This window comes from Sorangium sp. So ce362, assembly GCF_051519845.1.
Taxonomy (GTDB): domain Bacteria; phylum Myxococcota_A; class Polyangia; order Polyangiales; family Polyangiaceae; genus Sorangium.
In genome coordinates, this window is sequence record NZ_CP150332.1 from 8,524,839 (window position 1) to 8,640,181 (window position 115,343).

Sequence of the window (115,343 nt, forward strand, 5' to 3'; positions counted from 1 at the left end):
AGGTGCTCTCGCCCGAGCGCCTCGTGATCGAACCGGTCTGGTTCAAGGCCAAGTCGGTGTACCTGGACGCCCCGCTCTCCTCGGAAGGGGTCGACATGATCGTCGAGTCGCTGGCCGGGACGGGGCTCGGCCCCGACCTCATCGTCAACACCTACGGCGGCGCGATCGGCGCCGTGGCCCCGGACGCGACGGCGTTCGTCCACAGGAAGACGATGTTCAGCATGCAAATCTACCTCGAGGGTGACGCGAGCACGAATCATGACGACGCCATGGCCTGGATGACGGCGTTCGGTGACAAGCTGCGGCCGTACGCGTCCAGGTTCGCCGTGCCGAACTACATCGACGCCGACCAGAAGGATTGGCCGACCGCCTACTACGGGAGCAACTTGGCGCGGCTCGTCGCCGTGAAGCGGAAATACGACCCGCAGAACGTCTTCCGTTTCGCCCAGAGCATCCCGACTCACTCTCCCTGAGGACTCGTACGAGGAGGTGCACGGCTATCACTGGGAGAGCTGGGTCGTGCCGTTCCGGGGGGACGCCGGCGAGATCGAGGGGGTACTCGGGAGATGGTCGCGCTGGGGCTCGACCTCTCGCAGATCACCACCCAGCAGAACCTTCGGGCTGCCCTCGGCCATTGCATCCGCAAGATGAGCGCAGAGAAGCAGGTCTCGCCGGTGCGTGGCGATGCGGCCGCCGGGGGAGCGCCCTCCCGCTGGCCGAGGAGCGCTTCGCTGACCGCTGCGCGACGGGCAGGACCGGCGCGATTGGAGCGGTCAAATCATCGACACGTGCAGTCGACCGAGATGGTGTAGCTGCCTTCGGCCCCGGCGTAGCCGTCCACCACCAGGTAGGATGTCTGGCCTGGCGCGCTCGTCCAGCTCACGGTCTCGACGGTCTGTAGATCCAGCGGGGTCGAGGAAGCCATCTCGTTCGACCGGATGGGGTCGCAGGCGGACAGCAGCAGCAGGTCCAGGTCCGTCGCGAGGTTCTCGAGCTTTGCGACCACCATGCACTCGGTCGTCGAGGAGACGGTATAGACCGTCTCACGCCCCGACTCGGCACGAGCGGTCCGGTCATAGCAAACGCCTGGAGCGCGAGCTCGAGCGCTTCGACCGCGCGTATCCAGGGCGCTTCCTGACCTATGCCAACCTCGACCTCACGCTCGTGGGCGCTCCGGGCTGGGGCGAGCGCGTGGCCGCGCAGCTCGCAGCCGACTTCGAGGCCGGGGCCAAGGGGCTCAAGATCTTCAAGGAGCTCGGGCTCACGGTGCGCACGCCCGAGGGCCGGCGCGTCGCGCTCGACAGCCCGGAGCTCCAGCCAGTCTGGCGCGCGTGCGCGCGCTACCGCCGGCCCGTGCTCTGGCACGTGGCCGACCCGGCGGCGTTCTTCGTCCCGCTGGGCGCGAAGAACGAGCGCTGGCACGAGCTGCACGAGTACCCGAGCTGGTCGTTCGCAGACCGGACGCGCTTTCCCACGCGCGCGCAGCTCTTCGAGGAGCGCAACCGCGTGCTCGAGCGCCACCCCGACGTCACCTTCGTGGGCGCGCACATGGGCAGTTCGTCCGAAGACCTGAAGCAGCTCGCGGGCTGGCTCGAGCGCTTCCCCAATCTCCACGTCGACATGTCGGCCAGCGCCAGCGAGCTGGGCCGGCAGCCGCGCGCGGCGCGCCGCTTCTTCGTGCGCTACCAGGACCGCGTGCTCTTCGGCACCGACCTCAAGAGCGCCAACACCGCAGGCTACGAGGTCTACGCGCGCTTCCTCGAGACCGAGGACGACTACTTCAGCACCGAGGCCGCGAACGGCCGCCAGGGGTTCTGGAGGATCTACGGCATCCACCTGCCCGCGCCCGTGCTGCAGAAGATCTACCGCGACAACGCCCGCCGCCTGCTCTGGCCTGCAGATCCCGCTCGGCCCGCGGCACACCCGTGACGCTCGGCGCCAACGAGTCGAGCGAGCAGTTCACCGAGAAGCGGCTGCGCTGTGTGCAGCGCCCCGCGAGGGCGACCCGGGCGCCGTTGCTTTGCCGCTACATGATGAACTCATAAGCGCCGATGTCCCAGCGGGGCCCCTGGGGCCGAGCGACCCAGTCCAGATCGATGAACACAGGGACCGCCGTTCCCCTGTCGATGGCCAAGGAGCCTGGCCTCAGGCGGAAATCGGGGTCGAACGGCGCGTTCGGGTCGACGAAGAGGTTCGTCGGAGAGGCGACCAGCGAGTTCCTGTCGTGGCCGCGGTTCCGCCACGTGCTCAGGTTGACTATCGAGCTGCCGCCGTCCGTGCTGAAGCGGTTCACGACGACGTTGTAGTCGCTCTCGAAGCCGGCGATGGTGGGCTGGTAGATCAGGATGGATCCCCTGTCGATCCGCGGTGTATAGAGGATGTTGTTCTTGATCTTGTTGCCGACCGGATTGGAGATGCCGCCCTCCGAGCTCGGGATGTTGATCACCCAGCGGCTGTCTGCCGCCATCACGATCGTGTTGTTGTAAACCTGGTTGCGGCTCGATCCCTCCGCCCCGTCTATCGCGTAAAGCGAGATGCCGCTCGCGTGGTTCCCGTAGAGGAGATTGTTCCTGAACATGCTGTCGCTGACCCCATCGCAATTGATCGCGGAGGCCCCGCTCGTGCCGTTCTCCCAGATCTCATTCTGCTCGACGGTAGCGCCGGTGATGATCCCGTCGCCCGGCGTGAAATTTCTGTCGCCGTTCATGTGAACGCCGGCGGACGCGTTGTGATGGAGCAGGTTGCCGCGGACCTGGGGGCGATCCCCGCTGTTGCTGGTGTACACCCCATGCTCGCCGTTGAAAGCGGATTCGTTGTACTCGATCACCGCATCGTCGCTGAACGCGGTGAATATGCCCGTCCGAACGCTGTCGTGGACATCGCAGAGCCTGACGGTGATGTCGCTCGTACCGCGTAGATCGACGCCAGCTCTAGGCGCGTTCGCCACCTCGAAGCCCTCGATGATCCAATGGCTCACCGTGGCGTCAACGAGCTCGACTTCGATGTTGCTGCCGTGTGCGTTCTCGGTCCCAGGCATATCGATCGTGACGCCGGGCTCGCCCCTCAGGGTCTTTCTCCCTGCGCCTGGCGCCCCCGACTCGCTGATGCGACAACCCTCACAGAACCCCGGGCGCACGATGATCGTATCGCCGTTGTTGATGTTGTCGACGGCGAATTGAAGGGTCTGCCATGGGTCGTCCGAGTTGCCCTCTCCACCGTCGTCGCCAATGTCGCAGTCGACATAGTAATTTGCTGCCAGGGCGCCCCGATGAATCAGGAGCGCCGCGGTCAATGTCAGCAAGAGGATCGTAGACTTCATCCTGGTGCTCCTCTCTGTGCTGGAAGTCGAAGCCGCCGGTCGAGGCGTGAGCTGGTGTCTTCCCGCGTGGGTCGGTGTTCGCCTTCGGCGCTGTCCAGCGTCGAGGGGTACAGCGAGTCGGGCCGCAATGATGGAATCCGAAAAAGGTATCGGCAATCCAAAATCGCGAGTTTTCATCGCGTGGATGATCGTCGATGACAGAGCGGCTTCGACGCTCAGCTCATGATCTGCGTCGGCGCACGTCCCAGACCGACGATCGGCGCCACGTGGTGGACGGTGCTCCCAGGCGCCAGCATGGGTGTATGGGATGTTCCAAAAACGAGTGAAGCCGTTGGGGTTGCTGGCTTTTGTCGGCGGATCAGCGGACCCCGCTTTGGGTGTCATGACGACCGCCGGCCGTCGGTCGAAGATTATATTGACCGAGCGGAAACGCTCTGCGCCGCCCTGGCCCGGCGTACCCCCGGCCGCCGTCGCCGGCCCAGTCCGCTTCCCAGCCGGCGTCCATGGCCGCCTGCGTCCGCCATGGCGCCGCCACCCCTGAGCTGGAACTTTGCTCGCATTTTCCCGGCGTTTCGTGTCGGCATGGGGGGTGCTGAAGGCCGAGCGTCATGCCGACGCTCGAGCACAACGCCCTCGTCGAGATGTTCCGCGAGGACATCTCCGGCGCCGGGGCGTCGGCGGCAGAAATATCTATTATTTCAATTGGTTCCGACTGCCGCGTGGCCGAGTCCTCTTCCGGCGTGGCCCAACGCGGGCCCAACGAACCGCCTGTGAAGGCGCCAGCGTCCGCCGTGGCGGGGGCGGGGACGTCGTCCGGGGGCGCCGTCTGACCGGGCGGCGCGCCGGAGGCGGAAGCTTCGGCGCTCGCCGAGCCCATGCCTGCTCCAGCGGACGCGGGTTGGCCTCCTCCTACCGAGCCGCCCTTTCCTCTCAGCTCGGGGATCGCCTCGTCCAGGGGGGCAAAGTCGCCCAGCCCAAGCTCGGCGATCTTGCGCGCGGCGCGCTTGTAGTGGTGGATCTGGCCGCTCGACTTGTGTCCGGTTCGGTCGGAGATCCACGTCTCCGTGCGACCATTCGCGAGCTTGATGGTAATGAAGGTCGCTCGAGTGTCGTGCAATCGGATGTTCAGCCTCGACTCCGTGGTCTCGAACAGCTCGGGTCGATCGACTCCCGCGCGTTGGAGGTGTTCTCTGAAGCGTTCCGCCCCGTGACAACCCGGCAAGGGGTCACACTTTGGCCCGACGAAGACACGCCGATTGTCCGGCCAGAGCTCGCGATAAGCACGAAGCGCGCGCACCACATCCGGCGATAGTGCCCAGGCACGGGGGTCATCGGTCTTGTTCTCATCGAGAACAACGGCTCCCCGGTCAAGGTCGACATCCGACCATTCGAGAGTTCCGGCCTCGTCGGCTCGCATTCCCTCGCGCGTGAGGAAGCCGTAGTAGATCCGGAAGCACAGCGGGACCAACTGACTCCTCATGAGGCGTTGATCCTCGTCGGGGTACAAGTAACCCTTTGCCTTGTTATTCTCTATCTTCGGAATCCACCCGCGTGGCAGCGGGTTGTGCGCGATGATGCGCGCGGGGTAGGCAGCCAGTGCCAGTAGCCGATGGATGACAATCGCAATATTTCGGCGCGATCCGGGCTCCAGGTGCACCGGCAGCCGTGACATCGCGTGGTCAGCATGGTCGAGTGTGAAGCGCACGAGGGGAACAGGGCCTAGCACGTCGAGCACGTGGCCCAGCCTCTGCTCATATTTATCGGCTGTCCGAATCGCCTTCACATGATCCGGATACTGCTCGGCAAGCTTTCCAGAAAGAACCCGCTCAGCGAACTCGGCGAACGTGGTTTCCCCGGAGGCACGGGCGCGCGCTTCGCCCCTGCACAGGTGGTTGATCGCGATCTGGACGTCACGGAGCGCGCTGCCCTCGCGCGCGGCAGCCTGCTCCAGCAGCGGCAGGCCGAGCACGATCTGCCCGGCAGCGAGCAGGTGCCTGCTGAGATCGGCCAACACTTCCAGCCGCGCGTTGGCGTCGTGCTCGGTCCGACACGTCGGCAGGCTGAACGTGCGTCGCCCCGCCTCGCCGAGGCTCAGACGCGCGGTCCACGTGCTCCTGCGCAACCGGACTGACCCGGAGCCGTTGGCGCGCTTGTCGCCTGCCGCTGATGGCGCGGTGCCCTGCGGGCGCTCTGCAGAGCTCGACGCTCCCGGTAAGCTCGCACCGGGCGCGGCTCCCGCCTCCGGCGGCGAGGCGCGCCCACCAGGGCGGCTCGCACGTGCGCGGCGCTCGGTTGATCCGGCTGAAGGAACGGACGAGGTAGCGACTGCCGGCGAGCGCTTGGCGCGCGCCCGCAGCTGCGGTACGTCGGTCATGGGTCGGTCTCCGGGAACGCGGGGGTCGATCAAGGGCCCGTCCGGCGTTGGTAGCGCCGAGCGGGCCCGCTCTACTTCAGCGCCAGCCTAGCACGCCTCGCATCGGCGTGACGGGCGCTCGCTCGGCCGGTGGGCGGCTGCGGAACAGGTTCGAGCCCGGCAGAGGCAAGCACGGCGGCAACCCGAGTGTTCTCATCCGCCTCGGCGGTGCGACGCGACGCCGGCTCACTGGCCAGCGCCCGCAGGTACGCAACGAACGACTCGCGCTGGACCACGCGCAACTTGCCGAGTTTGGTGATCAGCAGGGGAAAGCCCGGCGCGCGGATCGTGTCGAGGAAGACGCGCGCCGGGATACCGGTGACCGACTCGACGTTCTTCTGCGAGAGCATCTCCGGCTGCGGCGCCGTGATCGTCAGCCCATCCAGCGGGATCGCGAGCGTTGCGGTTGCCGTCGCCGTCGCTGGCTGGCCGATCACCTTCGGGCTGGACCATCCGCCGGCGGGCGTCTCCAGGCTCTCTCTGTCGATGGCGAGCGTGCCGTTACCAGCCTGACGAAGAGCAAGCGGTGCCGATACACGCGCGAGAGCCGCTCGTGTCATACTATACCTCCATTCGTGTTGGGTTCGTGCGCGACCGTGACCGCCGCTTCTGAAAGGAGCACGAAACGGTAATTCCGTGTCGCCGGTGATTCGACATGAATTGCCCGGAGACCTGCCTGGGGAAAACACCCTGTTGCATCGCGGGGTTGGGTGTTCTGGAAAGCCCTGCCGAGGGGCAGAAAATGGGGGCTTGCGAAGGACTCGATTTGGTAATTCGCGCGCTCCGGCGACGCCGCGCGTGGAGGCGACGTAGAGCCACCCATCGGGCCTTGTCCACCCCGGGCGGGCGCGACGCCGTCGCAGAGATCGAGGCGGACGTCGGCGAACGTTGCGCCGTCGGCCTCGTCCATCGGGCCGAGCGCGGCGCCGTACCGGCGCCGTGGCAGCACTCCTTGACGCACCTGGAGCTGCACGACGTCGCGCGTGCGCCAGCGTCGCCTGCTCCCTGAATTAGGATCGGCGAGCGGGCGCGATCGGCACGCACGGGAGAGGTACGCGGCGAAAGTCCAACGCGACGCCGCTTCATGTGCTCGACTGGCGCGCTTCCCGGCGGGTAGCTCTGCACCGCAGACTAGCATGCCGATCGCTCGGACGTGGGCTTGAGACCGCGGGCGTCCCGCGCTCTGCCGCCTCCCACGCTGCTCGCAGGCTGCTTGCAAGTCTTCCTCCCCCCTCCATCGGCGGTCCCATTCGCTTCAGCGCCTCCAGGCGCGCAGCCTCCAGCCTCGACCGGCGTGGCGCCGTCGCCCGGCGCTTCTCCACGAGCTCACCGAGCACCTGCGCCGCGCGCTCCCACTGCTCCGCCGCCCCCGGCGCGTGCGCGATCCTTCGCACGGCGTTCCAGGGCGCTTCAAGCTGATCACACAGGTTGCCGATCTCGGGGTGCAGCCGTGCGATCGCGCGCAGATGGCACCGGGTCTGCTTGTTCATCTGGAAACACTCTTCCAGGACGTGGCTCGGCGCGCGGACAACTCCGCACGCGAGCTCGTACCAGCGCCGCGAGCTCATGCGTCTACAAAAGCACCGAACCACAAACCTGCCAGGGCGAAGCCTTCATTTTTCCGTTCAACTTTAAAGAGCGTTAAAGCACAGTACAAGAGTCGGCGCCTGGCGAGGGTGACGGCATTAAAGTCTGATGTAACGTGCGACCAAGAGGACGCCGGTTCTCACGTGGCACCGTGACCTGACTGGCATTCGCTGGGGCCCGATCAGGTGACCTCGGTGTGCGGGGTGACCCCTCCGGCGATCCCACCGCCCGGCCGTCGAGCGGGGCCAGCCCTCCCGGCGCCGCGTCCGCCGGCCGCGCGTACGTCCACCTGGACGAGCTCCGCCTGCCGTCAGCCTCCCGTGTGGACGAGCTCCGCGGCCCCGTGCGCCGAGTTCGCGCCCCGCCGCGTGCTCGCGTCCAGGCGCCAGCCCCAGGCCGCCCCGGCGTCCGCCAGGACGAGCTCGCGCAGCGCCGCTCGGGCCGGCCCGCGGTTGTGCCCGGCGCGCGCCGCCCTGTCGCATGCGACAAAACGGAGGTCGGCGGCTCGCCGGAGACGCGCAGCCGACCCCGCGCGAAATTACCAAATCGACCCCTTCGCGCCCCTCCAAAATCGGCCCCTCGGGCGCTCTCTCGAAACGGCCTAACTGCGCGTCATCAGAGCGGGTTCCCCGCCTGACTAGATCCCGGTAACTCGCGACGAGTTACCGGATCGTCAGAATTACCATTTCGGGCCGCCTCACGCGCGCTCGTTCAGGCTCTGTCCCGAACCCGAAACGCCACAACAACGGAGGTTCGGATGTGGCAGGAGTAGCTACCCTCGCGCGGTCGGCGGCTCCAGGCGCGCGGTCGGCGGGCCGCGCTGGCGGGCGACGCTGCTGCACGGGCGGCATCGTGTGCAGCCCCAAGCGTTCGGCAGTCAGCGCGCCGTGACCGCGACCTTCCCGACGGCGCGCTCCGACGAGCCGCCCGCGCGCGAATGAGAACCGTCAGGGAGATGGAGGGGGCTGGGGCCCATCCTGATCAACTTGTTTGAGGGGCGCACAAGGAAGCCCCCTCACTGAACTTGGTGAAGTTCGTCCGAGGGGGCTCCCCTCCGGGTTTCAGGACCGGAGGTAGACCATGCTGGACGACCCCCATCTTGGGCGCGGGTTCTTCAGGGTGCTGGTGGAGGTGGACGAGGCGGTGACGCGCCGGGTCGCGGCCGAGGGCTGCCCCGTGTGCGACGGGCCGCTGCACCGGTGCGACTGCGACCGCAAGCCGCGTGGGGCCCTCGTCGCGCCAGCGGGCGAGGCGTTCGCCCGTCGGTTCAGCTTGTGCTGCGGGCGCGAGGGCTGTCGGAAGCGCGCGATGCCGCCGTCGGTGCGCTTCCTCGGGCCGCGGGTCTATTGGGGGGCCGGTGGTGATCCTGGCGACCATCGTCGCGCTCGCCCTCCGCGCGGCTGCGAAGATCCGGCGGCGGACTGGGGTGCCGGCGCGCACGACGCGCCGATGGCTCGGCTGGTGGCAGGGCCCCTTCCTGCGCACGGGGGTGTTCGTCTCGATCTGCGCGCGACTCATCGGCGCCGACGTCGGGCGCGTGCCGGCTTCGATCGTCGATCGGCTCGAGGGTACGCAGACGCAGCAGGTGAGGACGATGCTCGAGCTGCTGGCGCCGCTCACGACGATCTCGGTGCCCTACGGATCACGTTTCTTGAGGGGGAGCGCCTGAGCCTCGCGCCCCGCAGAGGAGGTGATCTCCGCGGGGATTCCGCGGCAATGTAGGGTCGAACACTCGAGCGACGACGAGACGTCGCTCGTGAAGGAGGCCCTCATGAGCCAAGACCCGCGGGCGGCGGCGCGCCCGCCACGGGCCGGTCCGTGTCCGTCGAGGAGCTGCGCCGTCCCCATGTCCGCGTTGGCGCCGCCGCGAAGGAGGCGCCGATGAGCCACCCGATGAAGCCCGACGACGGGGCACCGGCGCGCGTGCGCTGGGCACGTCTGCGTTTCTCGATCACTCGAGGCTGCCGGCAACCCGAGCCTCATGACCACCGAGCTCAAGGCCACGCTCGCCGATTACGCCGCCGGCAACTACCGTGGAGGAGCCGTCGGCGATCGTCGCTATCCTGCGGCATCTGGGTCTGCCGACGGAGGCTCCTCCGCTCGCGCGGGCGCGGCGGATAGGCATGTTGGGAACGTGGCGTCCGCAGCCCCGTGCCCGCAGATCCCCGCATGCGCCTGTTGCTGGACCGTTCAAACCGCGGAAATCTGAACAGCCCGGCCGACCCCTGAGCGGGTGGCCGGGCTGCCGGGCAACGCCTACTTCTTCTTGTTCTTCGGCACCCCGTCGTCTCGCGGAGACGGTGCTCGCCGGCCGGCGTGCTCCTTGGCTTCGCGCAACCGGTAGCTCTCCCCCTCGATCGCGATCACGTCGGCATGATGGATCACCCGGTCGATGAGCGCGGTGGCGCACGTCGCGTTCGGGAAGACCGTCGGCCAGTCGCTAAACGCGAGATTGGTGGTGAGCACAAGGCTCTTCTTCTCGTACCGCCGGCTCACCACCTGAAAGAGCAGGTCGGCGTTGCGGTTGTCGAAGGCGAGGTAGCCGACCTCGTCGAGCACGAGCAGGCTGATCTTCGCGTAGTGCTTCAAGCGACGGTCGAGGGCACGTGAGGACTCCTGTGAGCCCAGATCGAGCAGGAGCTGCGCGGCGGTGACGAAGAGGACCGAGTGGCCCATCAGGACGGCCTGGTGCGCGAGATTCTGGGCGATCATCGTCTTTCCCAGGCCTTGCGGGGCGGCGAGCACGATGTTGCGCGCGGCGGCGAGATAGCCCCCGCCGAGCGAGTGCTCGACGAGCTCGCGGTCGATCTTCGTCGGCCAGGCCCAGTCGTAGTCGATCATCGGCTTGAAGCGGCCGAGATGGCTGTCCGAGAAGCGCCGCTCCAGGCTGCGCCTCACGCGGTCCTTCTCGTCGAGATCGACGACCCGTTCGAGCAGCTGCACCGGGCTCCAGCGCTCTTTCGTTGCCAGGGCGATGAGATCGTCGAGCCCCGCGCCGGTGGCGCGGAGCCCGAGGTCGTCAAGACGTTCTGCGAGATCACTCATGACGCTCCTCCGGGTCGCTGGCGCCGAGCGCGTCGTAGCGGCCGAGCGCGTGCGGCGTGATCCGCAGTCCGTGGATTCGCGGATCGTCGGACATGACGTGTTCGAGCGGCGGCGGGGCCCCGGCGGCGCGCGTCGCCTGATCGAGCACGTGCGCGACCGACTGGGCCGAGAGCGCGCCGCGCCCGAACGCATCGGCGATCGCCCCATCGAGGGGCGCCGCGCCGAATCGATCGAGCAGCCGCAGCAGCCGAGACGTGGTGCCACCGAGGTGCCCGCCCCGCAGCGCAATGGCGTCGAGAAACGCCTCGGCATGGGCGCAGGCGGTGCGCAGACGGTCGCGCCCGCGCAGCTCGTGCGCGTGGCGCTTGTGGTCGGCGAGCGTCTGGAGGTGCGTCGGGTCCTCCACGGTTTGAAGCCGATCGTAGGAGCGGCGGTGATGGGCGACGACGGTCTTGCCGTCGACAATCCGGACACTCTCCTCCGAGGCGATCAGCGTGAGCGGCTTGCGCACGAGAGCGTGCGGGATCGAGTAGTCGTTGAGGTCGAAGCGGAGGTACGGCGTCTTGCCCGAAGCCGCCGGTCGCACCAGATCGCTCTCGAAGGCATGTTGCGGCAGCGGCAGCAGGCGCGGCCGCTCCTCGGTGAGCGCCTCGGCGACCAGGCGTCCGTCGGGATCGCCGGGGACGCGGCGTGTGTGGGCGACGGCCGCGATCCAGGCGGCAAGCTGCGTGTTGAGGTCGGCCACCGAGGAGAACGAGCGAGCGTCGAAGAAAGAGTAGCGCAGGTAGCGAATGGCCCTCTCGACCTTGCCCTTCTCGTTTCCCCGGTACGGCGCGCAGGGCTTGGTGGCAAAGTGGTAGTGGCCCGCGAGCTCGAGCAGACGAGGATGAAAGCGAATGATGTCTCCCTGCCGCTCGAGCACGGCCGTCTTGAGGTTGTCGTAGAGCAGCGCCCGTGGCACGCCGCCGAGCGCCTCGAAGGCGCGCATGTGGCAGCGGACGAAGCTCTCCAGCGTCTGGTCGAGGGTGAAGTAGGCGTAGACGGCGCGCGACCACCCGAGTACCATCACGAAGCACGACAGCGCTCGCTTGGCCCTGCCAACGAGGAGGGTCCCAAAGCATCCCCAGTCCACCTGGGCCTGCTCCCCCGGCAGGGTGCGCAGGCGAAAGAACGCCTCGTGGTGCGAAGAGGGTCGGATGGCGCGCACGTACCGGCGCAGCTGCACCACCGAGCCTGCGTAGCCACGGGACGTGATCATGTCGTAGAGCCGGGTGGAGAGCAGCTTCGGGTGGTCCTTGAGCGTGAGCTGGATAAAGCTCTTGTAGGGATCGAGGACCGAAACGTGCGCTCGGTACTGGGTGTTGACGAAGCGCGTCGCATCGATGGCGAGGCGCACGGTGTCGTGGTGGACGCCCAGCTCGGCGGCGATCGTCCCCACCTTCCAGTGCTCGGCGAAGTAGAGCCTTCGCATGCGGGAGCGCAGCTCTTCCGAGATCATCGCGACACCTCTCCGATCAGCAGTCGCTCGAGATCATGAAAGCGGCCCATCCCCGCGATCCCCGGCCGTCTTCGCCTTCGCCCGGCGACGGGGACCCAGGCGACGGTGAACAGCGGATCGATTCCGTGGTCGGTCAACCGATCTCGACAGAGACTCGAGTCGCACGAAGTCCGCTCGTCGTCCGCAGCGAGCGCAGCGTGGACGTGCATCCCCTGCCAGAGCGCGATCGCCTCCAGGAGCGTCGCGAGCGCGCGCGGGTGCGAGGGGTCGCGGCGCAGCCTCGCCTTCAGGAGCGTCTCGCCCGCGCCGTGCATCGCCAGCACCCGCGTCGCGGTCGGGCCCGGGGCGATTCCCATCCAGATCGAACTCATGGCTCTTCTCCTCGCCGGCGCTCGCGCCCCTCGACACGAGGAGCGAATCGGCCGGCGAGGGGAGAGTCGCGGGTGGGGCAACTTCTCGGGTAGCAGCGTCCGTTACAATCGTCGCGCGCTCCTTCCGGAGCTGTCGGACCCGGAGCAACGTCATGTGCTTGCCCTCCGGACTCCTCCAGTAGCGCTGCGCGCTCTCATGCCGCGCCAGCCGACGCCGGAGGTCCTTGCACACGGCCCCGCAGTACCAGTCGCCGCGGTCGCACCGCGGACAGAGGTAAAAGAGCCGAGCGCAGGCCGGATTTGCGCACTGAACCTGGCGAACGGAGTCCATCCCGCACCGAGCGGAAAGTTGGCCGAGCCGGGTGGACCGTGCGACACCACAAGGCGTCGACCGCGTCCATCCGCGAACGACCGAGGGCTCGGAGCGGCGAACTCCGGGCCCTCATTCTTTCTGCGGGCCCGAGCATGCGCCTCCTCCGCGACCTGGGCCAAGCCGGCGGTTGCGCCTGCCCTGGGCGCCGCGAGCGCCCGGAGGCGGTGACCTTCCCGCTTCCTCCGCCGATCAGCTCGTCGCCACCACCACGCCCGAAACGATCGCGGTGACCCTGGGGGGTGACGAACGACTCACCCAGCGCTCGGGCTGTCCGGAATTCCGCGGTTTGCAGCGAGCGCCAACACATGCGCCGACGGCGCCGGTCCGACCGGCGACGTGGGCGCATCTTCGCCGTCGCCTGGGGACGGTGGCACCGTGCTCGCTCGTGTCCAGGCGCATCGCCCCGCTGCGCGGGCGCCTGCGGCGGCCCGGACACGAGCTGCGCGCGGTGCCTCACGCGAACCGTGGGCGACGGCGGAGGGGCGCTCCGCTGGGGGCTCGAGCTCGGGGCAGGTGGGGCTGACTGGCCGCGAGGGTGGCGTCGAGGCGAGCGAGCCCATGACAGCGAGCCTGCGGAAGGGCTGGCGCCCTCCGTTCGTCGAGGCCAGCGCTGGTTTGCAGGTCCACGCAGCTGCGAAAGGGGGCGCCAGTGCAGAAGTATATCGGTCTGGATGTTCACGCCGCAAGCAGGACGTTTGCGGTGATTGGGGAGAGCGGCAAGCGGCAGGGGTCGCACGTGGTCGAGACGAACGGCCAAGCGCTCGTGGAGCAACTCAAGACGATCACCGGCAAGAGGCACGTGGTGTTCGAGGAAGGGACGCAAAGCAGGTGGCTCTACGAGATCCTCTCGCCGCACGCGGAGGAGATCGTGGTGGCGATGGTCTCGGAGAGCCGAGGCCAGAAGAGCGACGAGCGCGACGCGTTCCGGCTGGCCGAGCAACTGCGCACGGGAGCGATCAAGACGCGCGTGTTCAAGGAGGTGGGCGAGTACAAGACGCTGGGCGAACTGGGCCGCACCCACGCGATGATCGTGCAGGACGTGGTGCGGGTGCAGAACCGGATCAAAGCGTTGCTTCGGTCGCGCGGCGTGGCCGTGGCGGGCAAGAGCGTGTACTCGGAGCAGGGCCGCGGGGAGTTTTTGGAGAAGCTGCCCAACGCGAGCCGTGCGGCGGCGACGATGCTCTACGCGCAGTACGATGCGGTGGAAGCGGTGCGGCGGCGAGCGGAGAAGGGCCTCGTCGCCGAAGCGCACCGACACCCGATGAGCCGGGTGCTCGAGTCGTGCCCTGGGCTGGGGCCGATCCGGGTGGCGCAGATGATGCCCATCGTCGTGTCGCCGGCGCGGTTCCGGACCAAGCGGCAGTTCTGGTCGTATTGCGGCCTCGGGATCGTGATGCGCTCGACGTCGGTGCGTGCGCCGCGGCATCGTGAACGCCGAAATCGCGGCATCGTGAACACCCAGATCGCGGCATCGTGAACGCTCGTTTCGCGATGGTGAGCGCCCGTCTCGCCGCCGCGTGAACGTAGCATCACCTGACCGTCTGTTCCGGTACGACCGTCGTGCCGGGACGACGGCGAGCGACGTCTGCTGGTTCCCCGAACGCCGTCGGCCCCGCGAGGAGGTGCGATGGCGACGGAGAGGCTGGCGATGCATCAAGCACGAGAGATCCTGCGGCAGAAGTTGACGCTGAAGCGAAGCCACCGCGAGGTGGTGGCCGCGCTTGGCGTGAGCATAGGGACGGTCAGCAAGGTCGCGGGCCGGGCGATGGCGCTCGGGCTGGACTGGACGGCGATAGAGGCGCTCGACGACGAGGCGCTCGACGAGCGGCTCTTCGGGCCGCGGATCACGTCGCATGACCCGCGACCGCTGCCAGATCCGGCGTCGTTGCACGTGGAGCTGCGACGGCCAGGCGTGACGTTGCAGCTGCTTCATCTCGAGTACCTGGAGCATCATCCAGACGGCTACCGCTACACGAAGTTCTGTGACGTGTACCGCGCATGGCTCGACCAGCGTGCGCCGACGATGCGCCAGGTGCATGCCGCCGGCGACAAGATGTTCGTCGATTACGCGGGCAAGAAGCCGCACTACGTGGAGCGGGCGACCGGCGAGGTCGTCGAGGTCGAGCTGTTCGTCGCGGTCCTCGGGGCCTCGAGCTACACGTACGCAGAGGCGACGCGCACGCAAAGACTCGCCGACTTCACGGCGAGCAACGCGCGGGCGTTCACGTTCTTCGGCGGCGTGACGAACGCGGTCGTGCCCGACCAGCTCAAGAGCGCCGTCACGGTGTCGAGCCGCTACGAGCCCGGCGTACAGCGGACGTTCGCCGAGCTCGGGCGTCACTACGGCACGACGATCCTGCCGGCCCGCCCGCGATCGCCGCGCGACAAGGCAAAGGTCGAGGTCGCCGTATTGGTCGCGGAGCGATGGATCCTCGCGCGCATGCGCAACGAGCAGTTCGACTCCCTCGGCGCGCTCAACGCGCGGATCGCCGAGCTTTGCGCCGAGCTCAATCGCCGTGTGATGAGGCACTACAAGGCGAGCCGGCTCGAGCTGTTCGAGCGGCTCGACAAGCCCGCGCTCCGCCCGTTGCCGGAGGAGCCGTTCGTGCACGCCGAGTGGACGAAGACGCGGCTGAACATCGACTATCACGCGAAGGTCCGCGACCACTTCTACTCGGCGCCGTTCACGCTGGTGCACGAGGAACTCTGGGCGCGCTCGACGGCGACGACGGTGGAGCTGTTCCACAGCCGTGGGCGCGTCGCGTCGCACCTGCGCAGCGATGTTCCCGGGCGACACACGACCGATCCGCAGCACATGCCGGCATCGCACCAGAAGCACGCGGAGTGGACACCGACACGCATCCTCGGCTGGGCGAGCACCGTGGGGCCGATGACGGCCATGCTGTCGGAGGCGATCCTCGCCGAGCGCCGCCATCCCGAGCACGGCTACCGCTCGTGCCTCGGCCTGTTCCGCCTCGCGAAGCGCTTCGGCAACGAGCGCGTCGAGGCGGCGTGCGGGCGAGCGCTCGCCGTGGGGGCGCGCTCGTACAGGCACGTCGAGTCGATCCTGAAGCATGGGCTGGATCGCGCGCCCATGCTCGACAACGCGCCACGCGAAGCGCCGAGCGTCGCCCACGAGAACGTGCGCGGCAGCGACTACTACCACTGACCGGAGTGACGACATGCCGACAGGTCTCATGATCGCTTGGCTGACGACGATGCTGCTCGCCGTCACGACGTTGCCAGCAGAGGCGCATCGAGCGCAGTGGCTCGCCGCCGTGTTCGGTGGACGGTTCGACGAGCAACGGGCGATAGCTCTCTTCGAGACACTGGACGAGGACGCTGGAGCCTCGCAGCGCGGCGCGCTCGCCGACGCGGTCTCGTGCCCACGCACGTTGCCTCCGATGTCGCGCCCCCGGGAGGCACGGCGACGCGCGCGTGGGCCCCCGATCGTGGTCGGCAACGAGCGCGTGGACGTCAGACAATCCTGTTGCATATAGAGAGAATAGATGTTGAAAGAACCAACGATGGAGAAGCTCTACGCGATGCGGCTCGGCACGATGGCCGCCGCATGGTTGGAGCAGCAACAGAGTGCAGACACCGTGGCACTGTCCTTCGACGAGCGCTTCGCGATGCTCGTCGACGCTGAGTGGATGGCGCGCGAGAACAAGCGCCTGAAGCGAGCGCTCACGGAGGCGAAGCTGCGCATCGCAGAGGCTACGGTCGAGGGCATCGACTATCCACCGCGTCGAGAACTCGACAAATCCTTCATCCGGCAACTCGGGACCGGTAAATGGATCGAGGAGCACCAGGTCGTGCTCATCAGCGGCGCGACCGGAACGGGCAAGACGTACGTGTCCTGCGCGCTCGCCCAGCAAGCGTGTCGCAAGGGCTACCGCGCGGTGTACCGGCGCGCGTCCCGCCTCTTCGACGAGCTCCGCCTCGCCCGCGCCGACGGCAGCTACCCGCGCCAGCTCGCGCGTCTCGCGCGCGTCGACGTGCTCGTGATCGACGACTTCGCGATCGCGCCCGTGTCGGAGACCGAGCGGCGCGATCTGCTCGAGGTGCTCGAGGACCGGTACGCGATGCGCGCCACCGTGATCGCGAGCCAGCTCCCTCCCGAGCGCTGGCACGACTACCTCGCCGATCCGACCGTCGCCGACGCGATCTGCGACCGCGTCCTGCACGGCGCCCATCGCATCGCGCTGAACGGGCCTTCGAGGCGAAAGGAGGGCAAGCGCGGATAAGAGCGCGCGACGGACGTGAGCGCGCAACGGGGAGCGCCTCACCCACAATGGAGATGAGACACGCCGCGACGGCCGGGCGGTTGATTGTCAAGTGGAACGTGGGGTACCCTCGGACCCGTCCGGCAAGACGGGAAGGAGACACCAAGAGGGAACCAGAGGGACGTCGCTTCGCTCCGATCACGATGCCGCGTGACGGGCGTTCACGATGGCGCGGGACGAGTGTTCACGATGCGCGAAACACGCAACGTCGGACTGGATCCAGAACAAAGAAGGCGGCTGGAGGCGGGCCGAGGTACAGAAGACGCGCGGCTTGAACCTGAATCACAACCGCACGCTGAAGAACGTCTTCAAGGGCGCGGCGACGACGGTGATCACGCAGCTACCGAACGAGCCGTTGCAACAGGACTACCAGCGGCTGATCGATGCGGGCACGAAGCCGAACCTGGCGAAGCTGACGATCGCCCGCAAGATCGCCGCGATCGCTCTTTCGATGTGGAAGAGCAAGGAGAAGTACGACCTGACGAAGCATCGCAAGCAAGGCTAAAGACTCGTCTCACGTGTGGATTTATCAATCCCCAGCAGCGGTGTAATCGCCGGCGCAGCAGCTGGAGACGAGCAAGGTTCGAGGGTGAGTATCCATGCTTGTCCTGGCCCAGGCGCAGTCGACCTGAGGTCCCTCGGATAGGCTATGCCCCCTCGGAGTACCGAAAGAAGCCATGGTCAGAAGAGGCCCAGATAGAAGGATGGTTCCCGCTCCGTGCGCGAGAACAACAGGGCTTCGATCTCGTCGAGGATGCCAGCGAAAACACCCCAGAAAGGGAGCTACCGTCATCCTCCGTATTGGCCAGCGGTTCCAACGCCAATCGCGGACGCGTGACCGACCGGGAAGCGCTCAAGGCTCGCCGCGCTTGCCAGCTGAACGCGGGCAAGCCCCGTCGCAAAAGCCAGCCGAACCCGGACAAGCCACGCCGCACGTGCCGACTGGGAGCGGACGCCTCCGTTGAAGAGGACGGTCGGCGATCGGGAGGGATCTGGCTTGACACTACGTTCCATAGAAGGACAAGCAAACGCGTTCCGCAAAGCAAGATTCTCGGAGCCGTTGCTGGCTCGTGCAGTCCGACTGTACGAGTCTGTCGACAGAACGGGCCTTATGCGATCAGACAGGCCTTCCACTCGTGAACCGCCTGCGATTACCGCGACGTCGCACCAAGCGGAAGGCATCCTACCGTATAGCTGTACACTACTGGCACCAAGCGGAAGGCATCCTACCGTATAGCTGTACACTACTGGTCGACCCCATTGGCGTCAACCTCCGGCATGGGAAAGTCGGTTGGCTCGGTCAGGCTCACGAGGTGACGATACTCCCGCCGTCGGGCGCTAGAGCCGTCCGGCCGAAGTCCTCGAGTTTAGCGCGGTTTGAACAATCGCGCGGCAGCGGAACAGGTGGACTTCGTAGCGGAATCGGGTCATGTGTGCGCTCACATCGCAGCCTCCGCACAGCAGCGAGTCGTTCGGATTTTTCCGCTCCGGTAGCAGGTTGGCCTGAGGGCCGTCGTCAAGAAAGCGCGCTCGGAGCTCCGAGGTATCCCATGAGGCAACTAGCTCCTTCTGTTCTCATTCTAGTTCTTGCTTGCTCGAGCGAGTCCGCTCCCGGCGACGGCTACAGCCCAGGGGCGAGCGGTTCGAGCTCGGGTGCCGCGGGCTTGGGCGGAACCGATACCAGCTCTGGCGGCGGCGCTGACCCCGCCGGAGCGGGCGGCACGGGCGAGGCCGCTGGCAACAGCTCGGGTGGTACCACTGCGGGGTCCGCAGGCACCGGCACGAGCTCCGGAGGCAGCGACTCGGGCGCGGGCGGTAGCGGCGGCCAGGTCAATCGGCCCGAAGTGGTGCTGGCGGGTGACAATGTGAACGCTAACGGACCGCTCGAGACGACGGTTCAGGACCTCTCGTTCAGCGGCGGTGGCCACATTCTCGTCAGGCCGACGACGCTCACCACCGAGCCCAACAAGAAGCACCCGGTGGCCATTTGGGGTCCGGGCGGAGGTACCCCTCCTCGCGACTACCTACAGCTGCTGACGCGCATGGCCTCGCACGGCTTCGTCCTCGTCGGTATTCGAGAGTCGACGGGCGACGCCGTGCTCATGTCGGCGGCGATCGATTGGCTGGAGGCTCAGGACGCCGATCAGAACAGCCCCATGTACGGCCGCTTGATCCTCGACCGCGTTGGTGTGTTCGGGCACTCGATGGGCGGGCTGTCGTCGGAAGCGGCTGCTCAAACCGATAAGCGCGTCTCCACCGCGTTGCTCAACAACAGCGGCTCCTTCGAGCACAACGCCCTCGTCAATCTCAAGATCCCTGTCGGCATCATCTACGGTGAAACGGGTCAAGAGGCGCCCAACGCCGAGGGTGACTTCAACAACGCCGGCAACAAGGGGCCAGTCTGGCTCGGCAAGATGAAGGGCGGTGGTCACGGCTCGGGGCCTTGGGACGGCGCCGGAGCGAACGTTGCTTGGATGCGTTGGCACCTCGGCGGGGAGAACTCCCGCAAGGACGCGTTCCTCAAAGACGGTGGCGACTACAACAACAAGGGCGTGTGGCAGACTCAGTCCAAGAATTGGGACGAGTGGAAGAACTGGAACGAGTGACAGGCGGTACACCGAGCAGACGTTCGTGCTCGGCAGCATCACGTTTCAGGACGGGCTCGTGACATGAGCCCGGCTGGCTGCGTCTGGCGCGCCCTGTTCTTCGAGGATGTCGCAACCTAGTGTTCTGACACGATTCTGTTGAACCAGTCGGATCCGAAAATCCGCTCGGCGTCGTGGACGGTGAAGGTCCAGTTGATCTTGCGACGAGCCCGGTCCGCGGCTGCATTCCACTGCCGGACGCGTCGGCGTAGCTCGGCGAGGGTTGGGATGCGGTTGCGGCCGAGGCACTCCCTGGACACGAGGCTGGCTTCGATCTCCGCGGCGTTGAGCCAGCTCGCGTGCTTGGGCGTGTGGTGAAACGCGAAGCGCGAGGCGAGCGCACCGCCTCGCTCGGTCCCGAAGGCCTTGATGAGCGAGGCCGGGGTGTGAGTATTCAGGTTGTCGAGGATGAGGTGAATGCGGTGCGCCTGCGGGTAGGCACGGGCGATGCGTTCGGCTGCGAGGGCGAACGACGGACGCGTTCGGTCCTCGGTAGCGTGGGTGAGGTGGCGTCCGGTCTTCGGCTCCACGATGCAGAAGATGTTGGCCGTTCCCCGACGCACATACTCGTAGTCGATGCGCCTCGGCTTTCCTCGGCGCATCGGCCTGTCTGGCCTCGCGTTGTCGTGCAGGACGACGGGGCGCTCATCGAACGCCACGACCGGTTCGCTCGGGTCGTGGGGCCGAGCGTACAGCTCCAGCACGTCCTTCATCCGCTCGACGAACGGCTCGTCGATCTTCGGAACGCACCACATTTTTTTCCCGCCAGGGCTTGATGTCCTGGTCGGCGAGGGTCCTTCGTACGGTCTCTCGGCTGACCGAGCGGACGATCCTTCGCCGCTCGGCTTCGTCGGCGATCAGGGCGATGGTCCATCGCGCCCGTCCCTCGGGCGGCGGACCGCACACCATCGCGATGAGCGCAGCGGTTTGCGCACTGTCGAGGAGCTTGGAGCGGCGCCGCCGGGGCTCCTCGCTCAGGGCGTGCTCGATACCGCCCTCGAGGAAGCGGTTGGCGACGCGACGCACTTCGCGGCGGTACGTTCCTGTCGCCTCCGCCGCTTGCGTGATCGTCCAGCCCTTGTCGAGCAGACGGAGGGCCTGGATCCGCCGTGCGACCAGCATGCCGAGCGGGCCCTCCCTCTCGCGTCGGCGCAGTGCCTGCTGGTCATCCTGGCTGAGCTGGAGCCCCGTGAACCTGGCCTTCGGCTGCTTTCGTTCGTCGCCCACGCCTGCCCAGACGCACGAGCCGGGCGAAACGGATCGTCAAAACCGAGGCGCGGCACTAGCGTGGGCTCGGCGCCGCGGCCTGGCGTGAGATTCCTGGAGCTCGGCGCGACCGTCCACCTTGCTGACATCAGGCTCACGTGCGCTGTCGCGTGGGCCCGGGCGCGTCGCCGCTAACGCGCTATCGGTACCGGTTCACAGAGCCTCCCCGTCGACCCTACTCAGGAAACCGGAGCGTTTCCACGGCGATGCCGTCCTCGCCCGAGATCCTCTTGCCCTGTTCGTCCCGGCGGATGCCGCCTTTGCCCGGCGGCCCGAGCGTGCAGGTGACGCCCTCGAACGTGAGCCGGTCCTCGTCGAGGGTTGCGATGCCGATCGAGTCGCCGCCGCGCCCTGATTTTCCCCCCGCGCCCCCCTTGGACGCCGCGCCGCACGCGCCGAGCCCGCCCCTGCGGCCGCCGCCGCCGCCGCCCTGGCCCGGGATGCCCCAGCCGCCGTCGCCGGCCCAGTTCGCCTCCCAGCCGGCCTCGCTGATGCGCCCGATGCCCTGGCCGAGGGCGCCGACGGTGCCTCGCGCGTCGTAGCTCCCGTAGTCACCGTCCGTGCAGCCCACGTCGGCCCCGTCCCCGCGTCCTCGCCGTCCGTAGTTGCTGGGGTTCGGCGTCGGCGTCGTCTCGCCGTCGCGACAGTCCTCCGCGCCGTCGGGCAATTCGTCATCGCCCTTGCCGCCGACGCTCGGGAGCCCGCCCTCGCGCGGGTTCGCCACGGCAGGCCCGCCGGCCACGGTCTCCGCCGAGCACGCGTTCCCGCCAACCATCCCATCGGCGCCGTCGGGTGCACGGCTCGGCCCGGCCAAGTCCCCGCCGCCATCCCCTCCAGCCGTAGGAGGGGTGAATCCAGCTTCGGAGGATCTCGACCTCCGTGTTTGCGCGGCTCGGAGAAGCATCGGCATGCCGGTGCCATCGCCTGTTCTGGCTGCGAGCAGACCAGCCTGGCGCGGGTGCGGCGGGCCATCGAGCTGGAGGCGGCATCGCCGTGCGTGGCGGACCCGAGCCATGCTATAGTTTCCCTATGTCCACCGAGGAACTTCTCGCGCAGGTGCTGCTGTTGCCCCGCCACGAGCGGGCCCGGCTGGCAGAAGAAGTGCTCTCCAGCCTTGAGGAGCCCGACGCCGAGGAGGTCGCAGCAGCGTGGGCGGGTGAGCTGACGCGCCGAGCGCGCGAGGTCGCGGAGGGTAAGGTCCAGACGGTCGACTGGGGCACGGCGCGGGCGGAGCTCCTGAAGGAGCTCGAGGACCGGCGTGCGGGTCGAGCTTCATCCTGAGGCGCGCGCCGAGCTTCGCGCGGCGGCGATCTGATACGACGAGACGCGCCCCGGGCTGGGCGACGAGTTCATCGCCGAGGTCTCGTCGATGCTCGATCGGATCGGAGAGGCCCCGACATCTTTTCAGATCTGGCCAGGGACTTCTCCTGCACCACAGAGCATTCGCAGAGCGATCGTCGATTGTTTTCCGTACGTCATTGCGTTCGAGGTGCACCCCGAGCACACGCTCGTGCTCGCCATCGCGCATGCAAAGCGGCGTCCGCTGTACTGGCTCACTCGTGCCTTGTGAATGGCCCGCCCAATACGGCAATGCACCCGACGTCGCTTCTCGCTGCACGTGACTCTCAAGGCGTTGCGCGGACGCGGGCGAGCTCCACGCCAGCGAGGCGGGCGCAGTGTCAACGTGGGCCAGGTGGGAGACCCCACCTCGGTCGTCCTGAAGGGGCCCTCGCCGCTCAGCCCGAGCTGGGCCTCCCCCGCGTGCCCGGCGGCCGGGCCTTCGCCGCCACGGGCCGTGTTTCGCGTGCCTGGGTCGCGTAGGCACCCAGCTGCGCGACGAGGTGCTCGAAGACGAGGCGGACGCGGCGCACGGCGCGCAGATCCTCGTGCATGACGACCCACGCGTCCAGGTGGAAGGCGAGCGCGGGCAGCACGCGCACGAGCGGCACCGGCCGCCGGCTGAGCGGGAGCTGGCACACCCCGATGCCGAGGCCGGCGCGCACCGCGGCGAGCTTCGCGATGTCGCTGTCGCTGCGGAACGCATAATCGCGCGGCGTGGTGGCGAGCCCGGCGGCGGCCATCGCGTCGATCATGGCGCGGGAGCCGTCGGCGCCGATGAGGGCGTGGTCCGGCACGAGCCCCGCGAGCGACGTCGGGGCACCGCGCGTGGCGAGGTACGCCTTGGTGGCGAAGAGGCCGAGCTCGACGCGCCCGGCGCAGCGCCTCACCAGGCCGGCCTGCGTCGGCTCCGCCATGCGCACGGCGACATCGGCGTCGCGGCGCAGGAGATCCTCGGTGCGATTCGTGGCGACGAGCTCGATCTGAAGGCGCGGATGAGCAACGAGGAGCGCGGCGAGCATCGGGGGAAGCACCTCGGCGCCGACGACCTCGCTGCACGTGACGCGCACGGTGCCGCGGTCGGCACCGGTGGGGCTCGACACGGCGCGCACGAGGGCGCGCGCGCTCGCGGCGATGGACTCGGCGTAGGGCAGCGTGGCAAGCGCGAGCTCGGTCGGCACCAGGCCGTTCGGCGCGCGGGTGAAAAGCACGACGCCGAGCTGCGACTCGAGCTGCTCGATCTGACGGCGCACGGTGGGCTGCGCGACGTCGAGGGCACGCGCGGCGGCGGAGAGGCTGCCGGTGCGCATGACGGCAAGGAAGGCACCGTAGAGGTCCCACGAGGGCTCGGCTGGGCTCATCAAAAGATGATGAGCGGATGGACGCATTTGTACAATGTTCATGAGCACCCGCAGCGACCATGCTCTCCACGTCGCCGGCACCCGCGCCGGTACGCACGACGAGGAGAACGACCATGACCACCGCCGCGACGCTCCCTGCGCTCGACCTTGCTCCCTCTACCCGCCGCCCCGCGCCGCAGCCCACCTGCGAGGTCTCGGCGGGCGGGGCCAAGGGCATGCCGCGCGCGCTCCTGCGCCTCGAGGGCGCGCTCGTGCTCGGAGCAGCGCTGTTCGCCTACGGGCACCTGGGCGGGAGCTGGGGATGGTTCGCGGCGCTGTTCCTCCTGCCCGACCTGTCGCTGCTCGGCTACCTTGCGGGCCCGCGGGTGGGCGCGGTGGCCTACAACGCGGGGCACAGCCATCTGGCTCCGGCGCTGCTCGCGGTCGCGTCGGTCGCGCTTGGCTCGCCGGCGCTGCTGCTCGGCGCGGCGATCTGGGTCGGGCACATCGGCTTCGACCGGATGCTGGGCTATGGGCTCAAGTACGGGACGGCGTTCGGCGACACGCACCTCGGCCGCGTGGGCTCGAAGCGCTCTGTCAAGCAACGATGATGACAACGGTCGCGACCTGAAGACGGCTGCTGAAGTAACAGAGTGGACGGCAGCCCGGCTCGACAACTTCACCGAGGACCTCGAAATTCTGCGAGAGCTTCGGATCGAGCCGCATCACCTGATCGAGATGGTCCGCGCCGCAGACGGCGCTGGTGTCTATCTCTTGCACCCTCTTGCACCCGCAGTGCCCGGTGGGTGAGTTCGAACAGTGGATCAGAAATCTGTGAGAGCACTCGGACAGTGAAGAATGGCCGCGCGCTCGTCGCGCAACCCAACGCCATCGTGACGGTCCGTGCGGCGCCGGTTACCAGTTCCCATCGCGACGAAGGAGCGAGCGATGGCGACGAGAGTGGCGTGGGGCGAGCGGGGGACCGATGGGAGCGGAGCTGGCTGAGTGCCGAGCAGTTCGCGCGGCGCGCACGGGCGTCTGATGGCTGACCCCGCCCTGCCGCGCCAGGGTGGCGTGCTGCCCGGGTCGAGCCGGAGGGCGAAAGTGTGAGGCTGCGCATCGTCACGATCGCCGCATGGGGCTTTGGCGGTCCGGCGAACGATGCCGTGCCGATCGCCGCCGACGGTACCCGCCTCGGGGCGACGCGCTCGCCGGCGTCAAGGTGCGCGGCGCGCGGCACGGGTTCGAGGGCGGCACGAGCGCGCCGCGCTGGATGCGCCCCGAACGCCGCCCGCCGCCCGGACCCCACGCCCCTTCGCGCCTCGCTGCCGGAACCGTGCTGGACCCCCCGCGGCGCCCGGCGGGCGAGCATATAACTTGCTCGCCCCGTGCGTGGATGGGATCCTCGACACCTGCTTATCGCCAGCCCGGCTAGCCTGATCCCGCATCGGAGGTCCGGCCCGCCCACGGCGCGTTAGCCAGCATCAATGATGGTATCATGAAGGGAACCGGCACCTCGGCCACAGCGATCCTGAATATCGATCCGTCCTCCTCGAGGCGTGGGGACACCCGAGCGGGAGGCGGCTGGCGCGGCCGGGCGGTGCTGCGCGCGGCCGCCGCCGGGACGGCCCTCCTCGCGCTCGCGGCGCTCATCGCCGGATGTCCGTTGTGCAACGGCACGGACGTCGGTTGCGAGGAGGGCGTCCAGATCTCGGGGCCTATCGGGCTCGCCGCGAATGCGTCGGCGCACATCGAGGTCCGGGCGTGCTGGAACGGGCGCTGCGGAGAAGCGACGCTCAGCTCGGATCCGGGTGATTTGCCGAGCTCGCCGAGCCCTATACCCTCTTCCGCCTCCGCGCGTCGTGCACCCCTGGCCCGATCGAAGATTCGCTGGCCCGTAGACCGGCGGTGGGAGCCCGGTGCGGGAAATCTGCACGCCGGGCTCTGTCCGGGGGGCGACCCGAAAGGGTCGTCCCTACCGGGACTGAGGGCCCCGGGCGGGTAACCGCCCGGGGCTACCCGACCGATTAGGGCGTCTCGTTCCAAACGCGACCAGCTGCAGTTCCATTGCTGCCGGGGTTGAACACCTCGACGGCCATGACCTGATAGGTGGGATCGTCGCTCGCGTCCAGATTGTTCATGTTCGGAATGATCCAGCCGGTGTCGGCCCATGCCTTCACGTGATCGGCGAATATGATTTTGTGGTCCTGTCCGAGGGCCTGCTGCCGAGCAGGCTTGCTCCAGTACTGGTAGAAAGTGGAGCGACCATTGATAGAGGGCTGCTGCTGCCGCGTTGAGCGGTAAGTGGAATACTCAACACCATTGCTCACGAAGCTCTTGCCAGCGGTGGCACCCTGGCTGGGATCATAACTCCATCGTTGCAGGATGTAATACTCCACCAGGTGTGCCGCGTTTGAAGTGGGCATACTCTTGTCGTACCCCCAGCCGTACAACGTGATATAGCTCGCGCCGCTGTCGCTGTTGAAGCGGTAGCCGATCACCCGGTTCTCATCTCCGTAATGCCATCCTGGACCACCGACATAGTTGTAGCCACCGCCCTGCCAGGTCACGCTGAATTCGCCATTCGGGTCCACGGTCAAAGATGTCGAACCGCCATCTTTCCAGTGGGTGAAGAAGAAATCACCAACGTGGCCCGTTGCGTGATTTGAAGTAATCACTGTTTTGTCAGTGTATCTCTGAGTGTAGGCTGAGAACTTGGACAGGTCGGGGACGGGTGTGACCGTTGTGTCCAATTCTCCATCGTTGGAAAAAATAGCGAATCCTGCGATGGTGGGGTTCTCTACGCCCTTAATCAGCTCAATAGTGACGCTGCCGTCATTCACCGCAATATCCGCGAAGGTCTCCGTGTAGCCCACGTCATGACCAACTTCGGCATAAAGATCCAAATTGCTAATGACGGTCTTGCCTTCGATTGCAACGCTAAAGCTGCGTGAGCCAGCGCTGTTTTGAGCAATTTCCGCAAAGTGCAATTTTACGGTGAAGTTGCCGTTGGCGGTAACCGGGACTTCATAACTGAATGAGCCATGCCGCTCTGTTTGATAGAGCGGCCCACCAACGACAGCGTCTTGCGTGCTATTGGTCGAGCCGCCGCGAGCGTATTTGTCCGCCTGGTACTCTACGCCATCAATCGTTGCGCTCGAATTGCTACCGGAGTTGATGGCGACCACCAATGCGAGATCGCCACTAGAAGAACCGGTGCTGCTCGAAGACGAGCTGGAGCTGCTCGAAGATGAGCTGGCGCTGCTCGAAGATGAGCTGGCGCTGGAGCTGGAGCTGGAGCTGGAGCTGGAGGATGAAGAGCTGCTAGAAGACGATGAGCTGCTCGAGGTGTCTGCGGTATTGTTGTCACCGCCACAGCCTGCTAGCGCGACTGACGCGAACGCCAGTGCGAACCAACGATATAATTGATTCTGCTTCAAATTTTTCATAGATGTTTTCCAGATTGCTTGCTGACGATATGTGGTCATATGATGCTTCACGGCTTATGCCTTGACCCATTCTCTGGCAAAAATTGTGTCCTGGGCCATGCTCTCTCTGGAAGATTATGCGGTCCTTCGACTGAATCTATGCGCCATGGAGCGTCCGCGGAAGTTGCCAACAGGTTTGAGGCAGGCCGGACGAGAATCCTATGCGTGGATCGCGTTGAGAGGCGCGCTCCGGCTCTGGGATGTGAGCGGTTGAGGTCGCGCCGCTGCGGAGGGCGTGGCGCCAGGCTCGGGCGCGTCGCTGGTCGTACCCGTGTGCGTCGACGCCGCGGCCTCTCCGGCGTCGTCTACGGACAGCGGGTTGATGGCTGCCGCGGCAGGCGGCCTGCGTACGACGGGCGGACCGTTCGGGAAGCGCTCAGGATGCGCGGCGTAGGCCGCATCGAGGGCGACCTGCCGACGGGCCGCGATACCTTCGACGCGGCCGTAGAATACATCAGCAGGTGTGAAGAGCGCAAGGCCAGCATGCTGATGAAGGTCGTTGTACCAGCCGAAGAACTCCTGGCACCACGCTCGTGCATGAGTCAGCGATGCAAAGCGCTCCGGATGGTCGGGCTGGTACTTGAGCGTCTTGAGCTGCGCCTCGGAGAACGCGTTGTCATCGCTGACGTGAGGCCGGCTGAAGGTACGACCGACGCCGATGGAGCCGAGGAGCTGGGCGAGCCCCTCCGACCTCATCGCGGAGCCGCGGTCGGCGTGCACCGTGAGCGAGCCGGGCTCGACGCCGTGGCGGGCGACGGTCTCCGCGAAGAGCTGCTCGGCGAGCTGCGCGCTCTCGCCGGACACCGCGAGCAACCGGTACATCGTGCGGGTGGAGGCGAGGCGCTTCTCGAGCTCGGCGATGCGCCGGTCCTTCGCGTCCTGCTTCGGCTTGCGGCCGGGCTTGCGCCCCGCGAGAGCCTCGCTGCCGTGGAGGGCGGGCTGCTTGCGCCAGGCCGTCAGGAGGGAGCCGTAGATGCCCTCGCGGGGCAGCAGCGGCTCGATGTCCCCGCGCTGGGGGCACGCGGCCGCCTCGCGAACGATGCGCAGCTCCTCCGCCGCCGAGAACTTCCGCCGCTTGCCCGGCGTCGGCACGGTCTCGACGGCAACGCCACTCGGGCGGGAAGCCGTGCCCTGCGCCGCTGGGGCTGGGGTAGGGTCGACGGATCGGAGGTGGGAAGGCTTCAGCACGGGTCAGGTCCATTCTCCGCCGTCTCACCACAGATTTCCAGGGGCAGCTTGTCTCACCCGACCTTGGCACAGAGAGAGCGGAAAATGCCACCAGGCTTGAGACAGGCCGGACGAGAATCCTATGCGTGGATCGCGCGGAGAGGCGCGTTCCGGCTCTGGGACGTGAGCGGCAGAGGTCGCGCCGCGGCGGGCGTGGCGCCGGGCTCGGGCGCGTCGCTGGTCGTACCCGTGTGCGTCGACGCCGGATAGTCGGGCTGGCACTTGAGCGTCTTGAGCTGCGCCTCGGAGAACGCGTTGTCGTCGCTGAGGACTTGTGGTGCGACCCCGCCCGCGGCCTCGACAAGAGCGTCGTGCGTGGGCTCGGCGCCTGCGGCTGGGGGGCGCGCCAAGCAGAACGTGATCGCCATCGGCATGACCGGCACGGGCAAGAGCTACGTCGGCGCCGCGCTCGCCGAGGCCGCTTGCCGCCACGCCGGAGCACCGGGCCGCCGCGGCGCGTTCATGACCCGGGCGCGACAGGCTCGGGAACGAGACCGCTCAGGAGCTCGCCCTGAGCGCGGCGAACTCGCCTGGATCGTGGATGGTGGGGGGATTGATCCCGCCACCGATGAAGTCTTCCGTCCGGTCGTACATGCCGAAGTGGGTCACCGGCTCCGAACCGCCCCGTGCCGGGAAACCATCCGCGCCTGCCTTGACCCCGAGGGCGTTCATCAAGCTGCAGAAGTACTTGTTGATCGGCGCGTTGGCGAGCGACGGATCGGTCCCCGTTTCTTGGGACATCCCGTCGACCTCGTTCGGAGTGCCGTCGGCACACGTGATCTCGCTAGCCTGTCGTCGACGCTCGGGACCGTGCTCGCCAGGTCGATGTTTTCCGGCGTCACACCGAGCGCCGTGGCGAGGGACGTGTCGCACTGCGCAGAAGCCACAACGTTTCCTGTCGAGTGGAGGAGCTCCTTCCAGGCTGCGAGCTTCTGCTTGTCGGCTCGGCTCATGTCGAACCGCTCGAGCGTCTGAAGATCATCCTTCACGAGGTCGAGGATGCTCTTGCCGCGCATCGCCGCGTAGGTGTCCGGAGACGGCGGCTCCCCCGCCTCGAAGATGCCCGTGAGGCTGCTGAAGGCCTGCGACGCGTTCAGGCCCTTGAAGAGGGTCACGGCGGCGGAGTAGGAGAACGCTGACTGGGCGTTATCCGTCTGACCCGTCGTGTTCAAGAGCAACGGAGTGCCTTGCGGGCTGAGCTGTCGTGCGATGACGTGGTCCAGCGAGGGACCGGTCGGCATGGCCTTGAACTTCGTCTCCTCGACGAAGCTGAACGGGTCGTCGCTGTTGGGAGTGACCGGGTGGCAAGTGAAGTACGACCCGTTCACCTGCGTGTGGCGATCGTTCCCTTGCCCCCGCGCCAGCGTCGCCGTCCACTCGTTCATCGCGCGGATGCCTCGGGGCATGAGGAGCTTGTCGACGTACGGCGCCAGGTGCTTGAGCGTCGTCGACTCGAGGTCCGCGGCGGTGAGCGGTCCGTGCGACTTCTTCGGGAACCACCGCGTCGTGATGCAGCCATAGTGCGTGTACATCACGATCAGCCGCTTCGGTGGCGTGGCCGGCTGAGCCATCACGGTGCGGTCGGAGATCGAGCCGAGGAACGGCGCCGCGACACAAGCTCCGCCCAGCCCCCGGAGGAAAATTCTTCGGTTCATGCGCTTCAACATGGTCGCAATTCTCCTGCCTCAATGGAGGTAAACGCCCAGCTGCCACTCGGAACGCCCTCGGATGCCCGGGGTTGCCACCGCTCCATCATCCATAGAATGCCCACGGGCCCGTGAACGTATTTGTATTTCGTTCGGCCGGGCGTCCGTCGAGCGGAAAGGTGCCCCGCCGAGCACGGCTCGACGCGGCAACTCGGCACGTCGCGGCAGTCCTCGAGAGCGATCGAGGCGGTGGCGCTGACGCTCCGAAGCGACCGATGAACGACCGCGAGACGCGCCCGCAGCCGCCGGCCCCGCCCGAGCCTCCCCCGACGCCTCTCCTGCTCGCCGCGCCGCACGCGCCGTGCCCTCCCCTGCGGCCGCCGCCTCCGCCGCCGCCCTGGCCCGGCGTGCCCCAGCCGCCGTCGCCGGCCCGGTCCGCTTCCCAGCCGGCGTCGCTGGCCGCCTGCGTCCGCCATGGCGCCGCCACCCCCTGAGCTGGAGATCTGCTCGCATTTTCCCGGCGTTTCGTGCCGGCATGGGGGGTGCTGAAGGCCGAGCGTCATGCCGACGCTCGAGCACAACGCCCTCGTCGAGATGTTCCGCGAGCACCCGGAGCTCGCGCCCCGCTGGCTCGCGACGCTCCTCCACGTCGAGGTGCCGCCGCACGCCGCGGTCGCGGTTGTCGAGTCGTCGCTCGACCAGCTCCTCCCGGTGGAGTTCCGCGCCGATCTGGTGCTCGAGCTTCGAGACGAGAACGACGCGCTGGTGCTGGCGATCGTCATCGAGGTGCAGCGCGACGTGGACCCGGACAAGAAGTTCTCGTGGCCGTCGTACGTCGCGGTCGTGCGCGCCAGGAAGCGCTGCGGCACGATCGTCCTGGTGGTCGCGCCGGACGCCGGCGTGGCTGCCTGGGCCGCGGAGAACATCGATCTCGGCCTGGGTCGCGGCAACGTCGAGCCGCTGGTGCTCGGTCCGTCGGTGGTCCCCGAGATCATCGACCCGGCCGACGCGGAGAAGGAGACGGAGCTCGCCGTGCTGTCGGCGGTGGCGCACGGCAACGGGCCGAGCGGGCTCACCGTGGTCCAGGCGGCGCTCGCCGGCCTCGGCCGGCTCGACCAGGCGCACGCGATGGTCTATTTTCAGCTCATCTGGAACGGGTTGCGTGAGCCCATGAGGCAGGCTCTGGAGGCATTGGTCATGGAACGGCAGATCGAGGGCGAGGCGACGTTTCCTCCGTTCGTGCAGAAGCTCGTCGATCGCGGCAAGCTCGAGGGCATCCGTGAGGGCAAGAGGGACACGCTGCTGCGGCTGCTTGCGCGTGCAGGGATCGTGCTCACCGAGGACGAGAGCGCGCGCATCCAGGCATGCACGGACGTCGCGACCCTCGACCGCTGGATCGAGAACGTCCTCGGGGCGAAGACGGCCACCGAAGTGCTCTCCTGACGGGATACGCCCTGTCAACCGGAACGCCCCACGTCATCGAGTCAACGAACGCCAGGCCGCTGCACGGATCCCCGCTCGTGGGACAGGGCTGAAACCCGGGGCCGCCGCCGCTGCTGCTCGCGCGGAAGGTGCTGCCCGAGCTACCCTGACCGCCGTTGATTGTGATCGTTCACATGGCGGCATTAATCGAACAATGATCGGCGCGCGGCTCTCCTCGATCCCGCCGGGGGCGCAGCGGCGGCCGGCCGCGGCATCCGTGTGGGCTGCAATTACGACCTCGGCTCGTGCGCGCTCGAGCAAGGTCGACCTGGATGGGATCGTCAAGGCCCGCGATCTGGATGTCCGGGTCGACCAGGGGGAGAAGGAAGCGCGCCGGGATGCCCGCGCCGCCGAGCGGCCCGGATCTCAGTACGCCATGCGCACCAGAAAGTAGCTCGTCCCGTCGATCGACTCGATCACGCCGTCGAGGTCGAGCTGGTTGGTCGCGGTGAGCGTCGCATAGACGAACCCTCCGGCGCGGGCCCCGACGCGCGAGAGGCTGAACGCCGGCCCGGGCGACCTCGCCCAGCGCGTCGCGCCGACCTCGCGCATCACGTAGAAATTACCCGTGGCGCTTCCCCCGTAGGGAGGCTGCGGCCCGAGGCCGAAATCAGTGGTCCCCGCGCGCGCGAACATGGCGAAGATCGCGTCTCCGCCGATGGGCGCGGACGTCCGGTCCGTATAGGTGAGCCCCGTGGGCGCCGCGTCCTCGACGAGGGTCGAGCCGTCGGCGAGGGACACCCGAAGAAAGCCGTCGATCGTCACGACCCCGATGAAGCCTCCCCCGACCGACAGGGCGTAGGCTTCGTACTCGGGGCCCGGCCGCGTCGACCACTGGCAATTCCCCGCGGCGTCGTAGCGGGCCAGCACGAGATCCCGGTTGCCGGCCGACAGGGGAGGCACCGGACCGCACCCTAGATCAACCTCCCATGCCTCGGTGATCGCGAGCACGACGCCGCCGTCGGGCACGGCCGCGAGGGCGACCGATGACGGGGTCCCGGTGTTCGCTCTATCCCAGGCGACGGCCCCGGAAGGGTCGTACTTGATGACGTGCGCGTTCGAATAGAAACCGTTCGCGTAGAAGACGCTCCCGTCGACGCCGGCGGCGATCGCGTGCGGAGCGTTCTTGTCCTCGAAGGCGTGGAGCCTGGGCGCGTCCACCGCGTAGAGCAGCGCGCCGCTCGGATCGACCGAATAGATGACGCGGAACGTCTCCCTCCCCGCGGTGTGGATCGGGCTCTGGCCGAACGCGGCGGCTGACATCTCGAAGACGGGGACCGTGAGGGCGATGTGCCCGTTCGCGCCCGCGACGAGCTGATACGAGAACGACGTGGTGAAGGGGATCTCGTTGCCGTAGGCCTCTTTCCCCCACAGAAAGGAGCCGTCCGGCCCGAAGCGCGCCACGAGGATCTGCGGGTACGACGCGGGATTGACCGGTTCGTAGCCGGCGACGGCGGCCTGCTGGCGGTTCATGAGGACCACGGCGCTGCCGCCCCCGTCGACCGCGAGCTTCAGCCCGCTCCGCGGGAGAGACAGCTTCCAGAGCGTCTCGCCGGCATCGGAGGAGCAGCTCTCGTCGGGGAGCGACGCGGCATTCTCGGGCATCGGTGGCTGCTCGCCGGCGCAGGGCCCCCAGCCGTCGCCCGCCGGAAGGCAGGTCCGGACGCCCTCTTTGCAGATGCCGACGCCCGCGGTGCCCGGCGGGCCGCCGTAGCAGGCCTCGGTCGCGCCCGGCACGCACGAGCACGCCGACGACGCCTCGTTGACCTGGCCGTTGCAGTTCTCGTCCTCGGGCGTGGTGCAATCCTCGGCCGCGGGCACGACCTCGCCCGCACAAGGGCCGAAGCCGGTCCCCGAGGGGAGGCACGCGCGCTCGCCAGCTTTGCACGCGCCGACGCCCTGGGTGCCGGTCGGGCCGCTGTAGCAGGCCTCCTTGGTGGACGGCGCGCAGACACACCCCGAGGCGGGCTCATTGACCTCGCCGTCACAATTCTCGTCCTCGACCGTTGCGCAATCGTCCTGGGGCGCCGGGGTGACTTCGCCCACGCAATCGCCGAAGGATTGGCCCGAGGGCAAGCACGCCGCGCTGCCCGCCTTGCAGACGCCAACGCCCTGCGTGCCCGCCGGCCCGGTATAACACGCCGTCACCTGGCCCGGCTCGCAGGCGCACCCGTCGTTGGCCAGGCCGTTGCAATCGTCGTCCTCGGGCGTGCTGCAGCTTTCGAGCTCGGGCTTGATCTCGCCCGCGCAGGTCTCTTCAAAGCCCGACCCGTCGGCAAGGCACGCCCTGGTCCCGGCGCGGCAGATCCCGACCCCCGCGGTCCCGGCCGGGCCCCCGTAGCACGGCAGCGTCTCGCCGGCGGTGCAGACGGGCTCGGGCGGCGGGGGCTCGGAGCAGCTGCAACCCTCCGCCAAGGAGGCCAGCAGAACGAAGACGAGAAGAGGACCATAAGGGCGCCGCATCGCCCCATCGTAAACGAAGAATCCGACCGAGATGGTCCGAAATCGTCGGGCCGGCGCGGCCGCGGCCTCCTGCGCGATCGCCGGATGTCGCGCTGGCCAGGCTGGTTGCACGATCCGGCCGCACTGTCGACGTTCGTCCGCCGAGCAGAAACAACTTCCGCGAGCAGCGTTCCAGACCAAGCCGCAGCTGGCGATGCCGTCTACGAGCGCCGTCGCCCCGAGAGGACGACGCTACGACTGGCCGGCGACGAGCGGCACCTCTCCGCTGGGGATCAGGGGCATCGCCTTTGATCCATCCGGCAACCTCGGCATGACAGGGTACACGGCGTCGGACGTCGACATGGGCGGCGGCGTGCTCCGGTCCGGGGGAACGGACGACGCCCTCTTGGCAAAGTACGATGCCGCCGGCAACCACACCATCAGCAAGCTCTTCGGCGATGATTCGATCCCGCAGGCCGGCAATCACATCGCCTTCGACGCGGACTGCAACATGTTCCTCGTACGCAGGCACGTGACCTCGTCCTGGTTCGACATGTTCCTGGACAAAGTCGACAGCGCCGGCAACCCCCTCTGGAGCGAGCGCCTCAACGCCGGGCATGAAGCAGATTGGCACATCAGTTCCATCGCGGTGGATCCGACGACGGGCAGCGTGGTGTTCACGGGAAGATACTACGGGGACTTCGATCTCGGGGGAGGTCTGCTACCGCGGAGTGAGAGTGACTACGACCCGACGAGCGGCTACGTGGCGAAGTTCGATGCGATGGGACATTTCGTCTGGAGCAAGTTCTCCCCCCGCCGCAGCGGCAGGTACATGCCAGGCGCCATCATGGCCGTCGACCCTTCAGGGCAAATTGTGATCGCGGCCGACGACTCGGACATCGTCGATGACGGGTCAGGCAAATTCGCGCGGTTCCTCCTCGCGCGGTTGGACGCCTCGGGAAACCCTCTCTGGAATCAGGAATGGACCGCTCCTGTCCATGATAGATCGGCCTCGAGCTTCAATGAGTGCCTTGCTGGCATCGCGGTAGACGGAGACGGAAGCGTGATTCTCGCCGGGAACGCGCCGGGCCTGCGCACACGTCGTTGCGCTCCGCCCACGTGAGCCCGGCGATCTGGATGTTGTTCGGGTCCGAGTCGTCGATGGCCGACGCGGGGACGAGCGCCACGGCGAAGTCGAGCGCCCGCGGGGGCGTACCCCTGACGACGGATTGACCATTGTCCAATAGATTGGCGCCGCCTCCAGCAGACGGACATCCCGGGTTTACCCTCGTCGCATCGGGAGATCGTCCTCCCAGGGAGCACGACCATGAAGGTAGCCATCTTGACCGGCAGCGTGAGGAGCGGGAGACAGTCGCACAAGATCGCCCATCACCTGGAGCGGAAGCTCCGGGAGCGGGGCGCCGAGGCCGACCTGATCGATCTGGCGGAGACGCCGTTGCCCATCCTGGAGGACCGGTCGGGTCGCTCCCCGCAGCTCCAGGCGACGGTTCAGGCGCTGAGCGCGCAATTCCGCAGGGCGGACGCGCTCGTGTTCGTGACGCCGGAGTACCACGGGAGCTTCTCGGGCGTGTTGAAGAACGCCCTCGACTATTTCTGGGAGGAGTTCAACAAGAAGCCGATCGGCGTGGTCGCGGTCTCCGCGGGGAAGCTCGGGGGCATCAACGCCTCGACGCAGCTCCAGCACGTGATCCTGAGCCTGGGAGCATTCCCGCTGCCGCTGAAGCTGCTCGTCCCGGAGGTCCAGAACGTCTTCGACGAGTCGCTCCAGCTCAGGAGCGAGCAGGTCGGGAAGGCGGCGGACAGATTCCTCGACGAGTACCTGTGGTTCGCTCAGGCGATCGTCCAGGCGAAGCAGGCCGGCGAGAGGATCCGTGTTCCGGTGCCGCCCTTTGCTCTGCGGGGTCCCTTGGGTCGGTTCCCCCACTTCTTCGCTCATACTGCGGCACTCCGACTGCCCGACGCCCCCGCTCCGCTCTGCTCCAGGCTTCGCCAGGCGCACCGAAGTCTACGTTTAGGGCAAGGGTGGCGAAAAACGGACAGACATTAAGAGCGCCGAACAAAACCGGACCGAGCCAGGCAGCCGAGGGTGGGTGCAGCGCTAGGCGCGACGAGGAGCCCTACTGAAGTAGGGCGACGAGGAGCAACGACGCGATGCGCCCGCTCTCGGCTGCCTGGCGACGGGAGGTTTTGAGAGGCGCTCTAATCTCACGAAGCAGGCCCTCGTCGCCTGGGAGGGCACGAAGCCTGTCCTCTCCGAAACGTTTCGAGCTCCTCGTCCCTTGACCGCTTTCCCAGAGGGAGGCAACGCGGCGTATGGGGCGCGAGCCGCCCCTGGCACGCGTGCCCGCACGGATAAGTTGTTGGTACAGCGTCACTTTTCCAGGAGGGAAGCGAATCGCGAAGGTTTCCTATATCAACCGGCACGTGCGGCGTGGCTGTACGATGAGAACGTTCACAAAGAGGAGCTTGACATTCGGATCGCGTTTGGATTCTCTAGCTCCTCGGATCGCGTTTGGATTTCCTCGCCCTGTTGGTCCTCGGAACGCCTGAGGCGTAGTTTTGCATGCCAGCTGCAGCGCGGCGCGCGACCCGTGCGTCGGCACGTGCCGCTTGCTTGGGACACCACGGTGACAATGCAAAATGCGCCAACGCACTTGTAGCGCGGGCCATGGAACTAGCGCGGGCCATGGAACTCGAGTTTGACTTTTACGCACGTTGGAGGGCCTCATGCTCTTAAAGAACTGGCCTGCTGTCCTTTCGTTCTCGGTCATCTCTGTCCTCCCCGCCGCGGTGTATGCCAGCGACCCCGCTGGTCTTCCCCTTCCGCCCAGGGGTTTCGATGCCAGGGACGCCAGCATTCCCCATGGGAAGGTGGACGTCTCCGTCAGCTATCCGACCCGAAACTACGGAATGCGGAAGGTGACGGTTTATACGCCGCCAGGGTACTCGACGAGCCAGAAATATCCTGTCGTTTACCTGCATCATGGAATCGGCGGCAATGAGGTCTCCTGGATCGGCCAGGGGAGCAACGAAGGCAATGCCGACAATATCATGGACTATCTGTACTCGAAGCAGATGGCCAAACCCATGATCGTTGTGATGCCCAGCGGCAAGATGGACGGAGCGGACGATTTCGCGCGCTTCGCAAACTTCGGGGACGTCCTGCTCCACGACCTGATCCCCTGGGTCGAGGAGACTTATTCCGCCGCCACCGACGCCGATTCGCGGGCCATCTCCGGCCTGTCAATGGGCGGGGGGCAGACCTTCAACTTCGGGTTCCCCAATACCGATGTCTTCCATTACATCGGACCGTATTCGGCTGCGCCCAATACCCAGCAGCCAAGTCAGACCATCAAGAATGTGGCTGCGGTCAAGGACAACGTGAAGCTCATCTTCATCTCTTGCGGCAGTACAGACGGCCTGATCGGCAATAGCGAAAATTATCACAACTTCCTGGATCAGAACAACATCGACCATATTTACCAGATCGAGCCGAACGAAGGCCATACCAAGACCGTCTGGAACCGCAGCTTTTACAACTTCGCCCAACGCATTTTCCTCGACGGGGGTGCGACGGGCGCCGGTGGGGCCGATGGGGCCGGTGGGGCCGGTGGAGCCGGTGGGGCCGGTGGAGCCGGTGGGGCCGGTGAGGCCACGGGCAACGGCGGGAGTGCAGGGGACGGAAGCGGAGACGGCGGGGGCGTGACCGGAGGTGGTGCCGTCACGACAGGCGGTTCTGCAGCGACTGGCGGGCAGGTTTCGAGCAGTGCGAGCGGCGGCACCGACCAAGATACGCCCCCGACGGAAGACTCTGGCTGCAGCTGCTCGGTCCCCGGGTCCGAACCCGGAACGCCGCCTTGGCGCTTCGGGATCCTCCTTGCGGCAATCGGAGCCGTCCTCTTCAGAGCGCGAGCAAGACGGAATCGAGGCTGAGCGGCCGAGCGTCGCTCGAGCTCGCACAGCGTAGAAGACGGCGGATGCGCCATGGAGGGCCCGTGGAGGGCACAGCGTGCGAAGGCGGCGCCTTGGATGCCTGGATAAATTGGTTGAAATGGGCGAGAGGCTCGGCTGCGGAAGCGGATAACGCTTCAACAGGTCGTTCATTCGCGCCCAATCTACCCGTGCGCGTTGCGAGCGGCGGTCAAGCCATCTCCGCCACGCGCAGGTGACCTCGTAGCGGAAGCGTTCGAGGGCATCAGAGTTTCCGGTGATCCCGAAGTACCCATAGTGCCCTGAGGGGTTCGCCGAAGCGGTTGCCCTCGGTGCGGGTGAGCGGCACGGCGCGGCGCCTCGGAGCGGGGCACCGCGCCGTGCCGCTCCCCCAACCGAGGGCCGCCCTACTGGGGGTTCGGGGCGCAGGGCGCCGCAGGCGACCCGGAGCCCCGAGCGTTGAAGAGCACCGTCCTGCGCCGCAAGGCGCTCGGAGACGCCGCGTAGCCGCAAGAACATCCCGGGCCAGACCAACGCCCGGAGGGCGATGTGTGCCCGCGGCACGCCGATGCGCCCCTTTGTCGTCCGCAGGGGTCCCTCGACAGGGCGTGCGGTGCGGCGGGCGCACGCCTTCGAACGGCGCGCCGCGGCGGGAGGTGCTACCCCCTCGCGCACCGTGAGCACCCGCGTTCCGCAAGAGCCCTCCCCCACGCCGGCCGCCCCCGGCGGCCGGACCTCTCCCCCGCCCCCGACCGCGAGCCCGGTGCGGTTTCCCGAGGAGCTGCCCATCTCGGCGCGGGTGCGCGACATCGCCCGGGCCATCGAGGCGCACCAGGTGGTGATCGTCGCGGGCGAGACAGGCTCGGGCAAGACCACGCAGCTCCCGAAGATCTGCCTGGCCATGGGCCGCGGGCTCACCGCCCGGATCGGCGTCACGCAGCCGCGCCGCATCGCCGCCACGAGCGTCGCCACCCGGGTCGCCAAGGAGCTCGGCGTCGAGCTGGGCAAGGAGGTCGGCTACAAGATCCGCTTCTCGGACAGGACGAGCCCGACCACCTACGTCAAGTACATGACCGACGGCATCGTCCTCGCCGAGATGCAGGGCGACGCGCGGCTCTCGGACTACGACACGCTCATCATCGACGAGGCCCACGAGCGCAGCCTCAACATCGACTTCCTGCTCGGGTACCTCAAACGCCTCTTGCCGAGGCGGCCGGATCTCCGCGTCATCATCAGCTCCGCGACGCTCGAGACCGACCGGTTCGCGGCCTTCTTCGACGGCGCGCCCGTCATCGAGGTCTCCGGCCGCACGTACCCCGTGGAGGTCATCCACCGTCCCCCCGAGAGCGGCGAGGCGGAGATCGCCGATGCGGTCGCCAACACCGTCGAGGAGATCACCGCGATCGATCCGCGCGGGGATATCCTCGTCTTCCTCCCCGGCGAGCGGGAGATCAACGACACGATGGCCGAGCTGGAGCGCCACGGCCTGCCGCACACGACCCTCTTGCCGCTCTACGGGCGGCTCCCTCAGGGCGACCAGCAGCGCGTGTTCCAGTCGCTGCCGGGGCGGCGGATCGTGCTCGCGACCAACGTGGCGGAGACCTCGCTGACCATCCCAGGCATCGTGTATGTCGTCGACTCGGGGCTCGCCCGCGTGAACCGGTACAGTCCCCGCACGGGCGTCACCCAGCTCCAGATCGAGCCCATCTCGCGCGCGAGCGCCGATCAGCGCAAGGGGCGCGCGGGCCGCGTGCAGAGCGGCGTGTGCTTCCGGCTCTACGCCGAGCAGGACTATCAGGCGAGGCCTTCTTACACCGATCCGGAGGTCCTGCGCGTCGGCCTCTCGGGCGTCATCCTCACGATGAAGTCGCTCGGGCTCGGCGCCATCGAGGATTTCCCGTTCCTCGACGCGCCGTCGAAGCGGGCGGTGGACGAGGGCTACCGGGTCCTCGAGGAGCTCGGCGCGCTCGACGACGCGGGCGCGCTCACCGACATCGGCCGGAAGCTCGCGCGGCTGCCGCTCGACCCGCGGCTCGGCCGGATGGTCCTCGGCGGCGAGGGCGAGGGGGCGCTCGCCGAGGTGCTGATCATCGCCGCCGCGCTCGGGGTGCAGGATCCGCGGGAGCGGCCGCTCTCCGCGCAGAGGCAGGCCGACGACGCGCACCGGAAGTTCAAGGACGAGACATCGGACTTCGTGGGGCTCCTGAAGCTGTGGAGCTTCTATCAGGACGCGCAGGGCCGGTTGACCCAGAACCAGCTGAGGAAGGCGTGCCGCGATCAATTCGTGTCGTACCTCCGCATGCGCGAGTGGGTCGACGTGCACCGGCAGCTCAGCCGCATCACGCGGGAGATGGGCTTCTCGCCGAACGGCACGCCCGCGAAGGGCGACGCCATCCACCGCGCGCTCCTGCCCGGCCTGCTCAGCCGGATCGGCATGTGGAACCAGGAGAACAGGGTGTATCTCGGCGCCCGACAGACCCGCTTCCAGCTGCACCCCTCGTCGGGCCTCGCCAGGAAGCCGCCCGCGTGGATCATGGCCGCCGAGCTGGTCGAGACATCGCAGCTCTTCGCCCGGATGGCGGCGGGCCTCGATCCCGCGTGGATCGAGGCCGCGGCCGGGGCGCTCTGCAAGCGCAGCTACGGCGATCCTCACTGGGCCGCGAAGCCGGCGGCCGTGATGGCCAAGGAGCAGGTGACGCTGTACGGCCTGCCGATCGCGCGCGACCGCAGGGTCGATTACGGGCCGATCGATCCGAGGTCGGCGCGCCAGATCTTCCTGCTCCACGCGCTGGTCCGGCAGGAATACACGACGCGCGGGGCGTTCATGGAGGCGAACCGCCGGCTCTTCGAGGAGGTCAGTCGGCTGCGCGACAAGGCGAGGCGGAGCGAGATGCTGGCCGACGAGCACGCGCTCGAGCTCTTCTTCGACCGGCGCGTGCCCGAGGGGGTCTACAGCGGCAAGACGTTCGAGGCGTGGCGGAAGGAGGCCGAGGAGAAGGACCCGCGGGTGCTGCACCTGTCGCTCGCCGACGTCCTGCTCGACGACGCCGCCGAGCTCTCGCCCGAGCGCTTCCCTGACGCGCTCGACCTCCATGGCGCGGCCGTGCCGCTCTCCTACCGCTTCGATCCCGGCGAGGACGACGACGGCGTCTCGCTGTCTCTGCCGCTCGTGCTCCTGCCGCAGGCGGATCCGGACGAGCTCGAGTGGACGATCCCCGGGTGGCACGTCGAGAAGATCACCCTGCTGCTCGAGTCGCTGCCGAAGTCGCTCCGCAAGGCGCTGGTCCCTCTCCGGGAGACCGCCCGGGAGATCGCGGCGGATCTGCGGCCGTTCCAGGGCCCGATGCGGCCCGCGCTCGCGCGCGCCGTCGAGGACCGCACCGGCGAGCGCGTGCCGGCGGACGCGTTCCGGCCCGAGGATCTCCCGCCCTACCTGCGCTTCTACTTCCGCGTGCTCGGCGAGGACGGCCGGGTGATCGGGGAGGGGCGCGGCCTGCGGGAGCTCAAGGAGCGCCTGTCCGGCCGGGCGCGCGAGGCCTGGGCGAAGGTCGGCAAGGCGGGTCTGGAGCGGGACGGGCTGACATCGTTCGCGATCGACGCGCTGCCCGAGGGCGTGCAGGTCGACGCCGGGGGACAGCGGGTGCTCGGCTATCCGGCGCTCGTCGACAACGAGACCTCCGTCTCGGTGCGCGTGCTCGCCTCGAGGGCGGCGGCGGCCGAGGCCACGCGCGCCGGGCTGCGGCGGCTCATCTTGCTGCAGCTCGGGAGCAAGATGAGCCAGCTCGAGCAGCCGCTGCGCAGCGCCGTGGCCGTGAGCGGGCTCGGCGCCAGGGTGGCTCCAGGCGAGCCGGGTCTCGCCCGGCAGATCGCGCTGCGCGCGCTCGACGAGGCGTTCCAGCTCGGCGATCCCGCGTCGTTCCCGAGGACCCGGGCCGCGTTCCAGGCGCGCCTCGACGAGGGCCGGCGGTCGCTGCAAGGCGTGCTGGGGAGGCTCTCGGGGCTGGCGCGCGACATCGGCGTCGAGCTCGATCGCGTGCAGTCGATGCTCCGGTCGATGACGGGGAAGCCGGGCTCGCCGAGGCCGTCGCTCGACGACGCGCGCACGCAGGTCGACTTCCTGCTGCCGGTCGGGCTCTTCTCGCGCGCCCCGCTCGACCGGCTCGCGCACCTGCCGCGCTACCTGCGCGCCATCCAGATCCGGCTGGAGCGGCTGCCCAACGGACCGCAGAAGGACCAGGCCAAGGCCGCGCAGGTGCTGCCGTTCTGGCAGGACTACCTCAAGCACCAGCAGGCGCTCCGCGAGAAGGGGGTGCCCGCGGAAGAGCTGGAGTCGTTCCGCTGGTTGATAGAGGAGCTCCGGGTGTCGCTCTTCGCGCCCGAGCTGAAGGCGGCAGTCCCGGTCTCGACGCAGCGGCTCTCGGAGCAATGGAAGCGACTGCTGGGGTAGCGGGGGCGGAGCCAGAGAGACTTGGGGAGCATTACGTTGAGATGGCTCGATTTTCCACTCACCTGATGTTTTCGATGATTCCCAGCGAGCTCCCCTCCGCGTGATCTGTTTTTGGTATGTAGCTCCTGGTGAACATCACGGTCCTGCGAGCGCTCGTCCGGTCGTTGCTCCTGCTGGCGCTGGTCCTCGTGCCTTCCGTCGGTCGCGCGGACAGCCCCTCGAGCGGGCCCCAGGGTCGACTCCAGCGCTCGGCGGACCGGGCGGTCGCGGAGGGTCGCCTGGCGGAGGCGCGGGACATGTGGTTGCAGATCTGGCAGCTCGATCCCTCGGAGATGGCGGCGTGCAACGTCGGGCAGCTCTCGTTCCGCGTCGGGGACATGCCAAGAGCGGCCGAGTTCCTCACGGCGTGTCTGGAGAGGGCGCCGGCGCCGGCGCCGGCGGACGCCGGCGCGCGTGAGCGTTACCAGAGCCGGGCGCTGGACCTCGCGCGGGCGACGCAGGCGGTCGGCGCGCTGACCTTCGCCGTGCCCCTGGGCGCGGAGCTGTCGGTCGACGACCGGCCTGTGGGGCGGGCGCCGCTCGGGCGCGCGGTGTTCGTCGCGCCGGGCTCGCACCGCGTTCGAGCGGCGCTCGGCGAGGCGGCGAAGGAGACCTCCGTGGAGGTGCGCGCGGGGGAAGTGCGCGAGGTCGTCCTCGATCTCGCTGTGGCGACGGACACCGGACAGGCGGAGGCGCGCCCGCCGGCGCGGGCCGAGCCGGGCGCGCCGGTCGCGCCGCGCGCGCCGGCGCCGCGCCCACCGGCGCCGGTCGGGCTGGGTGCGGGGCCTTCGCCGGGGCTCATCGTGCTGGGCGCCGTCGCGTCCGCCGGGTGCGTCACGCTCGGCGCGGTGCAGCTCGCGAGGTCGGGCGAGCACGAGCGCAGGTTCAACGACCTGCTCGAGCGCAACCACGGAGGCTACCGGATCGCCGGCCTGGAGCTCCAGCGCGCGCAGCGCGCCTACAGCGCGATGGAGCTCGCCGAGGAGCGCGCCGCGGTCGCGCTGACGGCCGGCGCGCTCCTGGCCGCAGGGACGCTGATCTACGCCTTCTACCCGAGGGGCCGCGGCCCCAGGCTGACCGCGGTGGGGACGCGGCTCCACCTGGAGGCGACGTGGTAGACGGGTCTGGCCTGGGGTACCGGATCGTCGAGCGGCTGCAGGGTCGCGGCCCTGTGGACGCCTATGCCGCCGTCGATCGCGACGGCAGGGACGCGCTGCTCCACGTGAGCGAGGCGGTTCCCGGCGGGTTCCGCGACGACCTCGCTCGGCTGCGCGCCGTGAGCCAGCGCATCGAGGAGCTCCCGCGGGTCCTCGACGGCGGCCTCCGGGACTCGTTCTGCTGGGTGGCGGTCGAGCGGTGCGACGGCCGGTCGCTGCGCGCCGTCCTCGAGGAGCGCCCCAGGGACATCACGCCGCCGTGGGCGCTCTCGCAGGTCGCCGAGTTCGCCGAGGTCCTGAAAGCCGCGCACGCGGCGGGGATCTTCCACGGGGACCTCTGCCCGGAGACCTTGATCCTGCTCGACGACGGCTCGTTCAAGCTCGCCGGCCTGGGCCTCGCGCAGCTCTTCGGCCTGAGCGCGGCGGACGCGGCGAGCGCCGCGATGTACCGCGCGCCCGAGCAGCTCGCGGAGCCCGCGGTCCTGGACGAGCGGACCGACGTGCACGCGCTGGGCCTCGTGCTCTACGAGCTCATCGGGCTGCGCCGGCCGTTCGCGGAGCGCGCGCCCGAGGAGCTCGTCCGCTGCGTCCTCAACACCACGCCGCTGCCGCTCGAGACCTTCGTCCCCTTGCCGCCGGTGGTCGCGGGCGTCGTGAGGCGCGCGACCGAGAGGCACCCGGACGCCCGGTACCGCGACATGGCGGAGCTCATCGCGGCGCTGCACGGCGCGCTCGAGGGCTGGTGTCGCTGGCAAGGCGAGGTGAAGCAGGACGTCGGCTCCGGGGTGCGCGGCGCGACCCCGGCGTCGCGCGGCCTGGGGTCGGCGCGGCCAGCGCGGCCGGCCGAGCGGCCGGCGCGGCCCTCGGGCGCGGCGAGCCCGCCGGCCGCGGACGAGACGCCGCGCGTGCCGCCGACCGCGCCGACGCCGGGGACCGCGACCGCGCCGACGCCCGGGCTCGCGACCGAGCTGCCGCGCGAGGCCCCCTCCCCGGCCTCGCCGGAGCCTGCGTCGGCGCCCCCGGTGCAAGCTCCGCCGGCCCGTTCACCGCGCGAGGGGCGGATTCGCGTCGCGCTCGCCCTGGGAGCAGGCGGGCTGGTCCTCGCGGCGGCGCTCCTCGGCGGGATCCATGCCGGCGCGCTGTCGGCAGCCCGTACCCCGGCCGTCGCGCGGCTCCCGCGCGTCATCGTGGTGAGCCCGAAGGCTGCGCCGGCTCCGCCCGATCCCCACGCGGTGGCCGCCGTCACGCGGGAGCGCCCCCTCCGCTCGAAGTCGGCACCTCCTCCCCGCCCGCGCGGCGAGGGGATAGTCCCCTCGCCTCCTCCGGTGCCGGATTCGCCGCCCCCCGGAGAGCCGCTGCCGCCGTGCGACGCGGACTGGTACACGTGCGGGGCCACCTGGCCCGACGCGCGTTCCAACACGTTCCGTTGACGCCCGCGAAGTTTCCACCTTTTAGCAGCGACTTCTGTCGATTTCTTACGCGCTTCTGCGACTGCGGTGCTGTATAGGAGGAGTCGTGTAGAGGGCAGTCCGCGACCCTCGCTGGTCTTTTTGCCGGCGAGCGAAGGCGGGCGCCCGGAGGCTCTGTTCGCATGCACACTCTATTTCGCCGCGTGGTGCTCGCCGGCGCCGCGTGGCTCGTGGGCTCTTGTTCCGGAGATTCTCCCTCTCTGGGAGGCTACTGCGAGGACAAGGCCGATTGCCACACGAAGTACCAGGACATCCCCGGAGCCACGTGTCTCAGCGATCGTTGCCAGTGTATCGATCCGGGCCAAGGGATCTGTTGCTCTCCCGACGCCGCGAAGGATCCGGACTGCGCCCTCTCGTGCAGGCCGTGCGCCGAGTGCGCGCCGGGCACGGCGGGGTGCGCTCCTGACGTGGGGCCCGACGGGGGTGTCGACGCTGGCTGCAAGAGCGACGCGGCGTGCCCGGGGCCGCCGAGCCGCGAGTGCGGCGCCGGGCGGTGCGTCGAGGGCGCGTGCACCGTGGAGATCAACCCGGGGCCGATCGCCTCTCAGCGGAGGGGCGACTGCCAGCGGATGGAGTGCACGGTCACGGGCGAGATCATCGCGCTCGAGGACCCGTCCGACGTCTACGACGACGGTGAGCAGTGTACGTATGATAGCTGCGGTGCCGGCGGGCCGGTCAACATGCCCCTGACCGAAGGCGTGGTGTGTCCTGGCGAGCAACAGAGGATGTGCCATGCGGGCACGTGCGTCGCTTGCTACAGCGGCGACGTGACCATGAACGACTGCCCCAACAACCTGGCCTGCGACGGCGTGCTGTGCGTGCCGTCCCATTGCGTGAACGATGCTGTCGATCCCGCGCTCGGGGAGACCGCGAGGGACTGCGGCGGTCCGTGCCGCCCCTGCACCGCCGGCGAGGCCTGCGGAACGGGTGCCGACTGCAAGAGCAAGGTCTGCCGCGCAGGTCGCTGCGCGGCGCCGACGTGCGATGACGGCGCGCAGAACGGGGATGAGACGGGGGTCGACTGTGGCGCGCTGCCCTGCCCGCTGTGCCCGGCGGCTCAAGGATGCAGGGCGGGCACGCAGTGCGAGAGCGGCGCCTGCTGGGCGGGCATGTGCCGGGAGCCGTCGTGCACCGACGGCGTGATGAACGCCGGCGAGGCCGGTGTGGATTGCGGCGGCGCCTGCGCGCCGTGCCGGTGAGCCGGCGGCCTGGCGAACCCCGAGTGATGGGAGCGGAGCGGGCTGAGCGCCGCGAGAGCGGCGGCATCCAGCAAGCAGCGGGCACAGCGGCTTCAGCTCGTCCAAGCTCGGCTGGCTCGCTCGGCGCCCACGCCTCGCGACGGGCGGCTCACGCCGTCGTTGCTTCGAGCCTCTGGGAGGAGGAGCTGCGTCGCCGCGGCTGGACGCCGGGCGGCTGATCTGACACGCCGCGGCCTTGCGGTGGCCCCCCCGCGGGGAGGACAATCGGGGGCGATGGTGACCGGTCGGTGAAGGTCGCGCTGCTGGAGCAGACGGATGTATACGTGGTGGCGACCTGGCGGCGGATCATGCTGCTGGTCTGGCACGGGCAGGCCAGCGTCGCCGGCATCGAGCGTTCCCGGGCGCTCTTCCAGCCCTGGGCGGAGCGCCTGCCGGGAGGGGCAGCATTCCTGATCGTGCTCCCCCCCCAGCACACCGGGCCGCCCGACGAGGAGAGCCGGGCGGCGATGCAGCGGGCGGCGAGCGCTCCCGGGAGCTCCTTGAAGGGCATGGCCACGCTCATCGAGGCCGAGGGGTTCATCGCCGCCTCGGTCCGCGCCATCATGATGCGGCTGCAGGCCCGCGGGACGCAGGGGCCCGTGCCGAACATCTTTCGGACGCCGGCCGAGGCCGCGGCCTGGGCGGCGGCGGTGCTGCAGGACCCGGAGGTCACGCCCGAGGAGCTGGCGGAGGCGATCCGCGTGGCGCGCGAGGGCTGAGCACGCACTGCCTGCATGGACCGGCATGGAGCTCTAGCGTGCTCGCTGCGCACCAGCCCTCCCACACTTCCATGACCAAGACGAGAAACGACACCTCGCTGCCGTGACCGCTCTCAGCGACGACGGAGTACTTGAAACCAGGGTGTTTCTTCAGGTGCCCGCGGAGGAGGCCGAGGAAGAACGGCTCCTGCGCAGCCTGGGCCGCCGCCATCGCGCCCATCAGCTCGGTGAGAGAAGGGGTGGGGTTCTGGGGCTTGTCGTTGTCCATGGTCCTGTCGCCAGCGTGGGATGGACAAGTCAACACGAACGGGTGAAGACGACTGTCGGTCGTTGCGGAAAACTCTTATCGAATTGGCGGAGAAAGCCCGGCAGACTGTAGCGTGAAGGCGGCCCCTTCGAGGCATGAATAAGCTGTTGAAGATGCGCTTCACTGCAGGCGCAGGCTCGATCGGCGCGCACGCGCCTCGAGGCGCTCAGCCGCCGGCGCGCCGCACGGCGACGCCGACGCCGGCGGTGCTCCAGCAGCCGCTCACCGCCCAGGAGATCGTCGTGTTCAAGTTGGCCACGAGGTAGCCGGCCAGCGCGACCATGGTCGTCGGATCGGTCAGGCGCCGGTTCATGGTGGAGGTCGCCGCGGTGGGGCTGATCGTGGCGCCGGTATTGGCGTTGCGCGCCGCCATCACCGTGTACACGAACGAGCCGCTCGCGCTGAAGTTGGTGCTGACCCCTCGGGGCACCGTGCCGCCGCAGTCCGTCGCGCTGGCGTGGATGCCGGTCGAGGTGGCGCTCGCGAACGGGTTCGACTGGTGCACGCCCTTCAACTCCACCACGTTGGCGAAGTACACGCCCCAGGTGTTCGAGTTCGCCATCTGCACCACCACGGGCTTGTTGCCGGTGGCGGCCGGAAGCTGGCTGTCCAGGAGGTAGTAGATGCGCGCCGCGGCGTTGTTCTCGCCCGACACCTGCTGCCCATTGAAGAGCGTCATCGGCGTGCCGTCGTACGTGACGCTCACCGGCACGAGCGAGTTCTCGGAGGCGACGACCCCGACAAGGATCATGCGATCGTGATCCCGCGGCGTCTGCAGGGCGTGGTTCACGTTGATGATGGGCGCCGACATCCCGATGGTGCCCAAGGTGCCGATCGCGCCCGAGTTGACGACGACGATGTCCGGCGTGACGACGCAGTTGCCGTTCGAGCAGATGGTCCTCGTCCCCGAGCACACGTGGCCGCAGTCGCCGCAGTTGCTGGCGGTGCCGAGCTGGGTCGTGCAGCCCTCGTGGGGGTTGCCGCAAGCCTTCCAGCCCGGGTCGCAGGTGGGCACGCAGGTGCCGGCCGTGCAGGCGGTGGCGCTCGCGTTCGCCTGGAGGCACCGGGTGTTGCAAGCGCCGCAGGCGTTGATGTCGCCGGAGGTGTCCTTCTCGCAGCCGTTCATTCCGTTGCCGTCGCAGTTGCGCCACAGGCCGCTGCACACCGGGCTGCAGCCCGACGAGCCGCATTGATTGCTGGCGACGTGGGCGCTGGCCCCGCTCTCGCACACGAGGTTGCAGCCGAGGCAGTTGCTCTCGTCGCTCCAGAGGTCGATGTTGCAGCCGTTCCTCGGTACCCCGCAGTCGTCGTACTGCGCGCTCGTGCACACCGGGTTGCAGGTGCCGTCGAGGCACTGATTGCTGGTGGTGTGGATTGTGTTGCACTGGGTGCCGCAGGCGCCGCAGTGCCCCTCGTCGGTACTGACGTTGACCTCGCAGCCGTCGGTCAGCGAGCTGTTGCAGTTGCCGTAGTCCGCCCTGCAGCCGACGAAGGTGCAGCTGCTGTTCTGGCAGGTCGCGGTGGCGTTCGCGTAGATCGTGTTGCAGTTGACGCCGCCGGCGGCCGCGCAGGCGCCGCAGTGGGTCTGGTTCGAATTGACGTTCGTCTCGCAGCCGTTGTCCGGATTGCCGTCGCAGTCGCCCCTGCCGCTGTTGCACGTCCGCACCTTGCAGGCGCCGCCCTCGCACTTGGGGGCGCCGTCGGCGATTGTGCACGTCTCGCCGCAGCCGCCGCAGTGGCTGAGGCTCGTGTCCGTGCTCGTCTCGCAGCCGTTGTCGTAGCTGGCGTCGCAGTCGGCGAAGCCCGGCGCGCAGCGGTCGATGGCGCAGCCGGTGGCCGTGCACTTGCCGGTGCCATTGGCGACCGTGCACAGGCCGCCGCACGTGATGCAGTTCTCCGGATCGGCGGCCAGATCCACCTCGCAGCTGTCCTCGGGGTCGCCGTTGCAGTCGCCCCTGCCGGCCGGGCAAATCGTCTCACCGCAAACGCCGTCGCGGCACCAGGGCCTGCCGCCCGCCTCGGGCACGCACTCGATGCCGCACCCGCCGCAGTGCAACACGTCACGGGTTGTCGCCCTCTCACAACCGTCGACGACCTGACCGTTGCAGTCGGTGAAGCCCTCGTCGCACTCGATCTTGCACTCCGACGCCTCGCAATACGCGTCGCCGTTCGCTGCCGGGCACAGCTCGTCGCACCCGCCGCAGTGGCTCGCGTTGGTCGACGTGTTCACCTCGCAGCCGTTCTCGGGGTCGCCGTCGCAGTCGGCGTAAGGCGCTTCGCACTCCTTGACCTTGCAGGAGCCGCCCTGGCACTCGGCGGTCGCGTGCGGCAGCGCGCACTTCAGGCCGCAGCCGCCGCAGTTGTCCGCGTCGGTGCGCACGTTCACCTCGCACTTCCCCTCGGCCTGGCGATCGCAGTTGGCGTAGCCGTCCGAGCAGGTGGGGCCGCACACCTCGCCGATGCAATCGCTGCTCAGGCAGTCCCTGCTCGAGCGGCAGATCTTGCCGTCCTCGCAGCCCTCGCAGTCGGCGCCGCAGTCCACGTCGCTCTCGGTGCCGTTGAGCACGCCGTCGGTGCAGGTCGCCCCGACGCACGCGCCGTCCTGGCACACGCCGCTCTCGCAGTCGCTGGCCTGGTTGCAGTCCTGGCCGGTCACGCACTTCTTGTCGCAGCTGCCGCCGCAATCGACGTCCGACTCCGAGCCGTCGCGGACGTCGTCGGTACAGTGCGCCGGCAAGTCGGGGTTGGGCCCCGGCGCGAACTCGAAGTCCGGCACGCTGCACGAAGCGGCGGAGATCCCCGCCGTCAGCGCGGCGGCCGAGAACGCGCGGAGCAGCGCGAAGCAACGCAGAAAGCTCGGGGTCGACATGCAACGACAAAAGTATCATTCGCTGGCGGATTTCGCGGCCACAAATCGAGCCAGCGTCAGCATCCGCGCGCGGAGCTCCGCCGGCACGTCGCACCTCCGACCACGACGCGGCGCGGCGAAGTCCACGCCGCCACGTTGACGCGCGCGGCGTGGCCTTCGCCGCCACGTTGACAGGAGCGGAGGCGGCAAGTCACTATGGCAAGCTCACTATGGCAAGCGTCGCATGAGGAATTTTCCACGAATGTTCCGCGTCGCAGCGGTGAGGAATTTTCCACGAATGTTCCGCGTCGCAGCGGTGCTGCTGCTGCTCGAGGCGCCCGCGCTCGCCCAGGACACCGACGAGCTCAAGCAAGCTCGCGCGCAGTTCCAGCAGGCGACCGAGCTCGAGCAAGCGGGTAACTGGGCCGCGGCCCTGCAGCAGTTCCGCGAAGTCGGGCAGGTGCGGATGACGCCGCAGGTTCGCTTCCACATCGCCGTGTGCGAGGAGAAGCTGGGGCGGCTCGTGGCCGCGCTCGGTGGCTACGAGCTGGCGCTCGCGGAGGCCGACGCCGTCGGGCCCGATTTTCGGGCCGAGGTCGAGCAGTCGATCGGCCGGCTGCGTGCCCGGATCCCGAGGCTCGTCATCGTACGCGGCAAAGGGGCGGCCTCGGCGGCCATGGAGCTCGACGGCATCGCCCTCGGCGGTGCGTCCATCGGCGTCGAGGTGCCGCTCGATCCCGGGCCTCACGCGCTCACCGCCAAGGCTCCCAATCACAAGCCGTTTCAAGAGACGGTGGAGCTGAAGGAGGAGGGGGTGACGCGCGTCGAGGTGACGCTCGAGGCGTTGCCGCAAGAGCTGCTGATCCAGGCGGGCGCCTTGCCGGAGAGGCCGCCGTCCAAGGTGGTGCCGTACGTCGTCGGGGGCGTCGGCGCCGCGAGCCTGATCGGCTCCGGGGTGCTGTTCGTGCTCCGCCAGGGAGCGCTCCAGGATCTGGAAGACGCCTGCGGCCCGCGCGGCAAGTCGTGCCCGCCCTCCATGGAGTCGCGCTACGACGACCTCAGGCTCTATCACTACGGCGCGCAGGTGGCGCTCGGCGTCGGCGTCGCCGCGGTCGGCACGGCGACCGCGATCTTGCTCCTTCAGAAGAAGAAGCCAAAAGAGCCCGAGAAGACCTCGCTCGAGCTCGTGCCCATCGCGGGCGGCTCCGAGATAGGTGCGAGTCTCTCAGGAACATTCTGAGGGAGTCGAGCTAGAACCCCGGATCGTGCTTCCACGACTTGGGCGGCGCGGGCGCTGGGGCCGGGCTCGGCGGCTGGATCGGCTCGGCGGGCTTGTTCTGACGGCGGGGCGCCGCGCTCGCGGGTGACGCGGGGAGCGGAGCCGGCGCTGCGCTGGCCGAGACGGAGGCAGAGGGCTCACCCGGGGGCGCGCCGAGCTCGGCCGCAGGGGGCGCCTCCGCCTTGGGGGGCGCGGGCGCTGGGGCGGCGGGCGCGGCGACGGAAGGAAGCGGGGCTGGCGCGTCGGCGCCCCGGAGCAGCAGTACGGCGAGCACGCCGGCGGCGCAGAGAACGAGGATCACGACGGCGAGCAGCGCGCGGCGCTTGGGGCGCGCGAACGGCGGGATCTCGCTGTCGGGCGCGCTCTCTCCGGCCTCGCCCTGGGTCGCGCCGCGGAGGTTGACGGTCCTGAAGGCGCTCACCGCCGAGTGGCTCGTGCCGGTCACGTCGGAGATGCCGAGGTTGTTGCTCAGCTGATTGCGGTCGGCGCGCTCCAGCGCTTCGGTGAGGGCCGCGCGCGTTTGCTGTTGCTGCTCCTCGAACAGGTCGCGGATGAAATCGGCGACGTCCGCGTCGGCGGCTCGCTGGCTGGGCGGCAGCGCCTTGTCGAGCGCTCGCAGCAGCTCGTTGGCCGTGGCGTAGCGCTGGTCGCGGTCCTTTTCGAGCGCGCGCAGCAGCACCGCCTCGAGCGACGCCGGGTAGTCGGCGTCGAACTCGTGCGGCGCCAGCACCGGGTCCGGCGACGAGATGGCGAACAGCGTCGCGCCCTCGGATTCCCTGCGGAACGGGTGCTTGCCGGTGGTGAGCGCGTAGAGCACGATGCCCATCGCGAACACGTCGACGCGCCGGTCGATCGCGTCGCCGCGCACCTGCTCCGGCGCCATGTAGCTCACCTTGCCCTTGAGCTGGCCGGCCTGCGTCGTGCTGTCGTTGAGCGCGGTGGCCTTGGCCACGCCGAAGTCCACCACCTTGGCCACGCCGTCGTACGTGACCAGGATGTTCTGCGGGGAGATGTCGCGGTGCACCAGGCCGACGAGCGTGCCGTTCTTGTCCTTGAGCTCGTGCGCGGCGTGCAGGCCGGCGCAGGCCTGCGCCACGATGCGCACGGCGATGGGGATCGGCATGCCGTTCCGCCTCTTCGCGGTCTTCATCACCTGGTTGAGCGGGACACCGTCGAGCCACTCCATCGCCAGGAACAGCACGCCGTCCTGCTCGCCGAGATCGAGGATCTCGACGGCGTGCGGGTGGCGGATCTGTGACGCGAGCGACGCCTCCGCGAGGAACATGCGCTCGAACTGGTCGTCCTCGGTCAGCGTCGGCAGCATCGTCTTGACGGCGACGATCTTCTGGAAGCCGCGCGTCCCCTTCAGCCGCGCCGCCCACACCATGGCCATGCCGCCTGCCGCGATCGGCAGCAGCAGCTCGTAACGACCCAACACGGACCCGGGCCCGAGCTCGGGCGGGGAGTTGGGGAGGAGGTTTGGCGCAGGATTCACGCTACTCGGAATGCTTGCTACGTTCCCTGACTGTACGAGTGTGCGGCGACACCAAGCGAGTGCCTAGCGATAAGAAACACGGCGGAGACAAATTGCGTCCATCGCACCAGTAGCCCCACTTCCTTACATTCACCGACAGCCGGCGGCGGCGCTTCGCGGGTGGGCAGCTGCCGCAAAAACTTCGCTAAGAAGTCCAAACGCTGTCCGAAAGTCAAGCCTCTCTGATCCGCCTACCATCGTACAGCCTCGTTGTACGCACGGGTTGAGGTAACGCGCATTCTGAGCTCCACCTGGTTCCACGAGAGGTGGAACGTCGATGAGCCGCGGCCTTCAGCCTCCGGCACCGGCGCCTCGCACCGCGGACTGTACCTGGCCGAGCTCCTGGATCGCGCGAGCGTGGGCAGGGCGTCGAGGAGATGGGCGTGGACCGTGTTGTTGTTATGAGACAGGTGCGCCTCGGTCACGGCACCAGCTCTCCGTGCTCACCGCACCTACCTTCCGCCCTCTCCTGACGTTGCCGAGCTCGACGCCGCCGCGCCGGAGGCTCCGTGTCCACAATGCGGTCTTGCCTTCCTTCATTGCAGCGATCCGTGTTGCGAGGCGTTCGTGCAAGACGAACCGGTATTGGCGCAGCGGTTACGGGCGAGGTCACGCGCGACGCCGCCGATGACGACCGCCTGCTCGTCCCTGCAACGACGGCTCTCGCCTCGACAGGCGCGATCACGGCGCGGCGTCGTCCAGCCACGCGCGGGAGAGGGCGAGTGTGCGGGCGTTGGCGGAGACGTTCTCGAGAAAGCTCTTCCTGATCACGGGGTCGCCGATCCTGGCCGAGCGGGCGAGCAGGTGGGCGCGCGCCTCGCGGAGGACGGCGCGGGCCGCCTCGACGTCGCCGCTCGCGTGGAGCGCCTCGGCGTGGAGCGCGGGGAGCAGCTCCTGGCGAGGCGCGAAGCCCGCGCAGGCGCGCCGGTTCCACGCGAGCGCCTCGCGGGCGAGCGCGACGGCCTCCGCCGCCCGCCCCTGCCTGAGCCGGAGCTCGGAGAGCAACGAGAGGTGCATGGCGTGCACGCTGGGCACCAGCCGGCTCGTGTCCCCGGCCGCGCGGTGCGCCGCCTCCGCCGCCGCGAGGTCGCCCCGGAGGAGATGGCACTCGACGAGGAGATGGCGCGCCATCGCGGCCAGCCTGGGATCGTCGCGCGTCGACGCATACTGGAGCAGCGCGCCGGCCCGCTCGATCGCCTCTGCTGGCCGCCGCCGCTCCAGGAGCGAGAGGACCCGGAACGTCATCGAGCTCGAGAAGGCGAAGATGGCCGCGCCCTCCGACGCGAGCACGCGCTCGTTGAGCTCGTCGGCAGCGTCGAGCGCGCCGAGCGCCATGTGGACGAAGGGGAGGAACGACGACACCGTCAGGGCGAAGAGGTGATCGCCGACCTCCTCGATGCGGCGCACCGCGGCCAGGTACGCGACGAGCGCGCCCCACGGGTCTTGCGCCGCGTGGCGGAGCCACAGGCCCTGGCACACGTGGATGCGGATCGCGAGATACGGGTCGCCCTCGCTGGCGCCGGCGACGTCCTCGTACAGCCGCCGAAGGTAGGGCTCCGCCAGCTCCGGCAGCCCCTCCCAGAGCAGGGCGGCGAGGATCCGGGAGATGACCGCTGCCCCGTGGACGTCGGCGGGGAGCTCCTCGGGCGGAAGGCGCTGGAGCAGCGCCTTGACGACCTGCCGGTCCTCGAAATGCACGACGCAGCTCAGCGCGCCGGCCACGGCATGCCGGTCGTGCTGGCTGCCGGGCGCGGCGATCTCGAGCGCCCGGAGCGCGGCCGCGCGGCCCTCGGCGTAGGCGCTGCTCCAGATGAGCGCATCCATCCAGACGAGGTGGAGCGCGGCGAGGCTCTCCCCCGCGGCCCCGCAGGCGAACCCCGCCTGCACCCGCGCGAGCACCGCCGGCAGATCGGCGCCGCGCAGCGCCAGCTCGGCCGCGCGCAGGTAGAGCTCGGCCGCGCGCGACCTGTCGTCGCTCCGCACGAAGTGCTCGGCCAGCACCATCGCATCCTGCTCGCCGGCCTCGAGCAGCCACTCGCCGGCGATCCGATGGCCGAGCGCCCGGTCGCGCTCGGTGAGCATCGCGTAGGCCGCCTCCCGCAGGAGCGCATGGCGGAAGGCGATCTCCTCCTCGCCGGCGAAGTGCGCACCCGACCGGCGCTCCAGGATCTCGCGCTCGAAGAGCTCGGCCCAGGCTTCCGCCTGGCTCGCCCCCGGCGGCGCCGCGCCGAGCAGCGCGCGCACGCCCCGCATCCAGGAAACCTCCCCGAAGAGGCTCGCCGCGCGCAGGATCCGCCGCGCCTCGGTCCCGAGCGCCGCGAAGCGCGCCTCCACCATGCCGAGCACCGTCTCCGGCAGCGCGCCGCCGCGTCCCTCGACAACGGCCCGGATGAGCTCTTCCAGGTAGAAGGCGTTGCCCTCGGCCCGCCGGACGAGCGCGGAGACCTCCTCGGGCGCGATCGACGCGCCGACCGCGCTCCGCACGAGCTGCTCGGCGGCCCGGGCGGGCAGCACGCGCAGCCGGAGCTCCGAGAGCCCGCGCTCGGCCCAGAGACGGGGGAAGAGCTCGTGGACCTCGGGCCGGGCAAAGGCGAGCACCGTGTAGGGCCGGTCGCCGAGCTCGCGCAGCGCCCGGTCGAAGATCCTTGCCGAGGGCGCGTCGCCCCAGTGGAGATCCTCGAGCACCACGAGCATGGGGCGCGCGCCGGTCACGGCCCGCGCATAGTCGACGTACGCGCGCTGGATCCCCTCGGCCAGGAGCGCCGGGCTCTGCCGCGCGGCCCGCAGCACCGGCCGGTCCTCGTCCGGGACGGAGACGCCGAGCAGCTCGCCCAGGAACCCGGCCACGCGCAGCCGCTCCTCGCCCGCGAGCAGCGGATCGAGCGCCCTCGCGAGCTTCCCCCGCCGCGCCTCCAGCGGCTCGCCCGCCGCGATCCCGAGCGCGCTCCGCACCGAACCGGCGAGCAGCGCGAAGGCCGAGCCCGCGCCCATGGAGTCCCCGCGGCCGACGCCGAGATCCAGGTCGGCGTGGCGCCGGCGCAGCGCCTGGACGACCTCGTGACGCAGGCGGGATTTGCCCATGCCGGCCGCCGCGGTCACCAGCGCCGCCGCGGCGCGGCGCTCGGCGAAGCTCTCCTCGGCGAGCTCGACCAGGCCGCGCAGCTCCCAGTCGCGCCCGACGTAGGGGCTCGGCTTGCCGAGCAGCTGGCGCGCCCCCTCGCCGACGTCCCGCTCCGCCTCCACCCAGAAGAGCCCGTCCTGCTCCGCGAGATCGAACCGCCCCTGGAGCAGGGCCTCGGTCACCGCGTCGACGCCGACGCACTCGCGCGGGCCGGCGGCGCGGGCGCGCGCGTCGACCACCTCCAGCAGCGCGGCGGCCCGCTCCAGCACCTCGCCGAGCGGCGACCTCCCTGTGTCCTCGCTGCGCCCCGTGACAAGCACGACGCTCGCGCCGGGCAGCGACGCCCGGATCCGCAGCGCGCAGCGCGCCACCAGCGCCGCCTGATCGATCGCGTTGCCCGCGCCCGCCACCATGGCCACCACCACGCCGCTCGCCAGCACCTCGACCTGGGCGCCGAGCGGCAGGGCTGCGAGGCGGACCGCGCCGAGCGCGCTCGGCGACGGCGCGTCGAGCGACAGGGTCTCGGTCGTATCGAGCAAACAGGCCTGCGCCGGCCGGACCGCCACGACCGAGGTCAGCCGCTTCTCCCCGGTGGTGATGACCTCGACGGCCGCGAGGCCCCGCGAGGCGCCGCTCCGCTCCAGGGCGCCGAGCGCGTCCAGGCAGCGCGCGACCGCCGCGCCGTCGGCGAGGCGCGCCGCGGGATCCTTGGCCAGCATCCGCGCGACGAACTCGTCGAGCGCCGGCGGCACCCCGGGCCGCAGCTCCGCCGCCCGCGGCGGGTCCACGAAGAGCAGCTTCGACAGGAGCGCGATCGGGTGCTGCGCCCGGAACGCCCGCTGCCCGGTCAGGCACTCGAAGAGCACGCAGCCGAGCGAGAAGACATCGGCGCGCGCGTCGATCGTCTCCCGCTCTGCCCTCGCCTGCTCCGGCGCCATGTAGCCCAGCGTGCCCACCACCGCGGCCGTCTGCGTCAACCGCGACGTGGCGTCCGGCAGCTGCGCGATGCCGAAGTCGAGCACCTTGACCTGGTCGAGCGCCCCGTCCACCAGGAAGAGGTTGCTGGGCTTGACGTCGCGGTGCACGATCCCGCGCGCGTGCGCCGCGCCGAGCGCGCCGGCCACGGCGCGCGCGAGGGCGACGCTGTCCTCGACGCGCAGCCCCTGCCTCGACAGGCGGGCCGCGAGGCTCTCGCCGGAGAGCCACTCCATGGCGAGGAACGGCTCGCCCGTGGGCGCCACCCCGTGCGCCACGTACCGTACGATGTGGGGGTGCTCGAGCCCGGCGAGCGCGCGGGCCTCCCGGGCGAAGCGCGCGGCCGCGCGCTCGTTCACCTCGCGCATCAGCTTGACCGCGACGACCGCGCCGGTCGCGCGATCCACGGCGCGGTGGACCACGCCCATCCCGCCCGAGCCGGCGAGCTCGCAGATCTCGAAGCGGCCGTCGAGCAGCCTGCCAGGAAGCATGCGCGCCAAGGATCACCCACGCCCGATCGCCGGGCAAGGAGCGGCGCAATCTGTCACCGCGCAGGCGCGAGCGGCGCGACCTCCCCGGGCAGGGCAAGGGCCATGTCAGCGGAAGCAGCGGCGGCCCAGGCACGCTGGACGCGACAGGTCGGCCGTGGGCGGCACCAGGCTGTTCCATCATGGGGCCTTCACAGGATTCGATGGCTCAGAACGGGGATGGTGACGCTGCCGCTTGCCTCACCCGCAGCGACGGCTGCGCAGGCGGCGGGCGTGGGTGACAATGCGCCTCTGCGCAGTCCGGATCGGTCAGGGTCGGGCCGACATCGCACGACCCGTCGCAGATCCCGTCGCCGCGGCACGGATCGCCCGCCTCGATGCGGTCGATCTCGGGCTGGATGAACGCCTCGATCGCCGGGGCGTCCGCGCGGGCGCTCACGCCGTCGATCTCGCAGTGGGCGTCGCCGTAGGAGATCACGCCGGCGACGCGCTCGACGCCCCCCCGCACGAGGAGCGCGGGGCCGCCGGAGTCGCCGAAGCAGGTGTTGGCGCCGGGGCTCCGCGCGTAGAGCTGGGTGGCGTCGATGGGGCCGCTGTCCGTGTCCAGGCCGACGTCGTCCGCGGGCCCCACGGCGGCGATCGGGAACGCGGCGACGCGGCGCGCGAGCGAGGTGCCCGCCTCGTCGATGCCGTGCCCCACGAAGGCGAGGCGCGGGCCCACGTACCGCGGGCCGCCGTCCAGGGTCTCGCGCAGGAGCGGCGCCGGGGCGACCGGCGCCGCGGCGGCGAGCTCGACGATCGCGAGGTCGCTGGAGAAGGTCGCCTCGTCGAAACCCGGGTGCCGCACCGCCGCGACCGCGCGGACGACCGCCGGCGGCCGCGCCGCGCCCGGACGGAGATCCTCGCCGAAGTAGATCCGGGTGATCCCTCCGCCGGGCTCGAGGCAATGCGCGGCGGTGAGCACCACGCGGCGCGCGACGAGGACGCCGGAGCAGAAGGCGCCGCCCTCGTCCCCGACGCCGACCGCATAGTCGCGCGCCGCATCGAGCGCGCCGCCGAGGATCGCGGCCCGATGCTCGCCGACGCGCTCCGCCGCACCCTCGAGCGCGTCCCGGGGAGCGCAGCCGGAGAGGGCGGCGAGGGCGAGAAGCGACAGGGGCCGAAGGCGCCTTCCAGACATCGTGAACCTCACCGCCTCTCGCTGCCTCAGCACCTCACCGCCTCTCGCCGTCTCGGCACCTCACCGCCTCTCGCCGCCTCAGAAAGTGATGCCGGGCTTCATCCAGCGCTGCGCGCGCGTGCCGTTGCATTCCTCGATCTGGACGTTCGTCCCGCAATCGATCGCGCCGCCGCTCACGTCGAGGCAGCGCTCGTTGTTGACGAAGCTCCGCAGCGCGCCCTCCGGCGTCCAGAGCCACCGCTGGGCGTTGCTGCCGTTGCACACGCCGATCTGGACGTTGGTGCCGGGCTGGACGTCGTTGCCCGTGGTGGCGGCGACCTCGAGGCAGCGGTCGTCGGCGACGGCGCTCCGCAGCTCGCTGCTCGGCGAGATGAACCACTGCTGCCCGTTGCCCCTGTCGCAATACACGATGGCCACGTTGGTCCCCGGGGTCGAGCTGGCGCCGACGACGTCGAGGCAGCGGTCCGGGGCCACGCTGCTCCGCAGCTCGCCGCTCGGCGTGAGCAGCCACTCCTGGGCGCTCGTGCGGAGGCAGCCCTGGGTCTGCACCGTCGCCCCCTCCTCCGTACTGCCGTTCGACACGCCGAGGCAGCGGTCCGCGGCGACCCCGGTCCGGAGCCGCACGCGGCGGCCGTACATCGCCTCCAGCGCCCTGATGTCGCCGATCGACAGCCCCGCGCGCTGCGACGTGAAGGTCGACCCGTCCTTCTTCGTGATCGTGGGCTGGCCGTTGGCGGAGAACGCGAAGGAGTTGTAGTGCATGATCGAGCCGAGGTCGTACGGCCCGAGATCCACGCCGTCGCTGCGACCGAGGTGCGTGAGGAAGTTGTGTTCGTGGCCTGGCTCGATGTTCTCGAAGTGCACCGTGACCTTCTCGTCGCGATCGCCCCTCGACTGCTCGTGGTACAGGCCGACGGCGTGCCCGATCTCGTGGATGGTTTCGCCGGTCAAGCAGCCGGGGGCCAGGAGGATGAACTGCTGGCCGCCGCTCCGCCCAATGGCGGACGAGCACCCGGTGCTCGGCCGGAACGTCACGTAAGCGACCTCGGTCGTGCGGGGCGTGAACCGGAGCGGCGTCACGGACTGCACGTGAGCGATGGCGTCGTTCACCCGGACCTGGTAGGGCAGGCTCGCGTCGATCGTGTACGGGACGACCCCGCCCGGCCACCGGGAGGCGCCGTCGAGCCGCGCCGCGGAGCGCTCCTGCCGGTCTCGCTCGTCGAGGAGGATATCGCCCTCGAACACCGCCACGCCGCCGATCCGCTCGTAAACCACCCTCTGCGGCCCCAGGCCGGGGAGATCGACGATGCGCTCCTCGACGCGGCCGCGCACGCCGGGAAACGCGAGCTCCGTGCGCGCGTCGAAGGAGCTCTCGGCGTCCTCCCCGTCCGCGCCGGGCTCTCCGACGCACCCCGGGAGGAGCGCGAGCCCGAGACCCAATATCGCCTGAACACCGAACCTGTTTCGCATGATCATGAGTTCTCCTCGACGGGCAAGCGGTGCGCCGAGATCGAGAGATCTCCGCCCTCCGCGCAGCCACGTCGTCCCGGCCCTCGGATCCGAGCGGCGCTCCCGCGAGCCCGGAGGCGCCCACGGAGGCCTGTGGCGCTGGCCGCGGATCATCGGCTGTCGCTCTCGTCGCGACCGCGGAGGTCATCCGGGCTGCAGCGCTGGGCCAGCCGCGGTCCTCGGTCGGACGCGGAGGTCTCCCTGCGGGAGGACCTCGAGAGACACGTCGATGCCCCGCTCGGGCGCGAGCCCGTCCCGGGACCCTCCTCTGCGCGATCGTTCACCTGTGCCCTTTGAATGCCGCCGGGCCCGGCCGGCCTTCATGGTGTCGAACACGGCACATCGTTTTTTTCTGGAGCGCGTTCCGGGGAGATTTCGGGGCAAGCCGGCCAGGCCCCCGCCTCGTGGGTCATCCCCTTCGCGCAGGTACGGGCGCGCGACCTTCCGCGCGTCGGCGGCAAGGGGGCCAACCTCGGCGAGCTGGCGGCCGCCGGCTTCCCCGTGCCGCCCGGCTTCTGCGTCACGACCGCTCGCCAGCGCTCGGCCTCGGCGCGGTGGAGCGGCTGCCGCGGGCCGTGGATCGCGGCGTGGCCTTCGTGCCCGGCGCCGCCTTGAACAGGGTCTCCTCGGGGGTCGTGAGCTCGGCGCCCAGTTCCGCGCGCCAGGGGTCCGGGAGAGATTTCAACGTAAAAGTGTAATAGAGTAGAGACGATGACAATGGGTCTGATCGGCAACAGGACCAAACTAGCTGTTGACATTGGCGATTACTGGGAGGGGTCGAAGCAGAACCAGCACATAAAGGTCTGGTTAGGCGGGAAAGACATAACCAGCGTTGACGATGTGGTGTACTTGCCGACTTTTTACCATAATCTAAAAAATGACATCGAGAAACTGAAGAGCCATACGCATGTAAGAATTGACAATAATTCAAGCGACGAAGCGCTGTTTATCCAATTTGAAATGACTGACGCAGCTCAGCACAGGATTCTATCGTTGGACTTGACCACCATGTCTGCGCGCTGTTACTACGTCCACTCTCAAAATAGCAGCTACATTATCTTTTCCTACTGGGACGAAAGACATGAACCCAGGAGCGAGGTGGGCAAAGTATTTCACGTCGACATTGAAAAAGAAGAGATTGTTAATACTCTTCAAGAAACATTACATAATATTTCGACAAAATGGTATTAACGTCAACCTTGCCCCGGCTTCCTAGCCCCCGACCCGGGCCCCTTCGAGCGGGCGGCGACCGAACGAGCCGCTGCTATCCGAGGGCCGCGCAGCCTCGCTCCCCTCGGCAGCGCGGCCACTCGTTAGCCGAAGGGCGAGCGCCGCGACGGGATCGGGCGTATCATCTCCACCGATGACGAGCGTCGGATTACGGGCACGCGCACGGAGCTGCCTCCTCGCAGGCGCCCTCGGCGATGCATGGGGCGGCCCGTACGAAGGTCTCACCGGGCCCGTTCGGCCTTCGTTCCCTGACGCTCCGCGGCTCTCGGACGATACTTGGCTGACCCTGGCCACGTGCGAGGCGATCGTGCTGAACCGAGGGCGTGTGCAGCCGGAGCGAATCGCGGAGCGCTTCCGCCGCTGGTTCGAGGAGGGCCGCATCACCGGGGCGGGCTCCGCAACCCTCAAGGCGCTTCGTGACCTTGCCGCCGGCGCCCACTGGGCTCTGGCTGGAGCTCGCGGCGAGTTCGCCGCCGGGGCGGGCGCCGCCATGCGGGCCGCTCCGCTGTCGTTCTTCCTGGACCCGAATATCGAGGCCGATCGTCGGACGATCCGTGACATCTCACGGATCACCCACCACAGCGACGAGGCCTACTCCGGTGCGCTCGCGGTGATCGTCGCGCTGCGGCTCTGTGCGACGGCCTCGGTGGTTCCGCAGGATCTCCTCTCCGCGGTCGCCAACGCCTTGCCCGACACGGCGGTCCGCGACCGGCTCCTCGACCTTTCTGCCTTTCGAGAGTCTCCCGGCGACGCCGCCCTTCGCTTCGGGTGCTCCGGCCATGGAGTCGAGGCCGTGCCGATCGCCTTGTTCGTCGCGGCAACGACCGCGAGGGAGCCCCTCGAGTCGGTGATCGCGACGGCGGTCTCTCTGGGCGGTGACACCGACACGATCGCCGCCATCGCCGCCCAGGTCGCCGCCATCTCGGGACGGCCAGTCCCGGAGGGCCTCATCGCGAGGCTTCCGGAGGCTCCGCAGCTCGCTCCGGTGCTCGACCCCTTCATCTCTCTTCTGCAATGACGAGCGGGGCCGGTCTCTGCTAACATGCCGGTGCTGCCGGCGGGCGCTACGCGCCCGCGGCAGACCGGTAACGCGTCAGGTGCCCGAGGGGAGTTCACATGCCCGACCGTGTCGCCTCCTGCAGTTGTGGTCAGCTCAAGGCTCGAGTTACCGGCGAGCCTGTGCGTGTCTCCATTTGCCACTGCTTGGCCTGTCAGCGCCGAACTGGCAGCGTCTTCGGGCAGCAAGCCAGGTTTCGGCGCGAGGACGTCTCGCTCTCTGGCGCCTCGTCTGAGTACGTCCGCGTGGGCGACGAAGGCTCTCATAGCAAATTCCACTTCTGTCCAGGCTGCGGATCGACCGTCTACTACGAGTCGGAGGGAATGGAAGAATACTTGGCAATCCCTGTTGGGGCGTTTGCTGACCCAAGCTTTCCAGCGCCGCTCGTCTCTGTTTACGAGGCTCGAATGCACAGCTGGGTCATTCCCCCTCCCGACGCCGAGCACATCCCATGAGCAATCAGGCACCTGACCCCTCCATCGAGCGGACCAGGCCGATGGAGCTCCACGGCTGCTGAACCGCCGCGATCGGCTCGCCGGTCTCGTCCTCGCGCCGCGCTGGCTCGACGAAGACCGGGCACGCGAGCGCGCTGCGCGGCGGGGTGCGGGAGGAAGAGCAGCCGTGCGGGAGTCAGGAGGGACTGTCGCTGATCACCCCGCGCGGCGTGGTGATCTCCAGCTAGCTCACCCGAAGAGCGGCGCGGTCAACGCCTGCTTGGCGGAGACGAGCGCGTCGATCAGGGCCTCTCGCTCGGCGACCGGCGTCGCGGCGATCCGCGCCCACGCCTCGTTGCGGCGGCTCGCCTTGACGAAGCGAAACGCCGCGGCGGGGCGGCCGCACGCCTTGGCGAGCCAGCGGCGCGCGTCTTCGAGCGGATCGGCGGAGAGCGCGTCGCCGACGCCCATCTCGAAGACCTCCGCGGGGGAATGGAGGTCCGCCCCGAAGACGAGCCGCCGGAACGCGCGGGTGGGACAGGCGGCGCGGACGATCTCGAAGGCGACGCGCGGAAAAGGGATCCCCACGGCGAGCTCGGGGAGCCCGAGCTTGTAGTCGCCGGCGCCGAGCGCGATGAAGTCGGCGCACATCGCGAGCACGGCGCCGCCCGCGATCGCGTGGCCGTGCACGGCGGCGGCGAAGGGCTTCGGGAAGCGAAACGCCGCGCCGAAGGCGGCGTCGAAATCGTCGAGGAAGCCCGCGAGCGCCTCCCGTTCGAGCGACGCGACCTCGCGCAGGTCGAGCCCCGCCGACAGGCATTTGCCGGCGCCACGGACGAGGACGCCGCTCACGGCGTCGTCCTCCGCGAGCCGCCCGAAGACGTCGGTCATCTCGCGGAGCACCGCGTGGTTCATGGCGTTGACCTTGGGTCGGTTCAACGCGACCTCGGCGATGCCGCCGCTGGTGAGCACCTCGATGAATTGCATGGCGCGAGCATCGCGCATGGCCGATCTCGGCGCAAGAACGCGCCCGGCGGCGATCCACCGACCCCTGCGCGCGGCGCTCGCCCTCGCGCGCAGAGAGCGAGCGTGCCCCCGCTCACGGCGCACACGGTTTCTCCGCGAGACGCGGCGCACGGCGAGGAGCGGCGGTATCGCCCCCGCCGCCTACCGCGCCCGGACGAGCGGCGTGTCCACGAGGTGCTCGGACAGGAACCACACCTGCATCTCGTTGACGCGGACAATCTCGCTCACGAGCAGGTCGTTCGTCCCGTCGTCGCCGCCCTCGGCCGCCTTGCCCGCCGCCTCGCGCGCCTCGATCAAGATCTGCTCGTGCGCCTCGAGCAGCCGCGAGATCTGCACCGGCACCTCCTCGCGCCCGCGCGGCGGCCGCTCGATCTTCGTCATCTCGGCGACGTCGTGCGGCATCGCGATCGCGATCCCGCCGAGCGTCTGCGCCCGCTCGGCCAGGTCGTCGACGAGCTTGACCTGCTCTTCATAGTGCTTGTCGAGCAGGAGGTGCAGCGAATAGAAGGTCGCCCCCGATACCTGCCAGTGGTGCTTCTTGTACATGTCGCGCAGCACCATCGTGTCGCTCAGGATCTGATTGAGCGCCTTCACGCTCGCCGCGCGCACGTCGTCGCTCAGCCCGAGCGGATAGCGCGCAAGCGCCCCGTACGGCTGAATCTCCTCCCCGCGCTGGCGCAGGATGGGTTGCGCCTCGGGCCCCGGCCTGCCGTCCCCGGTCGTCTGCTCACGCACCTGAGTCATGATCGCCATGATCGCTCCTCTCGCCACCAGGCCTTCTTCGCGTCCGAACCGCCGGGTGGCAACCCTCCACGTGCGCGGCGAGGCCGCCTGTGCACGCCTGCCGCGCTCGCCTCGCCCGCCGCCCTCGCCCCGAATGAGCACTGGACGCAGAGCTCGTCTCGCTGGCAGGCTGGCCGCCGGCGAGGCCCCTCGCCGGGGTCCTCGGTGAGCGATGCAGGCAGGAGATATCATAGACGGCCGGTTCGCCATCGAGCACCTGGCGGCCTCTGGCGGGATGGGGGCCGTCTACCAGGGCCGCGATCAGCAGACCGGCGAGGCCGTCGCGATAAAGCTCCTGACCACCGAGGGCCCCCAGCACCTCGGCCGCTTCGCGCGCGAGGCGCAGGCGCTCGCGGCGGCCCGCGTCCCCGGCGTCGTGCAGTACGTCGCGCACGGCACGACCGCGTGGGGTCAGCCCTACCTCGCCATGCAATGGCTCGACGGCGAGACGCTCTCCGAGCGGCTCACCCGCCAGGGGCTCACCCTCGAGGAGACCCTGGAGCTCGGCCTGCACGTCGCGAGGACGCTCGGCGCCGTCCACAGGCTCGGCCTCGTCCACCGCGACCTGAAGCCGAGCAACCTGATCCTCGAGGGCGGCTCGCTCGAGCGCGTGAGCCTCATCGACTTCGGGCTCGCGCGCGCCGCCACCGACGAGCCGCTCACGGCCGCCGGCCTCGTCCTGGGCACGCCCGGGTACATGGCCCCGGAGCAGGCGCGCGGAGAGCTCAGCGCCGACGCCCGCGTCGACGTGTTCGCGCTCGGGTGCATCCTCTACCGCTGCCTGACCGGCCACCCCGCCTTCCAGGGGAACGCCGGGCTCGCCGTGCTGATGAAGGTCCTCCTCGAGGACCCACCCCGCGTGCGCGAGCTCCGGCCCGGCACCCCCGCGGCCCTCGACGGCCTCGTCGCCCGCATGCTCGCGAAATCTCCGCAAGATCGGCCGGCCGACGGCGACGCCGTCGCGGCCGAGCTCGCCACGATCGGCGGGCCCGAGAGCAGCCTCGGGGGGCCCCGCTCCTTCCCGCCGCGGGCCGTGGAGCTCACCACCGGCGAGCGGCGCGTGATGTGCCTCGTGGTCACGCGCGAGCACCCCGCCGAGGGCGACGCCGCGGAGGAGCCGCGCCGGGCGCAGCTCTGGCAGCTGCACGACGTGGCGGAGCAGTACCGCGGCGAGCTCGAGCTCGTCGAGGGCCGCTCGCCGCTCATCGTGCTGTCGGGCGCGGGCACGCCGACCGATCTCGCGGCGCGGGCCGCCCGGTGCGCGCTCGCGCTGAAGGAGCTGCTCGGCGGCGCGCCCGTCGCCCTCGCCACCGGCCGGGCGGAGCTCTCGGCGCGCGTGCCCGTCGGCGAGCTCATCGACCGCGCCTTCCAGATGCTCGCCGCCGACGACGACCGCTTCCCCCTCGCGGGCGTCCGCATCGACGAGGTGACCGCGGCCCTCATCGGCGCCCGGTTCGACGTCACCGAGGACGCCGCCGGCCGCGTCCTCCACGGGGCGCGCGACGAGCGGACCGCGCAGCTGCTCGGCCGGCCGACCACGTACGTCGGCCGCGAGCGCGAGCTCGCGATGCTCGTGGCGGAGGTCGACCGCTGCATCGACGAGGGCGCCGCCGGCGCGGTGCTCGTGACCGCCGAGGCAGGCATGGGCAAGTCGCGCCTGCGCCAGGAGCTCATCCGCAAGCTCCGCGAGCGGGGCGACCGGATCGAGGTCTGGATCGGCCAGGGCGACCCCATGGGCGCGGGCTCGGCCTTCGGCCTGCTCGCGAGCGCGCTCCGTCACGCCCTCGGCCTCACCGACGGCGAGCCGCTCGCGGCGCGGCAGCGCAAGATCCGGGGCCGCGCGGCGCAGCACGCGGAGCTCGACGCCGCCCGCGTCGCGCCCTTCCTCGGCGAGCTCGCCGGCGCGCCGTTCCCCGACGAGAACGACGTGCAGCTCCGGCTCGCGCGGCGCGACGCCGTGCTGATGGGCGACCAGCTCCGCCTCGCCTGGGAGGCCTTCCTCGGGGCGGCGTGCCGCGCAGGGCCCGTGCTCCTCGTGCTCGAGGATCTGCAGTGGGGCGATCTCCCCACCGTCACGATGGTGGAAGGGGCGCTGCGCCAGCTCAAGGACATGCCGCTGCTCGTGCTGGCGCTGGGGCGGCCCGACGTGCGCCGGCTGTTCCCGAGGCTCTGGGAGGGCCGGCTCGCGCACGAGCTCCACCTGACGCCGCTCCCGCGCCGGGCTAGCGAGCGGCTCGTGCGCGAGGCGCTCGGCGCGCACGCGCGGCACGACCTCGTGGCGAGGCTCGTCGAGCGCGCGGACGGCAACGCGTTCTTCCTCGAGGAGCAGATCCGCGCCGCCGCGGAGGGCAAGAGCGAGGGCCAGCCCGAGACGGTGGTGGCCATGGTGCAGGCGCGGCTGGAGACGCTCGACGCCGAGGCGCGGCGGCTCCTCAGGGCGGCGAGCATCTTCGGCGAGACGTTCCGGTCGAGCGCCGTCGCGGCGCTCCTCGGGAGCATCGACATCGCGCCGCTCCTCTCGGAGCTGCTCCGGCGCGAGGTGATCGTGCGGCGGGGCGAGGGGCGGCAGCGGGACGGCGCGGAGTACTGCTTCCGCCACGCGCTCGTGCGCGACGCCGCCTACGGCATGCTGACCGCGCGCGACCTGCGCATCGGCCACGCGCTCGCGGGCAGCTTCCTCGAGGCGGCCGGCGAGGGCGACCCGCGGGTCCTCGCCGAGCATTTCGAGCGCGGCGAGGAGCCCGAGAAGGCCGCCGAGTGGTACCTGCGCGCGGCGGACAAGGCGCTGCGCGGCAACGACCTCGCCGCGGCGATCGCGTGCGCCGAGCGCGGCATCGCCTGCGGGCCCGGCGCGGCCGCGGTGGGCGCGCTCCGCCTCGTCGAGGCCGAGGCGCTGCTCTGGCGCGGGGAGGCCGCCCTCGCCGAGCAGCGCGGGCTCGAGGCGACGCGGCACCTCGCGCCCGGCTCCGTGGCCTGGTTCTCGGCGTTCACGCAGCTCGCCGGGGCGGGGCACAAGCAGGGCCACTACGAGCGCGTCGAGCGCTGGATGATGGTCGTCCTCGGCACCGCGCCGCTCGCGGGCGCGCTCATCGCGAGGAACGCCTGCCTGCTCGAGGGGGCGATCGTGCTCCTGCTCGGCGGCCGCTACGCGTGCGTCGACGCGCTGATCGACGCGGTCGAGCAGGCGACGGAGGACGCGTCGGCCGCGGATCTCATGATCGAGGCGAAGCTCCTCTACCTGCACGGGCTGCTCCGGCAGCACAACGGCGATCCGAGCGCCTGCATCGCGAGCATGAGCGCGGCGCTCGCGGCGTTCGAGGACATCGGCGATCGCCGCGAGGCGTGCCGGGCGCGGCTCAACATGGGGCTCTGCTACGTGCAGTTCGGGTACTTCGAGGCGGCGGCGGAGGTGCTCCGCGCCGGGCTCGAGGAGGCGGAGCGGATGGCGCTCGACGACCGGGTGCCGAACGCGCTGCAGAACCTCGGCCTCGCGCTCGCCCACGCCGGCGAGGTCGACGCCGCCAAGGCGGCGCTGCGGAGCTCGATCGAGGCGCTGGAGCGCCGCGGCGACCGGCGCCGGGAGTGCGAGAGCCGGCTCCAGCTCGCGCGCGTCCTGCTGCTCGCGGGCGAGCCCGCGCTCGCCGAGGTGGAGTCGCAGGCGGCCGAGGCGCTCGCGCGGGCGGTGCCGGAGCGGCTCCCCGCGGCCATCGCGGCCCGCGCGCGCGCGCTGCTCGAGCTCGGGCGCGCCGGCGAGGCGCTCGCGGCCACGACGGAGGCGCTGTCGCTGCTCGAGCCCGACCGCGGCGACGAGGAGGGCTTTCTGGTGCGCTTGGTCCACGCCGAGGCGCTGGCGGCGGCGGGCCAGAGGGCCGAGGCCAGGGGCGCCATCGCCCTGGCCCGCAATGGGCTGCTCGTGCGGGCCGGGAGGATCAGCGACCCCGTCTGGCGCGAGCGCTTCCTGAGCGATGTCCCCGACAACGCGCGGCTCCTCGCGCTCGCGCACGAGTGGCTCGACGAGGCGGCCCGCTGAACCGCCTGCGGCCTGCGCAGCGCCCGCGGCCTGCGCAGCGCCTGCGGCCTGCGCAAAGAGATCGGCGCGGCGCACAGGAGAGCACGTATTTGGCGGTGGCTGGCGCGCGTCGGCGGGTGAAGTTCTTTTGTCGCACTGCACAGCCGACATCGCAAGTAGACTGTAAGCCTTCCTCTGACCTCGTGTTGAACACAGGGAGGCAGCTCCATGATCCGGTCGACTGTCGTTTTGATTCCCCTCGTAGCCCTCGCCGCGGCCATCTCGTGCAGCAGCGAGGAGGGGCGCCGCCCTCCGACGGCGTCGAACCGGCCCACGACGGGCAGCACCACGGGCCCCGCCGGCGGCACCGGCGGGCAGGGCGGCGGCACCGGCGGGCAGGACGGCGGCGCCGGCGGGCAGGGCGGCGGCGCCGGCGGCGGGCAGGGCGGCGGCACCGGCGGCGGGCAGGGCGGCGGCACCGGCGGGCAGGGCGGCGGCACCGGCGGGCAGGGCGGCGGCACCGGCGGGGGCGGTGGTGAGCCCTCGACAAGCTGTACCAACGGCGTGAAGGACGGCGACGAGTCCGACCTCGATTGCGGCGGCGCCTGCTCTCCCTGCCTCGACGGCCAGGCGTGCGCTGCGCCCACGGACTGCGTCTCACGGCGCTGCGAGGAGGACGCCGGCGGCGGCAGCGCCGGGACCACGTGCGCGGCGGCGCAGTGCGATAACGGCGTGAAAGACGGCGACGAGACAGACACCGACTGCGGCCGCGGCGCCGCGCCGCGCGACGGCAACCCGGCGTGCCCGCCGTGCGCGGACCTCCAGCACTGCGTGGTGGGCTCGGATTGCGAGTCGCTGAGCTGCGTGTCCGGCAGCTGCCTGACGGAGAGCTGCAGCGACGGGGTGAAGAACGGCGACGAGACCGACGTCGATTGCGGCGCCCTCTGCGGCGACTGCAAGCCCGGCGACACGTGCGAAAGGTCGACCGACTGCAGCGAGCTCGTCTGCGTCGAACAGATCTGCCAGGCGCCGAGCTGCAGCGACGGGGTGAAGAACGGCAAGGAGACCGACATCGACTGCGGCGGGGGGGAGTGCAGCGCCCGGTGCCCTGCGGGGCAGCGGTGCGCCCTCAGCACCGACTGCGCGACGTCGATCTGCAACGGCACGGCCCGTGTCTGCGCCTGCCCCTCGTCGATGGTGATCGCGCCCGTGGCAGGCGGAGGGAGCTACTGCATCGATCAGTACGAGGTGACGAAGCAAGAGTACGACCTCTTCATGCAGGCGAACCCGGTGCTCGCCGGCCTGCCGCCCGAGTGTGCCGGGAACATTTACCGGCCCTCGAACGAGTGGCCCTACGACGAGGGGAGAGCGCCCGTCAACTACGTCGACTGGTGCGACGCGTACGCGTACTGCACGTATATGGGCAAACACCTCTGCGGCAGGATCGGCGGTGGAGAGAGCTCGCCCGCCGAGCTCGCGAGCGCCACGCAGAACGAGTGGTACAACGCGTGCTCCGGCCAGGGAGTGAACGAATATCCCTACGGCCACGGGTATGAGCCGAGGTGCAAGGTCGACGATCCGACCGGCGAGTTCGCCAGGAAGTCCGTGGCTCCCACTCCGATCCCGCCGATCTCGAGGTGCGAGGGAGGCGCCACGGGCCTCTATCACATGAGCGGCAACGCGGCCGAGTGGGAGAACGCCTGCGACACGGAGGGCAACTGCCTTGTCCGCGGCGGCTCGCGGGCCTCCGTGCCGGATGCCGAGGATATCGAGAACGGGTCGCTCAAGGCGGCCAGGTGCGATGCGCGCCTGTCCGCTCCCCGGCGCGACGACACCAATCGGGACATCGGCTTCCGCTGCTGTCTCTGATCGTTCGCGCGTGACGGCACACAGGGCAGCGCGCCGGGCCGTCCACGTCGGCGGCGTGCCTGCTCCTGGGCCTCCGTCGGCGCCGCGCTCTGTCTCGGCACGTCTGCGCCCAACGTCGTGGCGGCGGGATGCACCACGCATGCGAGCCCCGCCGAGCCCGCCCTCTGCGGCCTTCTCGGGCAGGATCTCCATAGGCCTCGCGACCGCCCCGCCCGGCCGCGAACCGGCCCGGTCCAACCCGACGTTCGCGGGACTGCGCCGGGACCTCGCCGCCGCTGCTGCTCAGGTGCAGTCCCGCAAACGCCTATTGGTTGCCGGGAAACTCTTGACGGGTCGGAATGGCTTTGCGCGGGCTATCCTCTGAACGGTCGACGTGAATCGACCCGAGGGGTAGGGCCAGTGACTGGAAGGAGGGCGCGCGCCTTGCGCGAGGAGCGGAGAGGGCGAGAGCAGGGCGCGGCGCCTCAGAAGGCGGCGTCACGGAGCTTCGCCTTGTACTCCGCCTTGTACAGGTCATGGCAGGCCTTGCAGCTCGCCTTGGCGCCGTCGATATCGCCCTTCTTGGCCTTCTCCGCGCCGTCCTTCGAGATCGCGACCCACTTCGGCATCCCGGGCGGCGGCTTCGACGCCACATAGTCCAGCGCCGACGCGATCTTCGCGCCGTCGCCGCTCGTGGTCGCCGACTGCATCACCGTCTTCATCCAGCCCTGCATCGGACAGGCCTTCTGTCCTTTCGCGCCGCAGCCGAAATCCTTCCCCTCGGCGACCGATGCGGGGACGCCCGCCGCCTCGCCCACGGCCCATGCTGCGCCCGCAAAGCCCATGCTGACGCTCATGATCATAACCCCCATCAGCTTCATGCTCATCGACATCCGGCGTCTCCTGTTCCGGTGAAGGGCAAGCTCACCCACCCCATCGCAGCTCGAAATGTGATCGTTCACATCAGCGGCGTCAATCCAAATCGGCCGACGATGCGGCGAGCTCTTGGCCGGAGCGCGCGCCCTGGGTCGCCGCGCTCGAGAGGCGACCCAGGGCGCCGGCCGCCTGCGTCATCGAGCGCCAGCCGTCCGTGCGCAGGTCGGCATCGAGCGCATCGGGCCGGCGATCGCCGCGGTCCTACGCCCGCCCCCCCCGTGACGCGGCGCTCCGGAGGAGCCCGCCAGCGCTGTCCTCCTTCGGGATCGAGGATCCGGCTCGGGCCCGTCGATTGGGTTTGACACTAGAAATGTGATCGTTCACATTTCGAAAGGGGTATACCTGTGCTTTGCCCTGGGTGGGTCGTCCTGCGTGCCTTTGCGCGGGCTATCCTCTCATCTGATGCGCCTCCGTCGAGTCAGCACCAGGGGTGCGGGGCGCCAGCAATTCCGCTCGCGAGAGGATTCAACGTGCGCCTGAACACAACGTGGTACCGAGCAAGAAGAATGACCCTGTCGGCGATGGCGCTGGCCATCGTCGCCGCGATCCCCTCCCGCGCTCTCGCGGACAACCCGATCGTGCAGACCTTCTACACGGCCGACCCCGCGCCCATGGTGCACGAAGGCAGGTTGTACCTCTACACGTCACACGACGAGGACGTGTCGGTGAACAACTTCTACACCATGAACGACTGGAGGTTGTACTCCACCACGGACATGGTCAACTGGACGGACCACGGCTCGCCCGCGAGCTACAAGACCTTCCGCTGGGGAACCGGCGATGCGTGGGCGCCGCAGGGTGTCGCCAGGAACGGCAAGTACTACCTATACGTGCCGCTGAACAACGCCACCGGCGCGAGGATCGGCGTGGGCGTATCGGACAATGTGGCAGGCCCGTTCATGGACCCGCTGGGAAAGGAGCTGGCCGCGACCGGATCCGGCAACATCGACCCGACGGTGTTCGTCGACGACGATGGACAGGCCCACATGTACTGGGGGAATGGCACCCTCCGGCACGTGAAGCTGAACCCGGACATGATCAGCACCTCGGGAAGCATCACCAACGTGTCGTTGAGTGGCTTCACCGAGGGGCCGTGGCTCCACAAGCGAGGGTCGCTGTACTACATGGTCTACGCCGCCATCGCCGGGACCGAGAAGATCAGCTACGCGACCAGCAACAGTCCGACCGGGCCCTGGACCGTCCGCGGCGACGTCATGGACGCTGGCCGGACCTACACAAATCACGCCGGCATCGTCGACTACAAGGGGCGCTCGTATTTTTTCTATCATAACGGCGCATTGCCGGGCGGCGGTGACTTCAAGCGCTCGGTCTGCGTGGAGGAGTTCACGTACGGCGCCGACGGCAGCATCCCGAAAATCTCGATGTCCACGAACGGACCGTCCGCCGTCGACACGCTGAATCCGTTCAGTCAAGTCGAGGCCGAGACCATCGCCTTCTCGTCCGGGCTCAAGACCGAGGTATGCACCGACACCGGCGCCGGCATGAACGTCACCTCCATCAGCAATGGCGACTACATCAAGGTGAAGGACGTCGATTTCCTGGACGGCGTGACCTCCTTCGAGGCTCGGGTATCGTCCGCAGCCAGCAACGCGAAGATCGAGCTTCGCCTCGACAGTCAGACCGGCACGCTGCTCGGGACGTGTGACGTCTCGGGCGCGTCGTCCTGGACCACCAAGACCTGTGCGGTCAGCGGGGGCAGCGGGAAACACGACTTGTTCCTGAAGTTCGTCGGTGGCAACGGCGACCTCTTCAAGTTCAACTGGTGGCGGTTTACCGGACCCACCATGCCGGATGGCGGAGACGGCGGAGGCGGTGCCGGCGGCAGCGACGGCGCCGGGGGCGCGGCCTCGGGCAGCGGCGGCTCGGCCACCGGAGGCACCGGCGGAACGACCGGCACCGCTGGCTCGGGCAGCGGCGGCGGCGCCGCTTCCTCCGGTGGGGCAGGTGGCGGTGACAACGCCGGCGCTGGTGGTCGCGGGGACAGCTCGCAAGCTGCCGGTGGCTCGGGTGGGAACGGCGCGGCCGGCGCCGACCCGGACGGTTCGTGCGCTTGCCGGACGGGCGCGAGCACTGGGAACGGCGGACTCGCCGCCGCGCTCTCGCTTGTCGCTTCCGGGCTCGTTCTTCGGCGTCGGCGCCGGTAGGCGCTCGCGATCCGGTGACTGATCGCTGCGAACGGCCGGCATCGTTTGCCAAGTTGGCGCCCGCCTTCGAGAGCCGGCAGGTGCGGATCCCGGCGATGGACTTCGCCCAGCCGTCGTATCACTTGCGCCGTTCGTTCTACCTGCCGCAGTTCTTCAAGGCGAACCTGTCGCTGGTGCGGTTCTGCACGAGTCTGCTCGACATCGGGCAGGCTCGACTCCCGGCGCCTCCACAAAACCTGATGATGTCGCCGACGGCGTCGGTGATCGGACCCGGGTAGAGTCGCCCGGGTCCGATCGGGGCCAAATCTTTCGAGGCCGCAGGTCAGCGCTTGTGTCGAAGATCGTCTGAGGGGCGCGCATCGGAGAAGGAGCCGATATCTCCTGCTGGGCGTCGGTGAGCTCCATGGAGTGAGCGCCGGCCGGAACGGTCGGGCCGATGTAAATCGGCGCGATCGCGGTCTCCAGGATCGGGATGCCGTCGAGCCGGTGCTCGTCGGCGCGGTGACGCCGGGTCGCGCGACGTCGCCTACAGAGGGGCGAACGTGCACGCACCGCCGGCGCAGACGGGCCTGGACGCGAGGCACGCAGGCGCGCCGGAGGGGCAGCCCATCCTCCGATGCTCGCGACATACGGTCGCGTTGAGGTGGGAGATGACACGCCTCATCTGCTGGACGCCCGCCCGGTTGACCACCTCACCACAGGTGCCGCCGCAGTCGGTGCTCGTATCGACCATGAAGCAATCGTTGTCGGTAGCGCATGCCCGGTAAGCCGCCCGGACACGCTCCACCTGGCTGGTGGCGTGGGCATGCCGCTGCTGACAGGCCTTCCAGTCCACCTCTCCCTCGTCCTCCGTGCGTTCCATCGTGTCGGTGAAGCCCGCGATCGCGAGCCCGAATGAGGCCATGGCAAAGAGCGCAGAGATCCCCAGACGAATCCGGTTCGTTTTCATGCTGCCTCCATCGCGCGCATGCTCGTGTTCGCCGGCGACGCGGGCGCATCGCGGCTACTCGCCTGTCATGGGGCTCCACCCGCGGGAACGGAAGGCGCTCAATGGCGTGTGCCACGGCACAATCTGGGCGGGCAGGAAGTCCAAGCGCTTTTGTGGAGTCAGGAAACTTCTGTCTTTCTAGCCTCTGGGTCGAATCGAGCCGAGCCCCTCGTCGATCGAGCGCTGCCGGCGGCGCGCCTTGACCGCGGCCCCCTTCATGCCTTGCGTTTGCCGAGGGCTTTCCGCAGCGATCGGCGGCTGTCATGACGCTCAAAGTACGATCCCCAGATCCACTGACCCTCGGCATGCCGCCCTCGGTCCTCAGCCACATGATGCGAGGCCTGGAGCAGCGGATGGGCGTGCGCCTGCTGCACCGGACGACGCGCAGCGTCCCGACCACGGAAGCCGGCGAGCGCCTGCTCGCCCGCCCGCGCCCGGCGCTGCGCGGGCTCGATCTGGCATTGCAGGAGCTCGACGCCTCCGGGGCGCTTCGGCCTGCAACCGCTGCGCGCGGGTGATCTCAACAGAAGCCGCGGGCGCTGGCGAGCGGCAACGCTCCGGCAGCGAGTCCACGCGAGCGGCGGGCCGGAGGCGCGCGGCGCACGCCTGCATTCACGGCGACGATAACCCGATAACCCCCAGTTGGCCCAACGAGCCCACGGCCTGGGTCGCGAGGGCGTCGGGGTCGTTCACGCTAGCCGCCGTTCACGCAAGTCTGCGAGGAAGCGGGCGGAACGACCGGGGGCTCGCAGGAGCGGGAGGCGAGCGCGCTCTCCGGCATGAGGAGGACCAGGATGAACGGCCGGTGGCCATCGCGCTCCTCCCCGGTGAAGCGCACCAGCGCGTCGCCGCCGCGAGCCCGGAGGCTCGCGCGCACGATGTCGAGCCCGACACCTCGACCGGCTACTTGACCGATCGTCTCTGCGGTCGAGACGCCGGACAGGAAGATCTGGTCGGCCAGGGCTTCATCGGGCAGCGCATGAACGCCCTCCCGCCGACGCAGCTTCTCGAGTGAAAGTCCGCTGCCATCGTCGAAGATCTGCAGCTCGAGCGCGCTCGGTCCGCTCCGCACGCGAACATGGATGCGGCCCTGCGCCGGCTTGCCGGCGAGCTCTCGCACGTCGGGCCTCTCGATGCCGTGATAGAGGGAGTTGCGAAAGCACTGAACCAGGATGTCTTTCACGAGCCCCGTCCAGTCGCCGGCCAGCTGCGCCTCGGCCTGCTCCGTGAGCACCGCCGGCGCGGGCTTCCCGAGCTCGGCGGCCAAGCTCGGCAACATCTCGCGCGTCTCGTCGACCACGCGCGCCACCGAGCTAGGGTCGAGGCGCGCGAGGACTCCACGCAGCGCGCGCACCAGCTCCTGGGCCGCGCCGGTGGAAGCGGCCGTCGCGACCAGGCCCCGGATGTCGTGAAGGACACCCTCGCTCCGTTCATCCAGCCTCTTGATCACGGCCGTCAGCCTTTGCTGGCAAACCGACTCGTATTCCGCGACCGTCCGCTCGACGGCATCCAATTGCTCCAGCAGCTCGTGCCCGCCGATCGGCTGCTCTGACCCCCGGCGCAACGCCTGGCAGGCGCCCTCCGCAGCGTGCAGGCAGTCGACCAGGTGCGTGAAGCCGTGCAGGCGAGCGTTGCCTTTCAGGGTGTGCAGGTTGCGCAAGGCGGCATCACAGAGCTGCTCGGAGCTCTCGACGCGCGGCCCGAGCGCCGCGCGATTTGCGGCTAGCAGCTCGCGACAGTCGGCGCAGAACGCTCGCGTGGCCTCGACGCCGCAATCGAGCGCCTGCACGATGATGTCGACCTCGCGCTCCTTGTTGCGCGCCGCTTGCCTCAAGCAACGCAGCAAGGTCACGTCGCGAACCGTGACCAGCATGCGCTCCACCTGGCCGGCTTCCGACTCGATGAAGTTCCAAGAGAGCTCCAGGAACTGGGGGTTGCCGCCGGGACCCGTGCGCTCCACTTCACGGATCAGGTGGTGCGCGTTCAGCGCCGCCAGCCACTGCTCTTGATCGAAGGCGCAGCTGAGCGCTGCCGCCGCCGCGCTCCACGCGTCCGGTCGCACGTTGGAGCCATCGAACAGCAGCGCGAGGCAGTCTTGACCGACCAGCTCGGCATTGCCGAGGATCTCCGCCAATCGTCGAGAGTATCCCGGTTCGACGCGCCGGCTCCGGTCGATGGTGAAGACGCCCTCGTCCAGATTGTCGAGCATCGAAGCGATTTGACTGTTCTTGAGCGCCAGCTCCTCGGTGCGCTGGGCCACGCGTCGCTCCAGGCTCTCGTAGAGTTGTGCGTTGTAGATCGAGATCGCCGCCTGGCTGGCGATCACCCGCAACGCAGCCAATCGGTCGAGCGTGAAAGCATACGCGCTGACGTTGTTCTCCACGTACAGCGCGCCCAGGACGTCGCCCTTGCGCATGATGGGAGCGCACAACACCGAACGTACGCCCCGCGTTCGAATTTGCGGGTCCGCCTGGAAGGCGCCTGCCTTCGATGCGTCGTCCAGCGTGACGGCCTCTCCCGTGCGCAGCACGTAGCTGACGACGGTGGGGCACAGAAACTCGGCTTCCGAGTACTCCACGCGCTGCGAAAGGCTCGTGATCGGGCGCTCCACGTGCGCGCGCGCCTCCACGTAGTACGTGCGATCGGTGTCGTCTCGCAAGACGAGGCAGCCGTGCTCTGCCCCGGCGTTCTCGATCAACGTGGCCATCAGCGCGGCGAACAGCCCCTCGGTCTCGACCTCGACGAAGATGCTCTGCGTTGCCTTGAGCAGCGACACGCTGTCGAAAGCCTGGCCGGCCGCCATCGCGTCGCGTGGCGTCGCGATGTCTCCTCTGACGGTATCCGCGAGCAGAGCGGGGTGCTCACGCGCGAGCAATTCGAGCTTCGCCGTGGCGCCCCAGTCAGCGTGGAGCCGGTAAGCCGTCTCCAGGCATGTCCTGGCGTGAAGGGGCTCGTCCAGCGATAGCCACATCTGGGCCTGATGCTCGTGGACGAGCGCCCGCAAGTGGATGAAACCGTCTCCGGCCGTTCTGATCGCGTCGCGGTAGCGGGCGAGCACGACTTGCAGCGGCTGCCCCGTCAGGCGCGCGTGCTCGGCGGCCAGGAAGTGAGCCTTGTGAGCGAAGTTCTCCGAGCACAGACGGGACCAAGCCTCGAGCTGCTTCAGGTTCTCCTCGATGACAGCGAGCAGGGCCTCCCGCGCCTCCGGGCCGCCTTCGCGGCACGCCCTCGCCGCCAGCAGCCCTTCGAAGAGCTTGTAATCGGGAAGCGAGAACTGCCCCGCCGCGATGATCAAGAACTCCCGGGTGAACTCCATCCACTGACGCGACGAAGCGAAGTCGCCCAGGATGAAGCTCGTCATCATCTGGGCTTGCCCGTAGGCGTAGCCGTACTGGGTGCTCTTCTCGGCGACCACCACGGCGGTCGCCTCGCGGTCGGCCGCGGCGACGGCCTGCTTCTCCGATCCGCGTGCCGTCAATCGAGCGACGGCTCGCTCGACGACCAGCGCATTGACCAGCTGACCTGCCGCCGAAATGTGCGTCAAGTACCGCCGCAGCTCCGCTGCCTGCTCGCGGCAGGCCCGCAGCCGCGCACCGACCAAGAACGAGCGCTGGGCGCGATCGCTCTTGGCGTAGGCGACGTGCTGCAGGTCGCCGAGCATGAGCCCGCTCTTCTCCCCTCGGTCGTAGACCGCGAACAGGTCTCGGTAAGTCGCCTTCCAGTGCGCAAGAAAGCCCGCGAACACGAAGCACACGCCCGATTCGACTGGAGTCGGCGAGAAGCGCTTCAAGAGCTCGAAGGCAGCCAGGCCGAGGCGATAGGCGGCATCGTAGTCGCCCAGCATCGCGAGGAGGAGGATGCCGCAGTCGGCGAAGTTCTTGCACGAGACCGCGTCGACGCCGTGGCATAGCGCCAGGTCGAACATGATGAGCTCCGCCAGGAAGAACAAGGGCGGACAGGTTTGAAACGCCGGAGGAATCACCTGCGCCAGCAATTCGAGGACCAAGCGCGCCCCTGCGTCCTCTGCCATCGGAAGCGCCGGCAGGCCCTCGATCGTCACGCGCGCCAGGTGCGCTTGCAGCTTGCCGATCCCCTCACCGATGCCCTGGTTGATCTCGTCGGGCGCTTCCGGCAAGCGCACGCCGAACTCGGCCAGCGCTGCGCGCACCTGGGCCACGGCGTCCAGCATTCGCCCGCCGTGCTCGAGGATCCGGGTCTTCAAGACATGAACTCGGCCGCGCGCCAGGCGGTCGGGGGCGAGCCTGAACGCCTCCTCGCAGAACGCCTCGACATGCGGATCAGCCAGCACGAACGCCGTCTCGGCGCGCGCGAAGATCGCTCGAAAGGCCAGCGCCGGCGAACATTCGCCCTCGCAGCTGGCCAGCAGCTCGACGGCGGTCTCGGCGTGGGTCCCCGCGATGGTCCACGCGCCGCTCTGGAGCGCCTGGTGACTCGCGGTCAGGTTGAGCTCCACGAGATCGCGGCGCTCTTCTCGGTCATGGATCGCGCCGCGAGCGGCGTTCAAATGATGAAGCACCTCGAAGATTCGACTCGGCGCGCGATCACCCCCCAGGCGCTCGCGCAGGATCCGTCCGATGCAACCATGAGCTGCCACACGCTCCGCGTCGCTGGCGCGCGAGAGCGCCGCCTGCTGCACGCGCTGGTGTTCGAAGGCGTACGATGCAGACTCGTGGCTCCGGCCAGGCGCTGACGGCTCCGCTCGAGGCTCGACGGAGACCTCGGACAGGAGACGATGGGCGAGCCCCTCCCGAACGAGCTCGAGACAGGCCGCGAGCGGTCTGTCCACGGCCTCCGACAAGGTCTGCAGATCGAAGCGCATGCCGAAGCACGCAGCGGCAGACAGCAGCCTCGCCGCCTCGGGACAGAGTTTCTCGAGGTGCTCCGCCATCAACGCGCCGACATTGTCGCAAGCGGGGTGCGCCTCCGCGCGCTGCAAGTCGGCGGACCATCGGCCGCGCTCGACGTCCAGGCGCAGGATGCCCTGTCGATGCAAGGAGACGAGCAGCTGACCGATGAAGAACGGATTACCGTCGGTCTTGCGCCTCACGACCTCCGCGAGCCCACGGGCCTCGGCGACGGGCGCGCGCAGCGAGCGAGCCACGATCTCCGCGACCGCGTCGGAGGACAGCGGCCCGAGCGGCAATGTCAGCACGCTCTCCTCCGCCCGGTGCAACGCTCTCTGCAGGTTCAGGAGCGTCGGTACGTCACCGACATCGCCGCCGCGGAACGCGGCCAGCACCATCACGTGACTCGAGTCGGGGTTCGTCAGGATGGCAGACAGCACCTCGGCAGAGGCGGCGTCGAGCCACTGAGAATCGTCGAGCACGAAGGCGAGGGGGCGCTCCGGCGTGGCGAAGATACGGATGAACGAGAGGAAGACATGCTGCAGACGGCGCTGCGCCTCGATGGGATTCAACGCGACGATGGACGTGGAGGGACCGGTGACGCAGGAGAGCGCCGGCATCAGCTCGGTCAAGATGCCCGCGTTGTGCCCCAGCGCTGCGGTCACGCGCTGGCGCAGCTCCGTCAGCTCGGCTTCGGAGAGCGACAGCAGGTCCCCTGCCAGGCGTCGTAGCACCTGCGCCAAACCAGACAGCGGGACTGCCTGAGCTCGCTCTTCGAACGCCGTCGACAAAAGGCGCGCCGGCGCTCGGCCGTGCTGTCGCAGGAGCTCCGCGAGTACGGCGGACTTCCCGGCGCCCGCGGCTCCTGGCATGAGCACGAGCAGCCTCTTGCCGGAGCACACGTCGTGGAGGGCGCCTCCCAGCGCCGACAGCTCGGCGTCGCGTCCTTGGACGTCTCGACTGACGATGAATTGACTGAAGACGTCATTCGCCCCCAGGACCACGGCAGGGAGGGCCTGCGTTCGCCGGAAGCTCTCACAGAGCGTGGTCAGGTCGCTCAGCAGCCCGTGATCACTCTGGTAGCGCTCGTCAGGATTCTTCGCGAGCAGCTTGGACACGAGCTGCGCGAGGAGCGGCGGCACGTCGGGCGACAGCTCCGTGACGAGCGGAGCGCGCTTGGACACGTGCGCGTGAGCCCAGCCGATGGCATCGCTCGCCGCAAACGGCAGCTGGCCCGTCAGCATCTGGAAGAGCGTGACGCCCAGAGAATAGTAGTCTGCTCGGTGATCGGGGCGACGGTTGAGGCGGCCCGTCCGCTCCGGCGCGACGTGGGCGAGCGAGGGCGCGGATCCGCAAGCGGCGCCGCCTGCCGCGTCCCCGGAGACCGCCAGGAGATCAGCGAACTCGACACGTCGAGTCTCGAGGTTGACCAGAAAGCTGCCATGGCTCACGTCCTCGTGAAGCAGCCCCTGCTCGTGCAAGCGATGCAGCAAGCGAGACATGCCGAGCGCGAGCTCCAGGCACGTCCCGACCTCCAGACCCTTCGCGGGGATCTCGAGCGGTGCGCCCCCGAAGTCCTCCATGATGAGCGAAAGCTCGCCGTCTACCTCGCACACGTCGCTGTCGATCTCGAGCGTGCCGATTCGACGCCAAATCTGCAGCTCGAGCTCCAAGACCCGGCGCGGCTGCGCGGCTCCGCTCCGGAGCGAGTGCAGCAGCACGCTCGCGCCCGACGTCGCGCGGCGCGCGCGCCGCCAGACGCTGCGCGGCAATACGGCCACGGTCTCCGTGATCTGATAAGCGCCCTCACCGAGGTGCGCTTGACTGTTTCGGTTCATTGATTTTCGCCCCCATCGCTCTCGTCGGCCGACGCTGGTTCTGCCGTGTGCTCGAGGACGGCGCTCCCCCTGATGGCTGAAGGATACACAGCGCTTCGCGCCCCCCCTGCCGGGAGCCGCTCACCCGCTGCGCCCCCGTCGCCTCCCGCTCTCCCCCTGGCGCCTCCCGAGGGAGAAGGGTCGGCGGCGCGCTCTGACCTGACGACGAGAGCTCGACGACCCAACGCAGCTAGAAGGAAATCCAAAGCCTTCGGAAACGTCAAGCCCCAACTGCGGGACCTCGCCCCGGTCGGCAGCGCATTCGTCGCTGCGATCTGGCACACACCCATGAAGAAAGCGACGCTATATCAATGACTTGACCCATGCATCGAAGGACGCCGCCATCACGTTACAGCCTGCGGGAGCTCGCGCAAAGCGGCCCGGCTTCGCCCCGGGAAGGGCGCTGCAGAGCCCGTCGCAGGGGAAGAACGAGGATACCATCGGGATGGATTGTGAACGATCACATTTTGCGGTGTCAACTCTCATCGGCGGGACCGCACGATCGCGGACCACCGCAGGCCGGCCCTCGTCGAGGCATGGATGTCGGCGATCTCCACGACAAAAGTGCCCAGGTCGAGGCGAGAGCGGCGGCGCTCGCCGGCGCCGCCGCCCGGCCGCGGAGCTCAATCCGCCGGCTCGGGATCGCAGCCGTAGAGGACGTCGATCTCCGCCCCGGCGTCGGCCTGGACCGCCTGGCACGCGTCGGGGCAGAGCCTGATCATGTCGTTCTCGATGAAGAAGGAGCCCGCCGCGCACGCCTCTGCGCTCGGCACCTGAGCGAACGAGCGCGGCTCGCCCCCGTCGCCGGGCGTGTACTGGACGACCACGGTCGAGAGGTTGATGACCTCCCCCGGCGGCGAGTCCGGCACAGCGAAATCGCACTCGACCACCGCGCCGGTGATGACGCTCTCCGCGATCGCCCGGAACACCACGTCGTAGGAGCTCGTCTGGCAGAGCGGGAACCTGAGGCCGCCGGTCCTCCTGCTGAGCGTCTGGTAGCCCGTGCCGGGCGCGACGGCGGTGCCGCACGTCTCCTCGACCAGGTCGCTGTCGGGCCCGTATGCGTCGGTGGCGGGCGTGTTCTCGAGGAGCCCGACGATGCTATGGAAGACGTAATTGGGCGCCGTGACATCGCCGAAGACCGCCGGATCCAGGCCGAACAGCAGCTCTTCAAAGTCCGCGGCGACCTCGTCGAGGGGCTGCCTCGTATCATCGATATAGATGTTGCGCGGGAGGTGCGTCGACTGGCAGCCCACGTGATCGTCGGTGATCACCGTGATCACCTTGAGCGAGTCCTCGCGCACCCACTCGGACCACCCGGACGGCGCGACGCCGTGCTGGTCGGGCATGACACCGTTGTAGCTGCCGAGGAGGACGCAGAGCGCGTCGTTGCTCCTGATCTCGTGGCTGTAATGGTAGAAGATGGGCGGGTTGTTCCCGGGCGCCTCGGGGACCGGGGCGCAGCTCGCCGAGCTGAGCGGGGCGCCGACGCAGATCGAGTCGTCGACCCCCGCGGTGCCATGCGCGGAGATCATGATGACACGGTAGTCGATGCCGCTCTCGCCGATGATCGCGGCGAAGCTCTCGTTGATGTTGTCCTGTACGCTGATGATCTCGTTCGCCATGCTGGGCGAGTTGTCGATGACGAACACGACGTCGACCGGCCGCTTCGTGAGCGTGGCCTGGGCGGCCGTGGCGACGCACTCTTCGCCCGGCTTGACCGGAGGGGCGCCTCCCGTGTTCTGCCCCGTGCCCTGGCCGACCACGTCCCCGCCGCCCTCGCCGCCCTCGCCGCCCTCGCCGCCGGTGCCCCCGCCGCCCCCCGCTCCGCCGCCTCCGCCGGCGCCCCCTCCAGCCGTCGTGCTTGCCTCGCCTTCTGCTCCGGAGCTGCAGGAGCATCCCGCCGCGCCGGTCATCATCAGAGCACCCAACCCAAGAAGCGGAGCCAACATGATAGACCGGGAGACCTTCACATGAACCTCGACCGCAAGGGCGCAGGAGCGCGCCATTCCAGATTGCACAGTTGCAACGAGATGTGGTGATGAATTTGACCCGAACGCGATTTTTTCTCGCTGGCTGCTCCCCATGACATCGGCCGAGTGAGGGCCGTTGTGCGCGGTTCTCGGCGGCGCGGTGGCGCCGGGCGGCGCCGCGGCGCGCCCGGCTCCTCCGAGCTTCCGCGCGAGCTCGATGGTCTCTGCACAATGCTCCCCTAGGATGCAGGCATGAGCCTACGTCATGACTTTCCTCCCATCGGCATCGATGCGATCGCCCTCGCCGTCCCCCGCCGCTACGTCGAGCTCGGCGAGCTCGCCGAGGCCCGGGGCGTCGCGCCGTCCAAGTACCTGACCGGCCTGGGCACCCGCCGGATGGCGATCGCGGCGCCCGATGAGGATCCGATCACCCTCGGGGCCAACGCGGCCCGCCGCCTGTTCCAGCGCTCGGGCGCGAGCCCGGCGGACATCGGGCTCTGCGTCGTGGGCACCGAGACCGCCGTGGACCACGCGAAGCCGGCGGCCTCCTTCCTCCACGGCCTGCTCGGGCTGCCGAGCGCGTGCCGGGTCTTCGAGGCCAAGCACGCCTGCTTCGGGGGCACCGCCGGCCTGCTCAACGCGGTGGACTGGATCGCGTCCGGCTCGGCCCGCGGCCGCGCCGCCCTCGTCGTCTGCTCGGACGTGGCCCGCTACGCGCTCGGCTCGGCGGGCGAGCCGACCCAGGGCGCCGGCGCGGTGGCGCTGCTCGTGCGCGAGCGCCCGCGCCTGCTCGAGATCGAGGTCGGCCAGACCGGCACCTACGCGCGCGACGTCTACGATTTCTGGCGGCCGCTCCACCACAAGGAGGCGCTCGTCGACGGCCACTTCTCGGTGCAGTGCTACCTCGACGCCCTCGCCGGGGCCTACGGCGAGTGGCGCCGCCTGGCGGGCGACGGCGAGCCGCTCGCGCGCACCTGCTACCACGTCCCCTACGGCAAGATGGCCCGCAAGGCCCACCGCCACCGGCGGACGATCGACGGCCTGACCGAGCAGGCCGCCGACGAGAGCTTCGCCGTCGAGGTGGAGCCCTCGCTCGACCTGCCGGCGCGCATCGGCAACATCTACACGGGCTCGCTGTACCTCGCGCTCGCGTCCCTGCTCAACGCCGAGGCGCGCGTCCTGGAGGGGCGGCGCATCGGGCTGTTCAGCTACGGGTCGGGCTGCTGCGCCGAGTTCTTCGCGGGCAGGGTCCGGCCGGAAGCCGCGGCGCTCGTGGCCGATCTCGCGATCGACGCCCCGCTCGACGGGTGCCGCCACGCCTCCGTCGCCGAGTACGAAGCGCTGCGCCAGAGCGACGAGGCCGCCGACCGGCGGCCGGCGCCGGAGGGCGCCGAGCGCGGGGGCGCGAGCCTGAGCCGCCGGGCCGTGTACCTGGGGCTCGACTCGAGCGAGCGGCGCATCTACGCGAACGAGTGAGCGCCGCGCGAGCAAGAAGCGAGGGGGTGGCCCTGTTTGCCCCGGCGTGATTCACATGAAGGCGGGAAGATCATGGAGCTTTTCTTCGCGCCTCCCCGCCTTCATGTTCAAATCCGGCCACCGCTGAAGCCAGCGCCGGCGCGCTGGCGCAGCGGGCGGCTCAGCCGTCCGGCAAGTCCGAGACCTTCACGGTGAAGAGCTCCGCCCCGCCGGCCGCCGCGACGACGACCCGCAGCGTGCCGGAGGGGGCCGCTCTCTTCAGCTCCGCGGCGACCGCCCGCGTGACGGGCGACAGCGGGGCGAGGATCTCGGCCAGCGCCGAGCGCGCCATCACGCCGGCCAGGACCGGCGCGCGGACGCCCGAGGCCAGGGCCGAGCGGAGCGTGCGCTCGGGCTCGAGATCCGGGTCGCGCTCCTGCAGGCCGATCGCGATGAGATAACCTGTCGGCTCGCGCAAAGAGAGGAGATACCCGGAGAGCGACGCGGTGGCGCCGCCGCGCGGCGGCAGGCTCCGCAGCAAGCGCCCGAGCTCCGGACGGTGGTCGTCGAGCAGCTCGGCGCGCTCGTCGTGATCAGACGACATGCTCGGCCTGCCCTTTCTTCGCGAGGGCCCGCGTCGTGAGACCGCGGTTCAGCTGGATTTCCGTCGCTGCGTGTTTCGTGACCATATGCCTCCAGCGAGGGCACCTGCCCTCTCTGTTGTTTGTTCCGGTCACTCCGCCGCGCGTGTCATGGAATCGGTCGCAGCGCTGCGATGCCCGCGATCCGGCGCCAGGGGTCCGCGCCGCCCCGTCGCGCGGCCCCTGTCCGTGCCCCGCCCGTCGCGCGGCCCCCGCCCGTCGCGCGGCCGGCCCATGGCCGGCTAACGGCCGGGAGCGAGCGGCGAAGGAGTCATCGAGTCGGCGTGGCTCGGCCGGGCGCGTGAGACGCCGGCGGCGCTGCGCATCCAGGGTCGGGGGCGCGGTCCTTGCGAGCACGCGCCGCGAGCTCGCTGCCCTTCCGCACGAAACGCTCCGGCGCCCGGTGCGCGCGCGCGAGGGAGCGCCAGCCAGATGGAGAACCAGGCCATGGGATATCGAATGGGGAGGATTGAACAGGTGATGGCGGCAGCCGCCATGGTGGGGGGATGCGCCTCCACGGAGGCGTCGCGAGACCCCTCCTCGGCCGTCGACGGCGCGGCGGCAGCGCCCGCGGCCCCGGAAGCCTCAGCGGCGCCCGCGCACCTGCGAGCGGCGTACATCGCGGCCGTGCAGTCGAGCGCGCCCGAGACCTACCGGGTCCGCGAGGTGTCTCCGGGCGGGAAGGAGCCCGGGCTGCGCGCGCCGAACCCGGCGCACCGGCTCACGGCCGATTTCAGCGCGTCGGGCGTGCGGATCGCGCCGGACGACGGCGAGGGGCGGTGGAGCTTCTCGATGGCCTCCACCCGGTACGGGTGCCCGGGCGATCTGCGCGAGGTGGCGAGCGCGGCGCCGAGCGCCGCGAACAACCGCGTGGAGCTCCGCCGGCAGGGCGCATCGCCGGGCGAGGAGCTCGTGGAGTGGTACGTGAACGGACCGCTCGGGCTGGAGCAGGGCTTCACCGTGCCCGCGGCGCCGCCCTGCCGCGCGCCCGGGGACCAGGACCTCGTGATCGAGCTCGCCCTGGGCGGTGAGCTCCACGCGACGCCGCTCGGCGGGGGTGAGGGGGTCGCGCTGCGCGACGCCTCGGGCGCGGTGGCGCTCCGGTACACGGATCTCCACGCCAGCGACGCCGCGGGGCGGGCGCTGCCCGCGTGGATGGAGCTCGGCGTCGACAAGCGCACGCTGTCGCTGCGCGTGGACACCGCCGGGGCCGCGTACCCGGTGACGGTGGATCCGCTCGCCGCCTCGGAGCGGACGGCGCTCATCGCGGTCGACGGATCGAGCCAGGTCCACCTGGGCGGCGAGGCGATGGCCATGTCCGGCGACACCGCGGTCGTCGGGGCGCCCGGGAGCGCCGCGTACGTGTTCGTGAAGAGCGGCGGCGCCTGGGCGCAGCAGGCCAAGCTCGTCCCGAGCGACGGGGGCGGGGGCGACAACACCTTCGCGCGCTCCGTCGCGGTCTCCGCGGACACGGTCGTGGTCGGGGCGCCCAGGGACCCCTGGGACACCGGCGGCGTGAGCGCCGCCTACGTCTTCGTGCGAAGCGGGGGCGCGTGGTCCGAGCAGGCCAAGCTCGTCGCGAGCGGCGGGGTGTCGGACCGCATCGGCGCGGCCGTCGCGGTCGACGGCGACCGGGCCGTCCTGTCCGCCGCGAGCTCGGTCCACGTGTTCACGCGGACCGGCGGCGCCTGGAACGAGGAGATCGAGCTCACCACCCCGGCCGGGGAGAACACCTGGACAACCCCGCCCGTCGCGATCGCAGGCAGCACGGTGGTCGTGGGCGCCCCGGGGAACGCGTGGTGGCAGGAGGACGACGGCGGCGGCTCCGCGTTCGTGTTCGACGCGAGCGACTGGGGCGACGTGCACAAGCTCACGGCGCTGCCGCCGGAGGGGCTGTACGATCGGTTCGGCAGCTCGGTCGCTATCTCGGGCTCGCGCATCCTCGTGGGCGCGCCGGGCGTCGTCATCCCGACGATGCCCTGGTACAAGCTCGGGCGCGGCATGGCCTACGTGTTCGACCGCGTGGGCAGCGGCTGGAGCCTGGATTCCAGGCTGATCGGGACCGACGGCGCGACCGGCGACGGCCTGGGAGGGGCGGTGGCGATCTCCGGCGACGTGGCGGTCGCCGGCGCGATCCAGGCCGATCGCTTCGGCCAGCCGGACGCGGGGGCTGCGTACGTGTTCTCGCCGGCGTCCGGCGAGTGGATCGAGACCGAGCAGGCCAAGCTCACCGGCAGCGGCCCGATCTTCGGCGGCTTCGGCAACGCGGTCGCCGTGTCGGGGAGCTCGGTCCTCGTGGGCTCTCCCGCCTACGCGTTCGAGATCGCGCAGGACGGCGACGGGGACGGGGTGGTCGACGCGCAGGACAACTGCCCTGCCGCCGCGAACCCCTCGCAGGTGGACGGCGACGCCGACGGCGTCGGCGATGCGTGCGACCCGCGGTGCGTGACCTTCCGGCGCGGCCTGGACGGCGGGGTGGCCGACGCGACGATCTGGCAGGTATCGCCTTCCTGGAACGACGGCGCGAGCACCACGCTCACGACGGGCACCGGCACGGGCGGCGTCCGGCGGAGCCTCCTCCGGTTCGACCTCGCGGGCGTCCCGGCGAGCGCGGAGATCGCGTCGGCGACGCTGTCGCTCTACCAGACCTACAAGATCGAGAGCAGCGCCGTGCGCGTCCACCGGGCCACCGCCCCCTGGTCGGAGTCGACCGTCACGTGGAGCAGCTTCGGCGCCGGCGGCCACTTCGATCCGGCGATCGAGGCCTCCTTCGTCACCGGCGGGACCGGCGGCACCACCGGCTTCCGCACCGTCGACGTGACCGCGCTCGCGCAGGCCTGGGTGAGCGGCGCGGTCGACAACCACGGCGTGCTGCTCGAGGAGGCCGCGGTCACCCGGAGCACCCTGCGGAGCAGCGAGAGCGGCAGCGCCGCCGAGCGGCCGGCGCTCACGGTCTGCTACCACGACACCTGCGAGGACGGGATCCGGAACGGCGCCGAGTCCGCCGTGGACTGCGGGGGTCCGAGCTGCGCGCCGTGCGCCCCCGGCGCCCTCCTCTGGAGCAGGCTCTTCGACAACGGCTGGGGCGAGGGGATGCGCGCGTACACCGTCACGGTCGGCAGCGGGGACAGCGTGATCTTCGGCGGCTACGCCTATGGCCCGATCGACTTCGCCGGGCAGGGCAACCCGACGTCCGTCGACCTGTACACGAGCGGGTTCCTCGCGAAGCTCGACGCCGCCGGGAGCTACCTGTGGGACCGGCGCCCGTCCGGCGTCAGCGCCTACCTGAGCGTCGCAGAGTCCGGGTCCGGCGAGCTGCTCGCGGGCGCGGAGTTCGGGCTGCGGCGGTTCACCGCGTCAGGCAATCTCGTCGCGCAGATCGACGGCCTCGAACAGATCGAGATCGCCCGGGCCGGCTCGGGCGCCGCGCTCGCGGCGGTCATCCGGGACACGGTGGATCTCGGCGCCGGCCCCCTCGGCGGCGGGCCGGGCAGCGAGCTGCTGATCGCGCGGCTCGACGGGGCGGGCGCGCCGATCTGGGCCAAGACCTTCCCGACGATCCCGTACGAGAGCGGCCCCCGGAGCGTCGCCGTGGACGGCGCCGGCAACGTCATCGTGCTCGGCAACTACGCCGGCATCATCGACCTCGGCGGCGGGCCGCTCACGAGCTCGCCGGCGGAGGACGGCATGTACCTGGCGAAGTTCGACGCGGCCGGTCAACACGTGTGGAGCCAGATCGTCTCCGGCACGCCGCAGGCGGCCGAGGTCGCCGTGGCCCCCTCCGGCGACCTTGTCGTCGCCTTCGGCGGCGCCGTGACGAGGTTCTCCGCCTCGGGCGCGCCCCTGTGGAGCGTCGACACGACCGGCCTCGGCCCGGAAGGCGTCTTTTACAACCTCCATGCTGTCGCCGTCGACGGGGCCGGCAATGCGATCATCAACCCGAACGGCGCGATCGCGAAGCTCTCGCCCTCGGGCGACGTGCTGTGGTCGGTCGACCCGATCGACGAGATGAGCAATGGCGGGATCCTCGATGTGGCCGTGGACAGCGCCGGCAACGTGATCGGCGCCGGCACGTACGACAATGGGGACGCGTTCGTCGTGAAGCTCGCCCCGTGACCCGCGCGCGCGCGGCGCCCCTCCCGCCACAGCGCGCCGGCGACGCCCCCCGCGCCGCGGCGGGCTCCGCGCGGCCGGCCAGCGAGAACAGCAGGTAGAGCGCTCCCGAGACGAAGAACCCCAGGCCGGCGGGTCAGGAGCCCGGGATCATGAGCTCCGCGCGCGGGCGGTGGCTTCCAGCCCGCCAGGTACGAAGTCTGTCCCCTGCTGGACACGGTCGTTCCACGTCTCAGGCGGCCTGCCCGAAGGCACCTCCCTCATCGTGATGCACCCGGAGACCGGGCACACAAGCGCGCACAGGTTGCACCCGATACACTCTTCTTCGTCCACGAACGGGACGCGCGACGGCGCGGCGACCCCGCTCGGGTTCGCCGTCACGGCGCGATCCGGGATCACCTTCGGGATGTGGGTGTGGCCCGCCGCGCGCGCCTCCGCCTCCGTCCTCCCCGGCAGGTGGATGCACTGGTGCGCCCCGTCCATGCAGGCGACGTAACAGAGCTGGCACCCGATGCACTTCTCGGCGCTGATGTCCGCGACCACGCGGTACGAGAGGTCGAGATCGCCCCACTCCTGCACCTGCGGGACCGCCCTGCCCCGGAGCTCGCTCACCGAGCGCATCCCGTGCTCGTCGAGCCAGTCGCCGAGCCCCTCGATCATCTCCTCGACGATGCGGTAGCCGTGGTGCATCACCGCGGTGCAGACCTGCACGCTGGTCGCGCCGAGCGCGATGAACTCCGCGGCGTCGCGGGCGCTCGAGATGCCGCCGATGCCCGAGATGGGCAGCCGGCCGATCTCGGGGTGGCGCGCGAGCTGGCTCATGAGGTGGAGCGCGATCGGCTTGACCGCGGGCCCGCAGTAGCCGCCGTTGGTCGACGCGCCGCCGACCCGCGGCAGCGGGACCATCCGCTCCAGATCGACGCCCATCAGCGACTTGATCGTGTTGATCAGCGAGATGCCGTGCGCCCCGGAGCGGAGCACCGCCTCGCCCGGCTCGACGATGTCGCCGACGTTGGGCGTGAGCTTCACGATGACCGGCGTCGTCGCGAACTCGACGGCCCACCGCGCGATCTCCTCCAGGACCGCCGGCTCGTTGCCGACGGCCGAGCCCATGCCGCGCTCGCACATCCCGTGCGGGCAGCCGAAGTTGAGCTCGAGCCCGTCGGCGCCCGTGTCCTCGGCCTTGCGGATGATCTCGCGCCACTCGTCCTTCGTCTCGACCATGAGCGAGGCGATGAGCGCGTGGCCCGGGTAGCGCCGCTTGACCTCGCGCATCTCCCGGAGGTTCGCGTCGAGCGGGCGGTCGGTGATGAGCTCGACGTTGTTGAGCCCCATGAGCCGCAGGGTGCCGTAATCGATGCCTCCGAAGCGGCTCGACACGTTGACGATCGGGTTTCCGAGCGTCTTCCAGACGGCGCCGCCCCAGCCGGCGTCGAAGGCGCGCCGGACCTGATCGCCGGTGTTTGTCGGCGGCGCCGAGGCGAGCCAGAACGGGTTCGGGCTCTTGATCCCGGCGAAATCGATAGAGAGGTCGGCCATCGCTCAGCTCCCTTGCGGTGCGGCCCCGGGCGCCGCGTCGCCCGGCCGCGTCATCATCGCTTCGTGCATCGCGCGCGCGGCGATCTTCGCCTCGGCGACCGCGTTGACGACCTCCTTGCCGCCGTTCACGCAGTCGCCGCCGCTGTAGACCTTCGGGTTGCCCGTGCGGTGCGTCGCCGGGTCGACCACCACGCGCCCCCGCGCGTCGAGCGCCACGCCCTCGAACGCGAGCGCCGCCCGCGTCGCCCGGCTCTGCCCGATCGCGACCGCGACGAGGTCGGCCGGCACGAGCTCCTCCTCGACCGGCGCCGGCGCGGGGCCCTGCGCCGCCCGCCGCGCGTCCGCGGGCGCGACCCGCAGCGCGACGACCCGCCCGCCCTCGCGCACCACCTCGACCGGCACCCGGTTCTCGACGAGCCGCGCGCCGGCGACCCGCGCGCCCTCGAGCTCGTGCGCGTAGCCCGACATCTCGGCCTCGGAGCGGCGGTACACGATCGCCACGTCGACCCCGAGCAGCGCGAGCTCGTGCGCGACGTCGAGCGCCGTGTTGCCGCCGCCGACGACGGCCGCGCGCCGCACGCCCGCGAGATCGAGGCGCGGATCGGCCTTGAGCCGCTCGATGAACGCGGTCGCGCCCACCACGCCCTCGCCGTCCTCCCCGGGGATGCCGAGGCGCGCGTCGGCGCCGAGGCCGAGCCCCAGGAAGACAGCGTCGTGCTCCGCGAGCAGGTCGCGCGCGGAGACCTCCCCCGGCGCGGCCGCCCGCTCGACCACCGAGACGCCGGTGCGGAGCTCGATGTCCCCGAGCGACAGCACCCAGGAGAGCTCGCGGAGCGCCTCGTCCCCCTTCATCTTGTAGGGCGCGATCCCGAGCGTGTTCAGGCCGCCGGGGATCGACCGCTGCTCGAAGATCACGGCGCGGTGCCCCTCGAGGGCGAGGTAGCCCGCCGCGGCGATCGACGCGGGCCCCGCGCCGACGAGCGCGACGCTCCGGCCCGTGGGCGGCTTCGCCCGGAAGAGCCGCGGATCGCGCGCGAGCGCCGACTCGACGGCGTGGCGCTGGAGGCGGCCGATCGCGATCGGCTCGCGCCCCCACGCCTTGTAGACGCAGTCGCCCGCGCAGAGCACCTCCACGGGGCACGCCTGTCCGCACGACTGGCCGAGCAGGTTGGCCGTGAGGATGGTGCGGGCGGCGCCCTTCACCTGACCTGTCGCGATCTTCCGGATGAAGCTCGGGATATCGATGGAGGTCGGGCACGCCTTCACGCAGGGCGCGTCGACGCAGTAGAGACACCGGTTCGCCTCGGCGATCGCCTCGGACTCGGTGTAGCGCGGGCTCTTGTCCTCGAATCGCTCTTCGATCCGGCCGGACGGGAGGGCTGAGAGGCGGGTCGGGGCTCGGGTCATGCTCGTGCTCGCGCGCTCCTGCGGTTTCGACTACGCGGCCCGGGAGCCCTGGGTCGGGCCGAGCCGGCGCGGCAGGTAGCGCCCGGCGCCGCGCTCCACGTCGAGCTTGCCGTCCGAGCACTGCACCCGGCCGTTCACGACGACGTGCGTCGGCCTCCCCTTCACCTCGAAGCCCTCGAAGATGCTCCGGTCGCACCGGTGATGGTGGGTCTTGGCGGAGATCGTGCTCGTCCCCTTCGGGTCGAACACCACGAGATCCGCGTCGCCGCCCGGCACGATCGAGCCCTTGCGCGGGTACAGCCCGAAGATCTTGGCCGGCTGCGTGGAGAAGAGATCGACGAAGCGGTGGACGTCGATCCGCCCCTCGAGCACCCCGTAGGTCCAGAGCAGCGCGAGCCGGTGCTCGATGCCGGCGGCGCCGTTCGGGATCCGCGAGAAATCGTCCTTGCCCATGTCCTTCTGGCCGACCTGGTTGAAGGGACAGTGGTCGGTCGCCACGGTCTGGATGAGCCCCGTCGACAGCGCGGCCCACAGCGCGTCCTGGTGGCCCTTCGGCCGGATCGGCGGGCTCATCACGTAGGCCGCCCCCTCGAAGCCGGGCTTGTCGTAGACCGAGTCGTCGAGCAGGAGGTACTGAGGGCACGTCTCGGCCATGACCACCTGGCCCCTGCCCCGCGCCTCGGCGACCGCGGCGAGCGCCTCCTTGCAGGTGAGGTGCACGATGTAGATCGGCTCGCCTAGCACCCGGGCGAGCATGATCGCGCGCCCCGTCGCCTCCCCCTCGATCGGCGAGGGCCGGCTCTCCGCGTGGTGCCGCGGGAGGGTCTTGCCCTGCTTCAGCAGCTTCTTCTGGAGCGCCACGACCGCGTCGCCGTGCTCGGCGTGGACGGTCACGAGCGCGCCGAGGCCCTTGGCGGCCTCCATCACCTGGATGAGCTCCGGGTCGTCGACGCCGATGGCCCCGCGGTAGGCCATGAAGGTCTTGAACGACGGGATGCCGTGCTCGCGCGTGCAGGCGGCCATCTCCTTCAGGGTCTCGTCGCCGAACCAGGTGACGGCCATGTGAAAGGCGTAATCGGACACCGCCTTCTTCGCCTTCTCGTTCCACATCGCGAGCCCGTCGAGCAGCGGCTGCCCGCGGCTCGGGATGACGAAATCGATGATCGACGTCGTGCCCCCGGCCACGCCCGCCGCGGTGCCTGTCTCGAAGTCGTCCGAGCTCTCCGTCCCCATGAACGGCAGCTCCATGTGCACGTGGGCGTCGACCCCGCCCGGGAAGACGAGCTGCCCCGAGGCGTCGATCACCGTGTCTCCCGCGCGCTCCTTCGCGAGCCCCGCGCCGACGGCCGCGATCTTCCCGTCCTCGCAGTAGACGTCGCCGATGAACCGGTCGCTCGCTGTGATGATCTCGCCGTTCTTGATCAGGATGCCCATGTTGCTCCTCCGCGGGTGCGCGCCGGGCGGCGGGTCCCCTCCGGGGGACGGCGCCGCCATGGCGAGGGAAACGCCGGGGGAGAGTGCCGGCCGCGACCAGCGCCCCGGCGCTGCTGGTGCCTTCGCGGTGAACGTCGCATGGCTCGGCTAGCGCTCGCCGTCCTCTCGCCGCGGCCGAGGGCCCTCAGGGCAGCTGCTTCGTGAGCTCACCGTAGCTCTCGGGCCGGCGGTCCCTGTAGAACTGCCACGTCCGCCGGACCTCCTCGATCAGGTCGAGGTTCATCTCGGCGACGACGAGCTCGTCCCTGTCCTCGCTCGCCGTCGCGAGGAAGCTGCCCCGCGGGTCGCAGAAGTAGCTCGTGCCGTAGAACTTGCCGATGTTCCACGGCGCCTCGGTGCCGACGCGGTTCGAGGCGGCGATGAAGTAGCCGTTGGCCACGGCGTGCGCGGGCTGCTCGAGCTTCCAGAGATACTGGGAGAGCCCGGCGACCGTCGCCGAGGGGTTCCACACGATCTCGGCGCCGTTCAGGCCGAGCAGCCGCGCCCCCTCCGGGAAATGGCGATCGTAACAGATGTACACGCCGATCCGCGCATACCGCGTCTGGAACGTGGGATACCCGAGGTTCCCCGGCTTGAAGAAGAACTTCTCCCAGAACCCGTTCGTGTGCGGGATATGCGTCTTCCGGTACTTGCCGAGGTACGTGCCGTCGGCGTCGACCACGGCCGCCGTGTTGTAGTAGACGCCGGCCATCTCCCGCTCGTAGATCGGGATGATCATCACCATCTTGTACTTCTTGGCGTAGGCGGCGAGCCGCTCGACCGTCGGGCCGGGGACGGGCTCGGCCACGTCGCACCAGGTCGCGTCCTGCGAGGGACAGAAATAAGGCGTGTTGAAGACCTCCTGCAAACAGAGGATCTGCACCCCCTTCTTGCCCGCCTCGTCGATGAACGGGAGGTGCTTCTCGAACATCGCGTCCCGGATCGAGAGCACCGAGGCGCCCTCGTCGTGGATCGGGGTCGAGCACTGGATGAGCCCGCCAAGTACGTTTCGTGCCATCAGAACCACCTCGTGATGACGATCTTGCGCTCCGTGTAGAAGTCGATGGCCGTCGGGCCGTGCGCCTTCAGGTCGCCGAAGAAGCTGCCCTTCTGGCCGCCGAAGGGGAAGAAGGCCATCGGCGCGGCGACGCCGATGTTCACGCCGACCATCCCGGCGGCGACGCGGTGCTGGAACTCGCGCGCGGCGCGGCCGCTCGACGTGAAGATCGACGCCGCATTGCCGTACTCGCTCCGGTTCGCGATCGCGATCGCCTCGTCGAGGTCGTTCGCGCGCATCAGGCAGGCGACCGGGCCGAAGATCTCCTCGGTCGCGATCACCATCCCCGGCCGCACGTCGTCGAAGACCGTGGGCCCGACCCAGTTGCCGTCCGGATACCCCTCGACCCGCGCGTCCCGGCCGTCCAGGAGGAGCGTCGCCCCCTCCGACACGCCCTTGGCGATGTACGAGACCACCCGGTCCCGGTGCGCCGCCGAGATCACCGGGCCCATGGTCACGCCCTGCGTAGCCCCGTCGCCCAGCACGATCGCCTTCGCATGGCGGACGAGCCCCTCGCGCACGGCCTCGTACGCGTCGCCGACGCACACGACGACGCTGCCCGCCAGGCACCGCTGGCCCGAGCAGCCATAGATCGACTCGGCGATGTTGCCGATCGTCTTCGGCCGATCGGCGTCCGGCATCACCACGAGGAAGTTCTTGGCCCCGCCGAGCGCCTGGACCCGCTTGCCCGCCTCGGCGGCGCTCCTGTACACGTGGCGCGCGACCGTCGACGAGCCGACGAACGAGACGCCCGCGATGTCCCTGTGCGCGCAGAAGGCGTTCACGACGTCGCGGCCGCCGTGGACCAGGCTCACGACCCCGGGCGGCAGCCCGACCTGCTCGATCAGCTCGAAGATGCGCTGCTGCGAGAGCGGGACCTGCTCCGACGGCTTGAGGATGAAGGTGTTCCCCGTGGCGATCGCGTAGGGCAGGAACCAGAGCGGGACCATCGGAGGGAAGTTGAACGGCGTGATCGCCGCGAAGACGCCGAGCGGCTGGCGGACCGTGTGGCAGTCGATCCCGGACGCCACGTCCTCGAGGGCCTGTCCCATCATGAGGGCCGGGATGCCGGCCGCGTGCTCGACGTTCTCGATGCCGCGGCCGAAGTCGTTCCTGGCCTCGACCAGCGTCTTGCCGTGCTCGGAGGTGCAGATGGCCGCGATCTCGTCGCGGTGGGCGTCGAAGACCTCGCGCATCTTGAAGAGGTAGCGCGCCCGCTGCACCGGCGGCGTCGCGCTCCAGCCGGGGAACGCCGCCTGCGCGGCCTTCACCGCCGCGTCGACGTCCGCCGCGGTCGAGAGCGGGACCTTTGCAAGGAATTCCCCGGTGGCCGGGTTCTTCACCTCGAGGTGGGTCGTCCCCGAAGAGCGAGACCAGGCGCCGCCGACGAAGTTTTCCAGCACGCGCATCGCGAAACACCTTTCCCCCGGCGAGGTGGTCACATTGACATCCGCAGCGAGCAGGGCGCCGGCCCTGTCCGCTGGACAATACAACCCACCGATCGAGCGCTACATGCGGTGGGGGTCATCCGTCAAGCCTCGGTGCGACGTGCCCGCGCCGCAGCCGCTGTGCGAAAGACCCTCCACGCACATTCCGTAGTATAGACCACAGCGTAGCTGACAGCCCCCGGTGCAACTGCCTAGCAGCACGTCATGAAATCCATTCGAAACAACTCAGGTACGCCCTGGTCCGGCCGCGCGGTCGATGACGTCGCCCCGTTCGGGTGGCGTCATCGACCGCGGCCCTCCAGGCCGATCCGGCGCGACGGCGCGGGCGCGACGCAGGCTCCGCCGCGCGCTGCCCGGCGCCGAGACCCGCGCGCCGCATGGCGCCAGCACCGCGTCGAAAGTCGCTCCCGAGCGTTGCTGCGTCAATCGAACCGTCCTAGGTGCAACGCCATGGTTCTCACGAACCCTGGCCCTGTCATCGGCCGCACGGCGATGCCAGGGGACGACGCCTGCGCGAACTGGCGGCTCGGCGGCGCGACGGCGTAAGCTCTGCATGCGCTCGGTGAGACGATGAACCTACCCACCATGCTGTTCGACACGACGGAGCACGTGCTCATCGCCGTCCACGGCAGGGAACCGCCGAACGACGAGGACTGGGAGCTCTACATGCAGACGGTGCTGGCGCTCCCCCCCAGCTGCTCCAGGACTCTGGTGGTGACCGCCGGCGGGGGCCCCAACGCCAAGCAGCGTGCGTCCATCAACGACTTTGTAAGCAATCACACGCTCACAGTGGCGATCTGCACCGATGCGATGCTCGTCCGGCAGATCACGATAGCGCTCAGCTGGTTCAACCCGAGGGTCAGGTCGTTCCGGGGCAACGACATCGCGGCCGCCCTGCGCTATCTCGACATCAGCGGGCCCGAAGCCGCCATGGTGCACCACAAGGTCGCGCGGATGCGGCTCGAGATCGAGGGCCGGGCGCCCCGCACGCCGCGCTGATCCGGGGCGCTCGCGGGGCGGCGCCGCGCGCCGCGACGCGCCGGGAGCGACCGTGATACCACGGTGACCATGACCAGCTGGCAAGAGCTCATCTCTTCTCCTCGGCGACGAGACGCAGAATCGACCGAGTCGCGGCCGCGCTTCTTCCGGCCGGCGCGCGGGCCGGACGCCGAGGAGCTCGGGCGCCTGCTCCGCGACGACGCGCGCGTCCAGGTCTTCGACGCGATCGACCGGCAGCTCGCGGATCTGATCAAGACGCGGCACCCGAGCCGCACCCTCGAGGAGCGCGAGATCGCGCGGCTCGTCGAGGAGCACCTCCGCGGCGCCCCGCGAGCGGCGTACGGCGTGTGGGTCCACTACCCGTGGTCGCACCGCCTCGTGCACCTGCTCGATGAGGCCGAGTTCGTCGAGCTCAGGACCAACCGCAACAGGTACAAGATCAGCCCCGAAGAGCAGGAGACGCTCGCCGGGCGGCGGATCGGCGTCGTCGGGCTCTCCGTCGGCCAGTCCGTGGCGCTGACCATCGCGCTCGAGCGGAGCGCCGGCGAGCTGCGCATCGCCGACTTCGACCACCTCGAGCTCTCGAACATGAACCGGATCCGGACCGGCGTGCACAACCTCGACGTGCCCAAGGTGGTCGCCACCGCGCGCGACATCGCCGAGCTCGACCCGTTCTTCAAAGTAAGGTGTTTTTCCGAAGGGGTCACTCCGGACAACATGGATCGCTTCCTGCTCGGACGGGACGAAGGCGAGGGCGAGGGCGAGGGCGAGGGCGAGGGCGAGGGCAAGCTCGATCTCGTCGTGGACGAGTGCGACAGCCTCGATATCAAGCTGGAGATCCGCTTCAGGGCGCGCGCGCACCGCATACCGGTCCTGATGGACACGAGCGACAGGGGGCTCATCGACGTCGAGCGCTTCGATCTGGAGCCGGACCGGCCGATCCTCCACGGGCTCGTCGGCGACCTCAGGCCCGAGCGCATCCGCGGCCTGTCGACGGAGGACAAGGTGCCTTATGTGATGCAGATCATCGGGCAAGACACGCTCTCCACGCGGTTCGGCGCCACGCTCATCGAGGTGCAGCAGACGGTGAGCACGTGGCCGCAGCTCGGGTCGGCGGTCGTCCACGGCGGGGCGGCGGCCGCGGACACGGCGCGCCGGCTCGCCCTGGGAGAGCCGGTGCGGTCGGGCCGGTACTACGTCGACCTGGAGCAGCTCATCAGCGGTCCAGAGGGCGCGCCGGCCGGAGGTCCGGGCGCGTCGCCCGCGCCCCCGCCGCGCGGCCCAACGCGGGGCCCCGCGTCGCTCGCGCTCCCGCCCGGCGGAGAGGCCGGCGCCGCCCCGCTCGATCCGGAGCGGCTCCGGCGGCTCGTCGCGGCCGGGATCGCGGCGCCCTCGGGCGGCAACTGCCAGCCCTGGCTCTGGGTCTACGAGGCGCGCCGCCTCGGGCTGTTCCACGATCGGGCGCGCTCCGAGTCGCTCGCCGACTTCCAGGGGGCGGGCGGCGTGGTCGCGCTCGGCGCGGCCGCCGAGAACGTCGTCCTCGCCGCGCACCGCGAGGGGCTGAGCGTGCGCCTCTCGCCCTTCCCGCTCGGCGGCGAGGACCTGGCGGCGACGTTCGACTTCTTCGACGCGCCGGTGAGCGGCGCCGAGGGCCACGCGATGGATCACCTCGCGGACTCCATCGGGCTCCGGCACACGAACCGGCACCCGAGCCAGCCGGCGGCGCTCGCGGACGAGCACCGGGCCGCCCTCGCCGCGGCGGTCCGGTCCGTCCCCGGGGCGGACCTCCAGCTGCTCGAAGCGCCGGCGGCGCTCGAGGAGATCGCCGCGCTCATCGGCGCCGGCGATCGCCTCCGGCTGCTCGCGCAGAGCACGCACGCCGACCTGATGAAGGAGATCCGCTGGACCGAGGCGGAGGCGGAGGCGCGCCGGGACGGCATCTTCGTCGACGCGTTCGAGTTCTCGCCGGCCGATCTCGCGGGGTTCAGGATCTGCCGAGACTTTCGCGCGATGGAGCTCGTGCGGCGCTGGGGCGGTGGAAAGGCGCTGGAGAAGACGGCGCGCAAGGCGATCACCGGCGCGATGGCCGTCGCGCTGATCACCCTGCCGCGCGCCGGGCTCGCGGACTACTTCCAGGGCGGCAGGGCGCTCGAGCGGGCGTGGCTCACCGCGACGCAGCGGGGGATCGCCGTCTACCCGATGGCGACGCTGCCCTACCTGTTCGCGCGGCTCGTCCGCGGCGGCGGCGAGGGGATGGATCCGGAGACCGTGGCGGTCGCGAGGGAGCTCCGGGAGCGGTACGTCCGGCTGTTCGACGTCACCGACGCGACGGCGGAGATCCTGCTCTTCCGCCTGTCGCTCGCGGGGCCGCCGTCGACGCGCTCGCTCCGGCGCCCCCCCGAGGACGTGCTCGTCACACGCTGACCCGGGCCATCCCGGCGGCCGCCCGCCTCACGGCGCCGCGCGGTCGCCGAGGAGCCAGCTGCGCGCGGCGCCCTCGTCCTTGAAGATCCGCACGAGATCCGCGGTGCCCGCTTCCCGGGCGATGCGGCCCGCCTGCAGCGCGGCGAGGTCGCTCTGGACCAGCTCGGCGGTCCGGATCACCCCCATCGCGGTCGAGGTCGCCCCGATGTCGCGGAGGAGCTCCGTCGCCTCCTCGGAGGCGATGGAGAACCCCCGGAAATCCACGAGGACGCGGATCTTCCGGCCGCAGAGCGAGCCGAGCGCCTTCGTGTACTCGGCGGCATACGCGTGCGCCTCCTCCGTGCGCACGACGCCTTGCAACGTGACCTCGATGAGGGCGTTGATCTTGTCGATCTTGATTCGGTACATGCCGCCTCGGTGGGGGAGCAGAGGTGGGGGACCAGAAGCCGAGCTAGCGCGGCGGCGGCTTTGGCTCGGTGAGCTGGTAGACATGCTCTGCGAACTCCGGAATGAGCTCCCTCGCGACGATCCACAGCCGCCCTTCGCCGAGGTCGTTCAGGCCGGCAGTCCCCTCGTAGCTCAGCGTGCCGCGCTCGCCGAAGCAGATGAACGACGGCCGATCGTGGCTCCGGAACCAGCCGCACGCGGCGTCGAGCAGCGGGGCGAAGGCGGCGTCCCCGCCGGGGCGCATGGGGACGAGACGGACCGAGTCGAGCAGCCGGAAGAGGTTCGTGCCGAGCTCGCCGAGCTCGAGGATGGCGGCCGCCACCGGCTCGCCGCGCTGGCGCGCCACGAGCAGCGCGCGCTCCCGCTCGAGCCCCGCGCTGCGCCAGCGCTCGATGCAGGGGCCCAGCGCGAGCCTGCCCGGCACGAGATCGAGCGCCTCCGCGTAGAGGCGCGGCGACGTCGCGCACAGATGGCCGAGGAGCGCCGCCTGCTCCGACGGGGTCGCCTCGCCGATCTCGAACGGCGCGCCGTCCGCAGAGGAGGGCTCGGGGGGCAGCGCCGGGACATCGACGCCCATCAGGCGGAACGGCAGCGAGAGCACGAGCCCTGTCGCCTCGTGCCTGCGGGCGAACTCGAAGAACGACCGCTCGTTCCACGCGACGTGCGCCTCGGCGTAGACGATGACCCACCGGCACTCCGGGTCGGCCAGCGCGTACTCGCAGCAGCGCGTGAAGATGTCGCGGAGCACCTGCCGCGAGCTCAGGTTGGAGGCGCTCTTGGGCCGCTTCGCGAGCTGATGAAACATCCACGTGCTGTGGTAAGGCTTCATCATCGAGAAATTGCCCTCGATGCCGTGCTCGGAGAGGCAGGTGACGTTGTGCAGGAGGTGCGGCGCCGCCGCGGCCCGCTGCGCCATCCTCATGAAGCTCGGCTTCATGGCATCGAAGTTCTCCGGGCGCCGCCCGGAGAGGTTGAAGTAGCCCGACGAGGCGAAGATGTCCCAGAACTCCGCCTGCCAGGCCGTCCCCCCGTAGGTGGTCGCGTGCAGGATGCGGGACACGAGCCGCAGCCAGCGCCGCTCGTCCTCGCGCTTCGCGGCGACGACCTGCACGCTGCAGAGCTGCGCGGCGGCGCCCTCGCCCGCGGACACCGACCGCACCTCGCCCTTCAGGTGAATCACCCCGTCATCGCCGTCCGGGAGCTCCAGCGCGAGCTTGAGCCTCGCGTCCAGCGGCGGCTGCCCTTCCCCGAGCGCGAGCCTGAGGCTCGCGAAGGACACGTCGACCACCTCGGCCTCGACCGGCGGCAGGTGGAGCCAGTCGGGGTGCAGGAAGCGCGCGGTGAGCTCGACCTCGACGCCCCGCTCATGGAGGCTCCGGCGGAGGCGCTCGACCCGCGCCGGCAGCGCGGACACGATCTCGCCCGGGCGCACCTGCTCCGCCCGGATGTTGAAGCGGAAGACGGAGCTGTGCCCGGCGATCTCGACCGCGGCCGCCTCGTTCCAGCCCTCGATGCCGAACCAGCGGACCGTCCCGACCTCGACCTCGCTGAGCATCACGCACAGCGACGGCGCGCTCTCGGCGGCGCGGCGGACGATGCCCTTCTTGCGCAGGAGGACGCTCAGGATGTCGCGCACCCGCCGCGGGTCGTCGATGACCTCGCGCACCTGCCCGGCCTCCGCGGCCGAGGACCTGAAGAGGCTCGAGGCCGCGGCCTTCGCCGCGCCGGCGTCGACGAGGGCGCGCAGCGCCTCGCGGATCTGGCCGCTCGCGCGCGCGGACACCTCCTGGAACGAGAGCCCGATGAGCGGGCCCCGCAGGCCCATCGACTGCAGCACCAGCAGGGCGGGGAGCGGGCCGATCTCGACGCCGCGGAAGTACAGGCGCACGGAGGCCACGCTGCCGAAGGGGAACGAGGTCTGGTAATCGGGCTCGATCCAGGCGCCCATCGAGCCGAGCAGGACGACCGGGTAGCCCGGGTCGAGCCCCTCGATGCGCAGCCAGACCTCGTCTCCGTCCAGCCAGCACGCCCCCGGCTCCTCGGCCGGCGCATCGTCCCCAAAGAGCGCTCGCCCGAGCGATAACCCGTCAGCGCCGCCCCGGGCAGCCCAGCTCGCCTCCTGCCCGAATCCGACCTTCGGAACCAGCGTCACGAGGTCGTCCCCCCCTCCATGAGACGACCTGTTCCGGGTGGAGAACAGGCGACCACGCCGCTTCGCCCGTGTGGCGAAAAGGCACAGCACCCCTCGGCGAGCTCGCCAACACCCCTCAGGAGCTCACCTGGAAGCCAGGAAGGAGGCAGATCCACTTGATCGTACTTCCATAACATCTGTACCGGATGTCAACAACCTGCGTCAAGTGGCCCATGGCGCTCGCGTCGGTCACGTGGATGGGCACGTGGATGGGCACGTGGATGGGCGCGCCCACAGCGACGCTGGCTTCTTTCGCCCTGCGCCCTGCGCCCTGAACGCGGAAGCAAGATCGCCTCGGACCCCGCGGGGAGCGGGCGATGCACAGGAGACGTCGCGGGCATTCGCACCGCGTCATGCTACAAAGGGCCACCTCGATGCCCGACATGAGCGCCTTTCTGCACGCCGATGGCTGGATCACGCTCGCGACGCTCAGCGCGCTGGAAATCGTCCTTGGAATCGACAACATCGTCTTCCTCTCCATCATGACGGCGAGGCTGCCGCCGGAGCAGCAGCCGATCGCCCGCCGCATCGGCCTCTTGCTCGCCCTCGGCATGCGGCTGCTCCTCCTGCTCGCGATCTCGTGGGTGATGGGGCTCAAGGCCACCCTGTTCAGCCTGCTCGGACACGACTTCAGCGGGCGTGACCTGATCCTGCTCGGCGGCGGTCTGTTCCTGATCGGCAAGGCGACCCACGAGATGTTCGACAAGCTCGAGGTCGAGGAGCCCAGCGAACCGCAGGCGAAGCCCAGGGCGTCGTTCCCCTCCGTCATCACGCAGATCGTGCTGCTCGACATCGTCTTTTCGCTCGACTCGGTCATCACCGCGGTCGGCATGGCGCAGCACGTCTCGATCATGATGGTGGCCATGTTCATCGCGGTGGGCGTGATGCTCGTCTTCGCGGGCACGATCGGCGCGTTCATCCACCGCCACCCGAGCATGAAGATCCTCGCGCTGAGCTTCCTGCTGCTCATCGGCGTGGTGCTCGTGGCCGACGGCATGGGCCAGCACATCAGCAAGGGCTACATCTACTTCGCCATGGCGTTCTCGCTCAGCGTCGAGCTCGTCAACATGCGCCTCCGGCTGCGCCAGAAGCCCGTCCAGCTGCACACGAAGAGGGGGAGCTCCCCGGACCTCTTGCAGGCGCCCGGACAGGCCCCGCCGGGGAGCTGAGGCCGCGCGGGGTCGCCCGCGGGAGCGCCGATGGAGGGCGGAGCCCTGGGCCGCCGGAGCGAGCTCCGGGAGAGCCTGTAAACAATTCGCACAGACGCGGTATCCGAGGGTAGACGGCGAGAGCAGCCGGTCCCAGAAGTGACACCGGGGTTCTCCACCGAGGTGAGCGTGAGCGACGAGCAGGGAGACGCAGCAACAAGTGGAAGGCGGCGGCGCATCGTCATCGTCGACGACGACGACGCCATCGTCGAGACGCTGGAAGAGGTGCTGCTGGCAGAAGGGTATGACGTCGAGGGGTACACCGACCCCCGCGAGGCACTGGAGCGGCTGCGCTCCCAGGCGCCGCCGGACGTCATCGTCCTCGACTGCGTGATGCCGTTCCTGGACGGGCCGCGCCTCATGGAGACGCTCGCGGCCGAGGGGAGAGCGGTGCCGGTCGTGCTCGTGACCGCGCTCAGCGATCCCGGCTTCTGCATCGACCCGAACCACCCGGACGCGACGCGGATCATCAACAAGCCGTTCGACCTGGAGCAGCTGCTGGAGACGCTCGACGACCTCTCGAGCATGCCCCCGGCGAGCGAGCCCGGGGCGCGGCGGCGCGCGCGGGCCGCGTCGACGCAGCAGACGTAGCGGCGCGGGGGTTCCCGGGGACGCGGCGGCGCGCGGCGAGGCCCGCCGCGCTGCGCAGGCGGGCCTCGGAAGGCGGGGGATCAGGGCCGGGGGAGCGCCGCGGGGAGGCCGTGGACGACGTCGGCGCCGATGGGGACGGTGACGCTCGCCCCCTGGAAGTCGCTGCCGATCGGCTCGTAGGAGCCGCCGAGGCACTGCGCGAGGAAGGTCTCCGCGATCGCGTTGAACGACATGGCGTTCTCCGGGCGGGCGAAGCCGTGGCCCTCGTCGGGGTACAGCGCGTACGTCACCGGGATCCCCTTGCTGGTCATCGCCTTGACGATCTGATCGCTCTCGGCCTGCTTCACGCGCGGGTCGTTGGCGCCCTGGCCGATGAGGAGCGGCCGCTTGATCTTGTCGGCGCGGTGGAGCGGCGAGCGCTGGCGCAGGAGCTCGCGGCCCGCCTCGGTGCGGGGGTCGCCGACCCGCTTGGCGAAGAGATCGAGCATCGGCGCCCAGTAGGGCGGGATCGACTCGAGCAGGGTCACGAGGTTCGACGGACCGACGATGTCGACGCCGCAGGCGAAGGTCTCGGGCGTGAAGGTCAGGCCGACGAGCGTCGCGTAGCCGCCGTAGCTGCCGCCCATGATCGCCACGCGATCCTTGTCGGCGATGCCCTGCGCGACCGACCAGGCGACCGCGTCGAGCAGGTCGTCGTGCATCTTGCCCGCCCACTCCAGGTCGCCCGCGTTGACGAACCTCTTCCCGAACCCCGTCGAGCCCCGGAAGTTGGCGCTCAGCACGGCGTAGCCGCGGTTCGCGAGCCACTGGTGCATCGGATCGAGGCGGAAGGAGCTGCGCGCCCAGGGGCCGCCATGCACGAGCAGCACGGTCGAGAGCGGCCGGTCCGGCTTGCCGTCCCCGTCGGGGTCGGCGGCGCGCGGGAGCGACAGGTAGCTCACGAGCTCGAGCCCGTCGCGCGCCTTGATGATGACGGGCCGCATCTTCACGAGCGGCTGCGACTCGAGCGCCGTCCGGTTCGTGAAGAGGAACGTCGCCTTCTTCGTTCCGCGCTCGTAGAGGTAGTACCGGGCCGGGCCGTCGGAGACGGTGTAACCGACGGTCCAGCGCGTGTCGTCGAGCGAGCGGCTCAGCACGTCGAGCTCGCCATCGGCGACCGCGCGGAGGGCGTCGAGGTCCGGCTGGAGGCTCTTGTCGACCACGTGCCAGCGCTTGCGCTCGTGCTCGGAGGCCGCCGCCTGCACCTTGCCCGTCCTCGGGTGGACGATCACCGCGCTGACGTCGGCCTTCGCGTCCTCGGCGAGCACCGCGGGCTTCGCGGTCCTCGGGTCGAGGGCGACGAGCGCGGAGGTGTCGCGGCCGCGGCTGTCCTGGAAATAGAGCGTCTTGCCGGTCGCGTCGAAGCCGATCGCGTCGCTCGTGACGGCGTCCTCGTGCCCGAACGCGACGAAGGGCTTCGGCTCCTTGCCGGTGACGTCGAGGTACTCCTGGCCTCCGTCGGCCGTCATCCGCACCGCGAGCCGCGCCTTGAAGTCGCCGTCGGCGACGAACCCCGCGAACCCGTCGTTCTGCCGCACGAGCTTGCGCTCGCCGGTGCGGACCGAGACGCGGTAGAGGTCGTGGAGCTTCTTGTCCCGATCGTTCATGCCGATAAGGATCTCGTCCGGGATCTTCGGGCTCACCCCCTCGAACGTTGCGGCGATGCCCTCGAAGGGCGTGAGATCCTTGATCTGCCCGGTCTTGAGCTCGACGGCGTAGATGTGCCAGTTTTCGTCGCCGCCCTTGTCCTGGCGATAGAGGACGTAGTCGCTCGCGTAGGGGAACAGGAAGGTGCGCACGCCGCGGCCCTGTTCCTTCGTGACCGGCCTGGCCGCGGCCGGATCGCGGGCCGGGCCGACCCACACGTTGAGCACGCCCTCGGACGGGGCGAGGAACCCGAGCCGCTGGCCGTCCGGGCTGATCTTGGGAGACGCGCGATCGGGGTTGCCGAAGAGCATGCTCCGCGGCAGGAGCGTCGCGTCGGCGCGCGGCGCGGCCTTCGCCGGCGCGGCCGGCGCCGGGGCGGCCGGGGCGGCCGGGGTCGGCGCGGCGGCCTGCTGGGGCGGCGCGGGCGCGGGCGCCGCAGCGCCGCCGCAGGCGAGCGGCGCGATGAGGGGCAGCAGGAACAGCGATCGGAGCTTCTGGGGTCGGTCCATGGGTTCATCCGGGGCGCGAAGCCGCCGGCCGCACCCCGCATGCGCCACGCCCGCGCCCCGAGCGTCATACCCAGATCCCGGAAGCCGGTCTACGACGGCCGCGTCCCTCTCACCGCTCCCGGCCGTGTCCCTCCCACCGTCCCCGATCGCCCGGAGAGCACGCCTGGCCGGCGTCAGGCGGCTTGCTGCGGCGTCGTGGCGGTGGGCTCGCCGCGCGCCTCCAGCGCGAGCTTGCAGGACAGCCACCCGCGCACGAGCTCGAGGTGGCGCACCTCGTGCTGCTCGGCCACGCGGAACTCGGCGGCCATCTCGTCCTGGCCGTAAGCGGTCGCCAGGTCGATGAGCATCCGCCAGCTGTCGTTGTCCGTGAGCTCGGCGACGAGCAGCGCCTGCAGGCTCTGCCCGAAGTTGATCCTCGGCTCGACGGCGACCGAGAACACGCCGGCCGACGCCAGCCCGATCACGTCGGCGCTGGGCGTCATCGCGGTCGGATCGGCCCCGAGCCGCTCGATCGCGCGCTTCAGCAGCGCGAAGTGCCGGAGCTCGTCGTCGCGGATCGCCTCGAGGTCGGCGCGGGTCGGGCCTCCCTCGAAGCTCCCCTCCGCGTCGTACTTCGTGATCAGCGCCTCGTAGAGGCGCGTGCCCGAGCGTTCGAACTGGAGGCGCTCGCCGAGCTTGTCGATAAGGAGCGCGGGCGGCCTGCCCTGGATGAGCTCCCCGGCCGCCTTGACCACGCCCTTGAGGCTCACCGGCGGCGGCACGCTCCCGACGGTGCCCGACTCCCGCGCGTACTCGCTCCTCACCGCCGCGGCGTCGGCCTCGCTCCCGGGGGAGCTCGGCGGGATCGCCTGCGCGAACTCGATGAGCTCCTTGCTGTCGAGGGGCGAGGTCGCGATACCCGTGGTGTTCGTCCCGATCGTGATCTGCTTCATGGCGTCGCCTCCTTCTGTCCGTCGATCTTCTCGGCGCGTCGCGAGAGCTCGGTGCCCGGCGTGAACCGGTAGCCCGCGGCCACGATCTCGGAGGGCGAGCCGGCGGAGTTCATCTGCTGCCGGTAAGCGAGCGTCGCGGCGCTCTCCGGAACGACGTTCGGGTCGACGATGGCCTCGCCGACGGCGCGCAGGTGCACCTCCCTGGAGAGCACGTCGCGCACGAACTGGCGGTGGCTCTTGTGCGAGACCGGGTCCGGGAGCGAGGCGGGCAGGATCTCGGCCGCGTCGCGCCGCTCGATCCGGTTGAAGTGGTCGATGGCCACGTGGAGCTGCCCGAGCTCGTAATCGAGGAACCGCTCCCAGATCCGCTTCACGCGGGCGTTCTGCTCCTGCTGGAGGCAGCTCCAGTAGTTGTAGACCTCGTTGGCCTCGTGCAGGACCCACTTCTCGAGCCAGGTCTCCGCGGGGTCGATGAGCGCCTCGTACTGGGTGACGTGCTGCTCCTCGATCGAGGCGATCTCGGCGTAGAGCAGCCGCGCCACCGGGTCCGCGAAGAACGGACCGACGTTGAGGTAGTAGTTGTGCGTCTGCTGCTCGGCGGCCATGATGGTGAGCGCGTTGAGCTTCGTGATCGCGCTCGCGGTCCGGCGGTCGTAGGGCGCGCGCACGTCGTCCTCGGGGGCGCGGTGCTCCACCGCGGTCGGGCGGCCCACCGTCACGTCGGTGTACGATTGCAGGATGTTGTTCGCGTCCTTGCCTTCCAGGCGGTCCAGGAGCGCCGAGTAGCGATACAGGTGGTCGTAGTCCTCGAGCATGCCGAAGCGATAGACCTGCGCGAGGTACGGGTCCGGCTCGGAGAGCGCCGCGTGCGCGGTGATCTCGATGGCGACCTGCTCGTATCCGATGGTGGTCTCCAGCGGCGATTGATCCGGCGGGCTGAGCCAGTTCACCACCGTGGCCTGGTGGTGGTCGACGCGCCGCACCTGGGCGAGCACGCGCCGTAGATCCCGGTTCATGCGCGCGAAGCTGTGCAGGAACCGCACGCTCTCGAGCTCGATACCGTTCATCAGGATGACGCGGACCCGGGTGAAGGCGTCGTCGTCGAGCTTGCTGAACGGCACCTGGACGAGATCACGCCAGTTGAACGACTGGCGGTCGAGCGGTATCCCCCGCTCTTTCAGGATATCGAGCGCCATGTTGCCCCTTCCTCGCGCGCCGTGCTCGTGCGCCGAGGCCTCGCGCGCCGAGCCATGACCGCTGCGGCGGTACTTGAGGCCGCCCTCCCTGCAGCGCAAGCGCGGGTGACGCCCGAGAGGCCGGGCCGGCGCGCGGCCTCTTCCAGGTGATCCTGCCAGGCGTGTCCTGCGCGCGCCGGGTCGGGCTGTGCTAGGGCACCGATCCACCTTCGCCGGCGGGGCCGGCCGTGGAGGAGGTCGCGTGATCTCGAGCAGCGTCCCCGAGCTCCGGCTCCGCACCCGCAACGCGATGCCAGTCCGCGAGGACGGCGACTACGTCCTTTACTGGATGATCGCGAGTCGCCGGACAAGGTACAATTTCGGTCTGGAGCGCGCGGTCGCCTGGTCGATGGAGCTCGATCGGCCGCTCGTCGTGCTGGAGGCGCTCCGGTGCGGCCACCGCTGGGCGAGCGACAGGATTCATCGCTTCGTGATCGACGGCATGGCCGACAACGCGCGCCGCCTCGCGGCGGCGGGCGTCATGGCTCACCCCTATGTCGAGCCCGCCGCGGGGGCCGGCAAGGGTCTGCTCGGCGCGCTCGCGGCGCGGGCGTGCGTGGTGGTGACGGACGACTACCCGTGCTTCTTTCTCCCCCGGATGGTCGCCTCGGCGGCGCGGCAGGTGCCGGTCCGCCTGGAGCAGGTGGACTCGAACGGCCTCTTGCCGATCCGCGCGGCCGATCGGGTGTTCACGACCGCGCGCTCGTTCCGCATCTTCTGGCAGCGGGTGATCGGCGAGCACCTCGGCGCGCAGCCGGCGGTCGATCCGCTGAGGAAGGCGAAGCTCCGGCCGGCGGCTCCGCTCCCCCGCGCGATCGCGCGGCGGTGGCCGGCGGCCTCGCCGGCGCTGCTCGGGGGCGACCCTGCCGCGCTCTCGGCGCTCCCCATCGATCACGCCGTCCCGCCGGTGCCGCGCCGGGGCGGCCCGGAGACGGCGGGCAAGGAGCTCGCGCGCTTCGTCTCGGAGCGGCTCCCGCGCTACCTGGAGGAGCGCGATCACCCCGACGCCGGCGCGGCGAGCGGCCTGTCGCCGTACCTGCACTTCGGCCACCTCGCGGCGCACGAGGTCTTCGCCGCCGTCGCCCGGCGCGAGGGCTTCCGCGCCGAGCGGCTCGGCCGCCCCGACGACGGCGTCCGGAGGCCGAGCGGCAGCCGCGACGGGTTCTGGGGGATGAGCGCCTCGGCCGAGGCGTTCCTCGAGCAGCTCGTCACCTGGCGGGAGCTCGGGTTCAACGCCTTCGCGCTCGGGGCGAGCGAGGGAGACGGTCCGCGCCTCTCGTGGAAGCGCGATCCGACCGACTACGAGTCTCTTCCGGACTGGGCGCTCGCGACGCTCGAGAAGCACGCGCGCGACAGGCGCCCGCGCGTCTACCCGATCGAGGCGCTCGCGGCCGGGGCGACCCACGACCGGATCTGGAACGCGGCGCAGGTCGAGCTCCTCCGCGAGGGTCGAATCCACAACTACCTGCGCATGCTCTGGGGCAAGAAGATCCTGGAGTGGTCGCGGACGCCGCGCGAGGCGCTCGAGGTCATGATCGAGCTCAACGATCGGTATGCGCTCGACGGCCGCGACCCGAACTCCACCTCGGGCATCTTCTGGGTGCTCGGCCGCTACGATCGGGCGTGGGGTCCGGAGCGCGAGATCTTCGGCACGATACGTTACATGTCGTCCGAGAACACCGCCCGGAAGCTGCACCTCAAGGAGTACCTGGCGCGCCATGCGCGGTAGCGCGCGCGGCCACCGCCGGCGCGGTCAGCCGGCGCGGCCGGGGGCTCACTCCCCCGTGGATTTCCGGGGAGCGAGGCCGGGGAGCTCGCCCCCTTGGCGCTGGAGGGCCCCGGCGAGCCGGCGAGGCGTCCCGCGCCGCGTGGGGGTGCCTCGCGGGCCGGCGGCGCTCGTGTGCACGGCCACCCTGGACGCCAGCGGCGGGGGCCCTGGCAGGGGTGCACGCGGGGTTCGACGCGGCCGCCGAGGTGAGCTATCGAGCGGGCGTGGAACTCCTTCGTGAATTTTTCAGCAGGCTGAGGGAGCTCGAGTCGCTCCTCGAGTGGGGCGGCTACCCCGTCCTGATGATCATCATCTTTGCCGAGACGGGGCTGCTCATCGGGTTCTTCCTCCCGGGGGACTCGCTGCTCGTCACGGCCGGGGTGCTCGTCAACGCGGGGCTCATCAACCCTCTCAATCTGACGAACTTCCAGAACCTGCTCCTGATGAACGTCACGCTGATGGCGATGGCGATCATCGGCGACGCCGTGGGCTTCTCGATCGGGCGGCGCGCCGGGCCGAAGATCTTCACGCGCGAGCAGTCGCTCCTGTTCCGCAAGGATCACCTGATCGCGACGCAGAAGTTCTACGAGAAGCACGGCGGCAAGACGATCATCCTCGCGCGCTTCATGCCGTTCGCCCGGACGTTCGCCCCGGTGGTCGCGGGCGTGGGGCAGATGGCGTACCGGCGCTTCGCGATGTTCAATGTGGTGGGCGGCGTTCTCTGGGTCTTCTCGATGACCTTCCTCGGGTACTTCCTTGGCAAGGTCTTCGACGCGAAGCAGATCGAGCGGGTCGTCTACCTGATCATCTTCGTCTCGGTGGCGCCGGTCATCTTCGGGGCCGTCAAGCACCGGCTCCAGCAGAAGAAGGCCGCCGAGCGGCTCGGGACCGAGCCGTAATCGCCGCCTTCCGGCGCGGCGGGGGCGCGGCAGCCGCGCGGCCCCGTCCCTGCCTAGTCAGCTCCACTCCGCACCGCTCCACGACAATCGACGACGGGGCTCGACGAAGACGTCGGCCCCGTGCTCGAGGCTCCCACGAGCTGCTGCGCAACACCACGCGGAGCCGCAAGCCACGCAACCGCGTGGCGCTGCTCGCCGGCGCTGCCGGCGTGTGCCTCGAAGCCGGGAGCAGCGCCGCGCCCCACACGCCGCCGAAGCCGCCGCCGGCGACCACCCCACCCAAGACGCCCAAGAGTCATCGGGAGATCTTCGATTGAGGCGAACAAGAGATCTTCCAGCGATACGCTCCCGCTGTTCCGCCAGGGCCAGGCGCTGTATGCGTCGCGCGGCAACCTGTACAACCTCGCGCTGTGCGAGCGGGAGATCGGGCACCGTGCTCGGCGCGATCGGCCTCGCGGGGATCGGCGCTGGCCTGGTGCTCCTCTTGACGGCGCCAGAGCAGCGCACCTCGGTCGCCCTCGCGCCCGCGATCCTGCCGGGCGGCGGCGGCGACGCGCTGCTGCGCAGCCGCTTCTGAGCCCCTGGCCCGGGGCGGCGGGCTGGCGATCCGGCAGATCCTATAACAATTTCAATTACTTATGGCAACGTAAAAAAAAGATCGCCCGGCGTGTCGATCCCGTGGCCCCCTGTTCGTCGTGACGGTGAAGCCAGGGTTCACCCCCGCCGGAGCCCCTCCGGAAGCCCGGCTTCCACCCGGAAGCAAGGAGACACGACCATGCGATTCATGATCCTGATCAAGGCCACCAAGGACAGCGAAGCGGGCGTCATGCCGAGCGAGCAGCTCTTCACCGAGATGGGGAAGTTCAACGAGGAGCTGGTGAAGGCCGGCGTGATGGTCGCCGGCGACGGGCTCCACCCGAGCGCGAAGGGCGCGCGCGTCCGGTTCTCCGGCGAGAAGCGGACCGTGATCGACGGGCCCTTCGCCGAGACCAAGGAGCTGATCGCCGGCTTCTGGATCTGGAAGGTGAGCTCGAAGGAAGAGGCCATCGAGTGGGTGAAGCGCTGCCCCAACCCCATGCTCGAGGAGTCCGAGATCGAGATCCGCCAGGTGTTCGATATCGAGGACTTCGGCCCCGTGCTCACGCCCGAGCTCAGGGAGCAGGACGAGCGCCTGCGGGCGCAGCTGGAGGCGAAGAAGTAGCCGCGGCGCGCCCGGGCTTGCGCCGGCGGAGGAAGGTGCTCTGATCGAGCGCCGTGACGGCTCCCGACGCGCATCGCGCGATCCACGCGGTCTTCCGGATCGAGTCGGCAAGGCTCATCGCCGGCCTCGCGCGGATGGTGCGCGACGTCGGCCTCGCCGAGGAGCTCGCGCAGGACGCGCTCGTCACCGCGCTCGAGCGGTGGCCGGAGTCGGGCGTCCCGGACAACCCGGGCGCGTGGCTCATGGCCACCGCGAAGCGTCGCGCCATCGACGAGCTCCGCCGGGGCAAGCGGATCGAGCGCAAGCACGAGGAGCTCGGCCACGAGATCGAGGCCCAGCGCGCGATGGCCGCGCCCGACCTGGAGGCCGCGCTCGACGACGATGTCGGCGACGATCTCCTGCGCCTCGTGTTCACCGCCTGCCACCCGGTCCTCTCGACCGAGGCCCAGGTGGCGCTCACGCTCCGCCTGCTCGGAGGCCTGACGACCGAGGAGATCGCGCGCGCGTTCCTCGTCCCCGAGCCGACCGTCGCCCAGCGCATCGTCCGGGCCAAGCGGACCCTCGCCGAGGCGCGCGTCCCCTTCGAGGTCCCCCGCGGGGCCGACCTCGCCCCCCGCCTGTCGTCGGTCCTCCAGGTCGTCTACCTCGTCTTCAACGAGGGCTACTCGGCGACCGCCGGCGACGACTGGATGCGGCCTGCCCTCTGCGAGGACGCGCTCCGCCTCGGCCGCATCCTGGCCGAGCTCGTCCCGAAGGAGCCGGAGGTCCACGGCCTCGTCGCGCTCATGGAGATCCAGGCGTCCCGCTCCGGGGCGCGGGTCGACCCGTCGGGGCAGCCCATCCTGCTCCTGGATCAGAACCGCGCCCGCTGGGATCACCTCCTGATCCGGCGCGGCCTCGCGGCGCTCGCGCGCGCCGAGCAGCTCGGCGGCGCGCACGGGCCCTACGCGCTCCAGGCCGCGATCGCCGCCTGCCACGCGCGGGCGCGCACCGCGGCGGAGACGGACTGGGCGCGCATCGCGGCGCTCTACGCGGCGCTCGCCCAGGTCACGCCGTCGCCCGTCGTCGAGCTGAACCGCGCCGTCGCGCTCTCGATGGCGCTCGGCCCGGCGGCGGGCCTCGCCGCCGTCGACGCGCTGACCTCGGAGCGCGCGCTCGAGGGCTATCACCTCCTGCCGAGCGTGCGCGGCGACCTCCTCGCGAAGCTCGGCCGCCTCGACGAGGCGCGCGCGGAGTTCGAGCGCGCCGCGTCGCTCACGCGCAACGCACGCGAGCGCGAGCTGCTCCTCGGGCGCGCCGCCGCGTGCGCGCGCGGCTCGGCGCCGCCGCCGGCCCCCTCGGGCCGGTGACGGCCGCCGGCGTCACCCTCGGTCCACCGCCGCCGCGAACGCCGCCCCGCTCGCCGCCGTCGCCGCGCTGGTCAGCCATCGCTCCAGCGCCGCCGGGTCCTCGCACGCGAGCACCTGGGCCCGCACCGCCTCGGGCACCGCGAGCCCCCGCGCCGAGAGCACCGCGAGGATCGCGCGCGCCTGGGTGCGCGCCTGGGTGCGCGCCTGCACCCACTCGTCGGTGAACCGCGACGCGTCGCGCTCCTCGAACAGCGCCGTGACCGGCACGGCGCCGAGGCCGTGCTTGCCCAGCTCCGGCAGGAGCGGCACCTCGGCGCCCGGCCGGTAGGTGATCGACGCCGTCCCCGGCCGCACGACCTCGAGCTCCCGCCGCTCCGCGTGCGCGATCCACACCCACGGCCACTCGTGCTCCAGGTAGAGCTTCACCTTCTCCTCGAGGTAGCGCTTCGACTGCGTGCCCCGGATCTCCACGGCCAGCACGGGCGTGCCGCGGTAGGCGTCGTTCCGCGGCGACGAGAGATCGCCCACGACCACCACGTCCGGCGCCCGGAGCGACGGCCCCGCCGGGTCGCTGAGGTCGCAGTACACGTCCGTCATCACGGTGAACCCCTCGCGCGCGTGCGTGCGGAACAGGGCAGCGAGGAGGGCCATCACGATGCCATGGATGTCCTTGCTCCCCATCTGCTCGATCAGCTCCCCGCGGTGCAGCTCCCACGGGCTGCCGTCGTAGCAGTCGTCGGGCGTACCCAGCCGGCGGCCGTTCGGCCCGAAGTCCCGCAGCTCGATCGGCCCCGTGTTCCGGGGCGGACGGGTCGGCAAGCCGTTCGTGCGTGCCATCATACGGCGAGCATAGCACGCCAGCCCGATCCCCCGCGGCTGTCGGGCCAGCCGTGCCCGGCAGCCGCGGGGGATCAGCTGGCCCCCGGCGCGCCTCAGGCCGAGAGCTTCTGGTCGGCGACGTCGAGCGCCGCGTCGAGCGCCGCGATCCCCTCCTCGATCTCCGCCTCGCTGATGATGAGCGGCGGCGCCACGAGCAGGTGGCTCACCCACCCCATGAGCGACACCCCGCGCTTCGCCGCCTCGGCGACGACCGCGTCGACCACGAGGGGCCGCCGGGCCGCCTTGTCCTGCGGCACGTTGAACGGCTCCTTCGTCGCGCGGTCCTTCACGAGCTCCACCGCCCAGAACAGGCCGATCCCGCGCACATCGCCGATCGAGGGGTGCTTCTCCTTGAGGGCGCGGAGCTTCTCGCCCACGATCTCTCCCATCTTCGTCGCGCGGTTCAGGAGGTCCAGCCGGCGATACTCGTCGATCGCGGCGACCACCGGGGCCAGCGTGAGCGGGTGGGCCTCGTAGGTGTGGCCGTGAGGGAACATGTTGTCATCGAAGTAGTCCGCGATCGCGCGGGACGTCGCCACGACCCCGAGCGGCGCGGCCGCATTCGTCACGCCCTTCGCGGTCGTCAGGATGTCCGGCACCACCCCCCAGTGATCGACAGCAAACCACTTCCCGGTCCTGCCCCAGCCGCTCATCACCTCGTCGGCGATCAGGAG

The 115,343-nt window shown here is 70.0% G+C and carries 86 protein-coding genes and 1 pseudogene (2 of these 87 cut by a window edge); 44 read left to right on the forward strand and 43 right to left on the reverse strand.

The features are described from left to right. Positions 1–473: the final stretch of an FAD-binding oxidoreductase gene (locus WMF17_RS32815; RefSeq protein WP_437597177.1), read on the forward strand. The gene continues 1,063 nt to the left of window position 1, outside the view; the window shows 473 of its 1,536 coding nt (coding positions 1,064–1,536); its start codon lies beyond the left edge, outside the window; it ends in the stop codon at positions 471–473. A gap of 305 nt (positions 474–778) precedes the next feature. Here the strand turns inward: WMF17_RS32815 and WMF17_RS32820 are convergent, their stop codons facing one another. Beyond that, positions 779–1,009: a hypothetical protein gene (locus WMF17_RS32820; protein ID WP_437597178.1), complete on the reverse strand. Its 231-nt coding sequence runs from the start codon at positions 1,007–1,009 to the stop codon at positions 779–781. Between the two features lie 155 nt (positions 1,010–1,164). On the opposite strand from WMF17_RS32820, the gene WMF17_RS32825 reads away from it, so the two are divergent. Further along, a complete protein-coding gene (locus WMF17_RS32825) occupies positions 1,165–1,929 on the forward strand; it encodes an amidohydrolase family protein (protein ID WP_437597179.1) in 765 nt (254 codons plus the stop codon). A 97-nt stretch (positions 1,930–2,026) separates the two neighbouring features. Here the strand turns inward: WMF17_RS32825 and WMF17_RS32830 are convergent, their stop codons facing one another. The 3 genes from WMF17_RS32830 to WMF17_RS32840 form a co-directional block, all read right to left on the reverse strand. After that, positions 2,027–3,319 carry a right-handed parallel beta-helix repeat-containing protein gene (locus tag WMF17_RS32830; protein ID WP_437597180.1) on the reverse strand — a complete coding sequence of 431 codons (1,293 nt, stop codon included), beginning with the start codon at positions 3,317–3,319 and terminating at the stop codon, positions 2,027–2,029. 358 nt (positions 3,320–3,677) lie between these two features. Further along, complete coding sequence (locus WMF17_RS32835) at positions 3,678–5,693, reverse strand: tyrosine-type recombinase/integrase (RefSeq protein ID WP_437644943.1); 2,016 nt, start codon at positions 5,691–5,693, stop codon at positions 3,678–3,680. Between the two features lie 71 nt (positions 5,694–5,764). Further along, the gene (locus WMF17_RS32840) at positions 5,765–6,292 is read right to left on the reverse strand and encodes a hypothetical protein (RefSeq protein WP_437597182.1); all 528 of its coding nucleotides are present in this window, start codon (positions 6,290–6,292) and stop codon (positions 5,765–5,767) included. A 2,384-nt stretch (positions 6,293–8,676) separates the two neighbouring features. On the opposite strand from WMF17_RS32840, the gene WMF17_RS32845 reads away from it, so the two are divergent. Then, a complete protein-coding gene (locus WMF17_RS32845; RefSeq protein WP_437597184.1) occupies positions 8,677–8,988 on the forward strand; it encodes a hypothetical protein in 312 nt (103 codons plus the stop codon). A gap of 587 nt (positions 8,989–9,575) precedes the next feature. Here the strand turns inward: WMF17_RS32845 and istB (WMF17_RS32850) are convergent. From istB (WMF17_RS32850) to WMF17_RS32860, 3 genes are read right to left on the reverse strand one after another with little or no spacing between them, the layout of a single operon-like run. Further along, positions 9,576–10,364, reverse strand: a complete 789-nt coding sequence (gene istB / locus WMF17_RS32850; RefSeq protein WP_437644266.1) for an IS21-like element helper ATPase IstB — start codon at positions 10,362–10,364, stop codon at positions 9,576–9,578. Continuing rightward, entirely contained in the window at positions 10,357–11,862 is a 1,506-nt protein-coding gene (gene istA / locus WMF17_RS32855; protein WP_437644267.1) for an IS21 family transposase, read from the reverse strand. The genes istB (WMF17_RS32850) and istA (WMF17_RS32855) overlap by 8 nt, the downstream gene beginning before the upstream one ends. Beyond that, positions 11,859–12,233, reverse strand: coding sequence for a hypothetical protein (locus tag WMF17_RS32860; RefSeq protein ID WP_437644268.1), 375 nt, complete (start codon positions 12,231–12,233; stop codon positions 11,859–11,861). Before WMF17_RS32860 ends, istA (WMF17_RS32855) begins: the two co-directional genes overlap by 4 nt. A gap of 1,022 nt (positions 12,234–13,255) precedes the next feature. Between WMF17_RS32860 and WMF17_RS32865 the strand changes: the two genes are divergently transcribed. The 5 genes from WMF17_RS32865 (at position 13,256) to WMF17_RS32885 (ending at position 19,498) form a co-directional block, all read left to right on the forward strand. Further along, complete coding sequence (locus WMF17_RS32865; protein ID WP_437644945.1) at positions 13,256–14,083, forward strand: IS110 family transposase; 828 nt, start codon at positions 13,256–13,258, stop codon at positions 14,081–14,083. Between the two features lie 171 nt (positions 14,084–14,254). Next, positions 14,255–15,775 (forward strand): IS21 family transposase, encoded by a 1,521-nt coding sequence (istA, locus tag WMF17_RS32870; RefSeq protein WP_437644946.1) that lies wholly within the window; start codon positions 14,255–14,257, stop codon positions 15,773–15,775. Between the two features lie 340 nt (positions 15,776–16,115). Beyond that, complete coding sequence (gene istB, locus WMF17_RS32875) at positions 16,116–16,853, forward strand: IS21-like element helper ATPase IstB (RefSeq protein WP_437644948.1); 738 nt, start codon at positions 16,116–16,118, stop codon at positions 16,851–16,853. Positions 16,854–17,163: 310 nt separating this feature from the next. Continuing rightward, positions 17,164–17,397 carry a hypothetical protein gene (locus WMF17_RS32880; protein ID WP_437644950.1) on the forward strand — a complete coding sequence of 78 codons (234 nt, stop codon included), beginning with the start codon at positions 17,164–17,166 and terminating at the stop codon, positions 17,395–17,397. A 1,159-nt stretch (positions 17,398–18,556) separates the two neighbouring features. After that, on the forward strand, positions 18,557–19,498 hold the full coding sequence (locus WMF17_RS32885; protein WP_437644951.1) for a poly(ethylene terephthalate) hydrolase family protein: 942 nt from the start codon (positions 18,557–18,559) through the stop codon (positions 19,496–19,498). 116 nt (positions 19,499–19,614) lie between these two features. On the opposite strand, the gene WMF17_RS32890 is transcribed toward WMF17_RS32885, so the two are convergent. The 3 genes from WMF17_RS32890 to WMF17_RS32900 form a co-directional block, all read right to left on the reverse strand. After that, positions 19,615–20,250, reverse strand: a complete 636-nt coding sequence (locus tag WMF17_RS32890) for an IS630 family transposase (protein ID WP_437644953.1) — start codon at positions 20,248–20,250, stop codon at positions 19,615–19,617. Then, positions 20,183–20,764 carry a helix-turn-helix domain-containing protein gene (locus tag WMF17_RS32895; RefSeq protein WP_437644955.1) on the reverse strand — a complete coding sequence of 194 codons (582 nt, stop codon included), beginning with the start codon at positions 20,762–20,764 and terminating at the stop codon, positions 20,183–20,185. Before WMF17_RS32895 ends, WMF17_RS32890 begins: the two co-directional genes overlap by 68 nt. Positions 20,765–20,978: 214 nt before the next feature. Continuing rightward, positions 20,979–21,578: a hypothetical protein gene (locus WMF17_RS32900; protein ID WP_437644956.1), complete on the reverse strand. Its 600-nt coding sequence runs from the start codon at positions 21,576–21,578 to the stop codon at positions 20,979–20,981. A 254-nt stretch (positions 21,579–21,832) separates the two neighbouring features. Here WMF17_RS32900 and WMF17_RS32905 point away from each other — a divergent pair, with 254 nt between their 5' ends. Further along, entirely contained in the window at positions 21,833–22,084 is a 252-nt protein-coding gene (locus WMF17_RS32905) for an addiction module protein (RefSeq protein WP_437596397.1), read from the forward strand. Positions 22,085–22,172: 88 nt separating this feature from the next. After that, positions 22,173–22,373, forward strand: coding sequence for a hypothetical protein (locus WMF17_RS32910; protein WP_437644958.1), 201 nt, complete (start codon positions 22,173–22,175; stop codon positions 22,371–22,373). Between the two features lie 166 nt (positions 22,374–22,539). Here WMF17_RS32910 and WMF17_RS32915 read toward each other — a convergent pair whose 3' ends face one another. Next, on the reverse strand, positions 22,540–23,502 hold the full coding sequence (locus WMF17_RS32915) for a LysR family transcriptional regulator (RefSeq protein ID WP_437644959.1): 963 nt from the start codon (positions 23,500–23,502) through the stop codon (positions 22,540–22,542). Positions 23,503–23,615: 113 nt separating this feature from the next. Between WMF17_RS32915 and WMF17_RS32920 the strand changes: the two genes are divergently transcribed. Beyond that, on the forward strand, positions 23,616–24,092 hold the full coding sequence (locus WMF17_RS32920) for a DUF4260 domain-containing protein (RefSeq protein ID WP_437644961.1): 477 nt from the start codon (positions 23,616–23,618) through the stop codon (positions 24,090–24,092). On the opposite strand, the gene WMF17_RS32925 is transcribed toward WMF17_RS32920, so the two are convergent. Both WMF17_RS32925 and WMF17_RS32930 read right to left on the reverse strand, forming a co-directional pair. After that, a complete protein-coding gene (locus WMF17_RS32925) occupies positions 24,079–24,261 on the reverse strand; it encodes a hypothetical protein (protein WP_437596393.1) in 183 nt (60 codons plus the stop codon). The two genes, WMF17_RS32920 and WMF17_RS32925, sit on opposite strands and share 14 nt — an antisense overlap. Positions 24,262–25,508: 1,247 nt before the next feature. Then, entirely contained in the window at positions 25,509–26,669 is a 1,161-nt protein-coding gene (locus WMF17_RS32930; RefSeq protein ID WP_437644963.1) for a glycoside hydrolase family 11 protein, read from the reverse strand. A gap of 28 nt (positions 26,670–26,697) precedes the next feature. Here WMF17_RS32930 and WMF17_RS32935 point away from each other — a divergent pair, with 28 nt between their 5' ends. Continuing rightward, positions 26,698–26,910 (forward strand): hypothetical protein, encoded by a 213-nt coding sequence (locus WMF17_RS32935; protein ID WP_437644965.1) that lies wholly within the window; start codon positions 26,698–26,700, stop codon positions 26,908–26,910. Between the two features lie 218 nt (positions 26,911–27,128). On the opposite strand, the gene WMF17_RS32940 is transcribed toward WMF17_RS32935, so the two are convergent. The 4 genes from WMF17_RS32940 to WMF17_RS32955 form a co-directional block, all read right to left on the reverse strand. Further along, complete coding sequence (locus tag WMF17_RS32940; RefSeq protein WP_437644967.1) at positions 27,129–28,061, reverse strand: integrase core domain-containing protein; 933 nt, start codon at positions 28,059–28,061, stop codon at positions 27,129–27,131. A 215-nt stretch (positions 28,062–28,276) separates the two neighbouring features. Further along, on the reverse strand, positions 28,277–28,579 hold the full coding sequence (locus WMF17_RS32945) for a hypothetical protein (RefSeq protein WP_437596389.1): 303 nt from the start codon (positions 28,577–28,579) through the stop codon (positions 28,277–28,279). A 115-nt stretch (positions 28,580–28,694) separates the two neighbouring features. After that, a complete protein-coding gene (locus WMF17_RS32950) occupies positions 28,695–28,871 on the reverse strand; it encodes a hypothetical protein (protein ID WP_437596388.1) in 177 nt (58 codons plus the stop codon). Beyond that, positions 28,868–29,851, reverse strand: a complete 984-nt coding sequence (locus tag WMF17_RS32955; RefSeq protein WP_437596387.1) for a DUF1552 domain-containing protein — start codon at positions 29,849–29,851, stop codon at positions 28,868–28,870. Before WMF17_RS32955 ends, WMF17_RS32950 begins: the two co-directional genes overlap by 4 nt. Positions 29,852–30,403: 552 nt before the next feature. On the opposite strand from WMF17_RS32955, the gene WMF17_RS32960 reads away from it, so the two are divergent. Continuing rightward, complete coding sequence (locus tag WMF17_RS32960; RefSeq protein ID WP_437644969.1) at positions 30,404–31,285, forward strand: hypothetical protein; 882 nt, start codon at positions 30,404–30,406, stop codon at positions 31,283–31,285. A gap of 193 nt (positions 31,286–31,478) precedes the next feature. Continuing rightward, entirely contained in the window at positions 31,479–31,718 is a 240-nt protein-coding gene (locus WMF17_RS32965; protein WP_437597195.1) for a hypothetical protein, read from the forward strand. Here WMF17_RS32965 and WMF17_RS32970 read toward each other — a convergent pair. Further along, positions 31,691–33,787, reverse strand: a complete 2,097-nt coding sequence (locus WMF17_RS32970; RefSeq protein WP_437644971.1) for a hypothetical protein — start codon at positions 33,785–33,787, stop codon at positions 31,691–31,693. The genes WMF17_RS32965 and WMF17_RS32970 overlap by 28 nt on opposite strands. A 31-nt stretch (positions 33,788–33,818) precedes the next feature. Here WMF17_RS32970 and WMF17_RS32975 point away from each other — a divergent pair, with 31 nt between their 5' ends. The 8 genes from WMF17_RS32975 to WMF17_RS33010 all read left to right on the forward strand — a co-directional run bounded on the left by WMF17_RS32975 (position 33,819) and on the right by WMF17_RS33010 (position 46,786). Then, on the forward strand, positions 33,819–34,889 hold the full coding sequence (locus WMF17_RS32975; RefSeq protein WP_437644973.1) for a hypothetical protein: 1,071 nt from the start codon (positions 33,819–33,821) through the stop codon (positions 34,887–34,889). A gap of 204 nt (positions 34,890–35,093) precedes the next feature. Next, positions 35,094–35,834, forward strand: a complete 741-nt coding sequence (locus WMF17_RS32980; protein ID WP_437597198.1) for an NADPH-dependent FMN reductase — start codon at positions 35,094–35,096, stop codon at positions 35,832–35,834. A 680-nt stretch (positions 35,835–36,514) separates the two neighbouring features. After that, on the forward strand, positions 36,515–37,720 hold the full coding sequence (locus WMF17_RS32985) for an alpha/beta hydrolase-fold protein (protein WP_437644975.1): 1,206 nt from the start codon (positions 36,515–36,517) through the stop codon (positions 37,718–37,720). A 673-nt stretch (positions 37,721–38,393) separates the two neighbouring features. Next, the gene (gene hrpA, locus WMF17_RS32990; protein WP_437597200.1) at positions 38,394–42,164 is read left to right on the forward strand and encodes an ATP-dependent RNA helicase HrpA; all 3,771 of its coding nucleotides are present in this window, start codon (positions 38,394–38,396) and stop codon (positions 42,162–42,164) included. A 128-nt stretch (positions 42,165–42,292) separates the two neighbouring features. Continuing rightward, positions 42,293–43,321, forward strand: coding sequence for a hypothetical protein (locus tag WMF17_RS32995; RefSeq protein ID WP_437597201.1), 1,029 nt, complete (start codon positions 42,293–42,295; stop codon positions 43,319–43,321). Next, complete coding sequence (locus tag WMF17_RS33000) at positions 43,315–44,790, forward strand: serine/threonine protein kinase (RefSeq protein WP_437644977.1); 1,476 nt, start codon at positions 43,315–43,317, stop codon at positions 44,788–44,790. Before WMF17_RS32995 ends, WMF17_RS33000 begins: the two co-directional genes overlap by 7 nt. Before the next feature lie 161 nt (positions 44,791–44,951). Next, on the forward strand, positions 44,952–46,028 hold the full coding sequence (locus WMF17_RS33005) for a hypothetical protein (RefSeq protein ID WP_437644979.1): 1,077 nt from the start codon (positions 44,952–44,954) through the stop codon (positions 46,026–46,028). A gap of 287 nt (positions 46,029–46,315) precedes the next feature. Beyond that, complete coding sequence (locus WMF17_RS33010) at positions 46,316–46,786, forward strand: hypothetical protein (RefSeq protein WP_437644981.1); 471 nt, start codon at positions 46,316–46,318, stop codon at positions 46,784–46,786. 473 nt (positions 46,787–47,259) lie between these two features. Here WMF17_RS33010 and WMF17_RS33015 read toward each other — a convergent pair whose 3' ends face one another. Next, positions 47,260–49,962, reverse strand: coding sequence for a hypothetical protein (locus WMF17_RS33015; protein ID WP_437644983.1), 2,703 nt, complete (start codon positions 49,960–49,962; stop codon positions 47,260–47,262). 277 nt (positions 49,963–50,239) lie between these two features. Here WMF17_RS33015 and WMF17_RS33020 point away from each other — a divergent pair, with 277 nt between their 5' ends. Further along, positions 50,240–51,181: a PEGA domain-containing protein gene (locus WMF17_RS33020; protein ID WP_437597207.1), complete on the forward strand. Its 942-nt coding sequence runs from the start codon at positions 50,240–50,242 to the stop codon at positions 51,179–51,181. 10 nt (positions 51,182–51,191) lie between these two features. On the opposite strand, the gene WMF17_RS33025 is transcribed toward WMF17_RS33020, so the two are convergent. From WMF17_RS33025 to WMF17_RS33040, 4 genes are all read right to left on the reverse strand, one after another. Next, the gene (locus WMF17_RS33025) at positions 51,192–52,715 is read right to left on the reverse strand and encodes a serine/threonine-protein kinase (RefSeq protein WP_437644985.1); all 1,524 of its coding nucleotides are present in this window, start codon (positions 52,713–52,715) and stop codon (positions 51,192–51,194) included. Positions 52,716–53,435: 720 nt separating this feature from the next. Beyond that, positions 53,436–57,341 carry a protein kinase domain-containing protein gene (locus WMF17_RS33030; RefSeq protein ID WP_437644987.1) on the reverse strand — a complete coding sequence of 1,302 codons (3,906 nt, stop codon included), beginning with the start codon at positions 57,339–57,341 and terminating at the stop codon, positions 53,436–53,438. Positions 57,342–57,546: 205 nt separating this feature from the next. Next, positions 57,547–58,518: a trypsin-like serine protease gene (locus WMF17_RS33035; RefSeq protein WP_437644989.1), complete on the reverse strand. Its 972-nt coding sequence runs from the start codon at positions 58,516–58,518 to the stop codon at positions 57,547–57,549. A 78-nt stretch (positions 58,519–58,596) separates the two neighbouring features. Beyond that, complete coding sequence (locus tag WMF17_RS33040) at positions 58,597–59,994, reverse strand: M12 family metallopeptidase (RefSeq protein ID WP_437644991.1); 1,398 nt, start codon at positions 59,992–59,994, stop codon at positions 58,597–58,599. Positions 59,995–60,438: 444 nt separating this feature from the next. On the opposite strand from WMF17_RS33040, the pseudogene WMF17_RS33045 reads away from it, so the two are divergent. After that, a pseudogene (locus WMF17_RS33045) lies at positions 60,439–60,558 on the forward strand (PEP/pyruvate-binding domain-containing protein); the annotation flags it as partial. On the opposite strand, the gene WMF17_RS33050 reads toward WMF17_RS33045, so the two are convergent. Then, positions 60,548–60,712, reverse strand: a complete 165-nt coding sequence (locus WMF17_RS33050) for a hypothetical protein (protein WP_437604389.1) — start codon at positions 60,710–60,712, stop codon at positions 60,548–60,550. The pseudogene WMF17_RS33045 and the gene WMF17_RS33050 overlap by 11 nt on opposite strands. 26 nt (positions 60,713–60,738) lie before the next feature. Between WMF17_RS33050 and WMF17_RS33055 the strand changes: the two genes are divergently transcribed. From WMF17_RS33055 to WMF17_RS33065, 3 genes are all read left to right on the forward strand, one after another. Then, positions 60,739–61,218 carry a hypothetical protein gene (locus tag WMF17_RS33055; protein ID WP_437644993.1) on the forward strand — a complete coding sequence of 160 codons (480 nt, stop codon included), beginning with the start codon at positions 60,739–60,741 and terminating at the stop codon, positions 61,216–61,218. A 172-nt stretch (positions 61,219–61,390) separates the two neighbouring features. After that, a complete protein-coding gene (locus WMF17_RS33060; RefSeq protein ID WP_437644995.1) occupies positions 61,391–62,275 on the forward strand; it encodes an ADP-ribosylglycohydrolase family protein in 885 nt (294 codons plus the stop codon). Positions 62,276–62,373: 98 nt separating this feature from the next. After that, the gene (locus tag WMF17_RS33065) at positions 62,374–62,769 is read left to right on the forward strand and encodes a GFA family protein (RefSeq protein ID WP_437597214.1); all 396 of its coding nucleotides are present in this window, start codon (positions 62,374–62,376) and stop codon (positions 62,767–62,769) included. A gap of 228 nt (positions 62,770–62,997) precedes the next feature. Here the strand turns inward: WMF17_RS33065 and WMF17_RS33070 are convergent, their stop codons facing one another. Continuing rightward, the gene (locus WMF17_RS33070; protein WP_437644996.1) at positions 62,998–63,735 is read right to left on the reverse strand and encodes an enoyl-CoA hydratase/isomerase family protein; all 738 of its coding nucleotides are present in this window, start codon (positions 63,733–63,735) and stop codon (positions 62,998–63,000) included. A 180-nt stretch (positions 63,736–63,915) separates the two neighbouring features. Continuing rightward, entirely contained in the window at positions 63,916–64,527 is a 612-nt protein-coding gene (locus WMF17_RS33075) for a Dps family protein (RefSeq protein WP_437597217.1), read from the reverse strand. A gap of 202 nt (positions 64,528–64,729) precedes the next feature. Here WMF17_RS33075 and WMF17_RS33080 point away from each other — a divergent pair, with 202 nt between their 5' ends. Together WMF17_RS33080 and WMF17_RS33085 are read left to right on the forward strand one after the other, a co-directional pair. After that, complete coding sequence (locus tag WMF17_RS33080) at positions 64,730–68,587, forward strand: serine/threonine-protein kinase (protein WP_437644998.1); 3,858 nt, start codon at positions 64,730–64,732, stop codon at positions 68,585–68,587. 207 nt (positions 68,588–68,794) lie between these two features. After that, the gene (locus tag WMF17_RS33085; RefSeq protein ID WP_437645000.1) at positions 68,795–70,435 is read left to right on the forward strand and encodes a formylglycine-generating enzyme family protein; all 1,641 of its coding nucleotides are present in this window, start codon (positions 68,795–68,797) and stop codon (positions 70,433–70,435) included. A gap of 464 nt (positions 70,436–70,899) precedes the next feature. On the opposite strand, the gene WMF17_RS33090 is transcribed toward WMF17_RS33085, so the two are convergent. Further along, complete coding sequence (locus WMF17_RS33090; protein WP_437645002.1) at positions 70,900–71,271, reverse strand: hypothetical protein; 372 nt, start codon at positions 71,269–71,271, stop codon at positions 70,900–70,902. A 600-nt stretch (positions 71,272–71,871) separates the two neighbouring features. Here WMF17_RS33090 and WMF17_RS33095 point away from each other — a divergent pair. Together WMF17_RS33095 and WMF17_RS33100 are read left to right on the forward strand one after the other, a co-directional pair. Continuing rightward, positions 71,872–73,515: a glycoside hydrolase family 43 protein gene (locus tag WMF17_RS33095; protein WP_437645004.1), complete on the forward strand. Its 1,644-nt coding sequence runs from the start codon at positions 71,872–71,874 to the stop codon at positions 73,513–73,515. A 14-nt stretch (positions 73,516–73,529) separates the two neighbouring features. Next, on the forward strand, positions 73,530–73,793 hold the full coding sequence (locus tag WMF17_RS33100) for a hypothetical protein (protein WP_437597223.1): 264 nt from the start codon (positions 73,530–73,532) through the stop codon (positions 73,791–73,793). A gap of 248 nt (positions 73,794–74,041) precedes the next feature. On the opposite strand, the gene WMF17_RS33105 is transcribed toward WMF17_RS33100, so the two are convergent. Next, complete coding sequence (locus tag WMF17_RS33105) at positions 74,042–74,419, reverse strand: hypothetical protein (RefSeq protein ID WP_437597224.1); 378 nt, start codon at positions 74,417–74,419, stop codon at positions 74,042–74,044. Between the two features lie 389 nt (positions 74,420–74,808). On the opposite strand from WMF17_RS33105, the gene WMF17_RS33110 reads away from it, so the two are divergent. Then, complete coding sequence (locus tag WMF17_RS33110; protein ID WP_437597225.1) at positions 74,809–75,021, forward strand: LysR family transcriptional regulator; 213 nt, start codon at positions 74,809–74,811, stop codon at positions 75,019–75,021. A gap of 176 nt (positions 75,022–75,197) precedes the next feature. Here the strand turns inward: WMF17_RS33110 and WMF17_RS33115 are convergent, their stop codons facing one another. Next, entirely contained in the window at positions 75,198–81,041 is a 5,844-nt protein-coding gene (locus WMF17_RS33115; protein WP_437645006.1) for an AAA family ATPase, read from the reverse strand. 827 nt (positions 81,042–81,868) lie between these two features. Further along, the gene (locus tag WMF17_RS33120) at positions 81,869–83,164 is read right to left on the reverse strand and encodes a hypothetical protein (RefSeq protein WP_437645008.1); all 1,296 of its coding nucleotides are present in this window, start codon (positions 83,162–83,164) and stop codon (positions 81,869–81,871) included. A gap of 306 nt (positions 83,165–83,470) precedes the next feature. Here WMF17_RS33120 and WMF17_RS33125 point away from each other — a divergent pair, with 306 nt between their 5' ends. Continuing rightward, positions 83,471–84,694: a hydroxymethylglutaryl-CoA synthase family protein gene (locus WMF17_RS33125; RefSeq protein WP_437597229.1), complete on the forward strand. Its 1,224-nt coding sequence runs from the start codon at positions 83,471–83,473 to the stop codon at positions 84,692–84,694. A 160-nt stretch (positions 84,695–84,854) separates the two neighbouring features. Here the strand turns inward: WMF17_RS33125 and WMF17_RS33130 are convergent, their stop codons facing one another. After that, positions 84,855–85,277: a hypothetical protein gene (locus tag WMF17_RS33130; protein ID WP_437597230.1), complete on the reverse strand. Its 423-nt coding sequence runs from the start codon at positions 85,275–85,277 to the stop codon at positions 84,855–84,857. A 517-nt stretch (positions 85,278–85,794) separates the two neighbouring features. Between WMF17_RS33130 and WMF17_RS33135 the strand changes: the two genes are divergently transcribed. Then, positions 85,795–89,430, forward strand: a complete 3,636-nt coding sequence (locus WMF17_RS33135; protein WP_437651422.1) for a DNRLRE domain-containing protein — start codon at positions 85,795–85,797, stop codon at positions 89,428–89,430. 147 nt (positions 89,431–89,577) lie between these two features. On the opposite strand, the gene preA is transcribed toward WMF17_RS33135, so the two are convergent. From preA to WMF17_RS33160, 5 genes are all read right to left on the reverse strand, one after another. Continuing rightward, the gene (gene preA / locus WMF17_RS33140; RefSeq protein ID WP_437597232.1) at positions 89,578–90,966 is read right to left on the reverse strand and encodes an NAD-dependent dihydropyrimidine dehydrogenase subunit PreA; all 1,389 of its coding nucleotides are present in this window, start codon (positions 90,964–90,966) and stop codon (positions 89,578–89,580) included. A 3-nt stretch (positions 90,967–90,969) separates the two neighbouring features. Beyond that, positions 90,970–92,373, reverse strand: a complete 1,404-nt coding sequence (locus tag WMF17_RS33145) for an FAD-dependent oxidoreductase (protein WP_437645010.1) — start codon at positions 92,371–92,373, stop codon at positions 90,970–90,972. Positions 92,374–92,403: 30 nt separating this feature from the next. Then, entirely contained in the window at positions 92,404–93,807 is a 1,404-nt protein-coding gene (gene hydA, locus WMF17_RS33150) for a dihydropyrimidinase (RefSeq protein WP_437645012.1), read from the reverse strand. A gap of 184 nt (positions 93,808–93,991) precedes the next feature. Continuing rightward, positions 93,992–94,864: a nitrilase-related carbon-nitrogen hydrolase gene (locus tag WMF17_RS33155; protein WP_437597235.1), complete on the reverse strand. Its 873-nt coding sequence runs from the start codon at positions 94,862–94,864 to the stop codon at positions 93,992–93,994. Further along, positions 94,864–96,312, reverse strand: a complete 1,449-nt coding sequence (locus WMF17_RS33160) for a CoA-acylating methylmalonate-semialdehyde dehydrogenase (RefSeq protein ID WP_437597236.1) — start codon at positions 96,310–96,312, stop codon at positions 94,864–94,866. Before WMF17_RS33160 ends, WMF17_RS33155 begins: the two co-directional genes overlap by 1 nt. A gap of 609 nt (positions 96,313–96,921) precedes the next feature. On the opposite strand from WMF17_RS33160, the gene WMF17_RS33165 reads away from it, so the two are divergent. After that, positions 96,922–97,350: a hypothetical protein gene (locus WMF17_RS33165; protein WP_437597237.1), complete on the forward strand. Its 429-nt coding sequence runs from the start codon at positions 96,922–96,924 to the stop codon at positions 97,348–97,350. A gap of 69 nt (positions 97,351–97,419) precedes the next feature. Beyond that, a complete protein-coding gene (locus WMF17_RS33170) occupies positions 97,420–99,774 on the forward strand; it encodes an Rv1355c family protein (RefSeq protein WP_437645014.1) in 2,355 nt (784 codons plus the stop codon). Positions 99,775–99,801: 27 nt separating this feature from the next. On the opposite strand, the gene WMF17_RS33175 is transcribed toward WMF17_RS33170, so the two are convergent. Continuing rightward, complete coding sequence (locus tag WMF17_RS33175; protein ID WP_437645016.1) at positions 99,802–100,182, reverse strand: STAS/SEC14 domain-containing protein; 381 nt, start codon at positions 100,180–100,182, stop codon at positions 99,802–99,804. Positions 100,183–100,225: 43 nt separating this feature from the next. After that, positions 100,226–102,373, reverse strand: a complete 2,148-nt coding sequence (locus WMF17_RS33180; protein WP_437597240.1) for a hypothetical protein — start codon at positions 102,371–102,373, stop codon at positions 100,226–100,228. A 185-nt stretch (positions 102,374–102,558) separates the two neighbouring features. Here WMF17_RS33180 and WMF17_RS33185 point away from each other — a divergent pair, with 185 nt between their 5' ends. The 3 genes from WMF17_RS33185 to WMF17_RS33195 all read left to right on the forward strand — a co-directional run bounded on the left by WMF17_RS33185 (position 102,559) and on the right by WMF17_RS33195 (position 104,211). Further along, positions 102,559–102,687, forward strand: coding sequence for a hypothetical protein (locus WMF17_RS33185; protein ID WP_437645018.1), 129 nt, complete (start codon positions 102,559–102,561; stop codon positions 102,685–102,687). 99 nt (positions 102,688–102,786) lie between these two features. Beyond that, a complete protein-coding gene (locus WMF17_RS33190) occupies positions 102,787–103,581 on the forward strand; it encodes a TerC family protein (RefSeq protein WP_437645020.1) in 795 nt (264 codons plus the stop codon). Between the two features lie 138 nt (positions 103,582–103,719). Then, positions 103,720–104,211 (forward strand): response regulator, encoded by a 492-nt coding sequence (locus WMF17_RS33195; RefSeq protein ID WP_437597243.1) that lies wholly within the window; start codon positions 103,720–103,722, stop codon positions 104,209–104,211. Positions 104,212–104,291: 80 nt separating this feature from the next. Here the strand turns inward: WMF17_RS33195 and WMF17_RS33200 are convergent, their stop codons facing one another. The 3 genes from WMF17_RS33200 to WMF17_RS33210 all read right to left on the reverse strand — a co-directional run bounded on the left by WMF17_RS33200 (position 104,292) and on the right by WMF17_RS33210 (position 108,534). Then, entirely contained in the window at positions 104,292–106,406 is a 2,115-nt protein-coding gene (locus WMF17_RS33200; RefSeq protein WP_437645021.1) for an alpha/beta fold hydrolase, read from the reverse strand. 173 nt (positions 106,407–106,579) lie between these two features. Further along, on the reverse strand, positions 106,580–107,338 hold the full coding sequence (locus WMF17_RS33205) for a ferritin-like domain-containing protein (RefSeq protein WP_437597245.1): 759 nt from the start codon (positions 107,336–107,338) through the stop codon (positions 106,580–106,582). Continuing rightward, the gene (locus WMF17_RS33210) at positions 107,335–108,534 is read right to left on the reverse strand and encodes a hypothetical protein (protein ID WP_437597246.1); all 1,200 of its coding nucleotides are present in this window, start codon (positions 108,532–108,534) and stop codon (positions 107,335–107,337) included. Before WMF17_RS33210 ends, WMF17_RS33205 begins: the two co-directional genes overlap by 4 nt. A 241-nt stretch (positions 108,535–108,775) precedes the next feature. Between WMF17_RS33210 and WMF17_RS33215 the strand changes: the two genes are divergently transcribed. From WMF17_RS33215 to WMF17_RS33235, 5 genes are all read left to right on the forward strand, one after another. Continuing rightward, the gene (locus WMF17_RS33215; protein ID WP_437645023.1) at positions 108,776–110,302 is read left to right on the forward strand and encodes a deoxyribodipyrimidine photolyase; all 1,527 of its coding nucleotides are present in this window, start codon (positions 108,776–108,778) and stop codon (positions 110,300–110,302) included. Between the two features lie 263 nt (positions 110,303–110,565). After that, the gene (locus WMF17_RS33220) at positions 110,566–111,240 is read left to right on the forward strand and encodes a VTT domain-containing protein (RefSeq protein ID WP_437597249.1); all 675 of its coding nucleotides are present in this window, start codon (positions 110,566–110,568) and stop codon (positions 111,238–111,240) included. A 433-nt stretch (positions 111,241–111,673) separates the two neighbouring features. Next, entirely contained in the window at positions 111,674–111,817 is a 144-nt protein-coding gene (locus tag WMF17_RS33225) for a hypothetical protein (RefSeq protein ID WP_437597250.1), read from the forward strand. A gap of 198 nt (positions 111,818–112,015) precedes the next feature. Continuing rightward, complete coding sequence (locus tag WMF17_RS33230) at positions 112,016–112,441, forward strand: YciI family protein (RefSeq protein ID WP_437597251.1); 426 nt, start codon at positions 112,016–112,018, stop codon at positions 112,439–112,441. 53 nt (positions 112,442–112,494) lie between these two features. Continuing rightward, the gene (locus WMF17_RS33235; protein ID WP_437597252.1) at positions 112,495–113,790 is read left to right on the forward strand and encodes an RNA polymerase sigma factor; all 1,296 of its coding nucleotides are present in this window, start codon (positions 112,495–112,497) and stop codon (positions 113,788–113,790) included. A 12-nt stretch (positions 113,791–113,802) separates the two neighbouring features. On the opposite strand, the gene WMF17_RS33240 is transcribed toward WMF17_RS33235, so the two are convergent. Together WMF17_RS33240 and WMF17_RS33245 are read right to left on the reverse strand one after the other, a co-directional pair. Beyond that, entirely contained in the window at positions 113,803–114,630 is an 828-nt protein-coding gene (locus WMF17_RS33240) for a Uma2 family endonuclease (RefSeq protein ID WP_437597253.1), read from the reverse strand. Positions 114,631–114,722: 92 nt separating this feature from the next. Then, positions 114,723–115,343: the 3' end of an aminotransferase family protein gene (locus WMF17_RS33245; protein ID WP_437597254.1), read on the reverse strand. The gene runs 711 nt beyond the window's last position; 621 of the gene's 1,332 nt are visible here — the last part of the coding sequence; its start codon lies beyond the right edge, outside the window; the stop codon is at positions 114,723–114,725.

Excerpts from the sequence above, each read along its gene's own strand:
- WMF17_RS32820 (WP_437597178.1), bottom strand. The coding sequence starts at position 1,009 with ATGGTGGTCGCAAAGCTCGAGAACCTCGCGACGGACCTGGACCTGCTG.
- WMF17_RS32830 (WP_437597180.1), bottom strand. The coding sequence starts at position 3,319 with ATGAAGTCTACGATCCTCTTGCTGACATTGACCGCGGCGCTCCTGATT.
- WMF17_RS32835 (WP_437644943.1), bottom strand. The coding sequence starts at position 5,693 with ATGACCGACGTACCGCAGCTGCGGGCGCGCGCCAAGCGCTCGCCGGCA.
- WMF17_RS32840 (WP_437597182.1), bottom strand. The coding sequence starts at position 6,292 with ATGACACGAGCGGCTCTCGCGCGTGTATCGGCACCGCTTGCTCTTCGT.
- istB (WP_437644266.1), bottom strand. The coding sequence starts at position 10,364 with ATGAGTGATCTCGCAGAACGTCTTGACGACCTCGGGCTCCGCGCCACC.
- istA (WP_437644267.1), bottom strand. The coding sequence starts at position 11,862 with ATGATCTCGGAAGAGCTGCGCTCCCGCATGCGAAGGCTCTACTTCGCC.
- WMF17_RS32860 (WP_437644268.1), bottom strand. The coding sequence starts at position 12,233 with ATGAGTTCGATCTGGATGGGAATCGCCCCGGGCCCGACCGCGACGCGG.
- istA (WP_437644946.1), top strand. The coding sequence starts at position 14,255 with ATGCATCAAGCACGAGAGATCCTGCGGCAGAAGTTGACGCTGAAGCGA.
- istB (WP_437644948.1), top strand. The coding sequence starts at position 16,116 with ATGTTGAAAGAACCAACGATGGAGAAGCTCTACGCGATGCGGCTCGGC.
- WMF17_RS32890 (WP_437644953.1), bottom strand. The coding sequence starts at position 20,250 with ATGAAGGACGTGCTGGAGCTGTACGCTCGGCCCCACGACCCGAGCGAA.
- WMF17_RS32900 (WP_437644956.1), bottom strand. The coding sequence starts at position 21,578 with ATGGTTGGCGGGAACGCGTGCTCGGCGGAGACCGTGGCCGGCGGGCCT.
- WMF17_RS32905 (WP_437596397.1), top strand. The coding sequence starts at position 21,833 with ATGTCCACCGAGGAACTTCTCGCGCAGGTGCTGCTGTTGCCCCGCCAC.
- WMF17_RS32910 (WP_437644958.1), top strand. The coding sequence starts at position 22,173 with ATGCTCGATCGGATCGGAGAGGCCCCGACATCTTTTCAGATCTGGCCA.
- WMF17_RS32915 (WP_437644959.1), bottom strand. The coding sequence starts at position 23,502 with ATGAGCCCAGCCGAGCCCTCGTGGGACCTCTACGGTGCCTTCCTTGCC.
- WMF17_RS32920 (WP_437644961.1), top strand. The coding sequence starts at position 23,616 with ATGACCACCGCCGCGACGCTCCCTGCGCTCGACCTTGCTCCCTCTACC.
- WMF17_RS32955 (WP_437596387.1), bottom strand. The coding sequence starts at position 29,851 with ATGAACCGAAGAATTTTCCTCCGGGGGCTGGGCGGAGCTTGTGTCGCG.
- WMF17_RS32960 (WP_437644969.1), top strand. The coding sequence starts at position 30,404 with ATGCCGACGCTCGAGCACAACGCCCTCGTCGAGATGTTCCGCGAGCAC.
- WMF17_RS32965 (WP_437597195.1), top strand. The coding sequence starts at position 31,479 with ATGATCGGCGCGCGGCTCTCCTCGATCCCGCCGGGGGCGCAGCGGCGG.
- WMF17_RS32970 (WP_437644971.1), bottom strand. The coding sequence starts at position 33,787 with ATGCGGCGCCCTTATGGTCCTCTTCTCGTCTTCGTTCTGCTGGCCTCC.
- WMF17_RS32975 (WP_437644973.1), top strand. The coding sequence starts at position 33,819 with ATGGTCCGAAATCGTCGGGCCGGCGCGGCCGCGGCCTCCTGCGCGATC.
- WMF17_RS32980 (WP_437597198.1), top strand. The coding sequence starts at position 35,094 with ATGAAGGTAGCCATCTTGACCGGCAGCGTGAGGAGCGGGAGACAGTCG.
- WMF17_RS32985 (WP_437644975.1), top strand. The coding sequence starts at position 36,515 with ATGCTCTTAAAGAACTGGCCTGCTGTCCTTTCGTTCTCGGTCATCTCT.
- WMF17_RS33005 (WP_437644979.1), top strand. The coding sequence starts at position 44,952 with ATGCACACTCTATTTCGCCGCGTGGTGCTCGCCGGCGCCGCGTGGCTC.
- WMF17_RS33015 (WP_437644983.1), bottom strand. The coding sequence starts at position 49,962 with ATGTCGACCCCGAGCTTTCTGCGTTGCTTCGCGCTGCTCCGCGCGTTC.
- WMF17_RS33020 (WP_437597207.1), top strand. The coding sequence starts at position 50,240 with ATGTTCCGCGTCGCAGCGGTGCTGCTGCTGCTCGAGGCGCCCGCGCTC.
- WMF17_RS33030 (WP_437644987.1), bottom strand. The coding sequence starts at position 57,341 with ATGCTTCCTGGCAGGCTGCTCGACGGCCGCTTCGAGATCTGCGAGCTC.
- WMF17_RS33035 (WP_437644989.1), bottom strand. The coding sequence starts at position 58,518 with ATGTCTGGAAGGCGCCTTCGGCCCCTGTCGCTTCTCGCCCTCGCCGCC.
- WMF17_RS33040 (WP_437644991.1), bottom strand. The coding sequence starts at position 59,994 with ATGATCATGCGAAACAGGTTCGGTGTTCAGGCGATATTGGGTCTCGGG.
- WMF17_RS33055 (WP_437644993.1), top strand. The coding sequence starts at position 60,739 with ATGACAATGGGTCTGATCGGCAACAGGACCAAACTAGCTGTTGACATT.
- WMF17_RS33060 (WP_437644995.1), top strand. The coding sequence starts at position 61,391 with ATGACGAGCGTCGGATTACGGGCACGCGCACGGAGCTGCCTCCTCGCA.
- WMF17_RS33065 (WP_437597214.1), top strand. The coding sequence starts at position 62,374 with ATGCCCGACCGTGTCGCCTCCTGCAGTTGTGGTCAGCTCAAGGCTCGA.
- WMF17_RS33070 (WP_437644996.1), bottom strand. The coding sequence starts at position 63,735 with ATGCAATTCATCGAGGTGCTCACCAGCGGCGGCATCGCCGAGGTCGCG.
- WMF17_RS33075 (WP_437597217.1), bottom strand. The coding sequence starts at position 64,527 with ATGGCGATCATGACTCAGGTGCGTGAGCAGACGACCGGGGACGGCAGG.
- WMF17_RS33080 (WP_437644998.1), top strand. The coding sequence starts at position 64,730 with ATGCAGGCAGGAGATATCATAGACGGCCGGTTCGCCATCGAGCACCTG.
- WMF17_RS33085 (WP_437645000.1), top strand. The coding sequence starts at position 68,795 with ATGATCCGGTCGACTGTCGTTTTGATTCCCCTCGTAGCCCTCGCCGCG.
- WMF17_RS33090 (WP_437645002.1), bottom strand. The coding sequence starts at position 71,271 with ATGAGCGTCAGCATGGGCTTTGCGGGCGCAGCATGGGCCGTGGGCGAG.
- WMF17_RS33095 (WP_437645004.1), top strand. The coding sequence starts at position 71,872 with ATGGCGCTGGCCATCGTCGCCGCGATCCCCTCCCGCGCTCTCGCGGAC.
- WMF17_RS33105 (WP_437597224.1), bottom strand. The coding sequence starts at position 74,419 with ATGGCCTCATTCGGGCTCGCGATCGCGGGCTTCACCGACACGATGGAA.
- WMF17_RS33110 (WP_437597225.1), top strand. The coding sequence starts at position 74,809 with ATGCCGCCCTCGGTCCTCAGCCACATGATGCGAGGCCTGGAGCAGCGG.
- WMF17_RS33120 (WP_437645008.1), bottom strand. The coding sequence starts at position 83,164 with ATGATGACCGGCGCGGCGGGATGCTCCTGCAGCTCCGGAGCAGAAGGC.
- WMF17_RS33125 (WP_437597229.1), top strand. The coding sequence starts at position 83,471 with ATGAGCCTACGTCATGACTTTCCTCCCATCGGCATCGATGCGATCGCC.
- WMF17_RS33130 (WP_437597230.1), bottom strand. The coding sequence starts at position 85,277 with ATGTCGTCTGATCACGACGAGCGCGCCGAGCTGCTCGACGACCACCGT.
- WMF17_RS33135 (WP_437651422.1), top strand. The coding sequence starts at position 85,795 with ATGGCGGCAGCCGCCATGGTGGGGGGATGCGCCTCCACGGAGGCGTCG.
- preA (WP_437597232.1), bottom strand. The coding sequence starts at position 90,966 with ATGGCCGACCTCTCTATCGATTTCGCCGGGATCAAGAGCCCGAACCCG.
- WMF17_RS33145 (WP_437645010.1), bottom strand. The coding sequence starts at position 92,373 with ATGACCCGAGCCCCGACCCGCCTCTCAGCCCTCCCGTCCGGCCGGATC.
- hydA (WP_437645012.1), bottom strand. The coding sequence starts at position 93,807 with ATGGGCATCCTGATCAAGAACGGCGAGATCATCACAGCGAGCGACCGG.
- WMF17_RS33155 (WP_437597235.1), bottom strand. The coding sequence starts at position 94,864 with ATGGCACGAAACGTACTTGGCGGGCTCATCCAGTGCTCGACCCCGATC.
- WMF17_RS33160 (WP_437597236.1), bottom strand. The coding sequence starts at position 96,312 with ATGCGCGTGCTGGAAAACTTCGTCGGCGGCGCCTGGTCTCGCTCTTCG.
- WMF17_RS33165 (WP_437597237.1), top strand. The coding sequence starts at position 96,922 with ATGAACCTACCCACCATGCTGTTCGACACGACGGAGCACGTGCTCATC.
- WMF17_RS33170 (WP_437645014.1), top strand. The coding sequence starts at position 97,420 with ATGACCAGCTGGCAAGAGCTCATCTCTTCTCCTCGGCGACGAGACGCA.
- WMF17_RS33175 (WP_437645016.1), bottom strand. The coding sequence starts at position 100,182 with ATGTACCGAATCAAGATCGACAAGATCAACGCCCTCATCGAGGTCACG.
- WMF17_RS33185 (WP_437645018.1), top strand. The coding sequence starts at position 102,559 with ATGTCAACAACCTGCGTCAAGTGGCCCATGGCGCTCGCGTCGGTCACG.
- WMF17_RS33190 (WP_437645020.1), top strand. The coding sequence starts at position 102,787 with ATGCCCGACATGAGCGCCTTTCTGCACGCCGATGGCTGGATCACGCTC.
- WMF17_RS33200 (WP_437645021.1), bottom strand. The coding sequence starts at position 106,406 with ATGGACCGACCCCAGAAGCTCCGATCGCTGTTCCTGCTGCCCCTCATC.
- WMF17_RS33205 (WP_437597245.1), bottom strand. The coding sequence starts at position 107,338 with ATGAAGCAGATCACGATCGGGACGAACACCACGGGTATCGCGACCTCG.
- WMF17_RS33210 (WP_437597246.1), bottom strand. The coding sequence starts at position 108,534 with ATGGCGCTCGATATCCTGAAAGAGCGGGGGATACCGCTCGACCGCCAG.
- WMF17_RS33230 (WP_437597251.1), top strand. The coding sequence starts at position 112,016 with ATGCGATTCATGATCCTGATCAAGGCCACCAAGGACAGCGAAGCGGGC.
- WMF17_RS33240 (WP_437597253.1), bottom strand. The coding sequence starts at position 114,630 with ATGATGGCACGCACGAACGGCTTGCCGACCCGTCCGCCCCGGAACACG.